The organism is Streptomyces sp. NBC_00859 (assembly GCF_045161865.1).
Lineage (GTDB): Bacteria > Actinomycetota > Actinomycetes > Streptomycetales > Streptomycetaceae > Streptomyces.
Window position 1 is genome coordinate 4,064,048 of record NZ_CP108826.1, and the last position, 114,293, is coordinate 4,178,340.

103 protein-coding genes, 4 tRNA genes and 1 pseudogene (1 of these 108 cut by a window edge) are annotated in these 114,293 nt (G+C 70.0%); 40 read left to right on the top strand and 68 right to left on the bottom strand.

What is annotated here, in order from left to right; genetic code table 11:
* Together cydD and OG584_RS17420 are read left to right on the top strand one after the other, a co-directional pair.
* A protein-coding gene (cydD, locus tag OG584_RS17415) for a thiol reductant ABC exporter subunit CydD (protein WP_405778932.1) crosses the window boundary here: on the top strand, positions 1–2,720 show its 3' portion. It extends 868 nt beyond the left edge of the window; 2,720 of the gene's 3,588 nt are visible here — the last part of the coding sequence; its start codon lies beyond the left edge, outside the window; it ends in the stop codon at positions 2,718–2,720.
* Between the two features lie 44 nt (positions 2,721–2,764).
* Positions 2,765–4,471, top strand: a complete 1,707-nt coding sequence (locus OG584_RS17420; protein ID WP_405778934.1) for a GAF domain-containing protein — start codon at positions 2,765–2,767, stop codon at positions 4,469–4,471.
* A gap of 40 nt (positions 4,472–4,511) precedes the next feature.
* Here OG584_RS17420 and OG584_RS17425 read toward each other — a convergent pair whose 3' ends face one another.
* Positions 4,512–5,387 (bottom strand): Cof-type HAD-IIB family hydrolase, encoded by an 876-nt coding sequence (locus tag OG584_RS17425; RefSeq protein WP_405778935.1) that lies wholly within the window; start codon positions 5,385–5,387, stop codon positions 4,512–4,514.
* A 259-nt stretch (positions 5,388–5,646) separates the two neighbouring features.
* Between OG584_RS17425 and OG584_RS17430 the strand changes: the two genes are divergently transcribed.
* Complete coding sequence (locus OG584_RS17430; protein ID WP_405778936.1) at positions 5,647–6,552, top strand: LLM class flavin-dependent oxidoreductase; 906 nt, start codon at positions 5,647–5,649, stop codon at positions 6,550–6,552.
* 152 nt (positions 6,553–6,704) lie between these two features.
* Here OG584_RS17430 and OG584_RS17435 read toward each other — a convergent pair whose 3' ends face one another.
* The 4 genes from OG584_RS17435 to OG584_RS17450 form a co-directional block, all read right to left on the bottom strand.
* Positions 6,705–7,616 (bottom strand): MerR family transcriptional regulator, encoded by a 912-nt coding sequence (locus OG584_RS17435; RefSeq protein ID WP_405784123.1) that lies wholly within the window; start codon positions 7,614–7,616, stop codon positions 6,705–6,707.
* A gap of 220 nt (positions 7,617–7,836) precedes the next feature.
* Positions 7,837–8,760 (bottom strand): metal-dependent hydrolase, encoded by a 924-nt coding sequence (locus OG584_RS17440; protein ID WP_405778938.1) that lies wholly within the window; start codon positions 8,758–8,760, stop codon positions 7,837–7,839.
* Positions 8,757–10,523, bottom strand: a complete 1,767-nt coding sequence (locus tag OG584_RS17445) for an SDR family oxidoreductase (protein ID WP_405778939.1) — start codon at positions 10,521–10,523, stop codon at positions 8,757–8,759. The genes OG584_RS17440 and OG584_RS17445 overlap by 4 nt, the downstream gene beginning before the upstream one ends.
* The gene (locus tag OG584_RS17450) at positions 10,520–11,419 is read right to left on the bottom strand and encodes a M24 family metallopeptidase (protein WP_405778940.1); all 900 of its coding nucleotides are present in this window, start codon (positions 11,417–11,419) and stop codon (positions 10,520–10,522) included. The genes OG584_RS17445 and OG584_RS17450 overlap by 4 nt, the downstream gene beginning before the upstream one ends.
* 384 nt (positions 11,420–11,803) lie before the next feature.
* On the opposite strand from OG584_RS17450, the gene OG584_RS17455 reads away from it, so the two are divergent.
* Genes OG584_RS17455 through OG584_RS17470 form a run of 4 tightly spaced genes read left to right on the top strand, consistent with a single transcriptional unit; the run spans position 11,804 to position 15,322 of the window.
* Positions 11,804–12,799, top strand: coding sequence for an ABC transporter ATP-binding protein (locus OG584_RS17455; RefSeq protein WP_405778941.1), 996 nt, complete (start codon positions 11,804–11,806; stop codon positions 12,797–12,799).
* Positions 12,796–13,677 (top strand): ABC transporter permease, encoded by an 882-nt coding sequence (locus OG584_RS17460; protein ID WP_405778942.1) that lies wholly within the window; start codon positions 12,796–12,798, stop codon positions 13,675–13,677. Before OG584_RS17455 ends, OG584_RS17460 begins: the two co-directional genes overlap by 4 nt.
* Entirely contained in the window at positions 13,674–14,585 is a 912-nt protein-coding gene (locus OG584_RS17465) for an ABC transporter ATP-binding protein (protein ID WP_405778943.1), read from the top strand. Before OG584_RS17460 ends, OG584_RS17465 begins: the two co-directional genes overlap by 4 nt.
* Before the next feature lie 17 nt (positions 14,586–14,602).
* Complete coding sequence (locus OG584_RS17470) at positions 14,603–15,322, top strand: ABC transporter permease (RefSeq protein ID WP_405778944.1); 720 nt, start codon at positions 14,603–14,605, stop codon at positions 15,320–15,322.
* Between the two features lie 84 nt (positions 15,323–15,406).
* Here OG584_RS17470 and OG584_RS17475 read toward each other — a convergent pair whose 3' ends face one another.
* The 12 genes from OG584_RS17475 to OG584_RS17530 form a co-directional block, all read right to left on the bottom strand.
* Positions 15,407–16,141, bottom strand: a complete 735-nt coding sequence (locus OG584_RS17475; protein WP_405778946.1) for a hypothetical protein — start codon at positions 16,139–16,141, stop codon at positions 15,407–15,409.
* 60 nt (positions 16,142–16,201) lie between these two features.
* A complete protein-coding gene (locus OG584_RS17480; RefSeq protein WP_405778948.1) occupies positions 16,202–17,506 on the bottom strand; it encodes a CynX/NimT family MFS transporter in 1,305 nt (434 codons plus the stop codon).
* Positions 17,507–17,573: 67 nt separating this feature from the next.
* On the bottom strand, positions 17,574–18,248 hold the full coding sequence (locus OG584_RS17485; protein ID WP_405778949.1) for a FadR/GntR family transcriptional regulator: 675 nt from the start codon (positions 18,246–18,248) through the stop codon (positions 17,574–17,576).
* A 191-nt stretch (positions 18,249–18,439) separates the two neighbouring features.
* Entirely contained in the window at positions 18,440–19,252 is an 813-nt protein-coding gene (locus OG584_RS17490; RefSeq protein WP_405778951.1) for a Cof-type HAD-IIB family hydrolase, read from the bottom strand.
* Positions 19,249–20,526 carry a serine--tRNA ligase gene (gene serS / locus OG584_RS17495; RefSeq protein WP_405778952.1) on the bottom strand — a complete coding sequence of 426 codons (1,278 nt, stop codon included), beginning with the start codon at positions 20,524–20,526 and terminating at the stop codon, positions 19,249–19,251. The genes OG584_RS17490 and serS overlap by 4 nt, the downstream gene beginning before the upstream one ends.
* Positions 20,527–21,289: 763 nt before the next feature.
* Positions 21,290–22,225 (bottom strand): prephenate dehydratase, encoded by a 936-nt coding sequence (pheA, locus tag OG584_RS17500; RefSeq protein WP_405778953.1) that lies wholly within the window; start codon positions 22,223–22,225, stop codon positions 21,290–21,292.
* Between the two features lie 381 nt (positions 22,226–22,606).
* Positions 22,607–23,890, bottom strand: a complete 1,284-nt coding sequence (efeB, locus tag OG584_RS17505) for an iron uptake transporter deferrochelatase/peroxidase subunit (protein WP_405778955.1) — start codon at positions 23,888–23,890, stop codon at positions 22,607–22,609.
* A gap of 5 nt (positions 23,891–23,895) precedes the next feature.
* Positions 23,896–26,061, bottom strand: coding sequence for a copper resistance protein CopC (locus tag OG584_RS17510; RefSeq protein WP_405778957.1), 2,166 nt, complete (start codon positions 26,059–26,061; stop codon positions 23,896–23,898).
* Between the two features lie 12 nt (positions 26,062–26,073).
* Positions 26,074–26,613 carry a copper chaperone PCu(A)C gene (locus tag OG584_RS17515; protein ID WP_405778958.1) on the bottom strand — a complete coding sequence of 180 codons (540 nt, stop codon included), beginning with the start codon at positions 26,611–26,613 and terminating at the stop codon, positions 26,074–26,076.
* Positions 26,610–27,302 carry an SCO family protein gene (locus tag OG584_RS17520; protein ID WP_405778960.1) on the bottom strand — a complete coding sequence of 231 codons (693 nt, stop codon included), beginning with the start codon at positions 27,300–27,302 and terminating at the stop codon, positions 26,610–26,612. Before OG584_RS17520 ends, OG584_RS17515 begins: the two co-directional genes overlap by 4 nt.
* Before the next feature lie 37 nt (positions 27,303–27,339).
* The gene (locus tag OG584_RS17525) at positions 27,340–28,134 is read right to left on the bottom strand and encodes a YcnI family protein (protein WP_405778962.1); all 795 of its coding nucleotides are present in this window, start codon (positions 28,132–28,134) and stop codon (positions 27,340–27,342) included.
* Positions 28,135–28,240: 106 nt separating this feature from the next.
* Complete coding sequence (locus tag OG584_RS17530; protein WP_405778964.1) at positions 28,241–29,077, bottom strand: hypothetical protein; 837 nt, start codon at positions 29,075–29,077, stop codon at positions 28,241–28,243.
* Between the two features lie 273 nt (positions 29,078–29,350).
* Here OG584_RS17530 and OG584_RS17535 point away from each other — a divergent pair, with 273 nt between their 5' ends.
* Positions 29,351–29,830 carry an ATP-binding protein gene (locus OG584_RS17535; RefSeq protein ID WP_405778965.1) on the top strand — a complete coding sequence of 160 codons (480 nt, stop codon included), beginning with the start codon at positions 29,351–29,353 and terminating at the stop codon, positions 29,828–29,830.
* Positions 29,831–30,050: 220 nt separating this feature from the next.
* Here the strand turns inward: OG584_RS17535 and OG584_RS17540 are convergent, their stop codons facing one another.
* Positions 30,051–31,532, bottom strand: a complete 1,482-nt coding sequence (locus tag OG584_RS17540) for an aminopeptidase P family protein (RefSeq protein ID WP_405778966.1) — start codon at positions 31,530–31,532, stop codon at positions 30,051–30,053.
* A 110-nt stretch (positions 31,533–31,642) separates the two neighbouring features.
* The gene (locus OG584_RS17545; protein ID WP_405784125.1) at positions 31,643–33,220 is read right to left on the bottom strand and encodes a PP2C family protein-serine/threonine phosphatase; all 1,578 of its coding nucleotides are present in this window, start codon (positions 33,218–33,220) and stop codon (positions 31,643–31,645) included.
* 503 nt (positions 33,221–33,723) lie between these two features.
* On the opposite strand from OG584_RS17545, the gene OG584_RS17550 reads away from it, so the two are divergent.
* Positions 33,724–34,458 carry a bifunctional DNA primase/polymerase gene (locus OG584_RS17550; protein WP_405778968.1) on the top strand — a complete coding sequence of 245 codons (735 nt, stop codon included), beginning with the start codon at positions 33,724–33,726 and terminating at the stop codon, positions 34,456–34,458.
* A 417-nt stretch (positions 34,459–34,875) separates the two neighbouring features.
* Here OG584_RS17550 and OG584_RS17555 read toward each other — a convergent pair whose 3' ends face one another.
* From OG584_RS17555 to OG584_RS17565, 3 genes are all read right to left on the bottom strand, one after another.
* On the bottom strand, positions 34,876–35,856 hold the full coding sequence (locus OG584_RS17555) for a DUF5926 family protein (RefSeq protein WP_405778970.1): 981 nt from the start codon (positions 35,854–35,856) through the stop codon (positions 34,876–34,878).
* Between the two features lie 104 nt (positions 35,857–35,960).
* The gene (locus OG584_RS17560) at positions 35,961–36,587 is read right to left on the bottom strand and encodes an ATP-binding protein (RefSeq protein ID WP_405778972.1); all 627 of its coding nucleotides are present in this window, start codon (positions 36,585–36,587) and stop codon (positions 35,961–35,963) included.
* A 100-nt stretch (positions 36,588–36,687) separates the two neighbouring features.
* Positions 36,688–37,494: a glycerophosphodiester phosphodiesterase gene (locus tag OG584_RS17565; RefSeq protein ID WP_405778973.1), complete on the bottom strand. Its 807-nt coding sequence runs from the start codon at positions 37,492–37,494 to the stop codon at positions 36,688–36,690.
* A gap of 265 nt (positions 37,495–37,759) precedes the next feature.
* Between OG584_RS17565 and OG584_RS17570 the strand changes: the two genes are divergently transcribed.
* Both OG584_RS17570 and OG584_RS17575 read left to right on the top strand, forming a co-directional pair.
* Positions 37,760–39,184 (top strand): S1C family serine protease, encoded by a 1,425-nt coding sequence (locus OG584_RS17570; protein ID WP_405778974.1) that lies wholly within the window; start codon positions 37,760–37,762, stop codon positions 39,182–39,184.
* 42 nt (positions 39,185–39,226) lie between these two features.
* Positions 39,227–39,311, top strand: a tRNA-Ser gene (locus OG584_RS17575).
* Positions 39,312–39,457: 146 nt separating this feature from the next.
* Here OG584_RS17575 and OG584_RS17580 read toward each other — a convergent pair.
* The 16 genes from OG584_RS17580 to OG584_RS17655 all read right to left on the bottom strand — a co-directional run bounded on the left by OG584_RS17580 (position 39,458) and on the right by OG584_RS17655 (position 50,664).
* Positions 39,458–40,837 (bottom strand): site-specific integrase, encoded by a 1,380-nt coding sequence (locus tag OG584_RS17580; RefSeq protein WP_331731231.1) that lies wholly within the window; start codon positions 40,835–40,837, stop codon positions 39,458–39,460.
* A gap of 66 nt (positions 40,838–40,903) precedes the next feature.
* Positions 40,904–41,092, bottom strand: a complete 189-nt coding sequence (locus tag OG584_RS17585; protein WP_331731232.1) for a helix-turn-helix domain-containing protein — start codon at positions 41,090–41,092, stop codon at positions 40,904–40,906.
* A 220-nt stretch (positions 41,093–41,312) separates the two neighbouring features.
* Positions 41,313–42,476, bottom strand: a complete 1,164-nt coding sequence (locus OG584_RS17590; protein ID WP_331731234.1) for a DUF3631 domain-containing protein — start codon at positions 42,474–42,476, stop codon at positions 41,313–41,315.
* The gene (locus OG584_RS17595) at positions 42,473–42,826 is read right to left on the bottom strand and encodes a hypothetical protein (protein WP_405778975.1); all 354 of its coding nucleotides are present in this window, start codon (positions 42,824–42,826) and stop codon (positions 42,473–42,475) included. Before OG584_RS17595 ends, OG584_RS17590 begins: the two co-directional genes overlap by 4 nt.
* Positions 42,823–43,725, bottom strand: a complete 903-nt coding sequence (locus tag OG584_RS17600) for a bifunctional DNA primase/polymerase (RefSeq protein WP_331731236.1) — start codon at positions 43,723–43,725, stop codon at positions 42,823–42,825. The genes OG584_RS17595 and OG584_RS17600 overlap by 4 nt, the downstream gene beginning before the upstream one ends.
* 83 nt (positions 43,726–43,808) lie before the next feature.
* A complete protein-coding gene (locus tag OG584_RS17605; RefSeq protein WP_331731242.1) occupies positions 43,809–44,096 on the bottom strand; it encodes a hypothetical protein in 288 nt (95 codons plus the stop codon).
* A gap of 11 nt (positions 44,097–44,107) precedes the next feature.
* Positions 44,108–44,266 (bottom strand): hypothetical protein, encoded by a 159-nt coding sequence (locus tag OG584_RS17610; RefSeq protein WP_405778977.1) that lies wholly within the window; start codon positions 44,264–44,266, stop codon positions 44,108–44,110.
* Positions 44,267–44,509: 243 nt separating this feature from the next.
* A complete protein-coding gene (locus OG584_RS17615; protein ID WP_331731240.1) occupies positions 44,510–46,693 on the bottom strand; it encodes an FtsK/SpoIIIE domain-containing protein in 2,184 nt (727 codons plus the stop codon).
* Between the two features lie 95 nt (positions 46,694–46,788).
* A complete protein-coding gene (locus tag OG584_RS17620) occupies positions 46,789–47,130 on the bottom strand; it encodes a DUF6257 family protein (protein WP_331731214.1) in 342 nt (113 codons plus the stop codon).
* A gap of 74 nt (positions 47,131–47,204) precedes the next feature.
* Complete coding sequence (locus tag OG584_RS17625) at positions 47,205–47,393, bottom strand: hypothetical protein (RefSeq protein ID WP_331731215.1); 189 nt, start codon at positions 47,391–47,393, stop codon at positions 47,205–47,207.
* 22 nt (positions 47,394–47,415) lie between these two features.
* Positions 47,416–47,748: a hypothetical protein gene (locus OG584_RS17630; RefSeq protein WP_331731217.1), complete on the bottom strand. Its 333-nt coding sequence runs from the start codon at positions 47,746–47,748 to the stop codon at positions 47,416–47,418.
* Between the two features lie 23 nt (positions 47,749–47,771).
* The gene (locus tag OG584_RS17635; RefSeq protein ID WP_331731219.1) at positions 47,772–48,110 is read right to left on the bottom strand and encodes an RRQRL motif-containing zinc-binding protein; all 339 of its coding nucleotides are present in this window, start codon (positions 48,108–48,110) and stop codon (positions 47,772–47,774) included.
* A complete protein-coding gene (locus tag OG584_RS17640; RefSeq protein ID WP_331731221.1) occupies positions 48,110–48,982 on the bottom strand; it encodes a protein spdB in 873 nt (290 codons plus the stop codon). Before OG584_RS17640 ends, OG584_RS17635 begins: the two co-directional genes overlap by 1 nt.
* Positions 48,979–49,245: a DUF6284 family protein gene (locus tag OG584_RS17645; RefSeq protein ID WP_331731223.1), complete on the bottom strand. Its 267-nt coding sequence runs from the start codon at positions 49,243–49,245 to the stop codon at positions 48,979–48,981. Before OG584_RS17645 ends, OG584_RS17640 begins: the two co-directional genes overlap by 4 nt.
* A gap of 89 nt (positions 49,246–49,334) precedes the next feature.
* On the bottom strand, positions 49,335–49,805 hold the full coding sequence (locus tag OG584_RS17650; RefSeq protein ID WP_331731224.1) for a transcriptional regulator: 471 nt from the start codon (positions 49,803–49,805) through the stop codon (positions 49,335–49,337).
* Between the two features lie 82 nt (positions 49,806–49,887).
* Positions 49,888–50,664 (bottom strand): DUF4097 family beta strand repeat-containing protein, encoded by a 777-nt coding sequence (locus OG584_RS17655; RefSeq protein ID WP_405778978.1) that lies wholly within the window; start codon positions 50,662–50,664, stop codon positions 49,888–49,890.
* 516 nt (positions 50,665–51,180) lie between these two features.
* Between OG584_RS17655 and OG584_RS17660 the strand changes: the two genes are divergently transcribed.
* The 3 genes from OG584_RS17660 (at position 51,181) to OG584_RS17670 (ending at position 53,412) form a co-directional block, all read left to right on the top strand.
* On the top strand, positions 51,181–51,975 hold the full coding sequence (locus OG584_RS17660; protein ID WP_331731227.1) for a GntR family transcriptional regulator: 795 nt from the start codon (positions 51,181–51,183) through the stop codon (positions 51,973–51,975).
* Positions 51,972–52,640, top strand: a complete 669-nt coding sequence (locus OG584_RS17665) for a YdcF family protein (protein WP_331731229.1) — start codon at positions 51,972–51,974, stop codon at positions 52,638–52,640. The genes OG584_RS17660 and OG584_RS17665 overlap by 4 nt, the downstream gene beginning before the upstream one ends.
* Before the next feature lie 484 nt (positions 52,641–53,124).
* Complete coding sequence (locus OG584_RS17670; protein ID WP_405778979.1) at positions 53,125–53,412, top strand: DUF3303 family protein; 288 nt, start codon at positions 53,125–53,127, stop codon at positions 53,410–53,412.
* A 452-nt stretch (positions 53,413–53,864) separates the two neighbouring features.
* Here OG584_RS17670 and OG584_RS17675 read toward each other — a convergent pair whose 3' ends face one another.
* The gene (locus OG584_RS17675; RefSeq protein ID WP_405778980.1) at positions 53,865–55,025 is read right to left on the bottom strand and encodes a phosphodiester glycosidase family protein; all 1,161 of its coding nucleotides are present in this window, start codon (positions 55,023–55,025) and stop codon (positions 53,865–53,867) included.
* Positions 55,026–55,245: 220 nt separating this feature from the next.
* Here OG584_RS17675 and OG584_RS17680 point away from each other — a divergent pair, with 220 nt between their 5' ends.
* Positions 55,246–55,716 carry a DUF6344 domain-containing protein gene (locus OG584_RS17680; RefSeq protein ID WP_405778982.1) on the top strand — a complete coding sequence of 157 codons (471 nt, stop codon included), beginning with the start codon at positions 55,246–55,248 and terminating at the stop codon, positions 55,714–55,716.
* 417 nt (positions 55,717–56,133) lie between these two features.
* Here the strand turns inward: OG584_RS17680 and OG584_RS17685 are convergent, their stop codons facing one another.
* Positions 56,134–57,012, bottom strand: a complete 879-nt coding sequence (locus OG584_RS17685; RefSeq protein ID WP_405778984.1) for a bifunctional DNA primase/polymerase — start codon at positions 57,010–57,012, stop codon at positions 56,134–56,136.
* Positions 57,013–57,334: 322 nt separating this feature from the next.
* Here OG584_RS17685 and OG584_RS17690 point away from each other — a divergent pair, with 322 nt between their 5' ends.
* The 9 genes and pseudogenes from OG584_RS17690 to OG584_RS17730 all read left to right on the top strand — a co-directional run bounded on the left by OG584_RS17690 (position 57,335) and on the right by OG584_RS17730 (position 67,054).
* Positions 57,335–57,640 (top strand): hypothetical protein, encoded by a 306-nt coding sequence (locus OG584_RS17690; RefSeq protein WP_405778985.1) that lies wholly within the window; start codon positions 57,335–57,337, stop codon positions 57,638–57,640.
* A 362-nt stretch (positions 57,641–58,002) separates the two neighbouring features.
* Positions 58,003–59,202, top strand: a complete 1,200-nt coding sequence (locus OG584_RS17695; protein ID WP_405778986.1) for an acyl-CoA dehydrogenase family protein — start codon at positions 58,003–58,005, stop codon at positions 59,200–59,202.
* A gap of 11 nt (positions 59,203–59,213) precedes the next feature.
* Complete coding sequence (locus tag OG584_RS17700; RefSeq protein ID WP_405778987.1) at positions 59,214–60,284, top strand: bifunctional MaoC family dehydratase N-terminal/OB-fold nucleic acid binding domain-containing protein; 1,071 nt, start codon at positions 59,214–59,216, stop codon at positions 60,282–60,284.
* A 1-nt stretch (position 60,285) separates the two neighbouring features.
* Complete coding sequence (locus OG584_RS17705) at positions 60,286–61,362, top strand: acyl-CoA dehydrogenase family protein (RefSeq protein ID WP_405778988.1); 1,077 nt, start codon at positions 60,286–60,288, stop codon at positions 61,360–61,362.
* A pseudogene (locus OG584_RS17710) lies at positions 61,359–61,736 on the top strand (MaoC family dehydratase); the annotation flags it as partial. The gene OG584_RS17705 and the pseudogene OG584_RS17710, both read left to right, overlap by 4 nt.
* 248 nt (positions 61,737–61,984) lie before the next feature.
* Complete coding sequence (locus tag OG584_RS17715) at positions 61,985–63,151, top strand: lipid-transfer protein (RefSeq protein ID WP_405778990.1); 1,167 nt, start codon at positions 61,985–61,987, stop codon at positions 63,149–63,151.
* Positions 63,152–63,469: 318 nt separating this feature from the next.
* Positions 63,470–64,513, top strand: coding sequence for a DUF1906 domain-containing protein (locus tag OG584_RS17720; protein ID WP_405778991.1), 1,044 nt, complete (start codon positions 63,470–63,472; stop codon positions 64,511–64,513).
* 174 nt (positions 64,514–64,687) lie between these two features.
* Positions 64,688–65,224 carry a SigE family RNA polymerase sigma factor gene (locus OG584_RS17725; protein ID WP_405778992.1) on the top strand — a complete coding sequence of 179 codons (537 nt, stop codon included), beginning with the start codon at positions 64,688–64,690 and terminating at the stop codon, positions 65,222–65,224.
* A 180-nt stretch (positions 65,225–65,404) separates the two neighbouring features.
* Complete coding sequence (locus tag OG584_RS17730) at positions 65,405–67,054, top strand: long-chain fatty acid--CoA ligase (protein WP_405778994.1); 1,650 nt, start codon at positions 65,405–65,407, stop codon at positions 67,052–67,054.
* 451 nt (positions 67,055–67,505) lie between these two features.
* On the opposite strand, the gene OG584_RS17735 is transcribed toward OG584_RS17730, so the two are convergent.
* Together OG584_RS17735 and OG584_RS17740 are read right to left on the bottom strand one after the other, a co-directional pair.
* Complete coding sequence (locus tag OG584_RS17735; RefSeq protein WP_405778996.1) at positions 67,506–71,516, bottom strand: PAS domain-containing protein; 4,011 nt, start codon at positions 71,514–71,516, stop codon at positions 67,506–67,508.
* A gap of 167 nt (positions 71,517–71,683) precedes the next feature.
* Positions 71,684–72,130, bottom strand: coding sequence for an SSI family serine proteinase inhibitor (locus OG584_RS17740; RefSeq protein ID WP_405778998.1), 447 nt, complete (start codon positions 72,128–72,130; stop codon positions 71,684–71,686).
* A gap of 205 nt (positions 72,131–72,335) precedes the next feature.
* On the opposite strand from OG584_RS17740, the gene OG584_RS17745 reads away from it, so the two are divergent.
* Positions 72,336–72,429: transfer RNA gene (locus OG584_RS17745), tRNA-Ser, on the top strand.
* A gap of 188 nt (positions 72,430–72,617) precedes the next feature.
* A tRNA-Arg gene (locus OG584_RS17750) sits at positions 72,618–72,690 on the top strand.
* 512 nt (positions 72,691–73,202) lie between these two features.
* Here OG584_RS17750 and OG584_RS17755 read toward each other — a convergent pair.
* Positions 73,203–73,529: a hypothetical protein gene (locus OG584_RS17755; RefSeq protein ID WP_405779000.1), complete on the bottom strand. Its 327-nt coding sequence runs from the start codon at positions 73,527–73,529 to the stop codon at positions 73,203–73,205.
* Between the two features lie 246 nt (positions 73,530–73,775).
* Here OG584_RS17755 and OG584_RS17760 point away from each other — a divergent pair, with 246 nt between their 5' ends.
* The gene (locus tag OG584_RS17760; RefSeq protein WP_405779002.1) at positions 73,776–74,735 is read left to right on the top strand and encodes a BRO family protein; all 960 of its coding nucleotides are present in this window, start codon (positions 73,776–73,778) and stop codon (positions 74,733–74,735) included.
* 153 nt (positions 74,736–74,888) lie between these two features.
* The gene (locus OG584_RS17765) at positions 74,889–75,761 is read left to right on the top strand and encodes a DUF2797 domain-containing protein (protein WP_405779004.1); all 873 of its coding nucleotides are present in this window, start codon (positions 74,889–74,891) and stop codon (positions 75,759–75,761) included.
* Between the two features lie 446 nt (positions 75,762–76,207).
* Here the strand turns inward: OG584_RS17765 and OG584_RS17770 are convergent, their stop codons facing one another.
* A complete protein-coding gene (locus OG584_RS17770; protein ID WP_405779005.1) occupies positions 76,208–76,741 on the bottom strand; it encodes an NADPH-dependent FMN reductase in 534 nt (177 codons plus the stop codon).
* Between the two features lie 645 nt (positions 76,742–77,386).
* Here OG584_RS17770 and OG584_RS17775 point away from each other — a divergent pair.
* The 4 genes from OG584_RS17775 to OG584_RS17790 are packed head-to-tail and all read left to right on the top strand — an operon-like array spanning position 77,387 to position 83,266.
* Positions 77,387–78,124, top strand: a complete 738-nt coding sequence (locus tag OG584_RS17775) for a response regulator transcription factor (protein WP_405779006.1) — start codon at positions 77,387–77,389, stop codon at positions 78,122–78,124.
* Between the two features lie 3 nt (positions 78,125–78,127).
* Complete coding sequence (locus tag OG584_RS17780; RefSeq protein WP_405779008.1) at positions 78,128–79,768, top strand: sensor histidine kinase; 1,641 nt, start codon at positions 78,128–78,130, stop codon at positions 79,766–79,768.
* Positions 79,769–79,808: 40 nt separating this feature from the next.
* On the top strand, positions 79,809–81,074 hold the full coding sequence (locus OG584_RS17785; RefSeq protein WP_405779010.1) for a glycosyltransferase: 1,266 nt from the start codon (positions 79,809–79,811) through the stop codon (positions 81,072–81,074).
* Positions 81,071–83,266 (top strand): ArnT family glycosyltransferase, encoded by a 2,196-nt coding sequence (locus tag OG584_RS17790; RefSeq protein ID WP_405779011.1) that lies wholly within the window; start codon positions 81,071–81,073, stop codon positions 83,264–83,266. The genes OG584_RS17785 and OG584_RS17790 overlap by 4 nt, the downstream gene beginning before the upstream one ends.
* A 157-nt stretch (positions 83,267–83,423) precedes the next feature.
* Here the strand turns inward: OG584_RS17790 and OG584_RS17795 are convergent, their stop codons facing one another.
* Entirely contained in the window at positions 83,424–84,305 is an 882-nt protein-coding gene (locus tag OG584_RS17795; RefSeq protein ID WP_405779013.1) for an endonuclease/exonuclease/phosphatase family protein, read from the bottom strand.
* Between the two features lie 139 nt (positions 84,306–84,444).
* On the opposite strand from OG584_RS17795, the gene OG584_RS17800 reads away from it, so the two are divergent.
* Both OG584_RS17800 and OG584_RS17805 read left to right on the top strand, forming a co-directional pair.
* A complete protein-coding gene (locus OG584_RS17800; protein WP_405779014.1) occupies positions 84,445–85,950 on the top strand; it encodes an MFS transporter in 1,506 nt (501 codons plus the stop codon).
* A 57-nt stretch (positions 85,951–86,007) separates the two neighbouring features.
* Positions 86,008–86,997 (top strand): TetR/AcrR family transcriptional regulator, encoded by a 990-nt coding sequence (locus OG584_RS17805; protein ID WP_405779016.1) that lies wholly within the window; start codon positions 86,008–86,010, stop codon positions 86,995–86,997.
* Positions 86,998–87,028: 31 nt separating this feature from the next.
* Here OG584_RS17805 and OG584_RS17810 read toward each other — a convergent pair whose 3' ends face one another.
* From OG584_RS17810 to OG584_RS17825, 4 genes are all read right to left on the bottom strand, one after another.
* Positions 87,029–87,499, bottom strand: a complete 471-nt coding sequence (locus OG584_RS17810) for a PPOX class F420-dependent oxidoreductase (RefSeq protein ID WP_405779017.1) — start codon at positions 87,497–87,499, stop codon at positions 87,029–87,031.
* A gap of 197 nt (positions 87,500–87,696) precedes the next feature.
* Complete coding sequence (locus OG584_RS17815; RefSeq protein ID WP_405779018.1) at positions 87,697–88,515, bottom strand: YceI family protein; 819 nt, start codon at positions 88,513–88,515, stop codon at positions 87,697–87,699.
* Between the two features lie 144 nt (positions 88,516–88,659).
* Entirely contained in the window at positions 88,660–91,167 is a 2,508-nt protein-coding gene (locus OG584_RS17820; protein ID WP_405779020.1) for an MFS transporter, read from the bottom strand.
* 19 nt (positions 91,168–91,186) lie between these two features.
* A complete protein-coding gene (locus tag OG584_RS17825; protein ID WP_405779022.1) occupies positions 91,187–91,678 on the bottom strand; it encodes a MarR family winged helix-turn-helix transcriptional regulator in 492 nt (163 codons plus the stop codon).
* Positions 91,679–91,901: 223 nt separating this feature from the next.
* Between OG584_RS17825 and OG584_RS17830 the strand changes: the two genes are divergently transcribed.
* A complete protein-coding gene (locus OG584_RS17830) occupies positions 91,902–92,123 on the top strand; it encodes a hypothetical protein (protein ID WP_405779023.1) in 222 nt (73 codons plus the stop codon).
* Positions 92,124–92,231: 108 nt separating this feature from the next.
* Here the strand turns inward: OG584_RS17830 and OG584_RS17835 are convergent, their stop codons facing one another.
* The 10 genes from OG584_RS17835 to OG584_RS17880 all read right to left on the bottom strand — a co-directional run bounded on the left by OG584_RS17835 (position 92,232) and on the right by OG584_RS17880 (position 98,957).
* Positions 92,232–93,041: a hypothetical protein gene (locus OG584_RS17835; RefSeq protein WP_405779025.1), complete on the bottom strand. Its 810-nt coding sequence runs from the start codon at positions 93,039–93,041 to the stop codon at positions 92,232–92,234.
* 229 nt (positions 93,042–93,270) lie between these two features.
* Positions 93,271–94,122: an RNA polymerase sigma factor SigF gene (locus tag OG584_RS17840; protein WP_405779026.1), complete on the bottom strand. Its 852-nt coding sequence runs from the start codon at positions 94,120–94,122 to the stop codon at positions 93,271–93,273.
* Positions 94,123–94,343: 221 nt separating this feature from the next.
* Positions 94,344–95,315, bottom strand: coding sequence for an RNA polymerase sigma factor SigF (locus OG584_RS17845; protein ID WP_405779027.1), 972 nt, complete (start codon positions 95,313–95,315; stop codon positions 94,344–94,346).
* A gap of 204 nt (positions 95,316–95,519) precedes the next feature.
* Complete coding sequence (locus OG584_RS17850; protein ID WP_405779028.1) at positions 95,520–95,813, bottom strand: Dabb family protein; 294 nt, start codon at positions 95,811–95,813, stop codon at positions 95,520–95,522.
* A 26-nt stretch (positions 95,814–95,839) separates the two neighbouring features.
* Positions 95,840–95,995 carry a hypothetical protein gene (locus OG584_RS17855; RefSeq protein WP_164262696.1) on the bottom strand — a complete coding sequence of 52 codons (156 nt, stop codon included), beginning with the start codon at positions 95,993–95,995 and terminating at the stop codon, positions 95,840–95,842.
* Positions 95,996–96,378: 383 nt separating this feature from the next.
* A complete protein-coding gene (locus tag OG584_RS17860) occupies positions 96,379–97,020 on the bottom strand; it encodes a DUF4232 domain-containing protein (protein ID WP_405779029.1) in 642 nt (213 codons plus the stop codon).
* 331 nt (positions 97,021–97,351) lie between these two features.
* Positions 97,352–97,436: transfer RNA gene (locus OG584_RS17865), tRNA-Ser, on the bottom strand.
* A gap of 69 nt (positions 97,437–97,505) precedes the next feature.
* On the bottom strand, positions 97,506–97,970 hold the full coding sequence (gene tadA / locus OG584_RS17870; protein ID WP_405779030.1) for a tRNA adenosine(34) deaminase TadA: 465 nt from the start codon (positions 97,968–97,970) through the stop codon (positions 97,506–97,508).
* 105 nt (positions 97,971–98,075) lie between these two features.
* Positions 98,076–98,603: a hypothetical protein gene (locus OG584_RS17875; protein WP_405779031.1), complete on the bottom strand. Its 528-nt coding sequence runs from the start codon at positions 98,601–98,603 to the stop codon at positions 98,076–98,078.
* A 153-nt stretch (positions 98,604–98,756) separates the two neighbouring features.
* Complete coding sequence (locus OG584_RS17880) at positions 98,757–98,957, bottom strand: hypothetical protein (RefSeq protein WP_405779033.1); 201 nt, start codon at positions 98,955–98,957, stop codon at positions 98,757–98,759.
* 93 nt (positions 98,958–99,050) lie between these two features.
* Between OG584_RS17880 and upp the strand changes: the two genes are divergently transcribed.
* Positions 99,051–99,686 (top strand): uracil phosphoribosyltransferase, encoded by a 636-nt coding sequence (upp, locus tag OG584_RS17885; protein WP_405779034.1) that lies wholly within the window; start codon positions 99,051–99,053, stop codon positions 99,684–99,686.
* Positions 99,687–99,755: 69 nt separating this feature from the next.
* Here upp and OG584_RS17890 read toward each other — a convergent pair whose 3' ends face one another.
* The 5 genes from OG584_RS17890 to OG584_RS17910 all read right to left on the bottom strand — a co-directional run bounded on the left by OG584_RS17890 (position 99,756) and on the right by OG584_RS17910 (position 104,973).
* Positions 99,756–100,388 (bottom strand): LytR C-terminal domain-containing protein, encoded by a 633-nt coding sequence (locus tag OG584_RS17890; protein ID WP_405779035.1) that lies wholly within the window; start codon positions 100,386–100,388, stop codon positions 99,756–99,758.
* 156 nt (positions 100,389–100,544) lie between these two features.
* Complete coding sequence (locus tag OG584_RS17895; RefSeq protein ID WP_164262735.1) at positions 100,545–100,841, bottom strand: type II toxin-antitoxin system VapB family antitoxin; 297 nt, start codon at positions 100,839–100,841, stop codon at positions 100,545–100,547.
* A 233-nt stretch (positions 100,842–101,074) separates the two neighbouring features.
* Positions 101,075–102,751: a M20/M25/M40 family metallo-hydrolase gene (locus tag OG584_RS17900; RefSeq protein ID WP_405784126.1), complete on the bottom strand. Its 1,677-nt coding sequence runs from the start codon at positions 102,749–102,751 to the stop codon at positions 101,075–101,077.
* A gap of 354 nt (positions 102,752–103,105) precedes the next feature.
* Complete coding sequence (locus OG584_RS17905; protein ID WP_405779036.1) at positions 103,106–103,750, bottom strand: TetR/AcrR family transcriptional regulator; 645 nt, start codon at positions 103,748–103,750, stop codon at positions 103,106–103,108.
* Positions 103,751–104,466: 716 nt separating this feature from the next.
* Entirely contained in the window at positions 104,467–104,973 is a 507-nt protein-coding gene (locus OG584_RS17910; protein ID WP_405779038.1) for a MarR family winged helix-turn-helix transcriptional regulator, read from the bottom strand.
* 59 nt (positions 104,974–105,032) lie between these two features.
* On the opposite strand from OG584_RS17910, the gene OG584_RS17915 reads away from it, so the two are divergent.
* Complete coding sequence (locus OG584_RS17915; protein ID WP_405779040.1) at positions 105,033–106,496, top strand: MFS transporter; 1,464 nt, start codon at positions 105,033–105,035, stop codon at positions 106,494–106,496.
* A gap of 85 nt (positions 106,497–106,581) precedes the next feature.
* Here OG584_RS17915 and OG584_RS17920 read toward each other — a convergent pair whose 3' ends face one another.
* Positions 106,582–107,721: a hypothetical protein gene (locus tag OG584_RS17920; protein ID WP_405779042.1), complete on the bottom strand. Its 1,140-nt coding sequence runs from the start codon at positions 107,719–107,721 to the stop codon at positions 106,582–106,584.
* 308 nt (positions 107,722–108,029) lie between these two features.
* Here OG584_RS17920 and OG584_RS17925 point away from each other — a divergent pair, with 308 nt between their 5' ends.
* Positions 108,030–109,235 (top strand): cytochrome P450, encoded by a 1,206-nt coding sequence (locus OG584_RS17925; protein WP_405779043.1) that lies wholly within the window; start codon positions 108,030–108,032, stop codon positions 109,233–109,235.
* A gap of 214 nt (positions 109,236–109,449) precedes the next feature.
* On the opposite strand, the gene OG584_RS17930 is transcribed toward OG584_RS17925, so the two are convergent.
* Complete coding sequence (locus tag OG584_RS17930; RefSeq protein WP_405784128.1) at positions 109,450–110,679, bottom strand: metallophosphoesterase; 1,230 nt, start codon at positions 110,677–110,679, stop codon at positions 109,450–109,452.
* Positions 110,680–111,087: 408 nt separating this feature from the next.
* On the opposite strand from OG584_RS17930, the gene OG584_RS17935 reads away from it, so the two are divergent.
* Both OG584_RS17935 and OG584_RS17940 read left to right on the top strand, forming a co-directional pair.
* Complete coding sequence (locus OG584_RS17935; RefSeq protein WP_405779045.1) at positions 111,088–111,681, top strand: snapalysin family zinc-dependent metalloprotease; 594 nt, start codon at positions 111,088–111,090, stop codon at positions 111,679–111,681.
* Between the two features lie 576 nt (positions 111,682–112,257).
* Complete coding sequence (locus OG584_RS17940) at positions 112,258–112,905, top strand: dihydrofolate reductase family protein (RefSeq protein ID WP_405779047.1); 648 nt, start codon at positions 112,258–112,260, stop codon at positions 112,903–112,905.
* A 480-nt stretch (positions 112,906–113,385) separates the two neighbouring features.
* Here the strand turns inward: OG584_RS17940 and OG584_RS17945 are convergent, their stop codons facing one another.
* Positions 113,386–113,793, bottom strand: coding sequence for a PIN domain-containing protein (locus OG584_RS17945; protein ID WP_405779048.1), 408 nt, complete (start codon positions 113,791–113,793; stop codon positions 113,386–113,388).
* Positions 113,790–114,056, bottom strand: coding sequence for a hypothetical protein (locus tag OG584_RS17950; protein WP_405779050.1), 267 nt, complete (start codon positions 114,054–114,056; stop codon positions 113,790–113,792). Before OG584_RS17950 ends, OG584_RS17945 begins: the two co-directional genes overlap by 4 nt.
* Positions 114,057–114,293 lie beyond the last annotated feature (237 nt).

Below are 114,293 nucleotides of genomic sequence, written 5' to 3' on the forward strand. Positions count from 1 at the left end.
CGCTGCGGCAGGTGGGGGCGCAGTATCACGCGGCGGCCGAAGGGCTTTCGGCCGCCGAGGAGATCTTCTCCGTGCTGGAAACGCCACTGCCCGCGGGGGGTACGCGCGAGCTCCCCGAGTCACTCCGCCTGGAGCTGGACCAGGTGACGGTGCTCCATCCGGGCCGTACCGAACCGTCGCTGAGTTCGGCTTCGCTGGTCGTCGAGGCAGGCGAGACGGTCGCGGTCACCGGACCGAGCGGGGTCGGGAAGTCGACACTGCTCAATGTGCTGCTGGGCTTCGTCACTCCGGACGAGGGACGGGTTCTCGTCGGGCCCACAGGGCCGGAACCGGGCTCTTCCACGAGTGGGGCACCAAACGCAGCGGCGGTAAGGCCGGTGGACGCGAGCCGGGAGGCTGCTCCGGATCTGGCTTCGATCTGCCCCGAGCGGTGGCGGGAGCAGATCGCCTGGGTGCCGCAGCAGCCGTATCTGTTCGCGGGCACGATCGCGGAGAATGTACGGCTGGCGCGTCCCGACGCCGATATGTCCGCAGTGCACAGCGCTCTGCGAGATGCCGGGGCGCACAGCTTCGTCACCACGCTGCCCGACGGGGCGGACACGGTCCTCGGGGAGGGCGGTGCCGGGCTCTCGGCCGGGCAGCGGCAACGGCTCGCGCTGGCCAGGGCGTTCCTCGCCGACCGGCCGCTGCTGCTGCTCGACGAGCCGACGGCGGCGCTGGACGGCGAGACGGAGGCCGGCATCGTCGACGCGGTGCGGCGGCTGGCAGCGGGTCGGACGGTGGTGCTCGTGGTGCACCGGCCTGCCCTGCTCGCTGTGGCCGACCGTGTGGTCGCGCTGACCTCCGGTACGCCGACGGCCGATCCGGCCACAGGCGACGCCCTTGTGCCGGAGACCGTGACCGTGCCGCAGGCCGCCCGGCAGCCCGAAGTGGCCGATGGCGTAACGGCGGCCCCGGAGCCCCCGCCCGGACGGAGAAGTCCGCTGGCGCGGGTACGGGAGACCGCCGGTGCGCTGCGGGGGCGGCTGCTGCTGGCCCTGCTGCTGGGAAGTCTCGCGCTGGGATCCGCTGTTGGGCTCATGGCGACGTCGGGCTGGCTCATTTCGCGGGCTGCCCAGGAGCCGCCCGTGCTCTATCTGATGGTCGCGGTCACAGCGACCCGTGCCTTCGGCACCGGGCGCGCAGTCTTCCGCTATGCCGAGCGGCTGGTGTCGCACGACGCGGTGCTGCGGATGCTCGCCGATCTGCGTGTGGCCGCCTACCGCAGGCTGGAGCGGATCGCACCCGCCGGGCTGAGCGGGATCAGGCGCGGGGATCTGCTGTCGCGGCTGGTCGCCGATGTGGACGCGTTGCAGGACTACTGGCTGCGCTGGCTGCTCCCGGCCGCTGTCGCCGTGGTGGTCGGGGCGGGAGCTGTCGGTTTCACCGCCTGGCTGCTGCCCGCCGCCGGTGCGGTGCTCGCGGTGGGGTTGCTGATCGGCGGGGTCGGGGTGCCCGTGCTGAGCGGTCTCTGCGCCAGGCGCGCGGAGCGTCAACTGGCCCCCGCACGCGGGGCGCTGGCCACCCGGGTCGTCGATCTGCTGACGGGAACCGCCGAGCTGACGGTCGCTGGGGCGCTGCGGGTGCGGCTGCGCAGCACCAGGGACGCGGACCGTGTGCTGACCCGGATCGCTTCACGTGGCTCCACAGCTGCCGCGCTCGGTGGTGGGCTGACCGCTCTCGTGTGCGGGCTGACCGTGGCCGCTGCCGCGTTCGTCGGTGTCCAGGCCGTTCATGACGGCCGGCTCGCAGGTGTGGAGCTCGCCGTGGTCGTCCTGACGCCCCTTGCGGCCTTCGAGGCGGTCACCGGACTGCCGCTCGCTGTGCAGTACCGGCAACGGGTCAGGAGGAGTGCCGAGCGGGTGTACGAGGTGCTGGACGCGCCCGTCCCCGTACAGGAGCCGGTCAGCCCTGCAGCGGCTCCGGGGTCGCCGTTCCCGTTGGAGGTGCGGGGGCTGTCGGCGCGTTATCCGGGGCAGGGGCGGAACGCGCTCGACGGGATGGACCTCACGCTCGAAGCGGGACGCCGGGTGGCCGTCGTCGGTCCCTCGGGGGCAGGCAAGACGACGCTCGCGCAGGTGCTGCTGCGCTTCCTGGACGCGGATACGGGGGCGTACACGCTCGGCGGAGTGGCCGCCGAGGCGCTTGACGGTGACACGGTGCGCGGGCTCGTCGGGTTGTGCGCCCAGGATGCGCACATTTTCGACAGTTCTCTGCGGGAGAACCTGAGGCTGGCCCGCTCCGGCGCATCGGACGACGAGTTGCGCGGGGCGCTCGCCGGTGCCCGGCTTCTGGACTGGGTGGACGGGCTGCCCGGGGGGCTCGACACTCCGGTGGGGGAGCACGGCGCCAGACTCTCGGGCGGGCAGCGCCAGCGTCTGGCCCTGGCCCGTGCCCTGCTCGCCGACTTTCCCGTACTGGTCCTGGACGAGCCGGCGGAACACCTCGATCTGGCGACCGCCGACGCGCTCACGGCAGATCTGCTGACCGCTACCGAGGGGCGTACGACGCTGCTCATCACCCACCGGCTCCGCGGGCTCGATGCCGTCGACGAGGTGGTCGTGCTGGACGGCGGGCGGGTCGTGCAGCGCGGGACCTATGCGGAGCTGGCCGCTCTGGAGGGCCCGTTGCGGCGGATGCTGGAACGTGAGCGTGCGGGTGATCTGCTCGGCAGCCGATAGAATCCGGCTTTCCACATGAAATGGGACTTACTAGGCTCTGGGGTATGTCAGCTCCGGACCCCACCGATTCGCCGGAACCCTCCCCCGCTGAGGCTTCCGGCCCGCAGGGGCTCTCCGCCGACCTCACCGCGCGCGTACCGCAGCTGCTGGAGGCGATGCGCTCCATCGGGACGGGCCTCGAACTGCCCGCGACTCTGAACAGGATCTGCGAGACCGCTGCCGGGCTCGCGGGCGCGCGCTATGCGGCGATCGGTGTCGTGGACAAGGAGCGCGGCGGCCTGAGTGATTTCGTCACCTATGGCGTACCGGACGAGGTGGCCGCACGGATCGGCCGTGTCCCGGACGGGCACACCGGGCTCCTTGGCGTGCTCATCGAGGATGCCCGCGTGGTGCGGCTCGCGGATCTGACGACCGACCCGGGCTCCGCCGGCTTTCCTCCTCACCATCCGGTGATGCGGGCTTTCCTGGGGGTCCCTGTGCAGGTGCAGGGCGATACCTTCGGCAATCTCTACGTCGCCGAGAAGACCGACGGCGGTGAGTTCACCGACGGCGATCTGCACATGGTGCAGGTCCTCTCCACCGAGGCCGGCATCGCGATCAACAACGCCCGGCTGTACGAGGCGGCCCGGCAGCGCGAGCGGTGGATCGACGGCTCGGTGGCCGTCACCACGGCGCTGCTGGCCGGCGGCGACGCGGACGAGGCGCTCTCGGTGGTCGCAGAACAGGCGCGTCACCTCGCGGACGCGGTCGCCGGCGTGGTCATGCTGCCTTCCGCTGAGGGCGGGCTCGAGGTCGTCGCGGTCTCCAGCGGTCACCCCAGCCAGGTGCTCGGCACGATCCTCCCGCCGGAGAGCGAGGTCGTGGCGACACTGCTCTCGGGGGCACCGGTGTTCGTCGACGACTCGGCGACCGATCCACGGATGATCACTGCGATCGGCAAGCAGTTCGGGCCGAGCATGATGCTGCCGCTGCACAGCGGCGGCCGTCTGCTGGGGGCGCTGGCGACGCCGCGCGAACGGGGCGGCCGGCCTTTCACCGCGGCCGAGCGTTCACTGGCCGAGCAGTTCGCCTCACAGGCGGCGCTGGCGCTGATGATGGCGGACGCCCAGCGCGACAGGGAACGCCTCGCGGTCTTCGAGGACCGTGACCGGATCGCCCGTGATCTCCACGACCTCGTCATCCAGCGGCTGTTCGCCACCGGGATGATGCTGGAGGGCGCCCATCGCCAGTCGGCGCCGCCGCGGGTGCGCGACGGAGTGGGCAAGGCAGTCGGTGAGCTGGATGTGACGATCCAGGAGATCCGCACGGCCATTTTCGCACTCCAGCAGGGGCCCGCCGAAGCCCCGTCCGGTCTGTGCCGACGGGTCCTGCGGGAGATCAACATGGCGGCTGTGCCCCTGGGATTCAAACCCACCCACCGCTTCGTGGGCCCGGTCGATCCGAGCGTCGGTGAACTGACGGGGAAGAACCTGATCGCGGCGCTGCGCGAGGCGCTCTCCAACGCGTTCCGGCATGCCGGTGCCTCGCGGATCGAGGTGATCGTCGACGCCACGGTCCAGCTGGACGACGGCCGCCCGGCGATTCGCCTCACGGTCTCCGACGACGGGGTCGGCATCCCGGAGGGCGGCCGCCGCAGCGGGCTGCGGAATCTCAGCCGGCGTGCGGAGGCGCTGGGCGGATCGAGCAGTTACGGACCGGGACTCGGCGATGCGGGCGGTGGCACGGCGGTGGTGTGGGAGGCTCCGCTGTAGGCGGCGGTGCCGTGTCGAGGGGGAGGGGCGGCGGGTCCGGTCAGCGGGCCTTCAGGATCTGTTCGATGACGACTGCGACGCCGTCGTCATTGTTCGCCACCGTGCGTCCCGAGGCGGCGGCCACCGCTTCCGGGTGTGCGTTGCCCATCGCGTACGACGTCCCCGCCCACCGCAGCATCTCGATGTCGTTCGGCATGTCTCCGAATGCGACGACCTCGGCAGGAGAGATGCCGCGCTCGGCGCAGCACAGCGCCAGCGTGCCTGCCTTGGAGACGCCCGGACCGCTGATCTCCAGCAGCGCGGTCGGGCTGGAGCGGGTGATCGAAGCACGGGCGCCGACAGCTTCCCGGGCCAGGGCGAGGAACACGTCGGGGGTCAGCTCAGGGTGGTGGGCGAGCACCTTCAGTACGGGCTGGTCGGCGAGGTCGGAGTCAGCGGCGAGCAGCTTCTCGGCGGGCGCGACGCTCGACGCGGCGTCGAACTGCAGCGGAGGGTAGGCCGGCTCGTGGTGGATGCCACCGGTCCGCTCGACCGCGAAGGAGGTGCCGGGGGCGGCGGCCCGCAGGATGGAAATCACGTCCAGGGCGTCGGCGCGCTCGAGCGGGAGGACCTTGACGAAGATGTGGCCGCCCTCGTCGCCGTGGAGATCGACCACAGCGGCGCCGTTTCCGCAGATGGCCAGGCCGTGGCCGTGCACATGATCGCTGACGACGTCCATCCAGCGGGCAGGGCGGCCGGTGACGAAGAAGACATCGATCCCGGCCTCCTCCGCGGCGGCGAGGGCGGCGATGGTGCGGGCCGAGACTGTTTTGTCGTCGCGGAGCAGGGTGCCGTCCAGGTCGGTGGCGATCAGCCGGGGCGGGAGGGGGGCGGCGGCGGAGCCGTTAGCTGAGGTCACCTGGACATTCTCCCGCACGGAGCGCCCGGAGCGCACGACAGTGCGAAGAGCCGCACATATGAGTGTGCCGACGGGGCGCGTCGCGACGTGACCGGGTTCGACATCGCTGAGACGGTCATGACCTGACCATGCTCCCGCCCCTCCCCGTGGAGGGTCACGGGCCCGGCCCCCCCCCGGCAGGGGACACGGACCCCCGGCCAGGGACACGCGGCCCCGGTCCGGTGGTGGACAGGGCGGCTCACGGGAGTGCCTCCCCCTACGACGTAGGGTCGTCCCCATGCGTCTGAGTACTGTGATCCTGCCGGTCCGCCGCTGGAGCGAAGGGGGCCGTGAGCAGTGGGTACGCGCTGAGGAGCTGGGTTTCCACACCGCGTACACCTACGACCACCTGTCCTGGCGGGTGCCGTTCCGCGACGGGCCCTGGTTCGGAGCGGTCCCGACGCTGACCGGTGCGGCCATGGTCACCGAACGGGTGCGGCTCGGCACACTGGTCACTTCGCCGAACTTCCGGCACCCTGTGACGCTCGCCAAGGACCTGCTCACGTTGGACGATCTGTCGGACGGCCGTATCACTCTGGGTATCGGTGCCGGAGGCAGCGGCTTCGATGCCACGGCGCTCGGCCAGGAGCCGTGGACGCCGCGTGAGCGAGCCGACCGTTTCGGAGAGTTCGTCCCGCTCATCGACCGGCTGCTGACCGAGGAATCGGTCTCCCACCGGGGTACCCACTACTCCGCCGACGAGGTCCGGAACATTCCGGGCTGTGTGCAGCGGCCGAGACTCCCCTTCGCTGTCGCGGCCACCGGGCCGCGTGGAATGAAGGTCGCGGCGCGGCACGGACAGGGTTGGGTGACGACGGGCGATCCCAAGATCTTTGAGACGGGCACCCCGGAACAGTCCGTCGAAGCCGTCCGCACCCAGATCAGCAAGCTGGGCACGGCATGCGAGACGGTCGGCAGGGATGTCGCCGGGGTGGAGAAGATCCTCCTCACCGGCTTCACGCCCGACGAGGGCCGCCCCATGGAGTCCCTGGGGTCCTTCGTCGACTTCGCCGGGAAGTACTTCGCGCTCGGTATCGACGAGATCGTGATCCACGCACCGATCCCGGACACCATCTTCGCGGCCGAGGAGAAGGTCTTCGAGCAGATCGCGACCGAGGCGATGGCGCAGCTCCGGCAGAGCTGACACCTCCGGTTGCGAGCACCGGCGGGTGGTGTCGCCCGTGCGCCGGCGCGCATCCGAATCGCCTTTTGCGCCCTCTGAGTTAGGCATGATCCACAGGCAAGGTGGCTTATCCACAGGCTATTTGGCAAAACTGTGGACAAGGGCAGGGTGATTCACGGCTTTTCGGCGTCATGTCCGAATCTAGGCTGTGGAAGAGCCAGGGCATCCAACGCCCGTGCCTGCACCTCGCGTTCGGTGGCCCCGACGATGAACGCGGCGACGTTCTCGGGGCCCACCAGCGCTTCCACCGCGGCGAGCGTGGCCGCCGGAACCGGTACGGAAGGGGAGCCTCCCGCGTGCGCCGGAGGGTTGTCGGGCCCGAGGTGCTGCTGGAGGCGGCGTGTGGCGAACAGCCTCATGGCCCGAGCCAGCTCGGCGTCGACGCTCTGCTGTGCCAGTGGGCGCAGCCGCCGTACCAGCGAGGCGGCCTCCGCGACGTGTGCGTCGGTGGGCAGGCCGGGGCCCAGATAGCGCGCGAAGACGTGCTCCGTCGTGAACTCCAGGAAGCGGGAGGCGATGTGTTCGACCTGGCCTCGGAGCTCCCGCAGATGGACCGAGATGGCCTTGAGCGGCACGCCGGCCGCGTGCAGTTCCACAGCCACGGTCAGTTCCTGCGGGCTCGGTACCAGGAACTCGTCGTCGTGCCCGGCGACCCTTTCCAGCACGCCCAGCGCCACCGCTTCCGCGACTGCTTCGTCGTCGGGCACCCCGCCGAACCTCGTGTCCAGCTCGGCGCGGGAGATCCGGTCCGCTTCCTCGTCCGTCCACGGGCCGCTGACCTCCGCTGCCAGCCCCAGCACCCCGCCGAGACCGCGCCCGGCGTCCCATGCCTCCAGCAGCTCCTTGATGGAGGCCAGGGTGTACCCGCGGTCGAGCAGTTCGGCGATCTGGTGCAATCGGGCCAGATGGCTGTCCCCGTACACGTTGGACCGGCCGCGCCGCTGCGGTTTGGGGAGCAGGCCGCGGTCCTGGTACGCGCGGATCGTGCGCACTGTGGCGCCGCTGTGGTGAGCCAGGTCCTCGATCCGGTACTCGGGTTCAGCACCGGACGCCGCTTGTCCGGACGCTGCCCGTCCGAATCCTGCCCGTCCGAATCCTGCTTGTCCGAAATCTTCCTGCCCGGACGCCGACCGTCCCGACGCCGACCGTTCGGACGCTGTCCGTCCGGGCGGATTCTGCCCCGACGCCGGCCGCCCTGTCGCTCTCTGTCCGGACACGCTGCCTCCCTCTGTCTCTCTTCGGGGGTTACGGCAGGGCCGCGCGCCCGATCGCGCCTGCCGCCGCACGGGCGGCGGGAGATGCAGCGAGGTACTCGACCGCCCTGTGCAGAGAGCCCTCCTGGGAGGGATGGTACGACCGCCTCAAGTAGCGCGGTATCGCAGAGCCCAGCGCACCCCAGGAAGGCAGCAGGCCCTTGGCGACCGCCCGCTTGTGCTCCCTCAGGGAGTACCGCGGCGGGCCCGTCGGTCCCGGGTCGTGGCGCATGAGATACGAGGCGCCCCATATCCAGAGCCACAGCAGCACCGGAGTGACCACGGCCATGCCCTCGACCCGCCGCACGTAGCGCGGCAGTCCTTCGCCGCCGCAGTGCTGGTACATGTCGAAGGCCACCGCCCGGTGTTCCACCTCCTCCGCGCCGTGCCAGCGCAACAGGTCGAGCATGACGGCATCGGACCCGGCCGCATCCAAGTCACCGGCGCCCAGCACCCAGTCCCCGAGGACCGCGGTGAACTGCTCGATCGCGGCCACCAGCGACAGCCGGAAGCGCAGCCACTCCCGCGCCGGCACCGGTAGGCCGAGCGGCGGGCGTTCACCCAGCAGTTTCTCGAAGAGGAAGTCGACGTGCCGGGTGTAAGCCGTGGTGTCGAGCCGCTGGGCGGCGAGATGGTCCAGGACGTGGGAGTGCTGCACGCTGTGTGTGGCCTCCTGGCCCATGAACCCCTTCACGTCCTTGAGCAGTCCGGGCTCCGCGACGAGTGGCAGAGCCTCCTTGAAGACCTTCACGAACCACCGCTCGCCCGCCGGGAGCAGCAGATGCAGCACATTGATCACATGGGTGGCGGTGGGCTCGCCGGGTATCCAGTGCAGCGGGGTGCCCGCCCAGTCGAAGGAGACCCGGCGGGGTGCGATGACGTACGGTCCCGTGCCGGGGCGCTGTCCGGTGCTCACAGCGGCGGCTCCAACCGGGCTATGGCGCGCAGGGTCCTCGGCGCGAAACGGGACATGAAGCGGGCGCCGCGTGCCTCGGGTGTCACCGGGACAACTGCCCGGTTGTGCACCACGGCGGAGAGAATCGCATCGGCCACCTTCTCCGGCGGGTAGTTGCGCAGCCCGTACAGCCGGGAGGACTTCGACTGCCGGCGCTTCTCCTCGTCCGCGGACACACCGGCGAAGCGGGCGGTGGAGGTGATGTTGGTGTTGACGATGCCGGGACAGATCGCGGTGACTCCGATGTCCTGTGCGGCCAGCTCCGCGCGCAGGCACTCGCTCAGCATGAGCACCGCGGCTTTGGACGTGGAGTACGCCGGGAGCGCCTTCGAAGGCTGGTACGCAGCGGCCGAAGCGGTGTTGACGATGTGGCCGCCCTGACCGCGCTCAGCCATTTGCCTGCCGAAGAGCCTGCAGCCGTGGATGACACCCCACAGGTTGACGTCGAGGACCTGCTTCCAGTCCTCGCTCGTGGTTTCCAGGAATGAGCCCGAAAAGCCGATGCCGGCGTTGTTGACCAGGACATCGACCGTGCCGTACTCGGCCGCTACCTTCTCGGCGAGCTTCTCCATCGCCTGCTCGTCGCTGACATCGACCGTTTCCCCCCAGGCATCGGGGGAGCCGATCAGCCGCGCCATCTCCGCCGTACGCGCCGCCCCTTCCGCGTCCCGGTCGACGGCCACGACGCGCGCACCCGACTCGGCGAACGCGAACGCGGTGGCCCGGCCGATCCCGCTCGCCGCGCCCGTCACCAGAACGAGCCGACCGCTGAAACGGTCGGCGTGCCTGCCCGTAGCGGCCGTGTGCGGGGCGGCCCCCGGGGTCTCGTGGGCCGTGACGAACTCCCCGATCCAGGAGGCCAGCTGATCCGGCCTGGTACGCGGCACCCAGTGCTTGGCGGGCAGGGTGCGGCGGGTCAGCTGCGGTGCCCAGTGCTCCAGCTCGTCGTAGAGGTGCTCGGAGAGGAAGGCGTCACCGGTGGGTGTGATCAGCTGGACGGGCACGTGGGAGTACGCGTCGGGGCGCGGCCTGCGCAGCCGGGGCCTGACGTTGTCGCGGTAGAGCCAGGCTCCGTGGGCGGCGTCCGAGGGCAGCGAAGCCGTCGGGTAGTCGCCGGACGGCACCTTCTCCACCCGCTCCAGGATCTTCGGCCAGCGCTTGCCGAGCGGGCCGCGCCAGGCGAGCTCGGGCAGCGCGGGCGTATGCAGGAGGTAGACGTACCAGGACTTGGCACCCTGGCCGAGCAGTTGGGCGGCCCTGCGGGGTGTCGGCCGGGAGATCCGCTTCTTGATCCACTGACCGAAGTGGTCGAGCGAAGGGCCGGACATCGAGGTGAACGAGGCGATCCGGCCTTCGGTGCGTGAGACGGTCACGAACTCCCAGGACTGCACGGATCCCCAGTCGTGGCCGACGAGGTGCACCGGCTCGCCGGGGCTGACCGCGTCCGCCACAGCCAGGAAGTCGTCGGTCAGCTTCTCCAGGGTGAAACCGCCGCGCAGCGGCACCGGTGCGGAGGACCTGCCGTGCCCCCGGACGTCGTACAGCACCACGTGGAACCGGTCGGCCAGCAGGGTCGCGACCTCGGACCAGACTTCCTTGCTGTCCGGGTAGCCGTGCACCAGCACTACGGTCGGCCGGTCGGGATCGCCCAGTTCGGCGACGCACAGCTCGATGCCACCGGTGCTCACCCAGCGCTCACGCGCTCCTTCGATTCCCGTACTCATGCGGCTCTCTCCTCTGCCCAGCGCCGCACATGCGGCAGATCGTCGTCCAGCCAGAACGCGCTCTGTTCGGGGTCGGCCGAGTCGGTGACGACCAGGATCTCCTCGAACTTCGCTCCCGTGCCCCGGAATCCGAGGTGCGGTTCGACCGCCCACAGCCCCGGCTGGGGCGGGTGGTCCGAGAATTTGTACGGGCTCCACAGCGGTGACCAGCCGTCCCGGTGGCCGCGCAGCGCATCGCTCGCCAGGCCCTTCAGGGACTGGGTGCCGAACCCGAACACATGGGGCGACCAGCGGCGCTCCGTGACCTGGTCGACCTTGTGCGCGATCACACCGAACGGGTAGGCGCGGTGCCGGTTCGCGTACCCCTGGGCCGCCATCAGCCGCTCGACGTCCTCGTACACCGTGCGCAGCGGGCGTCTTTCGCGGACCTCGCGCAGGATGAGGTCCCGGTGGGCCTCCAGATCGGCCAGCAGCTTGTCGTGCACGGGATTGAGACCGAGGCAGCCGGAGTAGCCGATGTCGGCGGTGAAGCCATGGTGGACGGGGGCCATGTCGAGAATGAACGGCATTCCTGCTTCCAGCCGCCGGTTCGTCGGGAAGAACTGGAGCGGCAGCTTGAATCCCGTGAAGGCGGTCCGGTCGCCGAACCAGGCGAAAGGCAGATGGAACCAGTCCCGCACACCCCGGCGGTACAGCCACTCGCGCTGCATCCGCGCCGCCTCACGCTCGGTCACACCCGGTCTGAGCTGGGCGGCGACAGCCTCCGCACAGGCGTAGGCAAGGGTCTGCACCTCTCTGAACCCGCGCAGCCGCGCGGCGTCCGCGCCGCCTCGCCCGACCGGCCGTGCCACCGGGTCGCCTCCCGGCCGCGCTGCTGATTTCACCCCTGAGGCCATGCCACCTGTCCGTCCCGTCCGTGTGCGGTACGTGCTCGTAACTTGACACTGATGAATGTGACAATGCCCGGCGGCTACGTCAAGGGCCCCGCCCGACCTGTGGACAACGCCCTGTGGACGACAGCCCCCGGAGCAGCGGCCTGTGGACAACGGGCGTCCGGCGAGGGCTTGGTGGGACAGTGGACACCAGACCGTGAGCGCCGCGGTCGGTGAACGCCGTCCCCGGCAGCCTGCCGGTGGGCATCCTCCGCGGGAACACCGCGGGAAACCCTGGCTGCTCCCCCTTTCGTACCGGGCCCCTACGGGTCCGTACCTCTGGAGGGGGACAGGGATCCAGCCGTCTGGGGTGACGTCCGGGGCGGGCAGCGCCATTAACTTCGGAATGTGACTGTGATCGCGACCGAAAGCCTGAGCAAGCGGTTCCCGAGGGTGACCGCGCTTGACCGGCTCTCCCTGGACATCGGACCCGGTGTGACCGGACTGGTGGGATCCAACGGAGCCGGCAAGTCCACGTTGATCAAGATCCTGCTGGGTCTGTCCCCCGCCACGGAGGGCCGGGCCGCCGTGCTCGGGCTCGACGTCGCCACCAGTGGCGCCGAAATCCGTGAGCGCGTCGGGTACATGCCCGAGCACGACTGCCTGCCACCCGACGTCTCGGCCACCGAGTTCGTCGTCCATATGGCACGGATGTCCGGACTGCCGCCCACCGCCGCACGGGAGCGCACGGCCGACACGCTGCGTCATGTCGGCCTCTACGAAGAGCGCTATCGCCCCATCGGCGGCTACTCGACCGGTATGAAACAGCGCGTGAAGCTCGCTCAGGCGCTGGTCCACGACCCGCAACTGGTGCTGCTCGACGAGCCGACCAACGGCCTGGACCCGGTCGGGCGTGACGAGATGCTCGGGCTGATCCGCCGGGTGCACACCGACTTCGGCATCTCGGTCCTGGTTACCTCACACCTCCTCGGCGAGCTGGAACGGACCTGTGACCACGTCGTCGTGATCGACGGCGGCTCGCTGCTGCGCTCCAGCTCGACCAGCGACTTCACCCAGAGCACCGCGACGCTGGCGGTCGAGGTCACCGACTCCGAGGCCCATCCCGACGGGACAGGGGTGCTGCGCGAGACGCTCGCCGCTGCCGGGGTGGTCCTGCACGACGGTGTCGAGGACGGGCTGCCCGGCGCGGGCCGCATCCTGCTGGTCGAGGCGGCCGGCGAGGAGACGTACGACCTGGTCCGTGACACGGTCACCGATCTGGGGCTCGGACTCGTGCGGATGGAGCAGCGGCGCCATCACATCGCGGAAGTCTTCCATTCGGACCCGCGGAACCAGCAGAGCGGGCAGGACCGGCAGCAGAAGCAGGAGGTGCAGGCGCGATGAGTACCGAGACCAGCCAGATCCACAACATCGGATACCGGAACTACGACGGTCAGCGCCTGGGGCGTGCGTACGCCCGCCGCTCGCTCTTCGCGCAGTCCCTGCGCGGCGCCTACGGTCTCGGCCGCTCCGCCAAGTCCAAGGTGCTGCCGATGATTCTCTTCGCGGTGATGTGCGTGCCCCCGGCGATCATCGTGGCGGTGGCCGTGGCAACCAAGGCCAAGGATCTGCCACTCGACTACACCCGGTACGCCATCCTCACTCAGGCCGTCATCGGGCTCTTCCTCGCCGCGCAGGCCCCGCAGGCCGTCTCCAGGGATCTGCGCTTCAAGTCGATCCCGCTGTACTTCTCCAGGCCGATCGAGCGCGTCGACTACGTCATCGCCAAGTACGCGGCGATGGCCTCGGCCCTCTTCGTGCTGACCGCGGTGCCTCTGGTGATCCTTTACGTCGGCTCGCTCCTCGCCAAACTCGACTTCGCCGACCAGACCGAGGGGTTCGGGCAGGGGCTGGTCTCCGTGGCACTCCTCTCGGTGCTCTTCTCCGGTATCGCCCTGGTGGTCGCCGCGCTCACACCGCGCCGCGGCTTCGGAGTCGCGGCGGTCATCGCCGTACTGACCATTACGTACGGAGCGGTCTCCACGGTGCAGGCCATCGCCTTCAACCAGGACGCCGCCGGCGCCGTCACCTGGCTCGGGCTCTTCTCCCCGATCACGCTGATCGACGGCGTACAGACCGCCTTCCTCGGCGCGACGTCCGCCTTCCCGGGAGGGAACGGGCCCGGGGCGGGTGCCGGAGTGGTCTATGTGCTTGTCGTTCTCGCGCTCATCGCCGGCTCGTACGCCGTCCTGATGCGCCGCTACCGGAAGGTCGGGCTGTGACCACGATCAACATCGACCACACCTCGCGCTGGTTCGGCAATGTGGTGGCGGTCAACGACATCACCATGACGGTCGGCCCCGGGGTGACCGGACTTCTCGGACCCAACGGCGCGGGCAAGTCCACCCTCATCAACATGATGGCCGGTTTCCTGGCTCCATCGACCGGCAAGGTCACCCTCGACGGGGAGCCGATCTGGCGGAACGAGAGCGTGTACCGGCAGATCGGTATCGTGCCGGAGCGGGAGGGGATGTACGACTTCCTCACCGGCCGCGAGTTCGTCGTCGCAAACGCCGAACTGCACGGCCTCGACGAGCGCGCCGCGCAACAGGCCCTCGCGACGGTCGAGATGGAGGCGGCGCAGGACCGCAAGATCGCCACGTACAGCAAGGGCATGCGCCAGCGCGTGAAGATGGCTTCGGCGCTCGTGCACAACCCCGGCGTGCTCCTCCTCGACGAGCCGTTCAACGGCATGGACCCGCGCCAGCGGATGCAGCTGATGGAGCTGCTGCGGCGGATGGGGGCGGAAGGACGTACGGTCCTCTTCTCCTCGCACATCCTGGAGGAGGTCGAGCAACTCGCCTCGCACATCGAGGTGATCGTGGCGGGACGGCATGCCGCGTCCGGAGACTTCCGCAGGATCCGCCGACTGATGACGGACCGTCCGCACCGCTATCTCGTACGGTCCAGTGACGACCGTGTCCTTGCCGCCGCGCTGATCGCCGACCCGTCGACCGCCGGCATCGAGGTGGACGTCGCGGAGGGCGCGCTGCGTATCCAGGCGGTCGACTTCGGCCGGTTCACGACGCTGCTGCCGCGCGTCGCCCGTGAACACGGCATCCGGCTCCTCACTGTCTCGCCGTCCGACGAGTCCCTGGAATCGGTCTTCTCGTACCTCGTAGCGGCCTGAAAGGAGCTGTCACGCCCATGTACAACCCCACAGTCGCCCGTCTCACCTACCGGGCCCTGCTCGGCCGCCGCCGGGCCGCGATCCTCTTCGTGCTGCCCGCTCTGCTGATCGTGATCGCCGCCGCGGTACGCACTTTCAGCGGTGCCGACGACGAGGTCGCCACCCATGTGCTCGGCGGTTTCGCCATGGCCACGATGGTGCCTCTGATCGGTGTCATCGCGGGTACGGGCGCGATCGGTCCGGAGATCGACGACGGGTCGATCGTCTACTTGCTGGCCAAGCCGGTGAAGCGCCCCACGATCATCCTCACGAAGCTCACCGTGGCGATCGCCGTCACGATGGCGTTCTCCGCGATCCCGACCTTCGTCGCGGGCATGATCCTGAACGGCAACGGCGGGCAGATCGCGGTGGCCTACACGGTCGCCGCTCTGGTCGCCTCCATCGCGTACGCCTCGGTCTTCCTGCTCCTGGGCACGGTCACCCGGCACGCTGTCGTCGCCGGTCTCGTCTACGCCCTGGTCTGGGAAGGGCTGTTCGGCAGCCTGGTGCCGGGTGCGCGCACACTGAGCATTCAGCAGTGGTCCCTCGCCCTGGCGGAGAAGATCGGTGCCCCGGGTGCGATCAACTCGGATGTCGGACTGTCCCTGGCCGTGGTGCTGCTGGCGGGCGTCACTGTGCTCGCCACCTGGTACGCGGGTCAGAAGCTGCGACGTCTGACACTGGCGGGCGAGGAGTGAGACGCGGGCCGGGACGGGGGCGGCGGTATCCGTCACCCCCACCCCGGCCCTGTTGCCGGGCCCGCCGCCGGCGCCCCAGCCTCCTCAGCGCCGACGACGTCGGCGCTGTCGCTGTTCGTGTTGTTCCTGTTCCTGTTCCTGTCGTGCTCGGTGGGCCAGGCGCGGACGTTGGCGTTTGACCTCCGTGATGTCCTCGCTGAGATCCGACAGCCGCACGCGCATCGCCCCGATGACGCGGTTCGTGGCGTCGAGCCTCTGGTCCAGCGCCTCCAGCCGGTGCGACATCCGTACCAGCACCGGACCCAGCTCCCGCAGTCCGGGGCCGATCTCACCCATGGCCGACTCCAGTTGGGTGACGCGGTACTCGATCCCCTCGTCGCGTGGGCCGGGTGGCGGGGTGCGGTGCTGTTGCTCGGTGTTGAGGAGGTAGCCCCTTACCTGACGGGCGACTTCGCTGTCGCGCAGCATCATCGCGATATTGAGCACGGTCCGGCGGGTGTGAACGGCCGGACCGGAACGGGGCTGTGGATAACTCATTCCGTTCGCGGAATAGGGGGACAGGTTGTCCCCCTTGAATTCCTCGAGGTCAGAGCCCTGCAGGATGCGCAGCCCATTGGAGACGAGCTCCTCACGGTGCCGCTGGGTCAACTTCTTGATGACTTCTGTGGATACGTCGAAGCACCGTGCCACATCCTCCGTACGGAGATGCATCCCGTCCGGCAGCAGTGAGAGTGCCTTGACCTTGTCCAGGGCGTCGACGCGTCCCAGATGGTCGGCGCGCAGTGCGCGCGATTCGAGCAGAGCGACTTCTGATGGCATGGATGAGCCTGCCATTCGTGTTCATCGGTGCATGACAGTGATGGCCGACTCTCGTACAAGTCACGCGGTCGTGGCCGGACCCGCTTGCACCTTGAGGTCGCGGGCCGCGAAGAGGCCCACCACCAGGGCCGCCGCGCACACCCCCAGGACGAGGGCGATCGGGAGGGTCCAGCTGCCCGTGGCCTGGTACACGGCGCCTGCGGTCAGAGGGCCGGCCGCGGCGAGGAGGTAGCCGACCGTCTGTGCCATCCCGGACAGCCGTGCCGCTGTCTGCGCATCCCCGGACCGCAGGACGATGAGCGTCAGCGCCAGCCCCACCGCGCCTCCCTGCCCGATGCCCAGTACCGCCGACCACAGCCAGGCACCCGAGACCGGAGCGGTCATCAGGCCCGCATAGCCGACGGCCACCATCGATGTGACCAGCACGATCAGTGGCCGCTGACTGCGCATACGGCCCGCGAGCAGCGGAACCCCGAAGGCCCCCGCGACCTGGATAAGGTTGTTGAACGCGAAGATCACGCCCGCTGTCGAGCGGCTCATCCCGTGATCGGTGAAGATCGTCGGCATCCAGGCGATCAGCACGTACGACCACAGTGACTGAAGCCCCATGAACAGCGTGACCTGCCAGGCCAGCGCCGAGCGCCAGATGCTCCTGGGCGGCCCGGAGTCCGCCGGTCCCGAACCAGCCGGTGCGACGCGTACCTCGCGGCCGGTACGGCCGCGCGCGATCAGCACCTGCGGCAGCCACGCCACTGCGGCAACCGCTGCCAGCAGCGACCAGAAGGCCAGCGACGCCTGCCAGCTGTTTCCGAACGCCTTCTCCAACGGGACCGAAGCCGCTGCGCAGAGTGTGGCGCCACCGATCATCGCGCCCGTGTAGACGGAGGTCATCGACGCGGCCCGGTCGGGGAAGTCCCGCTTGATCAGGCCCGGCATCAGCACGTTCAGGAGGGCTATCGCGGTGCCGGCCAGCACTCCGCCGCCGTACAGGGCGAAGACGGACGGCAGGACCCGGACCAGAATGCCGATGCCCAGCAGCACGAGCGCGCACAGCAGCACCACTTCGGTACCGAAGCGGCGTGCCAGCCATGGGGCGACCATGGCGCCCACTCCGAGGAACAGCACCGGGACCGAGGTCACCAGGCTCGACGCCGTCGACGAGAGTCCGAATGTGTGGCTGATCTCGCCGATCAGGGGAGACACGCTCGCCAGCGCCGCCCGCATATTGAGCGAGGCCAGCACGATGCCGATGAGCAGCACCACGGGGTGTGCGACGAGGGCGCGCCGTGCCGCGGCGCCCCGGGGCGAGGGCAGGACATCGGCTTCCGCGTCGGGAAGGAGTTGGTCCAGATCCGGGCGGGACAAGACAGTTACCTCTCAGCGTTTCTGTTTTTCCGGCGGTGGTGCGGGCGGGGACGGCCGATGCGTGTCGTCAGCGGCCCACCAGCCTGCGGACCACGTCGATCGGCACCTGGAGAAGAGCGCGTGCCGCCTGCTCCGCAGCTGCCGGGTCGCCGCTCTCGATCGCGTCGACCAGCGCCTCGTGCGCGGTGAGGTCGATCGGCGGCATCTCCCGGTCGCCGAGAGCCGCGACCAGGGATTCGTGCACCTGGGTCGAGAAGAAGCGGTAGACCTCGGCGAACGTGGTGTTGTGTGTGGCCTCGACCACCCCGAGGTGGAAGGCGAGATCCGCGTCGGCGGCCCGGTCTCCGTGCTCATGGAGGGTGCCGAGGGCTTCCCGCAGCCAGTCGAGGTCCGCTGCGTCCCTGCGGACGGCCGCCAGCCTGGCGGCCTCCGTTTCCAGGGCGACGCGCAGTTCCAGGATGTCCAGGACACCCGCGTGGCTCATCGTGCGCAGTACGGCGGAGGGGTCGGCGGTGGAGCGTACGAAGGTGCCGTTGCCCTGGCGGGACTCCAGAAGCCCGGCGTGCACCAGGACACGTACCGCCTCACGGACGGTGTTGCGCCCGACGCCGAGCTGCTCGGCGAGGTCGTGCTCGGTGGGGATCCGGTCACCGACGGACCACTCTCCTTCGGTCAGCTGGTCCCGCAGTTGTTCGACGACGGTGTCCACGAGGGACTGCCGTCCTGCCGCACGCAGTGCCATGTCATCGCCCCATGTTCATCCGACGTGGTGCCCGGGTCGCCCGGTTGCCCAGTCATCCTACAACTTGCCGCACTCGTGTCTCAGGGGCTCTCAAGGTCTCTCCGCGGGCTGTCTCCCCCTCTGAACGGGCTGGCCGATCGTCCGGGCGGGACTGTCCGACGGGCCGGGCCCCGGGAGGGGGCGACCGGACCTCAGCCCTGGAGCAGCCGCTCCAGCACCACGGCGATGCCGTCGTCCTCGTTGGACGTGGTGACCTCGTCCGCCACGGCCTTCAACGCGTCGTGGGCGTTGGCCATCGCCACGCCGTGCGCCGCCCAGCCGAACATGGGGATGTCGTTGGGCATGTCACCGAACGCGATCGTGTCGGCGGCCGTGACCTTCAGGCGCCGGGCGGCCAGCGACAGACCCCTTGCCTTGTTCAGCCCCAGCGGCAGGATCTCCACGACGCCCTCCCCCGCCATCACCACGTCGACCAGGTCCCCGACGGCCTGCCGGGCGACCTGGGCCAGCGCGTCGTCGCTCAGCGCCGGGTGCTGTATGTAGACCTTGTTGACCGGCTCGGACCACAGATCGGCCGGATCGTCGAACCGCATCACGGGGAGGGGACCCTCGGCAGTCCGGTAGTCCGGGCTCATCAGCACCTCGCCGTCCAGGCCGTCCCGGCTGGCGGCCAGTGCCAGCGGACCGGTCTCGGCCTCGATCTTGGCGACCGCGAGACCGGCCAGCCGGCGGTCCAGGGTGACGGAGGTGAGCAGCCGGTGTTCGCCCGCGTGGTAGACCTGCGCCCCTTGCGCGCACACCGCCAGTCCCTCGTAGCCGAGGTCGTCGAGGATGTGGCGTGTCCACGGGACCGCCCGTCCGGTGACGACGATGTGCGCGGCACCCGCCGCGGTCACCGCGGCGAGCGCCGCGCGAGTGCGTTCGGAGACCGAGCCGTCGTCGTGCAGCAGTGTGCCGTCGAGATCGGTCGCGACCAGCCGGTAGGGGAGAGCGGGAGCCGTCACTTGGACGCGGGCTCCAGCGTCTCTCGTCCGCCGAGGTACGGCCGGAGCACGGGCGGGACCCGCACCGAGCCGTCGGCGAGCTGGTGGTTCTCCAGGATCGCCACGATCGTCCGGGGTACGGCGCAGAGTGTGCCGTTGAGTGTCGCCAGCGGCTGGACCTTCTTGCCCTCGCGCATCCGGACAGACAGACGACGCGCCTGGAATCCGTCGCAGTTGGAAGCCGACGTCAGCTCGCGGTACTTGCCCTGAGTCGGGATCCACGCCTCGCAGTCGAACTTCCTGGACGCCGATGCCCCCAGGTCGCCGGTCGCCACGTCGATCACCTGGAAGGGAAGCTCAAGGCTGGTCAGCCACTGCTTCTCCCACTCCAGGAGTCGCTGGTGCTCGGCGGCCGCCTCGTCGGGGTGGACGTACGAGAACATCTCGACCTTGTTGAACTGGTGCACCCGGAAGATGCCCCGGGTGTCCTTCCCGTACGTTCCTGCCTCGCGGCGGAAGGAGGGCGAGAAGCCCGCGTAGCGCAGGGGCAGTTCGCCGGCGTCGATGATCTCGTCCATGTGGTACGCCGCGAGGGGGACCTCGGATGTGCCGACCAGGTAGTAGTCGTCCTTCTCCAGGTGGTAGACGTTCTCGGCGGCCTGGCCGAGGAAGCCCGTGCCCTCCATGGCGCGCGGGCGTACCAGCGCCGGCGTCAGCATCGGGATGAACCCGGCCTCGGTGGCCTGGGCGATCGCCGCGTTGACCAGCGCCAGTTCCAGCAGTGCTCCGATGCCCGTCATGTAGTAGAAGCGGGAGCCCGACACCTTCGCGCCGCGCTCCGTGTCGATGGCCCGCAGGGCCTCGCCGAGCTCCAGGTGGTCCTTGGGCTCGAAGCCCTCGGCCGCGAAATCACGGATGGTGCCGTGTGTCTCCAGGACGGTGAAGTCCTCCTCGCCCCCGACCGGCACGTCGGGGTGCACGAGGTTGCCGAGCTGGAGCAGCAGTCGCCTGGTCTCCTCGTCGGCCTCGTTCTGCTCGGCGTCGGCCGCCTTGACGGCGGCGGAGAGCTGCCCCGTCTGCTTCAGCAGGTCGGCCTTCTCGTCACCCGAGGCCTTGGGGATCAGCTTGCCGAGAGTCTTCTGCTCGGAGCGGAGTTCGTCGAACCGGAGTCCGGACGACCTGCGCCGCTCGTCGGCGGAGAGCAGGGCGTCGACGAGGGCGACGTCCTCTCCACGGGCGCGCTGGGAGGCGCGAACACGGTCGGGGTCCTCACGGAGCAGGCGAAGGTCAATCACCCCACCAGGCTACCGTTGCTCGCTTCCCCCACTCGACTCGATATTAGCCGCGCGGCATCACTGGCGCCGCTTTGTCCGAATTGATGCACTATCTATGGAATGGCGGGGCGGCGGGGATATCGGGTCGGCCGTGGGGTGTGTCCGGTTGGCCGGTGGGTCAATAAAGGCGGTCCGATTCGCCGGAACGAAGCATTCTGGGCGAAGCGGTTGACCCCATCCCCCTTGCGTCGGAGGGGACTTGGGGTCGCTTGTCCACAGGAATCCACAGGTCGGATTAGTTATCCACAGGCTGTGTGGGAAATCTGTGGATGACCGAGGGGGATGGTTCCGAAAGCCTCACAGGTGGCCAGGTGTTTGCCGGAATTTCCCCTTCAAACCATCTCCGCACACTCATTCAGGTGGGAATTGCTCGCTCTAAAGGGTTGATCGCCGCAATTGGGGTGACAGCGCCCCACCTGCAGGCCTGTGGACGGAAGTGTCGCCCCTGAGCAGATTTGTCGACCATGTCGGCTTGTACTGTCGACTTGTCCCCAGGTCGAGACGGGACCTGTGGATAACTTTTCCGAAGTGCGGAAACCTGGACGTACGACGATCGCATGCATGCGCGCGGCCGTGGTCGAGATAGGACCACGGCCCGGCCGGGGCCTGCCCGATGCATGGCGGGCCGCATCCCCGTACCGCCCCCGGGTGTCACCCCTGGTTGCCGACCGGGGTACCGCCCCCGGGTATCCCTTCCCGGGAATCCCCGGGCACTCCCGCTTACTCAGGCCCGGCCGTCCCCGCAGCGGGCGAGCCAGTCCGAGGCCGCCACGAACTCCGTGTCCGACATACCGGACCGCAGCGGCTGCACGTCCTGCGGCGTCACTCCTGCCCGCGGGTACGAACCGAGGAACCGCACCTCCGGGCAGCTCCGCTTGAGGCCCATGAGCGCCTCGCCCACCCGGCGGTCCGCGATGTGCCCCTCCGCGTCGATGGCGAAGCAGTAGTTGCCGATGCCCTCTCCTGTCGGGCGTGACTGGAGCAGCATGAGGTTCACCCCCCGCACCGCGAACTCCTGGAGGATTTCCAGCAGCCCGCCGGGCCGGTCGTCCCGCTGCCGGACGACCACGGACGTCTTGTCGGCGCCGGTGGGCGAGGCGGGCCGGGCGGGGCGTCCCAGCAGGACGAAGCGCGTCTCGGCGTTCTGGGCGTCGTGGATGTCGGTGATCAGCGGTTCAAGCCCGTACGTGGCGGCGGCGAACTCGCCGGCGAAGGCCGCGTCGTACCGCCCCTCCTGCACGAGCCGGGCGCCGTCCGCGTTGGACGCTGAGGACTCCCACAGCGCCTCGGGGAGGTTGGCCCGCAGCCAGTTCCGTACCTGGGGCTGGGCGACGGGGTGTCCTGTCACCGTCTTCACGTCGGTCAGCTTCGTGCCCGGCCGCACCAGGAGCGCGAAGGCGATCGGAAGCAGCACTTCGCGGTAGATCATCAGCGGTTCCCCGCCCGCCAGCTCGTCGAGGGTCGCGGTGACGCCGCCCTCGACGGAGTTCTCGATCGGTACGAGCGCCGCCGCGGCCTCCCCCGTACGTACCGCGTCGAGCGCGGCCGGTACGGAGACCATCGGGACGAGTTCGCGGGTGGCGGCCTCGGGGAGCGTACGCAGAGCCGCCTCGGTGAACGTGCCTTCGGGGCCCAGATAGGTGAAGCGCGTGGCTGACATACGGTCACCCTAATAGGCCGGACGCCCCGGGCCCGGGGCGTCCGGACAGGAAGCCCAGTGCATCGACCGCACCCGGCACCCGACTCGACTGCACCCGGCACGCGACGGTCGGCACCCGGCACGCACCCGCCGGACGGAGCCCGCCCCGTCGCAGCCCGGCACCTGGCCTCCGTGGTCCTGGTCCGGCCTCCCGCGGCACGGCGCCCGGCCCCTGGGCCCGGGTCCGGCCGTTCGCCCCGCGTCCAGCGGCCTCCGTGGCCCGTACCCGGTGGCCCTCGTGGCCGGACGCCCGGTGGCTCTCGCCGGCCGGGTCCAGTGGTGCTCGTCGCCTGTGCCCCGTGGCTTCCGTTGACCGCCGGCCGGTGGCTTCCGTGGCCGCGCTCAGTGGCCTTCGAGGAGGCGCTGGCCCACGTACTCTCCGGGCCCGGCCGCCCCCGGGACCGCGAAGAGCCCGCTCGCCTCATGCCGGATGAAGGTGGACAGCGCGTCGCCGCGGTCCAGCTTCCGCTGCACCGGTACGAAGCCCCGTACCGGATCGGCCTGCCAGCAGACGAACAGCAGCCCGGCATCCGGTGTGCCGTCCTGGCCGATCCCGTCGTGGTACGAGAAGGGGCGCCGCAGCAGCGCCGCGCCGCCGTTCTGTTCGGGGGCCGAGATCCGCGCATGGGCGTTGTCGGGGATGACGAACTTGCCGTCCGGACCGACCTTGTCCAGATCCATGGCTGTCGTCTCGGTGCCTCCCGTCAGCGGGGCGCCGTCCTTCTTCCGCCGCCCGATGACCTGCTCCTGCTTCCCGAGCGGGAGCTTTTCCCAGTCGTCGAGGAGCATCCTGATCCGGCGTACGACGGCGTACGAGCCGCCCGCCATCCACTCCGGCTGCGCGCCCGCACCCCTGGCACCGTCGCCGCCGCCCGCGGGGACGAAGACGCGCCGGTCGAAGTCGCTCTCCGACTGCTTCGGATTTCCCGTCCCGTCGATCTGGCCCATCAGATTGCGGGTTGTCATCGGCTCGGCGGTCGCGCCGAGCGCGCGGTTGAAGCCGCTCATCTGCCAGCGGACCCGGGCTGCCGAACCCGCGTCGTTCTGGAGTGCGCGCAGAGCGTGGAAGGCGACGAGCGGGTCGTTCGCCCCGATCTGCACCCACAGATCGCCGTTGCTGCGCTTGGCGTCCAGGTGGTCGGACGCGAAGTCAGGCAGCGGATCGAGCTGGGTGGGGCGCTGCGCGGAAAGCCCGGTACGGCCGAAGAAGGACCGTCCGAAGCCGATGGTGACGGTCAGGGACGCGGGCCCCGCGTCGAGTGCGATGCCGGTGTCGCCGTCGACCGGCCTGCCCGCCGTCATCCGCTGGGCACTCGCCGACCAGCGCCGCAGCAACGCGGCTGCCTGGGTCCGGCCGGATCCTGCTGCGAGGTCGAAGGCGATCAGGTGCCCGGTGGACTGGGCGGGAGTCGTGATGCCCGACTGGGGGGCGGGGCGCGCGGACCCGCCGGTCTTCGCCGCAGCGTGGAAAGGCACCTCGGTCGAGCCGACGGTCGTCAGCGCGGTGGCCGGGTCGGCCTCCGTTGCGGCGTGTGCGGCGGCCCCACCTGCGGCACCCACGACGAGGCCGCCCGCGCCCACAGCGCCCGCGGTACCGAGCAGCCGCCTCCTGGAGATGTCGTTCATGCCGGTCAGCCGATCCTCACGGTTTTGTTCACGGTGGTCTCGTCGATGTCGGAGGTCCGCACGGTCACGGCGACGTCCCAGTTGCCCGCCATCGGGATCTGGACGCCGTCCGCGCTCCAGTGTCCGGTGAACAGGTGGTCGGGGGTGACGGGCAGCGGCCCGATCTTCTTCGCCTTGAGGGTGAGAGCGATCTTGACCTCGGGAACGTCGTACGGCTTGCCCGCCGGGTTGTTCACGAAGAGGTGCATCTCGTTGCTGCCGCTGCGGCCCGGTGTGAGTTCGAGCGCCACTGTCCCCTTGCCCTTGGGGCCGCCCGTGTCGAACGGGAGGGTGATGTTGACCGGGCCCGAGGGCACCGCGGCGGCGGAGGACGAAGTGGTCCGTCCGGCTTCCTCCTCGGTCCTGCCCGGCTCGGTGGTCGTCAGTACGGTCGTCACCGCCAGCAGTGCCACCGCGACCACGGTCTCGGCGAGCACCGACTTCCGGAGGCCGGTGCGGTGCGGGTCCGCATCCCGTACCCGCTTCTCGCGCACCACTGCCCTGGCGGCCTGCTGCCGGGCGAGCTGCGCGGCGCGCCGAGGGTCGGCGGACGCGGTGACCGGCTGCTGCCGCGGGACGGCGGCCCCTGTGTCACCACTCTCGGAAGCAACGGTCCCAGAAGCGATGGCCTCGGTGACTGACGCCTCAGCGGCAGGGCTGTGAGCTGCAACAGCGCCATCGGCAGCCGTGCTGGTGGCGGCCGTCCTGTCGGCAGCAGCGTTGGTGGCGGCCGTCCCGTCGTCAGCCGCGCCGGTGGCGGCCGTCCCACCAGTGGCCGTCCCGCCGTCAGATGTCCCGGTAACACCCGCCCGCTCGGCACCCGCCCGCTCGGCACCCGCCCGCTCGGCACCCGCCCCCTCGGCACCCGCCTCCGAGAGCCGGGCTGTCCAGCGGCGTGAGAAGAACGCGATGCAGACGACCACCGCGACGAGCCCCACCTTGACCATGAGCAGCTGCCCGTACCCCGTACCGAACAGCGCCGACCAGGACCCGACCTGGCGCCACGACTGGTAGAGGCCGGTCGCCGCCAGGGTGCAGACGGCGACGAAGGCGATCCGGGAGAACCGCTGTACGGCGGCCCGTTCGATGGCCGGAGTGCGGAACAGGGCGACGAGCAGAGCGGCGAGTCCGCCGAGCCAGGTGGCCACGGCCAGCAGGTGCACGACGTCGACGGGCATCGCGATCCCCGGCTGCAGACCCACCGACGCGTGTTCGGTGAGCGCCCAGGTGGCGGCTATCCCGGCGGCGACGACGGCGCCCCCGACGGCGAGGCCGAAGGTGAGGTCCTTCCTCTCCTTCGCCGCTTCAGGGTCGGTGGAGGTCGCGCGCCGGGCGTACGCCCCGAAGAGAACGGAGATGAAGAGTGCGGAGGCGCCCAGCAGCAGCAGTCTGGAGACGAGTGCGGCGCCGGGTTTGGTCTGGAGGACGCCCTTGAGCGCGCTCAGGTCGAAGACGTCCGCGAGGTGTCCTGACCCGGTGTAAGGGGCCCTGAGCAGCAGAAGAACGAGGGTGGACGCGGTCAGCGTCAGCCAGCCGCGTACGACGAGCCGCTGCAGCGGCCGTTCGTTCGCCCCGCGCTGCCAGCAGGCGAGGACGAAGGCGGCGCCGCCGACGAGCACGATGAACCCGGCGTAGGCGGCGTATCGAGCGGCGCCGTAGAGGACGCCGACGAGTCCGCCGCCGACGTTCTCACCGGTGGCGGACACCGTGGTCCTGGACGGGGCGCCGATGGAGAAGGTGAAGGCGCCCGACACGGGGTGGCTGTCGGCGGAGATGGCCTGCCAGGCGACTGTGTACGTGCCCTTCGCGAGGCCGGGGCGCAGGTCGACACCGTACGTGACGGTGCCGCCCTTGGAGAGGTTACGTAGTGCGGCGGTGTCGGCGCGCTTGCCCTTCGGGTCGAGGACCCGGATGGACTTGTTGTCCATGGCGACCTGCTCGGAGAAGGTGAGCGCGACGTCGGCAGGGGTCTGCGCGACCACCGCCCCCGCTTTCGGGTTGCTTCCGAGCAGGGCCGCGTGTGCGGACGCGGGGGCGGCCGCGGCGAACAGCGCGCCGAGGAGCGCCGCCGCGACGAGCAGCAGCCGTGCGAGCGGAAGGCCGGAGCGTGGTGGGGCGGTGGTCGCCGTCATGGTGTCAGCTCCTCAACTGTGCTGCGGGTTGTAGGTGGGCTCCTTGACGGGAAGTTCGGCCTTGAGCACGCCGCCCTTCTCGAAGTGCAGCTCCACGGCGACCTTCTGGCCGCGCTCGGGCTGCTTCTTGAGGTGCATGAACATGAGGTGGTTTCCGCCGCGCTCCAGGTCCAGTTCGCCATGGGCGGGGACCGGGAGGGACTTCACCGCGAGCATCTGCTCGTTCTTGGTCGTATGGATGGTGATGTCGTCGGAGAGCCCGCTGGTGACGGAGGTGAGCCGGTCCGCGGTGGCACCGCGGTTGGTCACGGTCACGAACCCCGCGGCCATCCCGCTGCCCCCGACCGGCTCGGGCATGAAGGATTCCGTGACCTTCAGCTCGGGCTCACCAGCCGCCGCCGGGCCGGAGCCCGACGCCGTACCCGAGCCCTTACCCGACCCCGACCCCGACCCCGACGGTGAACCGGGCCCGGACGATGAGCAGCCCGCCAGCGCCAGCGCCGCAGTGGCGGCTATGGCGCAGACGGAGGACGCCCGCGCACCCCGGTTCACGGGTTCTCACCCTTGACGATCTTGGGCATGTCCTTCGTGTAGTCCTTGACCGTGGTGTCCTCGCCGTACAGGAGGTAGCCCTTGTCCGTCTTCGGCGAGAAGGCGATGACCTGCGCCCCGTGCATCGAGACGATCGTGCCGTCCTTCTGCTTGGTGGTCGGCGAGATGCCGATGCCGATCTGGCGGGCCCCCGCCTGGATCTTCTTGAAGTCGCCGGTGAGCCCGATGAACGACGGGTCCTGCGCCTTCAGCCACTTGCCCAGTTCGGACGGGGTGTCACGAGCCGGGTCGGTGGTGACGAAGACGACCTGGAGCTTGCTCTGCTCGGATTTGGGCAGAGCCTTCTTGGCCACGGCGATGTTCCCCATGGTCAGCGGGCAGATGTCGGGGCAGTGCGTGTAGCCGAAATAGATCAGCGTCGGCTTGCCCTTGGTCTCCTTGCGGAAGTCGAACTTCTTGCCGTGTGTGTCCGTGAGGACGAAGTCCGGCTTGGTGAACGGGGTGTCGAGCACCGTCGCGGCCTGTGTCCTGGTCTGACCGGAGACGTCGGCCACCGGGCTCTTGCCGGAACTGCCGCCGTCGTCGCTGCCGCAGGCCGCGAGTGAGAAGGCGGCCGCCACCGCGAGGGCGGCGGCCGTCAGCGACTTCTTGTACACGCGGTGCTTCGTGCTGTGCGTCGTGCTGTGCATGGAGGAACGTCCCAAGTGCTGAGGGTGGTGTGGGCCGTCAGGCGGTACGGCGGCGGCCGGCGAGGACACCGAAGGCGACGCCCGCGATGCCGATGATGATGCCGATGACCGCGAGGATCCTGGCGGTGTTGTCACTGCCGTCCGAAGACGAGGCGGTGGCAGTCTTGGCGGGCGTGCCGCTGTCGCCCGGTGCGGATGTCTTGCCGGACGCGCTGCCCGGTGTGGCGCCGGCGGTGTCGGCGGCCGGGGTCAGCTTGAGTACGGGCGCCGGGTTCTGGGGCTCGTCGGCACCGGGCTTCTGCTCCTCGATCCAGCGCACGACCTCCTTGTTGGAGTACGTCTGCAGAGCCTTGAAGGTGAGCTGGTCGGCGTCCGTGGGCAGCTGGCCGACGGAGAGCGGGAACTGCTCGAACTGTCCGGGCGCGATCTTCCCGCCGGTCCAGGTGACCTTCGAGACGGCCTCGTTGATCTTCTTGCCTTCGATGGTCAGCGGCTTGGCCAGCTTCGAGGTGGTGACGTGGACCTTCCAGCCGGGCACGGGCTCCGGCATCACCGAGGCCAGCGGGTGGTCGGCCGGGAAGTTGACCTCGACCTTGGTGGTCGACTCGCTGTCACGCTCGTTGGGGACCTTGAACGCGATGGTCGCGTAGCCGCCCTTGGCCGCCTCGCCCTGCGGCTGGACGGTGACGTGTGCGAAGGCGGTGCCCGAGACCAGCAGGACAGAGGTGGCGGCGACGCCACCGACCACGGCGATACGGCGGGTGAGCCCCGGGCGGCCGGTGCCCGGACGGGTGTTGCCCAGCAGGGTGGTCTTCAGCGGGTTGATGCTCATGGGGAACACACTCCACGGTGCGAGAGGACGGGTGGCAGCCCGCGCGCCGGTGCGCGCGGACAGCACGGCACCGCTCCCGTCGCTTCTCGCGTGGGGAGGTGCCGCGTCAGGCTGCGAACGCGTACATCTCGGGCGGACCACGCCTGATCACCGTGTGCTGGAGTGCTTCGCCCGCCGTCCACAGCGGAGCGGGCAGCGGCGCGTACCCGGCGCGCGGTCCCTGGGCCGGCGCACCCGGAAGCCCGGCGCGCAGGGCGCGTACCAGCGCGAGAGCCGCGCGCAGATTCCGTACGAGTGCGCCCTCGGCGACACCGTGCGACTGCCGGCTCAGCCGGAACAGGGCGATCTCACCGCGCCGCAGCAGCCAGCCCGTCGCCAGGCCGGCCAGCAGATGGCAGAGCGCCATCGGAAGGGTCGGCAGCATGAAGGCGCACGACGAGGTCGCGGCCTCCGCCATGTGGTGCGGTACGGGCCGGGCGGCGTTCGCCGCGGGGTCGATGCCCGCCGCGGCGACGATGCTGTGTGCACGGGCGGCGTTCAGCGGTGCGGCTCCGGCTCCGCAGACCAGCTTTCCAGCGAGCAGGACCAGGGCTGAGGGGTCGGCCGCGGGCTGCCCTCCCCCGCCTGCCGCTCCGGCTCCGGCGCTTGCGCCCATGGAACCCATCACCATGGAGCCGTGCTGGCCGAGCCCGAATACGGTGTGCAGCGCGAGCTGGCCCGCGGTCAGCGCCGCTGCGATGCCCGGCAGGGAGCGCTCACGCCCGGCGAAGGGCGCGGCCACCGCGAAGAGTCCGGCGAACCCGAGGGCCAGCGGCCACCACGGGACTGCGGTACCGGAGGCCAGCGCGTGCCCCACCCCGGCCAGCACGACGCAGACCGCGGTGAAGACCGCGGTCCTCAGGAGCCGTGGACCGGCTCCGGCACGTACGGCAGAGGTAAGCATGGCCGGGTCATCATCGCACTGGGCCGGCAGCTGGTGTACGGCAGGTCCGGAAGGTCACCATCCGTCCCGGTGCGGCCCCCGCCGGGGGTCCGGCCGAACGGGCGGCGCGGGGCCGGGGCGCGCGGCGAACCGCCTGTGGCAGGCCCGCGTTACACCGGCGCACGGGGTACGCGCGTCCGCCGAATGAGCGGTATCACGTCAACTGCGTGCTTACGACCCCCGCGCTGCGGCAATACGTACACCTATGTCGAGCCGCAGCCAGGAGGCTGGAGCATGAGCATCTGGTGGTCACTCCATTTGCGGCGCGAAGCCGCGAGCGTTCCGCTCGCCCGTCGTCTTCTGCTCAGTGCCATGGAGACCGCGGGGGTGGACCCCGACATCTCCTTCGATCTGTCGCTCGCACTCAGCGAGGCCTGTGCGAACGCAGTGGAGCACGGAGGAACCGGAGGGCCGGGCGCCGCTTCCCAGGTGTACCGGGTGACGGCGTTCCTCGACGGCGAGAGGTGCCGGATCGAGGTCACCGACTCCGGGCCGGGTTTCCCCGCACGGCAGAAGCGCCGCACCGCGCCGCAGAACGTTCTGACGCATCCCGCAGCGCCGACCGGGACCTGGGCCGAGAGCGGCCGGGGCCTGGGGCTGATCGAGGAGCTCTCCGACCACGCCGACTTCCGCAACAGGCCGGGACGGGGCGCGATGGTGAGCTTCGACAAGGCCCTGAAGTGGCGGGAGGACGCGCTGCTCAGGGCCTCGTGACACGCGGGGCCCGCCTGCCGCCCTGCTTGTCCCGGGTGACGGTGTCGTCCCGCGGGACCGGGCTGCTCCGAGCATGCCTCCGCGCGCAGGACTTGGTGTGCGGGCCTTCCTGCGCGGGCCTCCCTGCGCGGGCGCACCGGTGGGGCCGGTGCGCGGGCGCACCGGTGGGGCCGGCCGGAGTGCGGCCGGCCCCACCGGGGCCCTCTCGGCCCGGGGAGGGTCAGCCCTGCTTGACCGAGGCCATCCATGCCTCGACCTCGTCCGCCCGGCGCGGCAGCGCGGCGGACAGGTTCCGGTTGCCGTCCTCGGTGACGAGGATGTCGTCCTCGATCCGGACACCGATGCCGCGGTACTCCTCGGGCACCGTCAGGTCGTCCGCCTGGAAGTACAGACCGGGCTCGACCGTGAGGCACATGCCGGGCTCCAGCGTGCCGTTGACGTACGCCTCGGTGCGGGCGGCCGCGCAGTCGTGGACGTCGAGGCCGAGCATGTGGCCGGTCCCGTGCAGGGTCCAGCGGCGCTGCAGACCCAGTTCGAGCACCCGCTCCACCGGGCCGTCGACAATGCCCCACTCGACGAGCTTCTCGGCGAGCACGCGCTGGGACGCGTCGTGGAAGTCGCGGTAGGCGGCGCCGGGCTTGACGGCCGCGATGCCGGCTTCCTGGGACTCGTACACCGCGTCGTAGATCTTGCGCTGCAGCGCGTTGAAGGTGCCGTCGATGGGGAGCGTGCGGGTCACGTCGGCGGTGTAGAGGGAGTGCGTCTCCACACCGGCGTCGAGCAGCAGCAGTTCTCCGGAGCGGACATCACCGTCGTTGCGCACCCAGTGGAGGGTGGTCGCGTGCGGGCCCGCCGCGCAGATCGAGCCGTAGCCGATGTCGTTGCCCTCGACGCGGGCGCGCAGGAAGAAGGTGCCCTCGATGTAGCGCTCGGAGGTGGCCTCGGCCTTGTCGAGGATCCTCACGACGTCCTCGAAGCCGTGCACCGTCGCGTCGACGGCCTTCTGCAGCTCGCCGATCTCGAACGCGTCCTTCACCGCGCGCGCCTCGGAGAGGTACACCCGCAGTTCCTCGTCGCGCTCGGCAGTGACCTTGTCGGTCAGCGCGGATTCGATGCCCGCGTCGTAGCCCCGGACGTTGCGGACGGGCCCGGTCGCCTCGGTGAGCGCGCCGGGCAGCTCGCGGACGTCCTTCGCCGGGATCCCGAGCAGCTGCTCGGCCTCGGCGAGCGAGTGCCTGCGGCCGACCCACAGCTCGCCCTGGCCGCTCAGCCAGAACTCGCCGTTCTCACGGTCGGAGCGGGGCAGCAGATAGATCGTCGCGGTGTGTCCGCCGTCGGCCGGTTCGAGGACCAGGACGCCGTCCTGCGTCTGGTCACCGGTGAGGTAGGCGTACTCGCTGGCGGCACGGAAGGCGTATTCGGTGTCGTTGGAGCGGGTCTTGAGATGGCCTGCCGGGACCACCAGGCGCTCGCCGGGAAAGCGCGCCGAGAGCGCGGCGCGGCGGGCCGCGGTGTGTCCGGCCTGAGCGATCGGCTCCAGGCCGCGCAGCTCGGTGTCGGCCCAGCCGGACTTCATGTTCGCGGCGAGCTCGTCGGACACGGCCGGGTAGAGGCCGTTCTTCCGGGGCTTGACGGTCTCCGCCGCCGGGGTCTCCCGGGATTCCGGGGTCGCCGGGTTCTCCGGGGTGAGCTCCTCAGACACGTTTCTGTCTCCTTGATACGACACTGGGCCCCATCCATCGTACGGGTGTACGGAAGGGGGCCCAGTGCCGAAAGGCCTCTTACCGGAACTGTGTGGAGCACGGCCGGCCCTCAGTCGAAACGGGCCGCCAGAATCACCACGTCATCGGTGCATTCCTGCTGGTCGAGGCCATCGGGCAGCATCGTGCGCAGGACGTGGTCGGCAATGGCCGCGGGGTCCTCGCGCAGCGCCCGGGGGAGGTTCGCCGCCGCCGAGTGGAGCCGGGCGAACGCCCGGTCAGTGGAGTCCCCGGTCCGGTTCAGCAGCCCGTCGGTGCAGAGCAGAACCGTCTCTCCAGGTGCCGGTGAGAACTCCACGCTCGGTGCTTCCCAGCAGGCGAGCATCCCCAGCGGCGCCGACAGCGAGGTCTCGACGAACTCCGTGCGCCGGTCGCCGATGATCAGCGGCGGGGTGTGGCCCGCGCCGGCCAGCACGATCTTGCGTCGCGCCGGTTCGTAGTGGGCGAAGAGTGCGGTCGCCGAACGGGCGGGCTCGGTGAGCCGCAGCAGGAGTTCGAGGTCGGAGAGGACCGCGACGGGATCCTCGCCCTCCATGACGGCGTACGCCCGCAGAGCGGCCCGCAGCCGTCCCATCGCCGCGGTCACGGCGGGGCCCGAGCCGGTGACGGAGCCGACGGTGAGGCCGAGGGCGCCGTCGGGCAGTGCCAGTGCGTCGTACCAGTCGCCGCCGCCGAGCGGTCCGGTCCGGTGGCAGGCGGCGAGCCGGACACCGGGCACCCGCGGCAGCCGGCGGGGCAGCAGCTCATCGGTGACGGCGGCCACCTGTGCGCGGGCCCGGGTCAGTTCGACCAGCCGGGCCAGGTGCTCGCTCGCGTACCGCGCGTAGAGACCGGTGAGACGGCGGTGGCGTTCCGCGGGTTCGGCCGGTTCGTCGTAGAGCCAGACGGCCGCGCCGAGCCGGCCGGCTGTCGCGGTCGCCAGCGGGAGGGCGTAGCTGGCCGCGTAGCCGACGCGGGTGGCGACCTCGCGATGACGCGGGTCGAGGTGCTGGTCGCCGAGGATGTCAGGGGTCGCGATGCCGCCGGCGGGTCCGGAAGCGCTGTCCGTGCCGCTCCCCGCGCGGGAGTGTGCGCCGGGGGGCGCGTTCGTATCGCTGCTGTCGAGAATGCGTCCGTACGCGGTGGCGGCGCGGGGGATTGTTTCGATGTGGCCGAGTTCGGCGTGGGTGAGGCCGAGTCCGGCGGTGCGGGCGGGGCAGGGGCCGTAGGCCGTGCCGCCGACCGCGGGGGTGCTCGCGGGTTCCAGTACGACCAGGCCGCGGCGGGCACCGAGCAGGGAGGCACCCGCGCGCAGGAACTCCTGGAGGGCGTCGTCCAGGGTGCTGGTGGCGGCCAGCCGCTCGGTGAGTTCGTGCAGCGTGGTGAGGTCGAAGACCCAGCCGGCCAGCCGGTCCTGGATCAGGGCGCAGGGCGCGGCGGCCGGTGCGGGGGCGGGGATGGATGCGGCAGTGTGCGCGGTGGCCGGAACTGTGGAGTCGATTCCAGCCACTTTCGGCAGGTGAGGTGCGCTCATGGCAGCCGGCTTTCTGACTGGTGCGTTTCGCTCAATAGCATCGCAAACCCCTGTGTCATTCTGCGTAGCTACCAGTGGATCCACATGTACACGCAGAAGCGCGGAGATGTCCAGCATTGCCCCCTTGGGATTCCTGGTGTCCACGGGAGCGTTCTGTCTCCATCCAGTAGATAACCAACTTGGCTGGAAAATGCCCCCCCGTGCGGCTATTTGATGTCGACTGAAGTCGTTCGGCAGAGCGTCACATCGATTGCGGTGGGTACGTAACCGGTGATGGCCAGGGGCAGTTGATCCGGCCCCGGAACCTGGCGGCAGGCCTGCGCGTCTATACCGCTGTGGGTCACGCCCCAGCCCCGAATGGCGGGGTTCGCCCAGTGGCACAGCGATTCAGTGGTTCAGCGGTACGGCGATTCAGCGGCACAGCGCACAGCACAGACAGCACGGGACAAGTACGCGCCACGCAAGCGCCACCCGTGGCCATGCTTGAGCAATGAACTCGGACCAGGCACCGTCCTGCCGGTCATCCACACCGCAGGCGAAGAGTTCGTGTACGTACAGTGACGCGGCGTATCCATGGCGCGGTGTGGACCTCGGCGTTCAACGGAAAGGAACGAGCGCTCATGCGCGAGATCCTCGGAAGGCGACGCGGACTCCGGTTCCGGCGCAGCGGGAGGCACGCCCAGCTCGATGCGGCGCTGACCTGCGCAACCGGCTGGCAGTGGCCCGTCGTTCCCGGTGTGGGGCACTCCGCCTCCGCCGGCCGGGAGCGCAGCTGCGGCTGCCCCGACCCCGAGTGCGTCGTACCCGGCGCGCACCCCTTCGACCCGGGACTCCTCACGGCGACCACCGACGAGCGCATGGTGCGCTGGTGGTGGGCCGGCCGTCCCGACGCACCGGTGGTCCTGGCCACGGGAGGCCGTGCGCCGTGCGCGCTCAGCCTTCCCGCCGTCGCCGGCGCACGCGCCCTGGTGGCACTCGACCGGATGGGCATGCGGCTCGGACCGGTCGTGGCGACGCCCACGCGCTGGTCGCTGCTGGTCGCTCCGTACTCACTGGAGCGGCTCGGCGAACTGCTGCACGCCAAGGACTGGGTGCCCAGCTCACTGCGGTTCCACGGCGACGGCGGATATCTGGTGCTGCCGCCGTCCGAGACAGGCAAGGGCCCCGTCTGGTGGGAGCGGGCTCCTGCGGCGGACACCGCTGGTTCCGCCTCGCGGGCCCGGCCGGCCACGGGAGGCCCCGCCGGGGGCCGCGGCCCGGCGGCGCCCTGGCTGCCGGAGGTCGAAGGGGTACTGGACGCGCTGGTCGAGGCCAGTACCGGTGCTCCGGGCGGCGGCAGCAAGCTCGCGTACTGAGGGCTGTTGAGCGCCTGTACGCGTACACGGACGGTGAGGGTGCGGGACGTCCGAGCCGTGATGGTGCGTAGTGCGGTCCGGGCTGCCGGACGGGCGCCGTGTCCCGTGCGCACCGGCGTACGGGGCGCGTACGGCGCACGGAGCGGCGGGCTTTACCGGGCGGGCGGAGACCGCCGGGCCGGAGCGTCGCCGCCGCGCTGCGGAAGCAACTCCGCGCTCCTCGGCGGGCATTGACAACCCGGGCATACAAGGGCCCGGCCGTTGGCGACGGGGGATGCACCAACGACCGGGCTACTAGAACGGTAACAAGAGATCGGCGGTTCGCAAATTCGATCTCATGTATTCGGACAGCGACTTACCTGCGCGTACGGTCAGTTGTGACGGGAGTCACCTGCTGTCGCGCCCGCGTCGTCACTCTCAGCTGAGCGTCACCTGGCGGTTGGTGAGGCCTCCGCGGGCCCGCCGCTCCTCCGGGGTGAGCGGGGAGTCGGAGGCGAGAGCCGCGGCGAGCCGCTCCGCGAACTCCGCGGCGGGCTTCTCGCACTCCTCGGCGTTCATCGCGGTCGGCAGGTCCCACACCGGGACCGTCAGCCCGTGCGCCCGGAAGGACCCCACGAGCCGGGTGCCGACACCGAGGGAGGAAGTGCCCGCGGCGTGCAGCCGGGCCAGGGCGTCCAGGAGCTGCTCCTCGGGGTGGAGCATGACCCAGCGCAGATGGTTCTTCTCGGGCGTCTCGCACCAGTACGCGGAGTCCACCGACGCCAGCCTCACGGTGGGGATGGCTGCCTCGTTCGCGCGCTCCAGCGAGGCGGAGACCTCCGGGGTGGCGTTCTCCGAGTCGGGCACCCAGAACTCGAACCCGGGATGCACGGCCGGCTCGAAGGGGGCGCCCGGCTCCAACAGGTCCTGCAGCCGGGGCCCGTCGGGGGCGGTCTGCCGGCCGGCCACCGGCGTACCGGGCTCGGCGGCAAGCGCCCGCTCCAGGGTGTCGGCCAGATCCCGGCTGAGGTCGCCGGTCGGAGTGTCGTTCTGCAGGCCGAGCAGCACCGAACCGTCGTCGCGCCGCAGCGCGGGCCAGGCCATCGGCAGCACGGTCGCGAGCGTCACGGAGGGCACGCCGTCGGGCAGCCCGCCCTTCAGGGTCAGTTCCACGGTCGCCGCGGGCACCAGTTCGCGCAGTGCGACCCAGTCGCCCTCACCGGGCAGGCCCTCGAAGGGGCGCTGCACCAGCTCGGCCACGGCGTGGGCCGCGGCCCGGCCGTGGCAGGCCTTGTAGCGGCGGCCGGAGCCGCAGGGACAGGGCTCACGGGCCCCGACCACGGGGACGTGCTCGGCGCCTGCGGAGCGGGCCCCGTTGGTTCCGTGAGGGGCCTTCGTCTGAGGACGCTTCTTCGCCATGGTGCGGCTCTCTCCCGACTGCGCTGGACCTGTGTGTGGCGCGAGCCTATGGGATGTACGGCCGATCGCGTGGGGGCTCACAGGACCGGAACGCCGCCGGGGTATCAGTCGACTTCGTCGAAGACGTCCGAGACGGAGAAGTCGGAGACGACAGGAACGGGGAAGTCCGGCCCGCCGACGGTCCCGTCGGCGGCGAAGTCCTCACGACGTCCACCGGTGACGAGCACCCAGACGGTCACTTCGCCCGACGCGTCGTCCCGCACGCCCCACTCCTGGGCCAGCGCGCTGATGATGTTGAGCCCGCGCCCGCCCCGCGCGGTGACCGACGGGGTGGCTGGAACCGGTCGGGTCGGACCGCCCCCGTCCGTCACCTCCACGGTCAGCCTGCCTGCTTTGTCCACGCGCCAAGCAGCGCGGACATCACCGTCGCCGATCTCCGCCCGGCCCAGCGGCCTGCCGTGCCGGCAGGCGTTGCTGAGCAGTTCGGAAAGGATCAGTACGGCGTCGTCGACGACCGAGTCCGACACTCCGGTCCTGCGCAGCTGATCGCGCATCCGGTGCCTCGCTTCACCCACGCCCGCAGGGCCATGGGGTACGGCCATGCTCGACGACGCGGGCACTTCTTGTGCCACCACCAACGCCACCCCCGAGACCTCCTTTGCCCCACGCCACCGAGTGGATGCCCCGGTGAACTGGACCGGAAACCGGCCAAAGGGGGCCCGGTGACGCACTCGACGTGCTCGAATACGGACCGAACGCGCCGGTGCACTCCCTGTGACCTTATTAATCCTGATTAAAAGCGACTGAAGAGGCATCAGTTACTTATCAGGACTAAAGACGCCCCAGTTGGGAAAGGACCTGTTTCGGCCGGTTGGTGATGATTGCGTCCACGCCGAGCTCCGTGCAGAGGGCCACATCCTCGGGCTCGTTCACGGTCCACACGTGCACCTGGTGCCCGGCCCGGTGCAACCGTTCGACGTAGCCGGGGTGGCTGCGCAGGATCCGCATGCCGGGCCCGGCGATCCCGGCACCGGCGGGCAGCCGCCCGTCGCGCAGCCGCGGCGTCAGGAACTGCAGGAGATAGACGGTGGGGATGGCGGGTGCGGCCGCAGCGATCCGGTGCAGCGAACGCGCGGAAAAGCTCATGATCCGCACGGGCGACGCGTCGCCCTTCGACGGGGAGTCCAGGCCGAACCGGGCCAGGGACGCGAGCAGCCTCTCCTCCACCTGTCCGGCCCACCGGGTGGGGTGCTTGGTCTCGATGGCCAGCTCCACCCGGCGGCCCGAGTCGGCGACGAGCTCCAGGAGCCGGTCCAGGGTGAGCACGGACGTACTCTCCCGGTCCCAGTCCGGCGACTCCGCCGGGTCCTTCCAGTCCCGCCAGGACCCGAAGTCGAGGGCGGCGAGATCGGACAGCTCCAGCGCGGAGACCGCGCCACGGCCGTCGGACGTGCGGTTCACCCGGCGGTCGTGCACACAGACGAGATGGCCGTCGGCGGTGAGGCGGACATCGCATTCGAGGGCGTCGGCCCCGTCCTCGATGGCACGCGTGTACGCGGCGAGTGTGTGCTCCGGGGCATCCTCGGAAGCCCCCCGGTGAGCGACGACCTGGATGCTGTGCTGTCGTACGTGGGTCACCGCGTCATGGTGTCACCGTGACGGGGTAGGCGAACGCAGGGGAGCACGGGCAGGTGTGTGAAGGTGCATGCTTCTCATCCGAAATAAAGGATGCGGGAGAACCGGGCGGGGAGAAGACCCTGAGGAAGACCCCGAAGCAGAAGACCCCGAAGAGGATGCACAGCTCCCGCTTACAGTGCCCCGACGTGCTGTGGGAAAAGCTGTCCGCAGACACTTGCACAGCGGGACTCTGACCGAGACGACGTGGAACCGAGGAGAAAGAGCTGTGAGCACCGAGAACGAGGGTACCGAGGGCACAGCGGCCGAGACCGCACGACCCGCCCCGTCCGCACCTCCCGTGCCGGTCGCCGCTCCTGAGGGCACGCCCGCTTCCGCCACCGAAGCCACCGCGCAGCTCCCCGGGCCGGTGTCCGCCGGCCCGCACGAGCCCGCCAGGGCCGCGGACGCCGGATGGCCCCCGCCCCCGCCGTCGGTTCCCGCGTACGGAGGCGGCGGCAACGGCGGATACGGAGACGGCGGCGGCCCGGTCTGGGGTGCGCCCGTACCGGCTCCCCCCGCGGCACCGAAGAAGCGCGCGGGCGGCCTGATCGCGGCGGTGATCGTGGCAGCGCTGGTCGCGGGCGGTATCGGTGGCGGTATCGGGTACTTCGCCGCCGAGCACAGCGACAACGCGACGGGCTCGACGACGGTGTCCGCACCGGGCAAGGGGCAGGAGGTCAAGCGCTCGCCGAACACGGTGGCGGGCATCGCGGCCAAGGCCCTGCCGAGCGTGGTGACCATCGAGGCGAAGAGCGGCAACGGCGACGGCGGCACAGGCACCGGCTTCATCTACGACACCCAGGGCCACATCCTCACCAACAATCACGTGGTGGCTGAGGCGGCCGGCGGCGGCACCCTGACGGCGACGTTCTCCAACGGCAAGAAGTACGACGCCGAGGTCGTGGGCCGGGCCCAGGGCTACGACGTGGCCGTCGTCAAGCTCAAGAACGCTCCGTCCGGGCTCACACCGCTCGCGCTGGGCAATTCCGACCAGGTGGCCGTCGGGGACTCGACCATCGCGATCGGCGCGCCCTTCGGTCTGTCCAACACGGTGACGACCGGCATCATCAGCGCCAAGAACCGGCCGGTCGCCTCGGGTGACGGCTCGGGCAGCAAGGCCTCGTACATGAACGCCCTGCAGACCGACGCCTCGATCAACCCCGGCAACTCCGGCGGCCCGCTGCTCGACGACCGCGGGGCGGTCATCGGCATCAACTCGGCCATCCAGTCGGCGAGCAGCGGCAGCCTCGGCGGCGGAGATTCCCAGGCGGGCTCGATCGGTCTGGGCTTCGCCATCCCGATCAGCCAGGCGAAGAACGTCGCCCAGCAGCTGATCAAGACCGGTCAGCCGGTCTACCCCGTGATCGGCGCCACGGTCGCCATGGAGGAGCAGGGCGACGGCGCGAAGATCGCGGACCAGGGTGCGAGCGGCACGGACGCGGTCACGGCCAACGGCCCGGCAGCCAAGGCCGGTCTCAAGTCCGGCGACGTGATCACCAAGCTCGACGGCACGGCGATCGACAGCGGCCCGACCCTGATCGGCACGATCTGGACGCACCAGCCGGGTGACAAGGTCCAGCTGACCTACAAGCGGGGCGGCAAGGAGCACACGGTCGAGGTCACCCTGGGCCAGCGCAAGGGCGACAGCTGACGCGCTAGTCTGTTCCCGCATCACCCCGGCGGGGTGATGCGGGGTGGGTTGCCCGAGCGGCCTAAGGGAACGGTCTTGAAAACCGTCGTGGCGAGAGTCACCGTGGGTTCAAATCCCACACCCACCGCTTGCAGGTCAGCGCAATAGCAGGTCAGAAGGGGTGTCCTCCATTGGAGGGCACCCCTTCTGCGTGCGGCCTGTCTCACCCCGTCTCACTGGCATCCCAGTGTTGACCAGGGCGTACGGCCAACCTGTGGCCAAGATCCGGCAGGGTCAGGGCGCCGGCCGCTCGTCCCTCGCCTGGTCGGCAAAGCCCTGGTCGATCAACTCGTTCATCCGCTCCTCCTCCCCGTCCAGAACCTTCGCGTAGTACCGCTGAAGTACGGCGATGCTCTGCCCTGCCCGACGAGCGGTCTCAGCGAGACTCACCCCGGAGCGAAGCCAGAAAGACACACAGGCATGGCGCAGGTCGTAAGGGATGCGAGCGAGCGGTGACGTGACCTGAGCTGGTGTAAGAGCCAGGCGCCTTGCCTCCTTCCACACGACTCCGTACTCCTGCGAACGGACAGGACCGCCGCGAACGGCGCGGAACAGACGGCCGTCGTCGCCAGTGCCGAACTGGTCGATGTGCTTTCGTAGGATCTGTACGAGAACGGGTGGGATCGGGACGCGGCGTACGGTCTTTCGCGCCCGGTGCTTGAGCCCTCTCTCCTCGTACGGCATCCCGTCGTCGGTCCACCCGGAACCCACCTGCGGACGGGCCCCGGACAGATCTAGCCGCCCCCATCCGCTCTCAGGAAGGGTGCAGTGGTCGGCACTGAGAACGGAGACTTCTTCCGGCCGCATGGCGGCGTAGTACATGCACCCAAAGAACGCTGTCAGGTGCTCACCGCGTTGACCTTGGCTACGTACCGCTTGGAGCAGCCCAGCCGCCTGGGCAGGGGTGGCAACACTGCGCTCGTCCAGTTCCTCCACGGCTTTCGGAAGTTCCCAGTGGACCCGGCTTAGCGGGTTACTTGGCAGCAGCTCCTTCTCCACGGCGAGCCGCAGACAGTTGTTCAGGACGGCCCGCCGGCGCCTCACAGTGTTCGGCGCAGCGGCTTTCCCGTCCTGCCTTTTCGCCAGCTCATCAAGGACCGGGCGCATCTTCTTGGCACTGTCGAGATCTACGACCGCGGGAGCGTTCTTCTCGATCCACGCCAGCGTCCGAGCTTCGGCTTCCGGCGGTGTTGCGTCATGCCGACCAGCGTTGAAGGCCCACTGATAGAGGGTCCGCCGCAACAGCTCTGTCTCCGGTCGGCCCCTGCCCGTCGGGAGGAGCGACAGGGTCGCGATGGTCAGGCTCTCAGCAATGCTGGCGCGGTGCTTCGCGGCGGCATGGGGCCACTTCATGGCGACGTGATCCCGAGCGTGCGTGTACCAGGATGTGCGGTTGAGCTGGCGAAGTTCGGAGACCGGGAGCCCGGTCTCGGTGTCGAACGCTTCGCCACTTCTGGCGGCCGTCATCAATTTCGATCGGCGAGCTTCGGCAAGAGTCTTGGTCAGGAAGGGCTCGGGGAAGACCTTGCCGTCTACGGTCCAGCGGACCTGATAGGGGGCGCTCTTGCTCTCGCGGCGCCGGATGCTCCATACCCGCACGTCATAACTCTGCATGTCTCTCCTTCATGCCGAAGGGGCCCGCGTTATGGCGGGCCCCTTCGTGTGGTTGTGCGTGTCGGATCAGGCGGCGTATTGCCCGCAGGACTCCAGCCAGGAATCAAGGTCTTGACGACGGACCCGAAGCTGTCCATTCGGGAGCTTGATGAGGCGGGGGGCCTGCTTGCGGGCCCGCATGCGGTAGAAGGCGGCTCGGCTCATGCCGATCTCGGTGAGAACTTCGGGGAGTTTGAGCATCTGGGGGCGTGCCATGGCTTCGACTCCTTTGGAAAGGATCGGGAGCAGGTGCGGGACCCTCTCCCTCTGAGGTCCGCTACTTCCGCTACCTCCGCTACCGCCCTGGTCAGGGGCATGATCGAGGTAGCGGATAGGGGTAGTGGTAGCGGATGTATCCGCTACCGGCCCGGTGCGGTGAGTTGTCGGGCCGGTAGCGGCAAAGTGGTGCGGGTAGCGGATGGGTAGCGGCTTGCCGCTACCTGGAAAGGGCCTCTGAGCTGGCCGGTAGCGGAGGTAGCGGAAGTAGCGGACTTTCAGCGGGGGGAGGGCAGTACCGCTGCCACGCGTCGTGCAGGTCGGTGGCGTAATAGCCCTTCATGACGCTCGTTCCGGCCTTGATGTTCCGGGCCGCGATCGGGGCGTTGTCGCCGGTCATGTACTCGCGGAGCATCTTCGACAGGCCCCGGGGGTCGAGGGGCCTGCCGCCCATGTCGGCCCACGGTGCTTCATCGAGGCTGTGGAGCCGGTCCAGGATGGCGACGGTGGGCAGTCGGTCGATGCCGTTGAACACCTGGTCGCGCAGATCAGTGAGCAGCCGGATACCGACGCTTCCCTTGTCATCGACCTTGGCGGCGTTGACCAGGTCGACGCACGCTTCCCGTGCCCGCTTCGGCCAGTCCCCGCCCGCGGCGTCCGCCACAGCCAGGAGCGGTTCCCACACGTCGGCGGGCCGGTCGGTGACCTCGTCGGGCATCTGCGGGAACGCGCCGTCGACCCGTTCGCGCACGCTGTCCGCCCAGAGGGCGAGCTGGTCCCGCAGGGCGTGGCCTTCGCTCTCGTGGACGCGCTGACGGAACGGCTCCACGCGCTCGTTCCGGGCCCGCCGGCGCATGCGGATGATGACGGAGCGGGTGAGGATCGTGTCCGGCAGCGACCCGAGCCCGGCCACGGCCACGGCGCAGAAGCTGGGGAACTCCTGGACCTGCTGGTTGGAGCCGTCTCCGACGCACCGGTACATCACTCCGGAGCGTCGGTGTCCCGCGTTCAGGAAGCCGCGCAACTGCTCGTTCTCCCCGGCCTTGGGGCCGAACACGGTGTCGATCTCATCGAAGAGGATCGTGGGCCGTGCCTCCAGTCCGGACACAGCCCGGAAGAGAGCGGAGGCGGACGCGTTGACCGCGACCATGGGGTAGGGCACGAGGGTTTCCACGATCTCCAGTGCCCTGCTCTTGCCGCTGGCCGGTTCCGGGGAGAGGAACGCGAGTCGCGGGGTGGCATCGAAGCAGTCGAGAAGGTGGGCGTGCGCATCCCACAGCGTCACCGCGACGTAAGCGGCCTCCACGGGAAAGGCGTTGAAGCGGCGGTGGAAGGCTTCGACCTGGCTGAGCAGGGCCGCGCCGTCGATGTCGGTGCCGGTCATGCGGCGTCCCTCCGGTTCTGTGCGGGGGCGTTGTGCGGGCACTGGCCGACGCGTACGCGGCCGGTCAGTTCGGTGACGGCCTTGCGTCCGCGTGCACGCTCGTGGTGTCCGCAGGTGCAGAGCCAGTCAGCTACCGGGATCTCGCCCCGGTCGAGTCCACGGATCTTGAGACCGGGCCAGATACCGGTCACGGTGATGGCGTGCGGGTCAGGGAGAACAGCAGGGGGGACGCCTTCGGCGACGACCTTCGGCGCGCTCTGTCCGGTGGTGGCCCGGGGCGGTTCGGCGGGGCTGGGCCCGGCAGACGGTGCGGGAAGGCTCTTCAAGGGGGAGCGGGGCGGGGGCTTCATGCCGTCCTCCGCTGCTGATTGCGTGCGATGGACCAGTTCAGACCGCTGCGAACCGTCGAGCGGCACTGGTTCGACGGCAGATTGGCGCACTCCCCCGCCGATTGAAGAGCCTCCTCAACCACCGACCGGGGAAGGTCGCCCCAGGCGATGAACCGCCCCAGAGCGCGCGCCGCCGACAACAGAGTCGAGTCCCGCTCACCCTCCGGGGCGACCTCCACCGTCGCGGTTTCCGCCGCCAGGGCGGCTGCGGCGTAGCGAGAGGCCTTGGACGACGACGGCACAGCCATCAGTCCCCGCGAAGCCTGACGGGGCCTCAGAAGGGCGTACAGCCAGCCCGGTAGCGGTGCGGGGTCGGAGTGGTCGGTGACGGTGTAGGGGCCGGTGGGGGTGAAGCTGCCGGGGGCGACGACGTAGCCGCCCCATGCCCGGGTGTCGATGAGCTTGCCGAGCTTGCCCGCGCTGTTGCCGAGCCGGGCCCCGTCGGGGGTGGTGAAGTACAGGTGGTGTCCACCGCTCGCGGTCCGGGTCCGGTAGGTGGCGGGGACGGCCTGTCCGGCGCGCTCGCAGAGCGCATGGAAGGTCGTCACGCCGCAAGGCGTGCCCGTACTGCTGTTGGGCTTGGGCATGTCGAGATCCACGACGACCAGCCCGGATGGGCCGGTGGCCAGCCCGATGTTGAACGGCCGGTCGGCCCATGCCCGGCGAATCCGGTCCGGGTCGAGCGTGGCGCGCTGCTCCCACTTGCGATGGCCTCCGGCGCAGTCACCGAGACCGGGGCAGACGGCTTCGCCATGCAGGGCGGGCCGCTTGTCGCCGGGACGCAGCGGGAACACGGACCAGCCGCGTGCGGCGGCATCCAGCGCCGCGGAGAGCAGCGCGGTATTGCGGTCATAGGTCATGCTGGGTGTCTCCTGTTCTGTGATGAGCGGGGAGATCAGGGCGGCCCGGAACTTTGGCGAGATGCGGGCCGCCCTTGGCGTGCCTAGAAGGGCGGTTCGTCGCTGTAGCCGTCCAGCCCCCAGGGGTGGCGTTCCGGAGCCCGGCGAAGCTGGAGGGGCAGCCGTCGCGGCAGCGGGAGCAGCGTCCAGTGGTGGGTCTCGTCCCAGCAGGTGCAGGGCTCCCACTCGGTCCTGGCGTACTCCCCCTCGTGGTCGCCGTAGTCGTAGGCGAACCCGCCATCGCCGTCGCAGCGGGGGCAGTCGGGGGCGGGAGTGTCGGTCAGGATCAACGTTCGACGGTCCCAGCCAATGAGCTGGATACGCAGGCGCATCGTGCGTCCTTTCAGCATTCGCAGTTGTCGGCCGTCTGCTGGCAGTCCCAGCAGCGAGGGCAGTCGCAACCGCAGGCGTGGTCGGCGTGTTCCTCGCCGACGCCGTAGCAGAGGCAGCCGGATTCACCGCAGGGCTGGGGCGCGTAGCCCTCGTTGTGGTCGTCGTTCACGTTCAGTTCCTCCCGAGCGTGGTTACTGTGCGTATCGGGTAAGGGCGTTGGGGATGCCTGTGCGGGGGCTGTTTCCGGGGTGATTCCGGGTTCGGGAAGGTGCTGCCTCCCCAGCCTCCCTAGGCTCCCAACTGGGGTGTTGTCGCAGATCAGGGCTGGGGAGGCGGGTTGGGGAGGCGGTTGGGGAGAACTCCCCAGGATGTGCGCGCCTCCCCAACTCCTTCCCTGTCACTGTGCGTCGATCTACCCGGCGTCTTCGGTGCCCTCTGTCTCGTCGGTGCGGGTCTCGATCGCGGCGAGGACGCGGGCGCGGGAGATCGTCTGGTTGCCGTTGTACTTGCGCGGTTCGGCGCCGAACGGCTTGAGTGCCTGGACCAGGTCCGAGGCGGACCACGTCCGGTAGACCTCCGGCCACCGCTGGGCCAGGTGCTGGCGAACCTCGTCGGACTTCATCCGCTCCTCGGTGCCCAGGACGGCGGCCACGTCAGCCAGGTGGTCGGCCTCCCGCGGCGCCGACTCTGTCCCGCTGGAGGTCTTCACTCCGGCCCGCAGGGCCTTGGCCCGCTCCGCGATGACGTCGGCGTCCTCGGGCCCGATGTAGTGAGTCCGGGCGGTCACCGAGGGCTGGCCGGGGGCGAGTTTGATCCCGTCACCGGCCACCACGAGGGTGCCCTTGTCCAGGCCCTGACGCAGCTTGTGCGGGGCCGCTCCGGCGTCGACCGCGGAGTCACCCACGGCCATGCGGGCCTGTGATTCGGTGCCCAGGACCAGGGAGGCCCGGATGTGGTTGCCCTCCCGGGAGCGCTTGGGCAGGTTCTCGTTGGTCGGGTCCTGGGTGCCCTCCCAGGTGGTGACGTTCACCGCGCGTCCCTGGTCGTGGATCTTCTTCACGGCCTGGAAGTAGCGGCTGTCAGCCTTCGACCCCCCGTACGGGGCGCCATAGCGGACGGTGCCCTTGTCGGTGGTGAACGTCTCCCGGGCGCCGGAGCCGTAGGCCACCTGTGCCTCGTCGATGAGGAGAATCAGGGGGTTGAACCGCGGGTCGGCCAGGATCTTGTCCTGGCTCCAGCCCTTGGCGGTCAGCTCCCGCATCAACGCGATGCGGGTCGCCATCTCCGCAACGGCCTCTTCGAGCATCTCGGTGGCCTGGATGACGTGGTCATCGGTGGGGCCCTGGATGAGGACGGTGGCGATGCCGTCGAACATCTGCCAGTCGCCGACGCCCTTGAGGTCGGCGATGTGGAACTCGACCCTCGGGTCGAGTGCCAGCCACAGGGCCAGCGCCCGCAGGCTCGCGGTCTTGCCCTGGTTGGACAGGCCGGTGATGAGCATGTGCTTCTGCCACAGCGAGACCAGCACCGCGTCCCCGCGCAGGTCGACACCCCAAGGGGCACGGCCCCGGTGCATGTCGGCTGTGGTGTCCGGGTCGGTGACCAGAGGGGAGGGGCCGATCGGCTGGTCGAGGGCGCCGGAGTCGGCGATCCACAGGCGCACGGTGCGCGCGGCCGGCGGGATCGTCATGTGCAGCTCGTGCTCGTGGCGGTTCAAGTTCTCCGCGAGCTTGCGCCGCTTGCCCAGCACCTCCTCGGTACTCACCCCGGACGGCAGGGTGACGTCGACCTCGACGCCGCACCCGGCCAGCGTGATGGGGCCGAGCATTCCGGCCGCACCGTCGGCCATCTCCTTGACAGCCTTACGCAGCGAGGAAATGCCCAGGTCCGACAGGGCCTTGACGACGGCTGACGGCGTGACCGGGACATCGTCCGTGGCCCCTGCGGCGGGCCGGGCCCATGCGGGCGCGGTCTGCTGCTGCTGGCCGGACCGCCACAGGTGGGACAGGGCGACCATCAGCAAGAGGGCGAGCGCAGGACCCCAGGCGACGCCGATGAACCAGCACAAGGCGCGGACCGCGTCGACGGCGGCTAGCGTCGGCGCAATCACGTCGTGCACGTGGTGGTCGTGCACGGCCATGCAGGCACCGAGCAACAGCAATACGCCCTCGGTCCCTGCGGCGCCGATCGCCGCGGACTTGGCCATCTGCGGCACACCCGCGATCAACTCCATCCGCCGGCGGTGCCGGTCGGTGCGGAAGCGGTCGGCTTTCTCCTGCCACTCCGCGGCCAGCTCGTGGTTGCCCGCGGCCACGGCGGCGGCCCGCATCTGGTGATGCACCACCACGGTCCGGCCCTGCCACGTCCGCCGGGCGACCACACCCGCCCCGCCGACGACGTAGAGGGAGTGCCGGGCCAGGGCGCGGGCACCGGCCCGGGTGCGCTCGTGTGTGACGGCGCGCCCTATGGTGCGGCCGGAACGCACCCACAGGGGCACCGGTGCCGCCGGGACGGGGTCGGGCACCACGGTGAGCACGGGCGGGCCCAGCTCATCGGCGGGGGCGTTCTTGTGCAGGCTGATGACGTTGTCCGACATGATGGCGGTACTCCTGTCTGCCCCGGCGGGGCGGATGAGTGAGGGCCCGGGGGCGGCCGGTTGTCTTGGCGGATTGCGACCGCCCCCGGGGACAGTCAGAGGCCCAGGTCGCGGGCGGCACGCTCGGTGCGGCGCAACGCGTCCTCAGCCGACTTCAAAGCGGCCTTCGCGGCCGCACGGTCCGCACGGTCGGCGGTGCGCAGTTCGGTCTTGGCGACGGCGACGGCCTGGCGTGTGGTCTCCAGGTGGACCGCCATGACAGCCGACTCGCGGTCGTGTCGCTTGGCCGCACCGTCGGTGATCCGCTCGATCCTGCGTTCCAAGTCGCCCTGGTAGACGCCGTCACCGGCGATGCCGCGCTTGCACATGCGGGCCATGTATCCGGCGACCTGGGCCTTTTCGCGGGTGGTGAGGCGGGGTTCGGGCTGCTGCTTCACGGGGCTCCGTTCCGGGGCCGGGCTGTCCAGCTCCCCGCCCGCCCCAGGACTGACCCGGGGCGGACAGGCAACCGTCAGAGCTGCTGCAGTTCGTGCGTGTGGCACAGGACGGGGGCGATGAACAGGCTGATCCCGTTCACCGTCCACCGGCCCTGCGTGAGCGGGCCGGGCGGGACTTCGTCCACAACCCGGCCGGTCTTGCCGACCGCGCGCGGGTCATCGTCACAGCGGACGATCCGCACCTTGTCGCCTGCCTTGAACATGGCGTTCTCCTTCGGGACGGTGTCAGTGGCTCTTGCGGATGTCGTGCCAGACGGAGCGCAGGACGAGAACGCAGACGGTCAGGGACACCACGGCGATGGCGACTGCGACCGCGGACAGGGCGACGGTCAGCAGGAACACCGAGGCGCCGACCCCGATCCCGATCCACTTCCCCGCCCCGCCCGACGACTGCTGGACCGGCTGCGTGACGGGCTGGGGGTGCTGGGCGAGCTGCTGTGCGGCCAACACGGCTTGTATGAGGGCCAGTTGCTCGGAGTTGTGGGCGGCCTCGACGGCTTCCTTGGCGGCGGCCCCGATGTCGCTCCGGGCACCGTGATGTATGGGGAGGGGTTCCACGGGCTTCTCCTTCTGGCTCGGTGTCAGGCGGCGAGGTGGTGGCCGGTGTCGGCGCAGGGAACGCACATGCCCAGCGAGGTGGGGATGCGGTACCCGGCGTCCCGCCCGCACTCGGGGCAGATGCGCTGTGCGGTGTTGGCCTTGGCGAGGGCTGTGGTCCGGCCGGGGGTCATCGGGCGTACGGGCTTGGCGCGGTCGATGAGGTAGAGGTAGGCGACCAGCGGGCCCCGGCGACGACGGGGGCGTTCGAGCTGAGCGGCTACGTCCTGGCCGCCGGGGCGGAGCCCTTGGGCGCGGAGTTGGCGGCGGGTGGCGTAGCCGTCTGGGGCGAGGTGCCACCGGAAGACCGGCAGCGTGGCCATCAGGCGACCATGCGCTTCCACGCGGACCGCAGACGGACCTCCGAAGCAGCGTGGCCAGCGGCCCGGAAGCGTGCGGCCATCTCCCGGTAGGACAAGGCCGGGGTCTCGCTGTACCGGATCTGGTCCACCAGCACATCCAGCGCCTCATCGCTGAGCGCGGGCGCGGCCTCCAGGGAGAGCGCGAGGAGCGGCTCGACGGGGCCCCAGACCGGCAGTTCCCATCGGGGTGTGACGCCGGGTGTGACGGGGGTCGTCACGCTGGTCAGCGCGTTACCGGTGCCCTCTCCCTTGCGTGCCTTCTCCAGTTTCGACCACGCCTCGGAGAGAGTCTGGGCGGTCTCGGCCTGGACGTGTGCGACGCGGGCACCGGCCTGCGTCACGGCCGTCAGCCGGGTCTCCTCGGTGGCGGCCTCTGACCGCAGCCGGGCACGGGCCACGGCCGCTTCGTCCCGGGCTTCCTGCTGGATCCCCCGGATCGATCCCAGCGCCCCCGGGGTGAGCGCGGTCCGCTCCCACAGCCCGTGCACCAGCCACAGCGCCTTGGCCGCGACCGGAAACCAGGCCACAGCCAGCCACGCGCCGACGTTCCCGTCGGCGGTGAGTGCGTGGGCGACCAGGACGCCGGTGGCGAGCAGGCCGAAGGCCCAGCCGACACCGGTCACCACGTTGCTGTGGTCGCCCTGCGCCGCAAGACGGCGTTCGTAGGCGAGGGTCGCCAGCCATCCACCGTCGATCCCGAGACCGACGACCAGAGCGACCAGCCACGGCATCGCCGTGCCCAGCCACATCACGACGACGGCCAGGGTGAGGACCATAGACACGGCCGTCATCGCCACGGCCGGCAGGACGGTCTTTGCGGTCTTGAGGTTCATGCCGCACCGCCCGACTCTGCTGTGTCGGTGCGGTTGGTCAGGTCGCGGCGGGCGGTCATCACCCGGCGGCGGGCCCGGCGGATACGCCGCTCGTCCAGCTCGGATGCGGGGCGGTCGATGGTCATGATCTGCGCGTCCAGCAGATCGACCTCCGCCAGGATCAGCGGCATCTCCACATCGATCGCGTCCAGCTCGACGGCCGTCGGCTCCCCATCGAACGGGGTGGCCGTAACGATGGCCTGAAGTGCAGCGATGTTCTGCATGGGTCGTACTTCCTTCTCAGTGGGACGGCCCGAAAAGCGGCCCTCGGTGCTCGAACACCGGGGGCCGCACGCCGTTGGGGTGGGGTGGGTCAGACGGTGGTGATGAGGACTGCGGCGATCAGCAGCCACAGGTGGTGAAAGGACTGGTCCAGCGCGTAAGCGCCGGTGCCCAGGTGTGCGGCCGGGCCACCCTTGGCGGTGACGGGGTGCGCGGGGTGGGCGCCGGTGCCGAGGCTGTAGAACTCGCTCTTCCCGGTGACCTTGGCCAGCCAGGCGAGGGTGCTGCGGCGGTCGGCCCACCAGTGACTGACCGCATCGACGCCGAGACCGGCGACCAGACCCGGGAGCGAGAGGTGCAGGCCCAACAGGGCGGCGACCGGCAGGAGTAAGACGACCTTGGTCGTCGTCAGGGTCGCGACGTGGCGGACACCGGCCAGGCGGCCCATCCAGCCGGGGCGGCCCTTGTCAGCAGACTGGGTGGAGGTCTGTACCCAGTGGTCGCCCACGCTGTGAGCGACGTACAGGGCGATGAAGACAGCGGCGAAGGTTGCGGCATCCATCTGCGGACTCCTCGGCGACGGGACACGGGATGACCGGCCCGCGGCCAGTCGGTGGGTCAAGGGCGTGATGGCGGTGGGGTGTTCAGCGGGTGCGGACGCGTCCGCTGACGCTGCGGGCACTCACGCGAAGGGCGCCGGCGCCGGTCACCCTCACGTCGCCGGAGACGGTGTTGGCGCGCAGGGCGCCGGATGCCTGGCTGGTGGCGGCGACGTCCACGTCGCCGGAGGTGGTGTTCAGGTCAGCGTCGGTGCCGCTGTAGAGGTCCACGCTGATGTCGCCGGACACCGATCGGGCGGTGACCCGTTCGCTCAGGAGCCCGGCGATGATGTCGCCGGACGTGGTGGACGCGTTCAGGTGGCGGGCTCCGTCGATCTCCAGGTCCCCGGAGGTCGAGCGGAATTCCATGCGCTCCAGGTCCCCGTTGACCTTCGCGTCGGCGGACTGGGAGACCACAGCCAGCGAGGATCCGACCGGCAGGTAGATGATGGCTTCGAGAAGGCTGACCCTGGTCATCGTGTCCGTGCCGCCACCGGTGACGATGCGGCCGTTGATGATGGTCATGCCGGTCACCGATCCGTAGACGGTGCCCATGGTCTGTGTGACCCGGCCGCCCCGGACGCTCTGGACCATGATGTTGCCGGGCATCTCGGGAACCTCTACCGACATGGCTTGACCGTGCTGGCCGGTGCGGGCCCGGTTGACCGCGTCGGCGGCCGGCCCCGAGGAGTCAGCCGTGCGCAGCACCACACGGGCGGTCGTGACGTTGCGGAGAACCTGAACTTGGATGCTGCCCACCGGCAGCTCCAGCCCGAGAACGACCGGGCCGGTGGACTGGGAAACCAAGGTGCGCTCAGTCATTGCGGAACCCTTCATGCGATGTGGTCCGGATGTGGTCCGGCTCCCCTCAGCCCCGCCCGTACAGCCGAAAAAGCTGGACGGGCGGAGGAGGCAACCGGCCGCACCGCCGTGGGCGGTGCGGAGGTGTGTGAATCGGGGGGCGCCATGTCTCTGCCTGGCGCCTAGCAGGGCAGCTCACAGCGGGTGGCGCCCCGAGGGGCGTACTCCAGAGCCGGTGTGCGGTGCGTACCGAGCCGACGCCCGGTACTGCTGCCGACGAACATCACCCGGTCGTCACGGGAGCAAGGGCTCTCACCTCGCTTGAGTTCACTGTTCAGTTTTCAAGGAACGACCAGCTCAGGGCCCGATGGCGTACGACCGAAGCCGCCTTCCAACAAGCAATCCCGAACCGAACAACGCCCCGTCGTTCCGCTGTCCTAGGACTGCGGTGCGTTGGGTAAGAGACTGCCTCACAGTCCTAGGACTGTCAACAGTCCTAGGACTGTGTTTGACTGGAGACGTCGAGAGGGGTGCGCCATGGCGGCGAAATGGCGAGAGCTGGCAGACAAGCTCGCCAACCAGATCAAGACCGGTGAGTACACGCCGGGCCAGCGACTGCCGCACATCAGGGAGCAGGTCGATGCAGGTGAAGGCTCCAAGGCCACCGTTCATGCGGCGTACAAGGCGTTGGAGGCCGAAGGGCTGGTGACCTCGTCACGCGGTCACGGCACGGTCGTACGGCCGCAAGCTCCTCTCAAGAGGGTTGGCATCGATCGTTACGACAAGGCCAAGTGGCGCGACGGTGATGAGGTGGCGTTCATCGCGGACCGGGTGGCCTCCGGCCGCTCGTACCGCCGTGGCGAACAGACGCAGACTGTGAGTCGCGTCCAGGCGCCGGCGGCCGTCGCGGAGGCCCACGGCCTGTCTGTTGGCGCAGACGTGTACGCACGTGCGCGGCTGGTGAAGGAAGGTGAGCAGCCGACGCACACCTTGACCAGCTACTACCGACCCGAGCACGTCGAGGGAACTCGAATCGTCGACCCGACACCTGGTCCGGCCGGTCGAGGCGGCGGTTTCCGGGTCCTCTACGACGCTGGTTACGAGATCGACCACATGAACGAGGAGCTCTGGGCTCGTGCCCCCACGGGAGACGAGATCAAGCTCTTGCAGCTGCCGACTGGCGAACCCGTCGTGGAGCTGCACCGGACCACCTATACGGCGGACGGCACCGTGGTGGAATTCGCCATCGGAGTGCACGCCGCATCTCGGTTCCGATGGGCCTACGACTTCAAGGTTCCGGACTCGGCGCAGGACGGAGGGGAGGGCAAGTGATCTCGGCACAGGAGTGGTCGGATGGGCGAAGGCTCTGGGACTTCCACCAGATGCACCACGAGCTACGGCGCTGCTCGGTGGCAATCGGTCTCGGTAGTCATGACCTCGGCGTGGCCGAGACAGCAGCAGACCTGTACCGGGACGGCATGATGCCCCTCATCGTCTTTACCGGCGCCACGAGCAGGACGACGCAGGACCGCATGCCCCGCGGCGAAGCCGTCCATTACCGGGAGCGCGCCCTGGAGCTGGGAGTTCCTGGCTCGGCGGTGCTTGTTGAGCCTCACGCGCGCAACACCGGGGAGAACATCCGCTTCTCGCGTGCGGTGCTCGAACAGGCCGGCGTCGAAGTCTCATCCGTGCTCCTCATCAGCAAGCCGTATGAGGAGCGGCGGGCTTACGCCACGGCGTGCAAGCTCTGGCCGGAAGTTGAGTTCGTAAGCGCGTCTACGCCGATGACCTTTGAGGCATACGTGGACTCGATCGGTGATCCCCGGCTCGTGATGGACATGCTCGTCGGGGCTCTGCAGCGGCTGCTGGTCTATCCCGCGAAAGGATTCATGACCGATCAGGCGGTGCCTGATGACGTGGTGGCGGCGTACGAACGACTGTGCCGCGAAGGGTTCACGAGCCGACTCGTCCGGGGCAGTGCAGACGCGGCCACCTGATGCGCGATTTCCGGGGCTGCGGCCAACCTCCGGCCAACCATGGCGGACGAGATGGCCAGGAAGTGGAGAAGCAGCAGCTCAGCGGCCCTTCTGCCTCTGAGAACAGGTCGGTCTTGAAAACCGTCGTGGCGAGAGTCACCGTGGGTTCAAATCCCACACCCACCGCACCGGTGAACGGCCCCCGACCAGGTAAAACGGTCGGGGGCCGTTCTCTTGTGCGCTGTCCGTCAGGCGCCGTGATTCCCCGGCCGGCTCTCGGCCGACGGGCACGGCGGGGACACGCTCCCGCACCTTCGCCACCTGCCTCATCCCACCGCTCGCCCCGGCTTCCGTCCCGTCCGGCGACCGGCGCCACGGATGGAGGATGAGATGTTGCCGCCCTGCTCACCCGCGGAAAAGCTGAGCCGGACGTCACCGGGTCTCAGGGAGTGCGGGCCGTACCGCGCCGGTCATGGTGGACGCTAGGAGCGGTGCTGTGCGGGTCATGTTGCAAGCGCGTCTGGACACGCAGGTCACGAACGAAGCAGTCAAGAACGGCACACTGCAGAAGATCATGCAGTCGATGTCTGAGCTGCTCAAGCCGGAGGCGGCGTACTTCGGCCCGGTCAGGGGCGGGCGAGCCTGCACCTTCGTCTTCGACATGCAGGACAGCTCAATGCTGCCCGCCATCGCCGAGCCGCTCTTCGAGGGCCTGGGCGCGGAGATCGAGATCCAGCCGGTGATGAACGTGGAAGACATGCAGAAGGGCATGGCCGCACTGCGGCGGAGCTGACCTGCCGACTGCCCGGCTGTTGGCCATGTGTGGGCCAGAACCGCGGGGGACGACGGCGCGGATGGTCCGTATGCGGAATGCCGCATACGCGCATGTTCCCTACATGCGTGAGTGATCCATCGTGCGTGTTCCGTATGGCGCGGATGTTCCGTGCACGGACCAGGCGGCTGAGCGCGCTGCGAGCGGGACGCTCCTGAAACAGGTGAACGCGGAAGGGGTGCGCCTCGGACGAGGGGCACCCCTTTCGTACTGCCGTACCGCCGGCCCGCGAGCAGTGGGCGGCATATGAATCCGCGGTGACTCCCGCCATCACTGGCCCCCGCGTTCACCTCCGCGCCCCGGTGCCGACCCGCGGGTGGGGGCCGGGAGCAGGCCGTCGGACACGATCCCGGCTCCGTCCTCGGCCCTTTGCGTGGCGGGGTGCCTGTGCGGGTCCCGGCCCGGCAGCGCGCTCAGCGCGCGTACACGGCCACGAAGTCACGTGTCGCCTGGTTGTAGTAGCGCTCCGCAGGGTTTTCGAAGTCGAGGATGTTCGTCGGCTTCGGGTCGGTGGGGTCGGCCTTGCCGTCGTAGCTCATGAAGGACGGCCAGGCGCGGTTCATGTCCAGCGGCATCGCGCGGACCGCTCCGGCGCGCTGCATCAGGTCCGCGAGGGTATGGGCGGTCAGGGCCTGGCCGACCACCATGATGACGTCGCCCTTGGCGGTGACGCCCACACCAGAGCGCGCCACGTACATCGCGCTCTGGTCGGTGGCGCCCCACTTGGAGTCGTTGTCGATGTCAGGGACCACCTTCCCGCCGTCGACCATCAGCTCCAGGCACTGGCGTACGCCGACGACGTCCGGTGTCATCCGCACGTCGCGGCCCCAGACCCCGAGCTTCATCGACCCGTCCCGGTAGAAGACTTCGGAGGCCGCGCCGTCGCGGAGCGAACCCACGGTACGGCCGTTGAGGTAGAAGCCGCCGTTGGAGCCGCCGTCGGAGACCTTGAAGCCGCCGTTCCAGGTGGCGACGAGGCCGGTGCGCTTCCCCTTGGGGACGTTCGGCGGTACCGAGAAGGTGCCGCCGGGCTCCCTTACCCCGGGGTGGAGCTGGAAGCGCGCTTTCCTGGTGCTGATCCAGGCGATGGCAGCCTCGTACGACGTGTGTTCCGCGTCGGGGCGCACGTATGTCCCCTGCACGATCGGCCGGCCCTTGCTGTCGACCGCCAGTGTGCGGTAGACACCCTCGCCCTTGAGCGCCGGTGAGACGAGCGGGTGCATCGGGGCGTGCAGCGGTACGTCGGAGCTGACGCTGCGCGGGGGCGCCTGGGCGGCTGCGGTCTGGTTCATGCGGGCCTGGGCGTCGGCCGACAGCGCACCGCCGACCTTGGGCGGATCGAGGTCGTACTTGATGTTTTCGAGTTTGTCGACCACACCGCCCATCGAATGCTCCCGGGCCCAGCCCGCCAGCCGTGCAGCCGTGCTGTCGTCACCGGGGTAGGTCAGGGCGCCGCCGACGGACCAGCCGAGGGCTCCGACGCCGACCAGAGCAGCCGCGAGCACCACACGGGTGGCCTTCCTGCGGGGGCGCAGGCGGCGCTTCCTGGGCCTTGGCTCCGTTGGCTGGGACATGACGCTCCTTCACCTGACGCGTACTCACCTGACGTCTCATCGGAACCCATCAGTGGAAGTCCGCACAGCCAGGAGGGGCCAACCGGGTGGTGTTCATCTGAAGAGCGCCAATTTGCGTGCGTTGCTCCCTGTCTGTCCGGAGCTCATCCGCATCATGTGACAAGTACATAGAACGTCCCACCGTAAAAATCACCGCACACCACAGAAGTGAGGGGTCGTCATGACCAACCAGGCCAAGAAGGTGTGGGCAGCCTTCAGCACCGCGTTCTTCGCGCTCGTCGCGATGCTCGGATTCTCCACCGCGGTCGGCGCACGCGCCACCGCAGCAGCCGCCGGTGCCGGTGCCGTCACCCCGGTTCCCGCCGATCTGACGGTCCGCACCGTCCGTGCGACGGGCGTTCCCGCCGTGCGCACGGCTCCGGACGCCGCAGAAACGGCACCGGCTCCGGCTCCGGCTCCGGCACCATCCGCGGCGCCGGCGGCTGCGTCGGCCACCGTGGAACCGGCGCAGGTCGCCTGGTGGGCTCTGCCCCGGGACCGTGCGCTGCCGCCGACCATCAAGCAGCGCATCCGCGCCGAAGCCCACGGGTCGACGCCCAGCACACGGCACCTCCCGCTCGACGCCGACTCCTCGACGGACGACGCGGTCGTGGACGCGGCGATCGGCGAAGCGGTTCTTCAGCCGGCCTGATCGGTGCGAACGATGCTGTGGGACCGATCGAGCCATGCAGACCGCCGGTACCGCACGGGCCACGAGGACCGCACGGACCGTACAGGTACGGACGGACAGGTCACGAGGGCCACACGGTCCACAAGGGCCGGACGCATCGCGAACGACGCACGCATCACGCGAGCCGCGTAAGCCGCGCAGGCGGTGAAGGCCACACAGGCCCAGGCCACGAAGGCTGCACGGATCGCGAAAGCCGCACGGGCGGTGGAAGCAGTCGTACTGACTGCGACAACCGCACAGGCAACGAAGTGCGCACAGAAGATTGCACAGGCGACAGAAGCCACACAGGCGAGAGAAGCCATGCGGGCCACAGAAGCCGCACAGGCCACGGGAGCCGCACAGGCGGTGAGTGCCGGACGTATCGCGAATGCCGCATGGTCACGATGACCGTACGGATCGTGGAGCCGGCATCGTCAGGCGGGCTGCCGAGGCGATAGTGGCGCGGGCTTCATGCTCGGTGAGTCCAGTACGGACAGCCGCACCGGTGAGCCGGTCGGCGAGCTGGTCGCCGAAGCCGTTCTCGTAGGCGCGGCAGGCGGCCCAGAACAGACGGGTGTTGCGCTGTCCTTCATGGGCGGCGAGGACGAAGTGCACCAGGCCATGGCCTTGAGTCGACGGGCCGGTGAGGTGCGCTGGACGCGCGGGAGGCGTGAGCAGACGGAGCAGTGCACGAGGACAGGGCGCGGGCGTGAGATGCGCCGTGCCGGGTGCGAAGCGGTAGACCCCGTGGGCCGTGAGTGAACCGGGCCCCACGAGATACCCGCCGGCGCCCCGGACATCGATACCGGGAGCGAGCCGGCTCGCCGAGTTGGGGACGACCCTGTCGGGTGGTCCGGACAGCCACAAGTGGCTGCCGCCGCTCGGAGTGAGCACGGTGACGGTCTCCGGGATCGTGAACAGATGCTTGAGTGCGAGGCGTCGCAGAGCGGCTGAGGAGTCGCTCTCCGCCTTGGTGTCGAGGTCGATGCCGATCAGATGGTGGGGCGTTCGGCCGCATGCGATGCCGTAGCCGGTGGCCCAGGGGGCGGCGGCGAACATCGCGCGGACGGCTGCGGGGTCGGCCGTTGCGTCGTGGACGCCGTGTCCCGTACGGCCGCAGGCACCGCGACAGCCGACCGGACCGGTCTCCCCGTGGTGCGGCGAGGGGAGCGCCGGGAGTTTCGTGCGGGACAGGGGGATGACGGGGAGCCCCTGCTCGGCGGCGGAGAGCGCGTGGGCGAGGGCCAGGGTGGCGGAGTGCCTGTCGGTGGCGGCCATGTGTTCATTATCGTTCACACGTTCGAATCTGGGAAGTGGGACGTCAGAGCCCTTCGCGCCCCGGCCGGAAGTTGTGCAGGAACGCTTCACCGCTTGCGGGGCCCGGATTTTCTCCGGGGGGCTCGGTCGTTGCGCAGGTTCGTGTCGTGATGGGGGTTTATCGACTTAACGTCACGCTTGCGAGGGAATCAGTCCTTCCGGGCTGGTTCACCGGGGGTTCCGTGGGCAACTCTGATCTCGCGACAGTCGTGAACCACTTCACCGGGGCGGTCGGCCAACTGCTCCGGAAACAGCCGCACTTCTGGTTCCTGGAGGAAATGACATGGCACACATCCGTACCGTTCGCGTCCTTGCCGCCGTCGCCGCCCTGCCGCTGGCAGCCGCCCTCTACACGGGCGTGGCATCCGCAGATAACGGCGCCGTCGCGGGCAACGGATCCAACGCCAGTGTTGCCGGGGTCGTCGGCAGTGGCGTCGGGCACAACAACAACGGCAACTCGACCACCACGCAGCAGGTCGCCACGGGCAATGGCGCGTCGAACCAGAACAACACGGCGAGCGTGAACGGCTCGGCCTTCACGTCGATCGACCAGGCCAACTACACGGTGAACTTCACCCGGCTCTGGTGACACGCGGCCCGATGGGGGTCGGGATCGTGTGGGCTGTGCGGGGGACGCACACCTGCTGTAAGGGGTGAATGACTGTCCGGGCGACGGCGCTGAGGCGCCGCCGCCCGGACGGTTTTCTGCGTTCGGACGCAGTTGATGCAGGCGGCTCGGGTCTTGACAGCGGATGCGGATCTGACGGACAGTCAGAAACCGAGATCCGGTCCACCACTCCTGATCCACCACTCCTGATCCACCACAACTCATGGCTCATGGAGCCTGGTTCAGGTCTCCCGGCCACCATTTCTGACCCGGATCCCGTTCCAGGGGGCCTGCACCACAAACCCTGATCCAGCCCTGAACCGGATGCCAGGGAGGCCGCCCACGTGCACCTCGCCCCGACGGAGCGGCAGTTGCGACTGCGTGCCGAACTCCGTTCCTATTTCAGTGAAGTGATGCGCGGAGACCCGGACGGCGCCCCCTCATCGGATGCGGGACCGGACGCGGGCGCGGGCACGCGCCCCGAAGAGCAGCGAGCACTGCTGCGGCGCATCGGCGCCGACGGAATGCTGGGTCTCGGCTGGCCTGTTGATTACGGAGGCAAGGGGCGCGGCGCAGACGAGCAGTTCGTCTTCTTCGACGAGGCGTACCGGGCGGGCGCCCCCGTGTCGATGGTCACGCTGAACACCGTCGGGCCGACGCTCATGAAGTACGGGACGCGTGAGCAGAAGGACTACTTCCTGCCGCGCATTCTCACCGGCGACGTGGTCTTCGCGATCGGCTACAGCGAGCCGTCGGCCGGTACCGATCTCGCCTCTTTGCGCACACGCGCGGTGCGGGACGGCGACGCATGGGTGATCGACGGGCAGAAGGTCTTCACATCGAATGCTCAGAACGCCGACTGGATCTGGCTCGCCTGCCGTACTGATCCGGATGCGCCCAAACACCGCGGCATCTCGATCGTGCTGGTGCCGACCGACGCCCCCGGATTCTCATGGACCCCGATCGAGACGGTGGGCGGTCAGACCACGACGGCGACGTATTACGACGCGATCCGGGTGCCTGCCGGGAATCTGGTGGGCGACGAGAACGCGGGCTGGAAGCTGATCACCAACCAGCTCAACCATGAGCGGGTGGCGTTGGCCGCGATCGGCATGCAGGCGGAGGACGCCTACGCCGAAGTCCTGGCGTACGCCCGCACGCCCGATCCGGACACCGGTGTACGTCCGGCCGACCGCGCGTGGATCAGGGCGCGGCTCGCGGAGGCGCACGCCCGGCTCGCGGCCGTCAGATTGCTCAACTGGCGCCTGGTAGGGGACGTGGGGGCCGGAACTCTCGCACCGGGCGACGCAAGTGGGGTCAAGTTTCTGGGAACCGAAAGCGCCGTAGAGGTGTATCGAATGTGTCAGGAAATCGCGGGGGATACGGCATTGATCCGGGCGGGGGCGCCGGGTGCCTTCGGGAGCGGGGAGTTGGAGCGGATGAACAGAGCGGCGCAGATCAACACGTTCGGGGGCGGCGTGAGCGAGGTGCAGCGGGAGATCGTCGCGACGATGCGACTCGGGATGCGGAGCCGGAAGCGGTGAGGGGCGAGGCGATGAGCGGCAAGGAGGAGCAGGCCGGGCCGGTGGACGGCACGGAGGAGCAGGCCGGGCCGGTGGGCGGCAAGGAGGCGGCGAACGGTCGGGAGGGGGAGGCCGATCCCCTGTACGAGCGGTTGAAGGCGTTCGAGGGGTTCCCCGCGGCGACGTCCGGGGTGGGGAAGGACCCCGTCAACGAGCCCATGATCAGGCATTGGTGCGAGGCGATGGGGGACGGGAATCCGGCTTACCCGGCCGTAGCGCCGCCCACCATGCTCCAGGCATGGACGATGGGCGGGCTCTCGGGGCATGCCGGCCGGACCGGCGCCTACGAAGAGCTGTTCGCGCTGCTGGACGGGGCGGGGTGCACGGCGGTCGTGGCGACCGACTGCGAACAGGAGTACCTGCGAGATCTCCGGCCCGGCGACCGGATCACCTTCGACGCGGTGATCGAGTCCGTCTCGGAGCGCAAGACGACGGCCCTGGGCGCCGGGTACTTCATCACCACACGGATGGATGTCCGGGGCGAGGGCGAGCCGGCGGGGACGCACCGCTTCCGGATACTCAAGTACGCACCGGGGGTGAGGAAACCGGCACCGGCTGCCTCCGGCGGTACGTCCGGGGCTGCTGCCGTGCACGGCGCAGATCCGCGCAAGGGCGCTGGGGCCGCCGACAGCGGAAAGCCTGAGGTGAGGCGGCCTCGCCCCGTGGTCAACCGGGACAACGCCGGGTTCTGGGAAGGGGCGGCCCGGCACAAGCTGCTGATCCAGCGGTGCACGTCCTGTTCGGCGCTGCGGTTTCCCTGGCTGCCCGGCTGCAACGCCTGTGGGTCGTCCGAATGGAACACGGTCGAGGCGAGCGGGACGGGGACGGTCTATTCGTACGTGGTCATGCACCATCCCCCCTTCCCGGCCTTCGACCCGCCCTATGCGGTGGGTCTGATCGAGCTGGCCGAAGGGGTGCGGATGGTGAGCAATGTGATCGGGGTGGCGTACGACAAGGTGCGGATCGGTCTGCCGGTGAGCCTCCAATTCATGCGGGTGGACGAGGACCTGGAACTGCCGGTGTTCAGGGGGAGCGGGGGCTGACATGGACTTCACACCGACGGAGGAACAGGAAGCCGCACGCGGCCTGGCGGCGCGGATCTTCGCGGATCTCTCCACTCACGAGCGGCTGACGGCGGCCGGCTCGGGAACGGACACCGAGCTGTGGAAGGCACTGGCCCATGCGGGGCTGGTGGCTGCGGCCGAGGAGACGGGGCTGCTCGGTCTGGTACTGCTCCTGGAGGAGCAGGGCCTGACCACGGCCCAGGTCCCCTTTGCCGCGACCTGTGTGTACGGGCTGCTGGCGGTGTCCGCTCATGGCACGGAGGAGCAGCGGGAGAGGTTGCTGCCGGTGCTGCGGGAGGGGGCAGCGATCGCGACGGGTTCGTTGCCGGCGCGGGGAGGCATACGGGCCGACGTGGGCGTCGGTGTGGGCGACGGTGTGGACGGTCGGCTGAGCGGGACCGTGCCGTTCGTGCCGTGGCTGCGGGACGCCACCCTGGTGCTGGTCGCCGATCAGGACCACCGGCTCTGGCTGATACGCGCGGCGGACGCACGGACGGAGCCCGTGGAGAGCACGGCGCCCTGGTCCGCAGGGCGGCTGATCCTTTCCGGGACGCCGGCCGAGGCGCTGGGTGGGCCGGCGGCCTGTCGGCAGGTGATGGCCATGGCGCGTGTCGCGTTCTCGGGGCTTCAGGCCGGAGTGTGTGCGGGCTCGCTCGCCCGCGCCGTCTCGTACACCTCGGAGCGGGAGCAGTTCGGACGCCCGCTCTCCACCAATCAGGGGGTACTGATCCGGGCGGCAGACGCCTACATGGACACCGAGGCGATAAGGGTCACGGCGTACGAGGCGGCATGGCGGCATGACGAAGGGCTGCCGTTCGCCACGCATGCGCTGACCGCGGCCTGGTGGGCGTCGGAGGCAGGGAAGAGGGTCGTGCACGCAGGCCAGCATCTGCACGGCGGTCTCGGCTCCGATCTCGAACACCCCGTGCACCGGCACTTCCTCTGGGGGCGGCAGCTCGACGCCTATCTGGGCTGCGGGAGCGAAGTGCTGGAGGAGCTGGGCGCGTTGATCGTGGACGGCGATGCGGAAACCGCGGAGATGGAGGAGCCGGTATGAGGGTCGGCGATGAACTGGCGCCGTTGGAGATCCCGATCACCCGCACGCTGATCGTCGCGGGCGCCGTCGCCTCCCGCGACTACCAGGACGTGCACCACGATGCCGAGGCGGCCAGGGAGAAAGGGTCTCCGGACATCTTCATGAATATCCTCACGACCAATGGGCTGGTCGGCAGGTACATCACCGACCACTTCGGCCCCGGACACAGACTTCGCAAAGTCGCTGTCCGGCTCGGGGCTCCCAACTACCCGGGAGACACGATGGTGTTGACGGGCACGGTCACGGCGGTCGATGGGACGGCAGTTGAGGTCCGGGTCATCGGCGTCAACGGGAAGGGCCGTCATGTCACAGGCAGCGTGACAGTCACCGGCCCCGAAGCCCAGACGGACGCGGGTGCGGGTGCGGGTGCGGGCACGGACGCGGGCACGGACGCGGGCACGGGTGCGGGCACGGACGCGGGCGCGGGTGCCGGTGCGGTTGTGGGTACGGGCACAGGACCGGCGAGGGACGACGGTGTGAGCACCGGTGCGTTGGCGGATGCGACCGACCTGCCTGCCGCTGCCTCCGCCTCCCCCACAGCCTTGGGCTGCTCCGGGCCGGCGTCCGGGAAAGGGGAGGCCGCGTGAGCGGGCGCAGGCGGGATTCGCTCGGCGGGAAGGCCGCCATCGTCGGGATCGGGGCGACGGAGTTCTCCAAGGACTCCGGGCGCAGTGAGCTCAAACTCGCCGTGGAAGCCGTCCGGATGGCCCTCGACGATGCGGGTCTCACCCCCGCCGACGTGGACGGCCTGGTCACTTTCACCATGGACACCAGTCCAGAGATCACGGTCGCCCAAGCGGCGGGCATCGGCGAACTGTCCTTCTTCTCCCGCATTCACTACGGGGGTGGTGCTGCCTGTGCCACGGTGCAGCAGGCCGCGCTCGCCGTCGCTGCCGGAGTGGCCGACGTGGTGGTCTGCTACCGGGCCTTCAACGAGCGCTCGGGGCGGAGATTCGGCTCCGGGGTCCAGCACAGGGAGCCGTCGGCCGAGGGGGCTGCCCTCGGCTGGGCACTGCCGTTCGGGTTGCTCACACCGGCTTCCTGGGTGGCGATGTCCGCCCAGCGGTACCTGCACACGTACGGCCTCTCGGCCGAGGTGTTCGGCCATGTGGCGGTGACCGACCGCCGCTATGCGGCGCGCAATCCGGCCGCGTACTTCTACGAGAAGCCGATCACCCTCGCCGAGCACGCCGCCTCGCGGTGGATCGTGGAGCCGCTGCGGCTGCTCGACTGCTGTCAGGAGACGGACGGTGGGCAGGCGATCGTTGTGACCAGTGCCGAGCGGGCCCGTCATCTGCGCCGCCCGCCTGCGGTGATCGTGGCCGCTGCGCAAGGGGCGGGCCGGGCTCAGGAGCAGATGACCAGCTTCTACCGGGACGACCTCAGCGGGTTGCCCGAGATGAACGTGGTTGCCCGGCAGCTGTGGCAGACCTCCGGGCTGCGGCCGTCCGACATCGACGTGGGCATCCTCTACGACCACTTCACTCCGTTCGTGCTGATGCAGCTGGAGGAGTTCGGATTCTGTGGGCCGGGTGATGCAGCGGCATTCGTAGCAGAGGAGGCCCTTCCGCTGAATACCCATGGCGGTCAGCTGGGGGAGGCGTACCTGCACGGTATGAACGGCATAGCGGAAGCAGTGCGGCAGGTGCGCGGCACCTCGGTGAATCAGATATCCGGTGCGGCCACGACCCTCGTCACGGCGGGCACCGGCGTACCCACATCCGGGCTCATCCTCGGCGCGGACGGCTGACACTGCGGCGTGGGCGTTGGGTGGTCAGGGCCGTGGGCCCGTTCACTGCGCCCTATGCAACGACAAAAAATGTTCTTGTCTCATGTACTCGGCGCGGCTGTCCTCGTGGCACTCGGTGCTCCCGCCGCCGACGCCACGCCTGACGTGGTCACCCCGCTCCCCGGCACGCACGGCGATACACGGAGCGGCACGGTGGCTGATCCACGGCCAGGCGCCCAGCCCGGCACCTTGGGGGATCCTGAACCCGGACCCAGAGCCGAACCCGGACCCAGAGCCGAACCCCGGCCCAGAACTGAACCCCGGCCCAACGGCCGTCCGGTGCCCGGCACCGAAACGGATCCCGCGACCGGCATTGGCACTGGCAACCGGACCGGCACGGACAACCGGACCGGCACGGGCACCGGCACCGGCACCGGCGCCGGCGCCGGCGCCGGCACTGGGACTGGGACTGGCACGGAGACGGACCCCGCGACCGGCACGGGCAACCGGACCGGCACCGACAACCGGACCGGTACTGGGACCGCGACCGGCACCGATACCGATACCGGCACCGGCACCGATACCGGCACCGCTACCGGCACCGGGACCGCGACCGGCACCGGAGGGAGCAGGCCGACGGGGGCCGCGGCCGCCGCCGGTACCGAGCTGTTCGACGGCTGGGGGTTCGACACCTGCGTCACCCCCTCCCTCACCACCATGGACGCCTGGAAAACCTCCAAGTACCGGAGCATCGGCGTCTACTACGGAGGCCGTGGCCGTGGCTGCCCGAACCAGCCCGAGCTCAACAAGAACTGGGTGACGAGTGTGTACGGGATGGGCTGGAAGGTGCTGCCCGTGTTCGTCGGCTCCCAGTCACCGTGTGTGGCCGCCGAAGGCAAGCGGAAAGTCACGATCGGCTCTGATCCCGTCGGTCAGGGAACGGACGAGGCACGGGACGCGGTCGATCGGGCCGCGGCCCTCGGCATGGTGGAGGGCTCACCGCTCTACCTGGACATGGAGGCGTACGACCAGACCGACCGCGACTGCGCCGCCACCACCCTGTCCTTCATCCGCTCCTGGGACCGAGAGGTGGAACGTCGGGGATACGTCTCCGGCTTCTACAGCAGTGCGGACTCCGGAGTGACGCAGATCGGAGAGGAGCGCAAGGAAGGGACATCGGATCTGCCCACGGTCATCTGGTACGCGCGCTGGAACGACACGCCGTCGGTGACCGAAGAGCCCTCACTGCGGGACCAGGACTGGTCGCCGCACCTGCGGATCCATCAGTACGCGGGCGATGTGAAGGAGGAGCACGGCGGCCAGGAGCTCAGCATCGACCGGAACCGGGTGGACGCCCCGGTGGCCCGTATCGCCGGGTCGTGAAGTGATCCGGTGAACGCTGCGGGCCTGGTTTTCCGTCCGGAACCCCGAGGGAGGGGAGGCCCGTCCTCCACCTACAGGAGGTGGGGGTACCACCACTCCTACAACCTGAGGGGGATTCGCCTTCGGCACCTATGGGCGATCTGCCGGAGGGGGTGCGGCTCCTAGCGTGTAGCTATGACCACGCCAGTCTGTACCAGCGCAGCGAAGCCGGCGACGCCGTACCCGTCGTTCGCCACCTACATGCGTGCCCGGGGGCCCGTTCTGCTGCGTACCGCCCGTTCGCTGACCGCCAATCCGAATGACGCCGAGGACCTGCTTCAGACCGCACTGACCAAGACGTACGTCGCCTGGGAGCGGATCGAGGACCACCGGGCGCTGGACGGCTATGTGCGGCGGGCGCTGTTGAACACCCGTACGTCGCAGTGGCGCAAGCGCAAGGTCGACGAGTTCACCTGTGAGGATCTGCCCGAGCCGGAGACCGCGCCCGAGCCCGACGCGGCCGAGCAGCAGGCGCTGCGCGACGCGATGTGGCAGGCGGTGATGAAGCTGCCCGACAGACAGCGGGCCATGCTGGTGCTCCGCTACTACGAGGACCTCAGTGAGGCGCAGACCGCAGAGGTCCTCGGTGTCTCGATCGGTACGGTCAAGAGCGCGGTGTCCCGCGCCCTCGGCAAGCTCCGCGAGGACCCGGAGCTCTCGCCCGCGCGCTGAGCCCCACGTCGTAGCCGCACCGTGCCCCGCGTCGTAGCCCCGCTGAGCCCCCAGGGGTCGCCGGGACGGGAGGCGTCAGCGGATTTCCTGAGAGCGGGTAGTGACATACCACGTGGTATGTGAGCAGAATTGCGGCACATTACCCATGCGTAGGCAACGCTGCCCCACCAGGAGGACGCCGTGCTGAGCACGATGCAGGACGTACCGCTGACCGTGACCCGCATGCTGGTGCACGGAACGCTGGTGCACGGGGACTCCCGGATCACCACCTGGACCGGCGACAGTCAGCACCCACAGCGCCGCTCGTTCCGTGAGGCGGGTACCCGCGCGGTCCAGCTCGCCAACGCCCTGCGCGACGACCTCGGAGTGACCGAGGGAAGTGTCGTGGGGACTTTGATGTGGAACAACGCCGAACACGTCGAGGCGTACTTCGCGGTTCCCTCCATGGGGGCCGTTCTGCACACCCTCAACATCCGGCTCCCCGCCGAGCAGCTGACCTGGATCGTCAACCACGCCGCCGACCGCGTGATCATCGTGAACGGTTCGCTGCTCTCGTTGCTCGCGCCGCTGCTTCCGGACCTCCCGACCGTCGAGCATGTGGTGGTGACCGGCCCCGGAGACCGCTCGCTGCTGGCCGGGGCCTCGGCGGCTGTGCACGAGTACGAAGAACTCGTCGAGGGCCGCCCGACACATTTCGACTGGCCCGAGATCGACGAACGCCAGGCCGCCGCCCTCTGCTACACCTCGGGTACGACCGGTGAGCCCAAAGGCGTCGTCTACTCGCACCGTTCGATCTACCTGCACTCCATGCAGGTCAACGCGGCCCAGTCGATGGGGCTCACGGACCAGGACACGACGCTGGTGGTAGTGCCGCAGTTCCACGTCAACGCCTGGGGTCTGCCGCACGCGACCTTCATGTCGGGCATCAACATGCTGATGCCCGACCGTTTCCTCCAGCCCGCGCCGCTCGCCGAGATGATCGAGCAGGAGAAGCCGACGCACGCCGCTGCCGTGCCCACCATCTGGCAGGGGCTCCTGGCCGAGGTGACCGCCCATCCGCGCGACCTGAGCTCGATGAAGCGGGTCACCATTGGCGGCGCCGCCTGCCCGCCCGCGCTGATGGAGGCGTACGACAAGCTGGGCGTACGGCTCTGCCACGCCTGGGGCATGACCGAGACCTCGCCCCTGGGGACGACGTCCAACCCGCCCGCGGGGCTGACCCCCGAGGAGGAGTGGCCGTACCGCGTCACCCAGGGCCGTTTTCCCGTCGGGATCGAGGCACGTCTCGCCGGGCCCGGCGGCGACATCCTGCCCTGGGACGGCGAGTCGGCAGGTGAGCTGGAGGTGCGCGGGCCGTGGATCGCCGGTGCGTACTACGGGGGTGCGGGTGGTGAGGATTTCCGGCCGACCGACAAGTTCAGCGCGGACGGCTGGCTGAAGACCGGGGATGTCGGTGTCATCAGCCACGACGGTTTCCTGACGCTCACCGACCGCGCCAAGGACGTCATCAAGTCCGGTGGCGAGTGGATTTCGAGCGTCGACCTGGAGAACGCGATCATGGCGCACCCCGCGGTCGCCGAGGCCGCGGTGGTCGCGGTTCCGGACGAGAAGTGGGGTGAACGGCCGCTCGCGACAGTCGTGCTGAAGGAGGGCGAGAGCGTCGGGTACGAGGAGCTCAGGGAGTTCCTCGCCCGGTCCGTCGCCAAGTGGCAGCTGCCGGAGCGGTGGGCGATTGTGCCGTCCGTGCCGAAGACGTCGGTCGGTAAGTTCGACAAGAAGGTGCTCAGGAAGCAGTACGCGGACGGTGAGTTGGACACGACCGAGCTCTGAACCAGGCTCCGGGCCTGAGATCCCTGAACTTCGGTTCCTGAACCTCAGCTTCTGAACCTCAGTTCCTGGACGGCGGTGCCGGCCCGGATCGGAACCCGGCAGGACCCGGGACCGGACCCAGGCCGGGCCTGGGCCGGCGCCGCCCGCCCGCCCGCACGGACTTCCCGCCCTGCCCGAGCCCGCTGGAACTCCACTGCTCCACGCCCGCCGGCCGTCGTTTTCCCGGGGCGGCCGCGCCTTGCCGACCAGCTGTTCCCGGCCGGCATACCGGCCGCGCCTTGCCGACCGGCCGTTTCCCGCCGACCGGCCGTGCCTCACCGGTCGGTGGTCGCCGTCCTGACCGGAAACCGTCCGGCTCCCGCCGGACGGTTTCCGGCGCCTCGGCTTCCGCCGCTCGGCTCCCGGCCCTTCAGCGGGTACCTGCCGGCTTCCTTCGGCCGGTACCCGTCAGTTAGTTGGTGCCTATCTTCGCCAGCAGGTCCACGATCCGGCTCTGTACCTCGGTGCTGGTGGAGCGCTCCGCGAGGAACAGCACGGTTTCACCCGAAGCGAGCCTGGGCAGCTCGGACTCGTTCATACCGGCCGAGGTGTAGACGACCAGCGGGGTGCGGTTCAGCCGGCCGTTGGCGCGGAGCCAGTCCACGATTCCTGCCCGCCGGCGACGTACCTGCATCAGGTCCATCACCACCAGGTTCGGCCGCATCTGAGCCGCCAGGGTGACCGCCTCCGCGTCGGTGCCGGCCCTCGCCACCTGCATACCGCGCCGCTCCAGCGTCTCCGTCAGGGCGAGCGCGATCTCCTCGTGGTCCTCGATCAGCAGGACCCGCGACGGGTGCTGCTCGGTGTCGCGCGGTGCCAGCGCCTTGAGCAGGACAGCCGGATCGGCGCCGTACGCCGCCTCCCGTGTCGCCTGCCCGAGCCCCGCCGTCACCAGGACGGGCACCTCGGCCGCCACTGCGGCCTGCCGCAGGGACTGCAGCGCCTTACGGGTGATCGGGCCGGTCAGCGGGTCGACGAAGAGCGCTGCGGGGAATGCGGCGATCTGGGCATCGACCTCCTCGCGGGAGTGCACGATCACCGGCCGGTAGCCGCGGTCGCTCAGCGCCTGCTGCGTGGAGACGTCGGGCGCGGGCCATACGAGGAGCCGACGCGGGTTGTCGAGCGGCTCGGGGGGCAGCTCGTCGTCGACGGGCTGAGGCTGCGGCCGGTGGGCCACCTCCACGGCACCGCCGGGGCCGTCCAGCGGTTCGGGACCTTCCGCTCCCTCGTCGGGGGCCCCGATGGCGTACGAACGGCCCTCCGGCTGGGACGAGAGTCGCTGGTGCGCCTGCGTCTGCGGGCCGGACGGGGACTGCGGGGGTGTCTGGTTCTGCGGGGATTTCTGGCCCTGCTGGGAGACCGGAGTCTGCTCGGATGCCCCGGACCGCGCGGAGACGCCGGCCTGCTGGGAAACCTCAGCGGACTGGTACATCTGTGCGGGCTGGGACGGCTGAGCAGACTGCGACGGCTGGGCCTGCCGACCGGGCCCCCGCGGCTGTGGGCCTTGCGGTGACTGGTCCTGCGCCGACTGGGCGTGCCGCGTACCGGGTTCACTGGCGCTCTGCGGGTGCGGCCGGGCCGCACCCTCGGAGCGTTCGCCCGCCGGAGGGGTCGCGAGCTTGCGACGCCGGCCGGATCCCAGCGAGTTCGGCTGGTTCTGCTGCGCCGCGATCTGCTCGGCGAACGGCATGCCCTGGCCGAGCGTCCGCACGCTTATGGCACGGCTCTGGGGGCCATCGGCGGGAACCGGCTCCTCCGCGGGCAGTGGCTGTCCCGCAGGCCCGTCCGCCTCTCCGGTGACAGCGGCCCAGCCTTCGGGCGACGTGTACAGCGTGCCGTCCTTCGGCTGTTCGTCGACCGTGCCCGGGTGCTGCTGCGGCGCGAGCGGGCCGGTACCCGGATGCCCGGCCGTCCGTACGGAGTCGTGGCCCGGCGACGATCCGTCGGACGGCGCTGCTTGCGGCTGCTCCTGTGCCCGGTCGGCGTCGGCAGGGGGAAGGGCGAACGGCGTACGCGGGCGCTCGGCCTCCGCGGCCGCTGCCGAAGCGGTTGCCAGGGCACGGCGCGCCCGGCGGCCGGGGGGTGGCGTCTGCATCTGGCCCGTCCGGCCGTCCACCGCGCCCGCCGGCTGCGGTACGGCGGACGCCGCCTCCAGGGCGGGGCGCACGTTCTCGATCTCGCGCATCCCCTCCGGGCGCCGTGCACGCCGCCCGCTGGGCACCGGCGCATCCGCCGGGACACCCTGTGGCGGCACGGTCGACCCGCGCTGGGCGTGCCCCGTGCCGGGCGCGTTCGAGCGGGAGTTCTCGGCTGCGGTCACCACGGCGCCCGCCGACGGCAGGCCGCCCCCCGGACCCGCGGTGCCCCCCGGACCCGCGGGCCGGGCAGGCCCGTCGGACGGCTCCGTCCTTCCCCGCCGGCGGCCGGTCCCACCGTCGCCCATGCCGTTCTCCTGCGCGGGAATCACCGGCATGGGGCCGGCTGCCGACGGGCCGTCCGCTGCAGCGGACAAGGCGCCCCGTGACTGGCCACCCGTCACGCCCGCGCCATCCGTATGTGCCGCGCCCGGAGCCGGGGCAGCACCGCTGCCGGGGCCGTCCTCCTCGCGGCGCGCCCTGCGGCGGCCCGTGGGCGGCTCCGGCGCACCGGCGCCCGTGGCGTCACCCGGGGCCGCGCCTCCCTCTCCGGTGGGGCTGTCCAGGAAGGCGTCGGTGGACGAGCGCCTGCCACGTCGCCGCCCGCCGCCGGACGGAGAGTCCGGCCGGTCGGGCGCGAGGCCGTCGGCGTCCGAGGCCGGGGCGGCCGGATCCACTGTCCCCGCACCGCCACCGATGGGTACTTCGAGGACATATGCGCTGCCGGTCGTCCCCGGCATCTCGTGCGTCTGGAGTACGCCGCCGTGCACCCGGACGATTCCGCGCACGATCGGTTCGTGCACCGGGTCGCCGCCGCTGAACGGTCCTCGCACCTCGATCCGCACGACCTCGCCGCGCTGCGCGACAGCCACCACGATCGTGGAGTCCACATAGGCGCCACCTGGGGTGACCCGCGCCTTGCCGGTGGCATCCACCCCGGCCACGTCGGCGATGAGATGCGCGAGGGCGGTCGCCAGCCGCAGACCGTCGACCTCGGCCTCAATGGGCGGCGCGTGTACCGCGAACTGCACCCGGCCGGGGCCGATCAGCTCGACCGCGCCCTCGACACCCGCTGCCACCACGGTGTCGAGCATGACCTTCGTCCTGGTCAGCTCCTCCGTTCCCGCGTCCAGCCGCTGGAATCCGAGCACGCTGTCGACGAGCGTGGTCATCCGGGCGTAACCGGCGGCCAGGTGGTGCAGGATCTGGTTGGCCTCGGGCCACAGCTGCCCGGCCGGGTCGGCCGCGAGCGTGCCCAGCTCGGCCCGCAGTTCCTCCAACGGCCCGCGCAGGGCGTCACCGAGCACCGCGGTCAGCTGCTGCTGCCGGCCGTCGAGCGCCTCGTAGCGCTCCGACCACGCCGCCAGCTCCGCCGCGTGCTGCTCGTCCCTGGCCGCGAGTTCGGCCGTGTGCCGCCCCTCGGCGGCGGCGTTCCGCTCGTCCTTGGCGCGGAGTGCGTCGGCGTGCTGCTTCGCCTGCTTCTCGTACGGGCGCCGGTCCGCGAAGGTCAGTACCGCGCCGACGAGCTGCTCGCCGTCCCGTACCGGGGCGGTGGTCAGGTCGACCGGTACCGGACTGCCGTCCTTCGCCCACAGCACCTGGCCGCGTACCCGGTGCTTGCGCCCCGACCTGAGCGTGTCGGCGAGGGCGCTCTCGTCGTACGGGAAGGGCTCACCGTCGGCGCGCGAGTGCTGCACCAGCGGGTGCAGCTCCCTGCCGCCGAGATCGCTCGCCCGGAAACCGAGGATCTGCGCGACGGAGGGATTGACGAGCACGACGCGACCGTCGGTGTCGGTGCCCACGACGCCCTCGGACGCCGCGCGAAGGATCATCTCGGTCTGCCGCTGCGAACGCGCCAGCTCGGCCTCGGTGTCGACGGCACCCGACAGGTCCCGCACGACGAGCATCAGCAGCTCGTCACCGGTGAAGCCGGTGCCGTACGCGTCGTAGGCCTCCCGGCCGTCCTCCAGATTCGCGCTGGTCACTTCGACGGGAAACTCCGCGCCGTCGGTACGCCGCGCGAGCATTCGCGTCGGCTTGGTCCTGCCCTGCTCGTCCGCGCCTTCGGGCCGCCGCATCGAGCCCGGGATCAGCCGGGAGTCGAACTCCGGCAGCAGATCGAGCAGCCCCCGGCCGACGAGCGCCGTGCCCGGCGTTTCGAAGGCTTCGAGAGCGATGGAGTTGGCGTTGACTACCGTCCCGTTGCAATTGACGAGCAACAGCCCGTCGGGGAGGGCGTCAAGTATGGCTGCGAGGCGAGCAGCGCCTCGGGATGGCCTGCTGCTCACGACGACGCTTCCTCCCTGAACTACTGCACCTTGCTGACAACCCGGCCCATCTTGCCCCTCGGGCCACGGTGTGTCACTGCTGGAAGTCTAAAGGCAGGCGCTCCGGACATGCGGCGGATGAGGGGGAGCTCTCACCAAGGTTGTGTGGAAGGACGGCGATACCGGCCTCAGGCGACGGTGTGCGGCAGTACGGGTTCGAGTGCGTTCCAGCGGGAAATCTCGCACCCGTTCGTACGCCGGAACGTCGCGTCGACGGGCCGCCCCTGCCAACGGCCGGTGATGTGCGCGGTGGCCGGACCGCCGTACTGCATCGTGCACATCAGATCGGCGGGCACGGGAGCGAAGGGCGCCGCCCTGTCGGCGGCGAGCTGGTCCAGCCGGTCGCAGGCCTGCTGCGGCGAGGCGTGCGTACCCCCGGCAGGGGCGCACGCCAGACGGTGCGTGCCGTCGGCGGCCGGGATGCCCGAATCGGAGACTGTGATGGTGAGCCGGTCACGGACCTGCGGGTCGGGAAGCCGGTGGCCGGTGGGTGGGACGGCGGTCGCGGTCGCTGCGGGGGCCGCGGCGAGCGCGGCGAGACAGACGGCGGCGGTGAGTGCGAGGCGGCGCAACATGAACGTAACTCCTCGGCAGATACGGATCCGGGGCGGCGCCCCTGCCTCCCTAACGCTCCTGAACGCCCGGCGTTGCGCAACACGAACGACTTTGCTCTGTCACCCCACGGCCTAGTACCGTGGGGCGCGATTGGTGACGGCCCGCAAGGCTGTGTCATCATCTGCACGCACCACTTCGCGCTCGCGCGATCGTGTTCGGTGTGCTGGAGGCGTCGCCTAGTCCGGTCTATGGCGCCGCACTGCTAATGCGGTTTGGGTTTTACGGCCCATCGAGGGTTCAAATCCCTCCGCCTCCGCCAGTTGGAACACTGAAGCCCCGTCCGTGAAGGACGGGGCTTCAGTCGTTCCACGATGGAGTCCTCCGAGGCGCTGGGGAGCACGTCTGTGCAGCTCAGGGAGGGTGTGGCCAATGGATTTCACCTGACGCCGCAGGTCATGTAATGTTGTTCTCGCAACGCCGACGGGGCAGAAAAGCCCGGAACGCCAAGCACTCGTAGCTTAACGGATAGAGCATCTGACTACGGATCAGAAGGTTGCAGGTTCGAATCCTGCCGAGTGCACAGCAGGTCAGAGGCCCCCTGGACATCGTCCAGGGGGCCTCTGGCATAGCCGGGTGACATCAACGTGTCCGGAAAGGCGGCTCAGGCTTCGGTGGCCGGCCGGCCGGCCAGTCTCGCTGGCCCCTTCCGCTCTCGGAGCCGTCGACCCTCAGCGCGTCGTCCACCTGATCCGCAGTGGCCCGAAGCGTCGTGCCCATTGCGTGCGGGTAGGTGCCCGGAGCCATCGTGATGGTGCTGCGGCCGAGCGCGTCTCCGTGAACACGTGCGCGTCGCCCCTTCCTCGCCTTCAGCCGACCGCGGCGGGGCAGGAGGGAAGGGCGCATGGGGGTGATCTTGAAGCTCAAGCTGGCTGGTACCGGGACGGCACGCCCCCGCCGCACGCGCAGCAGGGCCAGTGTCGGAGACTCCGGCACCCCGGGGGCCGCCGGAGCGGCCCGGCGGACAGAAGCTGTGTCACGACCCGTTCACCGCACCATGACGGAAGTGCGCAAGTGCGGAAGTGGCTTCAGCCGTCATAGACCGGTGACGTCCCTGGCCCCCTTCGCTACGGAGTCGAGCGTGTCCACCACGGCGTTGTGCCGCTTCGCGCGCGCCGCCCGGTCCGCCGGTACCAGTCGCGCGGCGGCCTGTACGGCGTAGGCGTCCGGTTCCCCGAAGGCGGTCCGCGGGTGTTCTCCCGTCACGGCGCAATGCCCCGCGACGTCCTTGACCGCCTGGAGCACGACTGCCCGGTCCACCCCCGGCTGCATGGCCAGCCGTACCTGGAATCGCGCCATCCACTTGTCGCGGTCCTTCTCCTTCTCCTTCGCCGCGTCTGTCGTCCGGTCCTTCTTCGCCATGTGCTCTCCCGCGTGATCGCAGCCGTCCGTCGTGTAGTTGGACGTCGGGGGGCCGGAGCAGGTTGCGTGAGTGGGAATCCGACGAGCCCGCCCGTACGGCTTGCTCATGGCGGCTCTCCCTGCGAGCCCAGGCACCGCACCGGGATGCGGAGTCAGTTGTTCCTGTCGCCTATCGAGTGAACTCGGCTCTTTGCGGGCGGAGTTGAATATGCCTGAGGCTAGGTTCCGGGGCGGAGGTGATGCTCGATGCGCGAGCAGGACACGCCGGAGGACGAGCCGCCGACGCACTGCCGGGACGCGGTCGATGTCAGCGATTTCGTGTACGCCGCGACGGGCTCGCGGGTACGGCGGCTGACGCTGCCGGACGGGTCGCACTGGTTTCCCGCGGGGGATGTAACGGGGAGTTTCGGTTACGCGAACACCCGCCAGGCCCTGCTGTGGCATGTCTCCGCCGACTGCCAACAGGGACTCGGTGATCTTGCGCGAGGCGCCTACGGGGCAGATGCCTCCCGAAGAATCGCAGGTCATGGCCTGAAGAAGTCCATGACGATGGTGACGCTCACCGGGCTTGTCCAGCTCGTCAACGGCTGTACGGAGCAGCAGAGCGCGCCCTTCAGGAGATGGGTGGCGGATGTGGTGGCGTCGGTGCAGCGTGACGGTTCGTACGAACTGATTCCGGCAGCAGTGCAGCCCGCACCCGGACTGCGCACCGTCAGTGTCCTGCCGGAGCAGCTCGTCGACACGATCGTTCGGTTGGAGGAGCGGAGCATCCGGGCGGAGGAGGCGTGTGCGGCCGCGGTGCAGGAGCGCCGTTCGTCGCTGCGCGAGGCCGGGCGGGGACAGGGCCTGATGAGCCGGGTCTTCCATCGGATCGCCGACTCGCTGGACCGGATCGCCGAGCGTGCGCAGCCGGGCGCGGCGGTCGCGCCGACGCCGCCTGTCGTGCCGGCCGGTACGCCCCAGGAGCTGCTCGCGTGCTGGCAGGACAGGAGTGTGGTCATCACCGAGGACGTCCGGTCGGTCGCGGCCGACCTCGCACCGGACCTCGTCGATGGCGCTGCCCGTTGCAGCCCGGAGGAGATCGCCATGCGTACCGGCCTGTCCCCGGCCCGAGTCCGGGACTGCGTCCGGCATCTGCTCCGGCGCGGGTGCATACGGCAGTCGGGGTGTGCTCCGGACGGTGCGCCGGTCTATGTGCTCGTCTGAGCCCTCATCCGCCGGTGTGGGGCCGGCCTCTCTCCGTGCACTCCATGGGCGGAGGTCCACTGTCAGTGGTGGGTGCCATGCTGCGAGTGACGCGGATTCGCCGTCCGCGCACAGGGCGAGGTGCGGGTGGATCAGGGAAGGGGCGCAAGGGACATGTGGCGTTCCGGTGGACTGCGGTGGGGGGACGAGGGTCCCCGGCTCGCGTGGGAGGGGCGGGCCAGGGCAAGCCCGCTTGTCTACGGGGCCGATGTCGGCTTCCGGGTCGAGTCGGCGGGGGAGCGTACGTGCGTGGGGGCGCGCGGCCATGCCTGCCCGATGCGGGCCCCGGTGCCGGGGCGCGGTACGCAGGCACGTTGCGGGGAGTGCGCACGACTCGACCGGGCGCACTCGGTGGCCGCCGACACGATCGCTGACGATCCGCGCGTCTACCGCGTCTACCTCGCGTGGTTCGGGGCCGGGATGGTCAAGGTGGGGATCACGTCGGAGCAGCGCGGCCCGGCACGGTTGAGAGAGCAGGGGGCGGTGGCGTTCAGCTGGCTTGGGCGGGGACCGTTGATGGCGGCGCGGCGGACCGAGGAGCTGTTGCGCACGGCGCTGGGCGTGCCGGACCGGATCCCGTACGCGGACAAACGGGCGGTGCGGTCCCGGCTGCCCGGCCCGGAGGAGCGTGCGACCGAGGTGCGTGATGTGCACGCGAGGGCCGTAGCGCTGCCCGGGTGGCCCGATTCGCTGGAGCGGCTGGTGTGCGAAGTGGCCGATCATGGGGCGGTGTTCGGGCTGGCGGGGCTCGGCGACTCCGCCGGTGTGGTGAGCGAACTGGTGGGGGGTGGGGCCGTCGCGGGCCGGCTGGTGGCGGCGGCGGGTCCCGATCTGCATCTAGCCGGGGACAGCGGGGCGGTGATCGTCCTCGATACGCGGCTGATGGCGGGATGGGGGCTGACGGGTGCGGAGCCGGGTGCAGGGGTGACCGTGCCGGTCCGGATGACCCCGGCGGAACCGGAGATGGAGCAGCCGGGCTTGTTCTGAGGCGTGGGCGTGGGCGTGGGAGAGGGCGAGGGGTAGTGAGGGGGCGGCAGCGGATGGGAGTGGATGGCAGCGGATAGGGGTGGTGGCTATACCGATGTGGATTGGGGTAATTTGGCACGGATTTGGCTGGTGTCTGACCTGCCCGGACCTGACTCGTGCCTGTCCCGACTCGCCATGTCCCGACCGGCCCGGACCCGTCTGGGCCCGCCTCGCCCGGGACTTGGCTCGCCGAGCCTTGAGTCCCCCGGCCTTGAGTCCCCCGGCCTTGGGTCACCCGGCCTTGGGTCACCCGGCCGCGACGCGGCCTGCCTCGATTCCCCCTGTGCCGACCCGCCGGGTCTCCTCTGGACCCGTCCTGTTCCGGTCGGTCCTGGTGGGGGCGGGGCTGTCGCTCGTGCGGTTCCGGTTTCTCGACAGCTGGGTCCGGTTATGCCGACGCGCCTTGGTCAGGGTGCCGTCAGCGCTTTCAGCGCGGCGGTGAGTTGCGCTGTGAGCACCGGGTCGGTGATCTCGTCCGTGGTGCTGTCGAGCTTGCTGCGGATGGTTCCGACCATCAGACAGGCCCCCTCGACCACCGTGCCGGTCATCATCCTCAGTGTCTCGCGCAGTTGGGCATTGGCGTAGTCGCCTCCGGTGGGGCTGGGCGATGCGGTGATCACGCCGACTCGGCGGTCGATGAACTCGCCGCTGCTGACCAGCCAGTCCAGCGCGTTCTTCAGCACGCCAGGCACACCGTGCGCGTATTCGGGGCTGACGAGGAGCACAGCGTCCGCCTCGGCCACGGACTTCCGCAGGGCCGCCACGGGAGCCGGGGCCACGGCTCCCTCAGCGTCGAGGTCCGGGTTGAAGTGGGGCAGCCCGCCGATGTCCGCGCTCGTGGTCTCCGCGCCGTCGGCGGCGGCCAGGGACTGGGCCGCGCGCAGCAGGGCGCCGTTGGTGGAGCGGGTGCGCAGGCTGCCGGAGAGGGTGAGGATCCGCATGAGGCGACCGTATGGCAGCGAGCGCCCGTACGGCAGCCCGTCCGGGCGGTCGGTCGGCATCGGGCGGACCGCGGTTGGGTCTGCGTCGGGCGGGGTGACGGTGGTTGGGTCTGCGTCGGGCGAGTTCTGCGTCGGGCGGGGTGACAGTGGGTGGCCCTCGGGCGGGCCGTGCCGCGCCGGGTGGATCGGTCGGCGACGGGGTCGTTGCAGGGCGGCGGGGCGACGGCGGGTGGCCGCGCTGGGCTGGTCGGCGACGGGCGCGACGGGCAGGTGAGCGCGACGGGCGAGTCGGGGGCGGGCAGGTGGGCATCGGGTGGCCCGCGCCGTGCCGTGCCTGGCGAGAGGGCGACGGGCGGCACATGAAGCAGGTGGGACGGGCGGCACGTGAAGCAGACGGGCATCGCGAGGCCCGCGCCGTGCCACGCCATGCAGTGCACTGCTGTGCCGTGGAAGTCGGCGACGGCGACGGGCAGGTCGGCGCCGGGGGCCGGTGCCTGGACAGCCGGTGCCTGGACAGCCGGTGCCTGGACAGCCGGTGGCTGGCTGGCGGGCTTCAGGCTGCCCGGCCGGAGGGCAGAGTATTTCTCAGGAATTTCACAGGTTGGGGAAAGGGGTCTCTCAGAGGTCGTTCAGAGGGTGGGGCCCATGACTACGACCTCGCCCCAGGGGCGTACTGAAATGCGCAGGCCCGACGGCAGCCCGGTCCGTGTTCTCGTCGTGGACGACGAGGCCTCGCTCACGGAGTTGCTCTCGATGGCGCTGCGCTACGAGGGCTGGCAGGTGCGCAGTGCCGGCGACGGGTCGGGAGCCGTGCGGACGGCGCGGGAGTTCAAGCCCGATGCGGTGGTGCTCGACGTGATGCTCCCCGACACGGACGGTATCGCCGTGCTCGGCCGGATGCGCCGCGAGCTGCCGGACGTGCCGGTCCTCTTCCTGACCGCCAAGGACGCCGTGGAGGACCGGATCGCGGGTCTGACCGCGGGCGGTGACGACTATGTGACCAAGCCGTTCAGCCTGGAGGAGGTCGTGGCCAGGCTGCGCGGGCTGATCCGGCGGTCCGGTACGGGCGCTCAGCGCAGCGAGTCGCTGCTCGCTGTCGGCGACCTGACGCTCGACGAGGACAGTCACGACGTGACCAGGGGCGGGACCAATATCCATCTGACCGCGACCGAGTTCGAGCTGCTGCGCTTCCTGATGCGCAACCCGCGGCGTGTGCTCTCCAAGGCGCAGATCCTCGACCGGGTGTGGTCGTACGACTTCGGCGGTCAGGCCAACGTCGTCGAGCTCTACATCTCGTATCTGCGGCGCAAGATCGACGCAGGGCGCACGCCGATGATCCACACCCGGCGTGGGGCCGGTTATCTGATCAAGCCCGGGGAGTAACCGGTGTCCGCGCGGCGGCGCTGGTCGCTGCGGACGAGGCTCGTCGTTTCGGCTGTGGCGCTGATCGCGGTCGTGGTGGCCGTGATCGGTACGGTCACCACGATCGTCATGCACTCCAACCTGGAGGAGCAGCTCGACAAGCAGCTCGTGGCGGCGGCCCAGCGGCCCGATCACGACCCGATGGGGACCGACCGTTCCATCGTCCAGCAACCGGGGCTGCCCATAGGGACCGTCGGCGGGCGCACCGTCGTCGGCAGTGACGAACTGGTCGACGGTGTGAAGAGCGTCGCCGCGCCGGGGGCCCGCCCGGACAGCGTGTCACTCGGCGACGAACAGCTCGGCGCCCTGAGGTCGGTGCCCCGGGACGGCCATCCGCACACCGTCTCCATTCCCGGCCTGGGCGACTTCCGTGCGGCCTTCTCCCGCACCGGCACCTCCGTGATCGGCTTTCCGCTGACCGGAGTCCAGTCCACCGTGAACACCCTGATCGTGGTCGAGGTCTGTGTCACCGCGGCCGGTCTGCTCGCGGCCGCCATCGCGGGGACCGCGCTGGTCGGGATCGCGTTGCGTCCGCTCAGGCGGGTCGCTGCCACCGCGACCCGGGTCTCTGAACTCCCGCTGCACAGTGGAGAGGTGGCCCCGCTGGAGCGGGTCCCCGATGCCGAGGCCGACCCGCGGACCGAGGTCGGCCAGGTCGGTGCCGCGCTCAACCGGATGCTGGGCCATGTGGGTTCGGCGCTCGCGGCTCGGCAGGAGAGCGAAACACGCGTACGGCGGTTCGTCGCCGATGCCAGCCATGAGCTGCGGACTCCGCTCGCCTCCATCCGTGGATATGCCGAACTGACCCGGCGCGGAGGTGAGGAGACCGGCCCGGACACCCGGCACGCACTGGGCCGTATCGAATCGGAGGCCGGCCGGATGACCGGTCTGGTGGAGGACCTGCTGCTGCTGGCGAGGCTGGATGCCGGGCGTCCCCTCGTGTACGAGAGCACCGATCTCTCCCCGCTGGTCATCGACGCGGTGAGCGACGCGCGTGCGGCGGGCCCGGACCACGTCTGGCGGCTTGAGCTGCCCGACGATCCGGTCGTGGTGCCGGCCGACGGAGCCCGTCTCCACCAGGTGCTGGTCAATCTGCTGGCCAATGCCCGTACGCACACCCGGCCCGGCACCACCGTCACCGCACGGGTGAGGCGCGATGCCGGCTGGGTGGTGCTGGTCGTGCTGGATGACGGGCCGGGTATCCCGGCCGATCTGCTGCCGCATGTCTTCGAACGGTTCGCCCGTGGGGACGCCTCACGGTCGCGGCACGCCGGTTCGACCGGGCTGGGGCTCGCGATCGTCCAGGCGGTCGTGGTGGCGCACAGCGGGGCCGTGAGCGTGCGGAGTGCGCCGGGCCGCACGGAGTTCGAGGTCAGACTGCCCGCAGCACCGGCATATCCACCTCCTGGCCCGCTACCTCCTGGCCCGCCATCTCCTGGCCCGTCGGCCCTCGGCCACAATGCCCCGGCCCGCAACGCCCCCGTCTACGACAACGCCCCCTACGACAACGCCCCCGTCTACGACATCCCCGCCCGCACCGCCCGCACCGCCCGCAGCGCCGATGACACCCACAACGCCCCGACTCACAGGTCCGGCACAGGCTGACCACACAGGGGTGACAGCGCCGCTGGCCAGGGTCACCCTTATGCGAACCGACACTTCTCCGGGCGCCCTGCCGGCACGGGAGCATCTTTCCGTGACAGCGGCCGACACCCCGGTGCTCGATGTGGTGATCCCCGTGTACAACGAGGAGAAGGACCTCGAACCCTGTGTGCTCCGGCTCCGCGACCACCTCGCCGGAACGTTCCCGTACAGCTTCCGCATCACGATCGCCGACAACGCGAGCACCGACCGGACGCCCGAGGTGGCCGCGGGGCTCGATGCCATGCTCGACGAGGTACGCGCCGTCCGCCTCGATCAGAAGGGGCGCGGACGGGCGCTGCGGAGCGTGTGGTCCGCGTCCGACTCCCCCGTGCTGGCCTATATGGACGTCGATCTGTCGACCGGGCTCAACGCGCTGCTGCCGCTGGTGGCGCCGCTGATCTCCGGCCATTCCGATCTCGCCATCGGCTCCCGGCTCGCGCGGAGTTCGCGGGTGGTGCGCGGGCCCAAGCGCGAGTTCATCTCGCGCGCGTACAACCTGATTCTGCGCTCGTCGCTCTCCGCGCGCTTCAGCGACGCCCAGTGCGGATTCAAGGCCATCCGCAGGGATGTCGCACAGCGCCTGCTGCCGATGGTCGAGGACACCGGGTGGTTCTTCGACACCGAGCTGCTGGTGGTCGCCGAACGGGCCGGGCTGCGTATCCATGAGGTGCCCGTCGACTGGGTCGACGATCCGGAGTCCACCGTGCACATCGTGCGGACGGCCGTCGACGATCTCAAGGGCGTCTGGCGGGTAGGGCGTGCGCTGGGGGTCGGTGCGCTCCCGCTCGACCGGCTCGCGCGCCCCTTCGGAGACGACCCGCGCGACCGTGAACTGCCGGGCGTGCCGGGCGGGCTGGCCCGTCAGCTGGTCGGTTTCTGTGTCGTCGGGGCGGTCTCGACCCTGTTCTATCTGCTGCTGTACTCGCTGTTCCGTACGGGGGTGAGTCCGCAGATCGCCAACGCGGGCGCCCTGCTGGTCTCGGCGGTGGTCAACACCGCTGCCAACCGGAGACTCACCTTCGGGGTGAGCGGCCGTGACAGCGCGGTACGCCATCAGGCCCAGGGGCTGGTCGTCTTCGCGATCGGCCTCGCCCTCACCAGTGGTTCACTCGCCGCGCTCGGCGCGGCGTCCGACGACCCTTCGCACTCCACCGAACTCGCGGTGCTGATCGCGGCCAACCTGGCAGCGACGGTGCTGCGTTTCCTGCTCTTCCGCGCCTGGGTGTTCCCCGAGCGGCGCACCGACGACCCGAGGACTGCACGATGACCACCACTGATGCCCATCAGATCCCGGCGGCGTCAGCCGCGCCGCCGCCCCGGCAGACGTTCCTCGCCCGCCTGTGGCGTGGACGTGCCGAGGATCCGCAGTGGGCTCGGCCCGCGTTCCTCGGACTGCTGCTGCTCACACTCGTGGCGTATCTCTGGGACCTCAGCGCCTCCGGATACGCCAACTCCTTCTACTCGGCGGCGGCCCAGGCCGGTGGCGAGAGCTGGAAGGCCCTCTTCTTCGGTTCGCTCGACTCGGCGAACGCCATCACCGTGGACAAGCCCCCGGCCGCGCTCTGGCCGATGGCGCTCTCGGTGCGGGTGTTCGGGCTGAGTTCCTGGGCGATCCTCGTGCCGCAGGTGCTGATGGGCGCCGCCACGGTCGCGGTGCTGTACGCGGCGGTGCGCCGCCGCTTCAACGCGGCGGCGGGGCTCATCGCTGCCGGAGTACTGGCGACGACTCCGGTGGCCGCGCTGATGTTCCGCTTCAACAACCCCGACGCGCTGCTGGCGCTGTTGATGACGGTCACCGTCTACTGCGTGCTGCGCGCGCTGGAGGACGGCCGGACCAAGTGGCTGGTGTGGGCGGGGGCCGTGGTCGGCCTCGCCTTTCTCACCAAGACGCTCCAGGCGTTTCTGATCCTCCCGCCGCTGGCGGTCGTGTACGCGGTGTTCGCGCCGACGACGGTCCGCAGGCGGCTGGGCCAGATCGGCCTGGCCGCGGGAGCGATGGTCGTCGCGGGCGGCTGGTGGACGGCGATCGTCGAACTGTGGCCCGCGTCCTCCCGCCCGTACATCGGCGGCTCGCAGAACAACTCCTTCCTGGAGCTGACCTTCGGCTACAACGGTCTCGGCCGGATCAGCGGCGACGAGACCGGCAGCGTCGGCGGCGGCGGAGGCGGCGGCGGCCGGGGCCCGGGGGGCGGCGGTGGCTGGGGGGCGACCGGTCTCGACCGGATGTTCAACTCCGAGATCGGCAGCCAGATTTCGTGGCTGCTGCCCGCCGCGCTGATCCTGCTGGTCGCGGGGATCGTCATCACCTGGCGGGCGAAGCGTACGGAGACCGCGCGCGGGGCGTTCCTCGTGTGGGGCAGCTCGCTGCTGATGACCGCGGTGATCTTCAGCTTCATGGCCGGGATCTTCCATCAGTACTACACGGTGGCTCTGGCGCCGTACATCGCCGCTGTCGTCGGGATGGGCGTCACGGTCCTGTGGGAGGAGCGCGGCCGGACCGGGTGGTCTGCCGTGCTGGGCGCCGCGGTCGCGGCGACCGCGGTCTGGGCGTACGTCCTGCTGGGCCGGACGCCGGACTATCTGCCCTGGCTGCGCTGGGCGGTGCTGATCATGGGCCTCGTCGCGGCGCTCGCCCTGGCGGTGGCCGGGAGGCTGAACCGCCGGCTCGCGCTCAGTGCCGCGGGTGTGGGTCTTGTCGCCTCGCTGGCTGCGCCGTTCGCGTACACGATGTCCACGCTGAACAGCGCACACACCGGCTCGATCGTGACCGCGGGACCGGCGGGCGCGAGCATGATGGGCGGTCGGGGTGGCCCCGGCGGTGGTGGCCCCGGTGGCCCGGGGATGGGGCAGCAGCCCGCCGGGAAGGCGGGGACAGCAGGCGGCCGGGCCGGGGGATCCGGAGGTCAGGCTCCCGGTGGTGGCGGCCTCGGAGGGCGTATGGGACAGCCGCCGACAGGAGCACAGGGCCAGCAGGGCCGCACGGGCCGGGCCCAGGGGAAGAACGGCTGGTCCCGGACGGGCGGTATGCCGGGCGGCCGGATGGCGGAGGGCGGCCTGCGCGGCGGTGGCGGAATGGGCGGCCTTCTCGACGGCCAGCAGGTCAGCTCGGCGGTCAAGGCCAAGATCAGTGCCCACGCCGGCAAGTACACCTGGATGGCGGCGGCCATCGGCTCGCAGAACGCAGCGAGCTACCAGCTCGCGACGGAGAAGCCGGTGATGGCGATCGGCGGCTTCAACGGCAGCGACCCGTCACCCACGCTCGCGCAGTTCGAGAAGGACGTGGCGGACGGGAAGATCCACTACTTCGTCGCGGGCGGCGGCATGGGCGGTGGCATGGGCGGCGGAGCCGACAGCGGCTCCGCTTCGAAGATCAGCTCATGGGTCGAGGGGCGGTTCGTGAAGGTGACGGTGGGGTCGGCGACGCTGTACGACCTGACACGGGTGAAGGGCACCGGCTGAGTACGTCCCGGCGCGCGTGAGGGAGCGCGAGCTGAACGGGGCCGGTCCGGACGCCGTTGACCGGCTGCGAAAACCGCACGGTGGTGACCGGACGGTCATGACCGACAGGTGGGGCGGGGAGACGGACTCCCCGCCCCACCTGCTCCGTTTCCCGGCCCTACCGCCTCGCCTGCCGCGTCAGTGACACGTCCGCCACGATCGGCCGGTGGTCGGAAGCGAGCGTGTCGACCACCTCCGCGCCCCGTACCGCCACCCCTCGCGAAACCGCCACGTAGTCGATGCGCTGCACGGGACTCTGCGCGGGGAACGTCGGTGCGCCCGGCTCCACATCCGTCAGCTCGCGCCACAGCGGTGCCAGCTCCGGTGCGTCCGGGGTCGCGTTGAAGTCGCCCAGGAGGATCTTCCGGCTCTTGTCCCGCCCCATGATGCGGCGGGTCTCGGCGACCTGGCTCACTCGTACGGAGGGGTCCGCGCGGTAGTCGAGGTGCGTCACGTACACATCCAGCGGTACGCCCTTCACCCGCAGGTCGACCTCGCCGAAGCCGGGAGCCGGCGCCGGGACCGGGTCGGAGTCCTGGGTGGAGAGGCGGGTGATCCGGTGGTTCGCGGCCTTCAGGATGCGGTACCTGGAGAGCACGGCCACCCCGAACTCCCGCCCGTCGACGCTGTATATCGGTGCGAAGTAGACATGCATCCCGAGCCGTTTCGCGAGTTCGCCCGCCACATCGCGCCACTCACTGCGCGCGGCCCAGTGGACGTCGACCTCCTCCAGGCCGATGACGTCCGCGTGCAGCCCGCGCAGTGCCGCTGCCTGCCGGTCGAGATCGAAGACGTTGTCCATCCCGGCGCCCGCATGGATGTTGTACGAGGCGACCCGCAGCGGAACATCCCGCCCGTGGGCACGCGCAGGGCCGGGCACCTGTGCCTGGACCCGCGCTCGCGCCGGTGCCTGAGCTCGTGCCTGCGCCGGTGGCGCGACCATCGCGGCCAGGACGCCCGAGACCAGAAGCACTTCAGCAACACGACCAGTCAGCTTCATCGGACGTAGCTACCCGCAAGCGGCTCGGCGCAAAACGGCTTTACGCCGTAGAAGACTTCCCTTTACGGTGTATGGCACCACGACGGTACGATCTCACGACCGCCCCTGCCCCGCCCCCTTCCACGAAACAGGAGCCGGCATGACGGCCACCGCCGCCGAGCACGAAAGCATCATCACCCGGCACCCCCAGCGCTGGGTGATCCTCGGCGTGATCTGTCTTGCCCAGCTCACGGTGCTGCTCGACAACACCGTCCTCAACGTCGCGATCCCCTCACTCACCCGGGACCTGCACGCTTCCACCGCGGACATCCAGTGGATGATCAACGCCTACTCGCTGGTGCAGTCGGGCCTGCTGCTCACCGCGGGCAGTTCGGCGGACCGCTACGGCCGGAAGAAGATGCTGATCGCGGGCCTCACCCTCTTCGGCGCCGGGTCGCTCGTCGCCGGTCTCGCCCAGTCCACCGCGCAGCTGATCGCCGCCCGCGCGGGCATGGGCGTCGGCGGTGCTCTGCTGATGACCACCACCCTCGCCGTCGTGGTCCAGATCTTCGACAACACCGAGCGGGTCCGGGCCATCGGCCTCTGGTCCACGGTCAATTCGCTCGGCTTCGCCGCCGGACCGCTCATCGGCGGGGCGATGCTCGACCACTTCTGGTGGGGCGCGATCTTCCTGATCAACATCCCGGTGGCGGTCATAGCGCTCGCCGCGGTCGTCGGTCTCGTGCCGGAGTCCAAGAACCCGGCGGGCGACCGGCCCGACCTGCTCGGCGCGCTGCTCTCGACCGTCGGCATGACCGCGGTCGTGTACGCGATCATCTCGGGGCCCGCACACGGCTGGACCTCCACCCATGTCTTCGTGTCGGCCGTGACCGGCATCGTCTTCCTGTCCGGGTTCGTCGCGTGGGAGCTGCACATTCCGTTCCCCATGCTGGACATGCACTTCTTCCGCAACCAGAAGTTCGTCGGCGCAGTCGCCGGAGCGATCCTCGTCGCCTTCGGAATGGGCGGCTCGCTCTTCCTGCTCACCCAGCACCTGCAGTTCGTGCTCGGGTACGGGCCGTTGGACGCGGGTCTGCGGACGGCGCCCCTGGCGCTCACCATCGTGGCGCTGAACCTCACCGGGGTCTCCGCCAAGCTGCTGCCGCGGCTCGGTACTCCCGGCACCATCGCCACCGGAATGACCGCGCTGGCCGCCGGGCTCGCGGCCATCGCGCTGCTCGGTGGCCACAGCTACCCGGGCATGCTCCTGGGGCTTGTGGTCATGGGCGCGGGTATCGCCTTCGCCATGCCCGCGATGGCCAACGCCATCATGAGCGCGATCCCGCCGGAGAAGGCGGGGGTCGGCGCGGGTGTCAACGGCACCCTCGCCGAATTCGGCAACGGTCTCGGTGTCGCCGTCCTCGGCGCCGTCCTCAACTCCCGTTTCGCCGCGCTGCTGCCGACCGCGCTGGGCGCCGCCTCGCTGCCGGCCGCCGTCGCCGCCGCCCACGGGCCCGGCGAGCGCAGCCGGGTCGCGGATGCTTTCGCCTCTGGTCTGCAGACCAGCCAACTGGTGGGCGCGGCCGCGGTACTTGCCGGCGGGCTGCTCGCCGCCGTACTCCTCAGGCGGGCCGAGCGTGCAGACCCACCGGTAACAGCGGCCTAACATCAACAGTGACCATCGGTACCGGGGGATTCCACACGTTTCCGGAGGAGGCGCGCCATGGTGACTGCGGCCGACCGTGCGAAGGGTCCCACGCGGACCAGTGTCTGGCTGGGCGGGAAGGTGACGCGCAACCGCAGAACGGACCAGCCGGACGGGCTCGACCTCGACAAGATCACCGCGGCGACGGTCCGGCTGCTCGACGCCGAGGGCCTCGCCAAGTTCTCCATGCGCCGTCTCGCCGCGGAACTGGGTGTCACGGCCATGTCGGTCTACTGGTACGTGGACACCAAGGACGACCTCCTCGAACTGGCCCTGGACGCGGTGATGGGCGAACTCGCCCTGCCCGCAGCCGAGGAGGCACCCGCAGCCGAGGACGCATCCGCGCCCGAGAGCTCGCCCGCGCCCGGGAGCTCGCCCGCGCCCGAGAGCTCAGCCGCAGCCGGCCGTGAGAGCGCCGGGGAGCCGGGGGATGCGGCCGGGGAGAAAACCGGGCGTGCGGCCGGGCACGAAACCGGTGCCGGACCGGAGCCGGGAGCGGCCACCGCGGCCCGCGGAGCCGACGCCGACTGGCGGGTCCGGCTGCGGCGCCTCGCCGCCGGGTACCGCAGCCTCCTGGTGCGCCACCCCTGGGTGTCCCCGCTCGTCGGTGTGTTCCTCAACGTCGGCCCGCACGCGGTGAAGTTCTCGGTGGCGGCACAGGACGTGATGCGCAGCGCCGATCTGCCGCTGCGCGGCCGGACCGGTGGCCTTGCCGCCGTCTTCCAGTTCGTCTACGGATTCGGCACCGTCGAAGGCCACTTCAGGGACCGCTGCGAGCGGGCCGGGATGAGCCAGGACGAGTATTACCAGCAGGCCATGGGCACCATCAGCCAACAGCCTTCCCTGCGCGACACGTACGAGCAGGCCCAGGACGTGATAGCGGCACGTGGCGGTGACACGGTCGAGGAGATGCGGGAGCGCGATTTCGACTTCGCCCTCGACCTGCTGATCGCGGGCATCGAGGCCAAACGCGGGGGCGGCGCCGCGGACGGGCCCGGCGGCGCCTGACGCGGCTTCGGCCGAAGTACTGGCTGAAGTACTAGCTGTCCTCCGCCTGTCGTGCCGGGAAGCCGCCGGTCGCGATGGGGCTCCAGCGCTCCGGGGTGATCCGGATGATCGACTTGCCCTGCTTGACCATGGCCGCGCGGTACTCGTCCCAGTCCGGGTGCTCGCCGGAGATGTTGCGGAAGTACTCGACCAGCGGCTCCACCGAGTCCGGCGAGTCGATGACCTCGCCCGCTCCGTCGATCTGGACCCACGGCCCGTTCCACTCGTCCGACAGGACAATGACGCTCACCCGCGCGTCGCGCCGGACATTGCGGGTCTTGGCGCGCTCGGGATAGGTCGACAGGACGATCCGTCCCGCGTCGTCCACCCCGCACGTCAGCGGCGAGCCCTGGGGGCGGCCGTCGGAGCGGGTGGTGAGCAGGATCGCGCGGTGCCTGGGGCGTACGAAGTCCAGCAGTCCGGGGAGTTCCACAGGGGTGTTGGTCGCGATGTTGGGTGCCATGGCTGCACGATACGTCGCACCGTACGGACGCGGGCGGACGACGCGGGCAGCTACCGGAGCACCTCCCGCCGCGCTGCCGGAAGCCACCTGGTGTTTCCCGCCGCGCACGGGGCCCCGCAGCACAGCGCCCGGCCCCGGCAGCACATCCCATGCTGCCGGGGCCGGGCGGAGTCGAGGCTCGTCGCCGGTACGGTCCGTTAGACGGCCGGCAGGGCGTCCCCCTGGACGGCCTGGATGTCCAGCTCGACCTTGAGCGTGGTGCCGATGGCCGAGATACCCGCCTGGACCACCTGGTTGTAGTTCATCGCGAAGTCCTCGCGCCGCAGCTCGGCCGTCGCGTGGAAGGCCGCGCGCACGCCGCCCCACGGGTCGGGGCCCGTACCCAGGTAGCTCAGGTTCAGGTCGACCTCACGGGCGACGCCGTGCAGGGCCAGTTCACCGTGGACCGTCCAGCGGTCGGGGCCCGCGGGGGTGATCCCGGTGCTGCTGTAGGTGATCTGCGGGTAGGTCTCGACGTCCAGGAAGTCCGGGGACTTCAGGTGTCCGTCGCGCATGCCGTTGCCCGTGTCGATCGAGGCGGACGCGATGACCGCTTCCACCCGTGACTTCTCGATGTCCTCGCCGATCTCGACGCGTCCGACGAACTCGGTGAACCGGCCGTGCACGCTGGAGATGCCCAGGTGCTGGGCGACCGCGCCCACCGACGAGTGCGCCGGGTCCAGCGTCCAGGTGCCGGGCGGCGGGAGTTCCACGCCGCCCTGCCTGGCCAGTACGACCGTGCCGACATCCGCGCGGCCGCTCGCCGTGACGAACGCCGTGGAGGCGGCGGGCGCGTAACCGACGGCCGTCACGATCACGGTGTGCGGGCCGGGGGTCAGGGCCGCGTCGTCGCTGACCTTCCCGTCCTCCCCCACCTGTGCCCGGAGCACCTGGGCGCCGGTCATGTCGGTCACGGTCACCACGGCGTGCTGTACCGCCCAGCCGTCGCGCGTCCGTACCTGTGCGCGAAGTCCCATTCCGGTTCTCTCTCCTTCAAAGATGTGGGCCCCGGCCGGTGGTGGCGGGCCGTCCCCTGCCCGCCACCACCGCGTCCGGGGCTTGGAGGCGTCCGGCAGAACCGGACCCCTCCGTGCCCCGCATCCGCTGGGGCAGCCTGGTGACTATTCGCCCGGGTGGGCCAGTTCGATGTCGTGGCCGTCGACGCCGCTTCCCACGACGGCCAACGAGCCTGCCACCGGGGGGTAACCAGTCGCGATGACCGTGTAGTCGCCGGAGTTGAGATCGGCGAATCCGTAGGCGCCGTCGCTGCCGGTGGTCGCCGTGGCCACCACGTTTCCGGCGGCGTCCACGAGTGTCACACGGGCGTCGGGCAGCGGCCGCCGGTCGGCTCCGCCGCGTACGACACCCTGGACCAGCGAACCGGACTCCAGCGGGACCTCGATCCGGGTCACACCCTGGCCGCCGACCTCGACGGGCAGGGCCATCGGCCGGAATCCGGTCGCGTTCACCGCGACGGTCACCGAGCCGGGGATCATCTCGCTGAACGTGAACTCGCCCTGCGCACCGGACTTGCCGGTGGCCAGCACGTCGCCGCGCACATCGGTGACGACGACCATGGCGCCCTCGACGGGCCGGGTGCCGTCGGCGGACCGCACGACACCGGCGAGCCCGCTCGTGCCGGAGAGGAGGATGTCGTACGACAGCGCCTCGTCCCCGACGGACACGGTGGAGGCCTGCGGCTGGAAGCCGTCGGCGGAAGCGATCAGGACGTAAGAGCCGGAGCTCGGCGCGTCCAGCGCGTAACCGCCGTCGCCCTGCGCCACCGCACGGCCCAGCTGGCGTCCGGCCAGTGAGATCAGCGTGACGGCGGCACGGCCGACCGGTGCGCCTTCGGCGCCCCTCACGACACCGTGGATCGTGATACCTGGGGTGGGGGCGGACTGCATCGGCATCGTCTCCTCAGTAGTCGGGACAGTCTCGAATGAAGTGGTAGTGGTGGTGGCCGGTCCGGCGTTGGCCGGGACGGTCGCCGCCACGGGTGCCGGTACGGCCTCTGCGGCCGCTTCCTGCTCCGGCGGTGCACCCACGGCGCGGGTCCGCAGCGGGACCTCCTTGATGAAGAGTGTCACCAGGAAAGCCAGCAGCGCACATGCGGCCGCGTACAGGAAGACGTTGGCTACGCCGTGCCCGTATGCGCTTTCCATAATGGACCGCAGTGGTTCCGGCAGTGCACTCAGGTTGGGGACTGATCCGTCACCCATGCCCTTTCCGGCCAGGGCCGCGCCCTTCGGGCCGAGGTCGTGGAGGCCGTCGGTGACGAAGTGGGTGACGCGGTTGGCGAGCACCGCGCCCAGCGCCGAGACGCCGACCGCACCACCGAGGGAGCGGAAGAACGAGACGGTGGAGGACGCCGAGCCGAGGTCCTTCTGGGAGACCTGGTTCTGCGTGCAGAGGACCAGGTTCTGCATCATCATGCCGATGCCGAGACCCATCAGGGCCATGAAGATCGCCACGTGCCAGTACGTGGTGTCGTACCGGATGGTGGAGAGCAGGCCGAGCCCGGCGGTCACCAGCACACCACCGCTGACCAGCCAGATCTTCCACTTTCCGGTCCGGGTGATGAACTGCCCCGAGACCGTCGACGAGATGAAGAGACCACCGATCATGGGGATCGTCATCACGCCGGACATCGTCGGCGACTTGCCGCGCGCCAGCTGGAAGTACTGGCTGAAGAAGACGGTGCCGGAGAACATCGCGACACCGACGAACAGCGAGCCGATCGAGGCGAGGGTGATCGTCGGGTTGCGGAAGAGCCGCAGCGGGATGATCGGCTCGCTCGCCTTGGACTCGACGAGCATGAAGAGCAGGCCCAGGACGATCGAACCGCCGACCATGGCGCCCGTCTGCCAGGACATCCAGTCGTACTTGTCACCGGCGAAGGTGATCCAGACCATCAGCAGCGATACGGCGGCGGCGATGAAGAACGCGCCGCCCCAGTCGACCTTGACCTCGCGCTTGATGACGGGGAGCTTCAGGGTCTTCTGCAGAACGATCAGCGCGATGATCGCGAAGGGCACACCGACGTAGAAGCACCAGCGCCAGCCGAGCCAGCTGGTGTCCGTGATGACACCGCCGAGCAGCGGTCCGGCGACGGTCGCGACGGCGAAGGTGGCGCCGAGGTAGCCGCTGTACCGGCCCCGCTCGCGCGGGGAGATCATCGCGGCCATCACGATCTGTGCGAGGGCGGAGAGACCGCCGACGCCGATGCCCTGGACGACCCGGAAGATGATCAGCGTCGACGCGTTCTGCGACAGACCGGCCGCGGCCGACCCCAGGACGTAGATGACCAGCGCTATCTGGACGAGCAGCTTCTTGCTGAACAGGTCGGAGAGCTTGCCCCAGAGGGGCGTGGTCGCTGTCATCGCCAGCAGGGACGCCGTGACGACCCAGGTGTACGAGGACTGGCTGCCGTGCAGATCCGAGACGATCTTCGGCAGCGCGTTGGTGACGATCGTCGACGACAGGATCGCGACGAACATACCGAGCAGCAGGCCGGACAGGGCCTCCATGATCTGCCGGTGCGTCATCGGCGCGCTGCCGCCGGGGGCGGGATCCCCCCCGTGCTTGGCGTGGCCGCCCCGCACACCGGCCGGTGTGGTCGTAGCCATGAAATTCCTCTGTCTCTACTTACGCGGGTGTTACGCGGGTTGATGCGGATGTACGGGTCTGCTCGTGCTGTCCGGCCCAGGCCCGGCAGTCGCCGAAGCTGGCGCGCAGGCGTTCCAGGAGCACGTTGAGCTGCCCGACTTCGTCGTCGGACCAGTCGCTGAGGGTGCGAGCGAGAGATTCGATGTGTCGCTCGGCGAGGACGCCGAGCATGTCTGTGCCTGCGGGGGTGAGCCGCAGGATGCGGGAGCGCCTGTCGGCGGGGTCCGGGGACCGCTCGATCCAGCCGCGCTCCGCGACGTGGGCCACGTGCCGGCTGGTGACCGACATGTCCACGGCGAGCAATTCGGCGAGCCTGCTCATCCGCATCTCGCCGTGCTGGCCGAGGAGGGACAGCACGGCGGCCGACCCGGTCGGGCATTCCGGCGGGAGGATGCGGGAGAGGCCCCGCTTGACGGCGCCGATGGCGCTCAGCTGCCTGGCCAGTTCTTCGTACTGACTCTGCGCTGCCACGGGCACCTCCCTGTGGACTTCCTGTGGGCGCTCTATGTTGTTGCTTCAGGCAACGTTAAAGCCGTTGGTTGCTGCAGGCAAATTAAATGACCGCATGCAAGGCAAAGGAAAGGTAAAATTCAAGCAAGCGTGAGGTCAACGAGGTGACGGAAGGGTGTTCGAAAGGTGTCGCCCTCCGCCCGGGGGTTGGGCGGAACCCGAGGGTTCGCTAGGGTCCTGCTTCATGGCACATAACCCCCAAGCGCCCCAAGGCCCCGAGGGCAACTACGACCCCGCGGGCAGCACCCAGATGTTCCGCGCCTTCGTCGACGAGGGCGCGCCGCAGGCCGCCGCCCGTCCCGCGGCCGCTCCGCAGCAGCAGTCGGGCCCGAGGATCGGCGTGATCGCCGGGGTCATCGCGGTGATCGTGGTACTGGTCGCCGTCGCGTTCCTCGCGCTCAGCTGACCGGTCCGGCCGGCCGTGTTCCGCGGCCCCGGGGCATCGTTCCGGGGCCGCGGACCCGTTGCGCGCAGCCGTGCCACCGACTCCCGCCCCTGCGGGGCTCCTTCGGAGTCATTTCCAGCTGACGGAGACCTTCCGGGTCTCTATGTGCATGCCCAGGGGCACCCGCCAGTCGTCCACGCACACGGTGTACGTCTTCGTCCTGGCCGAACCGGCGGCGATGGGAGACGGCAGCGGCTGAGTCGATGTGCGGGTCGCCCAGTCCACTCCGAGCCCGCCGATGATGTGCGTCGAGAACGTGACCGTGCCCGAAGTGACCGGCGAGCCGCCGGTGTTGCTGAAGCGCACGGTCACTTTCTCGCACCACCGCTTGTCCGTCGTGGCGCGGCCGGGTGCGCCGGTCTTCAGTACGGCAGGCCCCGGCGGCGGGGCGGGCGGCGTGCTGCCCGAGCCCCCCGGAGAGCCCGAAGGGCCGCTTCCGGAACCGGACTTGGGCGGGGTGGAGGCGTCCCCGCCCGTCGGGTGGTGGCCGCCCGGAGCGTCCGCGCGCCGGGAGGATGGCCCGCCCGGCGCCTGCGAAGCATCCGATGCCGCCGCTGGGCCGGCTGGGCCCCGGGCGTTCGCCGGGCTCGCTCCGCCGGCTGCTGTCGCGTTCCGGGTGCCCGCTCCGCGCTCTGAACCGCCGTGCCCAGGTGCCGACTTCGTGCCACCGTCGGCCCCTGCGGGCGCTCCGGGGCCGTCCAGGGGTGTCAGGGTGACCTTTCCCGAGGGCGGCACGGGAGTGGTGGGCGTCCGACCACCCCCAGCGGCCCCGACGGCCACGTAACTGTGGTGGGAGTCGCCGCCCGCGCAAGCGGCCACCAGGCCGCCCAGGCAGAGGGCCGTTGCGGTGGCGGCGATGGCCGCGTGCTGGCGTCGCATCGCGCCAGTGTCCCTGACGGGTCGTCAATTAGGAACCCGGCGAGACGTGAAGAACCGGGAGGCCGGGAAGTCCGAGGGGTTCGAAGGGTTCGAAGGGGTCGAGAGGTTCGACGCGCGAAGAGACCGGAGGGGGCGCGGAAGCGGATCGGGGTGCCTGCGGGTGGGACGCCGGAGGGGCCCGGCTGCCGCCGGGCCCCTCCGTGTGCACTGAGCCGATGCGGGAGAGGGGCTAGTCCCCGATCAGGCCCTCCCGGAGCTGCGCCAGCGTCCGGGTCAGCAGCCGGGACACATGCATCTGGGAGATGCCGACCTCCTCGCCGATCTGCGACTGCGTCATGTTCGCGAAGAACCGCAGCATGATGATCTGCCGTTCCCTCGGGGGCAGTTTGGCCAGCAGCGGCTTGAGGGACTCCCGGTACTCGACCCCCTCCAGCGCCGTGTCGTCGTAGCCGAGGCGGTCCGCCAGGGACCCCTCGCCGCCGTCGTCCTCGGGGGAGGGCGAGTCGAGCGAGGACGCGGTGTAGGCGTTGCCCACCGCGAGCCCGTCGACCACGTCCTCCTCCGAAACGCCCAGCACCAGGGCGAGTTCGGGGACGGTCGGGGAGCGGTCCAGCTTCTGGGCCAGTTCGTCACTGGCCTTGGTCAGCGCGAGCCGCAGCTCCTGGAGACGGCGGGGGACCCGTACCGACCACGAGGTGTCGCGGAAGAAGCGCTTGATCTCCCCGACGATCGTCGGCATCGCGAACGTCGGGAACTCCACGCCCCGTTCGCAGTCGAACCGGTCGATCGCCTTGATCAGGCCGATCGTGCCGACCTGGACGATGTCCTCCATGGGCTCGTTGCGGCTGCGGAATCTGGCCGCCGCGTAACGCACCAGCGGCAGATTGAGCTCGATCAGCGTGTCCCGTACGTATGTGCGCTCCGGGCTGTCCGGTTCCTGGGAGGCCAGGACGGCGAGCCGCAGGAACAGGGAGCGGGACAGAGTGCGGGTGTCGATGGCGCCAGAGCTCGGCAATTCGGAGCTGAGTGTCTCCGGTGCGTCTTTCGTGAGCACCTTCGAGCTGCCCTGTTCTGCGGACATGCCACCCCCTTGAGGTCGCGGACGGTCGCGGCGGACGCTCCCGTCGGAGGAACGCAGCCTCCACCTGAATACCGGAGGGTGGACTGCGGCAAACGCGGTTCCAGCAGAATGTCACATGTCGGCAACACGCTGTAGCGCCAAGTCGACAAATCTGCGCCGGAAAGAGGGGGTGTGGGGCATTTCTGCCCCGGACCGCTCCGCGTACGGGTCACCCGTACCGGTTACGCCTCGATTCGATTTGCGGACCGGAGTCGCGCGAAGCTCCTGGCCAGCAGACGTGAGACATGCATCTGGGAGACACCCAGTTCCTGGCTGATCTGCGACTGCGTCAGATTGCTGTAGTACCGCAGCATCAGGATCCGCTGCTCCCGCTCGGGCAGCTGTACGAGCAGATGCCGGACCAGGTCGCGGTGTTCGACCCCGGCCAGTGCCGGATCCTCGTAACCGAGCCGGTCGAGCAGCCCCGGCAGCCCGTCGCCCTCCTGGGCCGCCTCCAGGGACTGTGCGTGATAGGAACGGCCCGCCTCGATGCAGGAGAGGACGTCCTCCTCGCTGATGCGCAGCCGCTCGGCGATCTCGGCAGTCGTGGGGGACCGGCCGTGCATCGTCGTGAGGTCCTCCGTGGCTCCGGTGACCTGTACCCACAGCTCGTGGAGCCGACGGGGGACGTGGACGGTCCGTACGTTGTCGCGGAAGTAGCGCTTGATCTCGCCGACGACGGTCGGCATCGCGAACGTCGGGAACTGCACCCCGCGCTCCGGATCGAACCGGTCGATGGCGTTGATGAGCCCGATCGTGCCGACCTGGACGACGTCCTCCATCGGCTCGTTGCGGCTGCGGAACCTGGCGGCGGCGTACCGCACCAGCGGCAGATTCGCCTCGATCAGTGCCGAGCGCACCCTGGTGTGCTCGGCACTGCCCGGCTCCACCCCTTTGAGCTGGGCGAACAGCACCTGGGTCAGCGCCCTGGTGTCCGCGCCGCGGGTCTTGGCGGGCGGCGCCTCCTCGATCGGCGCCTGCTCGGCTCCGGGCGGGCCGGCCTCGGGCCGGCCGGTGGTCGGCTGGCCGGTGGTGGGCTGGGCAGTGGTCGGCTGGGTGGTGGCGTGTGTGGTGGACGTCTGAACGGTGGGGTTCTGGCTGTTCTGGGGCAGGGCGGTCTGGGGCGGTACTTCAGGCGCAGTACTGGCCGGCACGGTCACGCCACCCCTTTTTTTGGTCGACTTTTTGGTCAACTCATCCGTCAAAAGCGGTCATAGCATCACAAGACATGTGCACTGTGTGCAAGCACCGCATAACGTCGTGTTGACGCAGAAAAGGCCGCTGACCGTGGCATAAACGACAAAAAGCCCCCCATCGAGATGATGGAGGGCCGTACGCCCGAAGGGCTCAGAGGTGGCTCAGAAGGGGTAGTCCGCGATCACCCAGGTGGCGAACTCGCTCCACTGTGCGACGGCAGCCTGGTGGGCCGGGTGTTCGATGTACCGCTTCAGCGCGTCGGCATCCGGTACGGCCGAGTTGATGGCGAAGTCATAGGCGATGGGCCGGTCGCTGATGTTCCAGGCACACTCCCAGAACTCCGCCTCCGGGATCAGGCCGCCGAGCTCCGCGAAAGCCCGCGCGCCGGCCGCGACCCTGGGCTCGTCACGCGTGACGCCCTCGTTGAGCTTGAAGAGGACCAGGTGGCGGATCAAGGGGCGCTCCTTACGGGTGTGCGAGCTCAGCTCACCAGTTCGGTCATGAACTGGCCGACGCTTTTCGCTGCATTGGAGATTCCTTCGAACCCTACCTGTACGAGGTCCGCCGACCTGGCCGGTGAAGTGATGATCGTGTACAGCACGAAAACGACTGCTATGTAGAGAATGATCTTCTTCACTGGCACCGATCGGCCCTGCTTCCCCTGAGGTCCCTGAGCAGTCGCGAGAGTCTAACCGGACGGGACGCCGGGGGATCAAGGGCCGGTGGGCAGGGCTCCGTTGCCCCATGCCCGCCCGGAGGGCTCCGGCTTCCTGCTGGGACCCCGCAGCCTGGGCGGTCGCGGCGGTGGGGAGGCGCGGGCGCGGATGTCCGGGAGGCCGCCCGGAGCGGCCGGCGCCGCCCATGGCGTCGCGCGTCACCATCGCGACCGCCCGCGGCAGAGGGATCCGATCCGCCCATGGCATCTGGTCCCCCGCCCGGCATACACGGTCCTGTCCGGCCGGGGTCGTATCCGGAAGGTCTGTGTCGTGGCGGAGAGCGGCCGGGTCCTGGCCGCGCCGGTTATTTTCCCGAGCCGACCGGGTCCACGGAGATGACGGGGGCGGACTGGGCGGCGGGGATGTTGATGCTCTGGGCGATGGTGTGCGAGTGCGTCTCGTTGGGCGGCGTGACGACCAGACTGGTGAACGTGACGCCGGAGCCGCCGCTGTGGTTCGCCGGGTAGTGCAGCGTGAAGCGGGTCTCCTGGCCGGGCGCGACGCTGACGTCGGGGGCGGCGAGCTTGCTGCGGGTGGCGCTGACGGTGCCGTCGCGGCCCTTGAGGTCCACGCCCGGGAAGCCGTGCAGCGTGCAGGTGCCGGTTCCGGTGTTCTTGAGATTGACGATCAGCTCGCCCTCCGCCATGGCGCCCGAGGTGGTGAACGCGAGGTTCCCGGTGCGGCAGGCGCTTCCCGGGGAGTGGCCGGAGCCCGAGTCCGAGCCGGCGCTGTCGGTGACGCTGGTTCCGGATCCGCCGACGTGCGTCGAGTCGGTCTTGGTCGAGCCGTCCTGGCTCTGGCTCCGGCTGTCCGAACCGGCCGAGCCGGAGCTCACGGAAGCGCTCGTGCTGTCAGTGCCCTTGCCGCTGCCCTGGTCGCAGGCCGTGAGCGAGAGGCCCGCGGCCACGGCGACGAGGGTGAGAACCGAGATCTTCTGAATCCGCATTGCAACTCCGTAGGTTCGCTGGTCTTTCCCTGCCGGGCAGGCCGTTCTGTGTACTGCGATCCAGGCGGGGCCGGCCGGGTTCACGCCGCGGGTTCACCAGGACACTCCTGTGACATGGGAGTGGGCCGGCCGTGACATGCGGCGTGGATATGACCGCTGATGCCCCGCGATGTGAACACCGGGGAATCATGCGGACGTCCGGGCGGCACTCCTGTACGGGCGGCGGAGCAGCGAGGCGGACAGGGAGGCGCAGAGGTGCGCAGGCGGCGCGGGGCTCGCACGCAAAACACCCCCCTGGTCTACGTTTCCGCAGATCAGGAGGGTGTGAGAGCGGTAGCGGAGGGATTTGAACCCTCGGTGAGTTTCCCCACACTCGCTTTCGAGGCGAGCTCCTTCGGCCGCTCGGACACGCTACCGAGAGAGAGCTTAGCCCAAGGTCGGCCGTGGTCCGAAATCGGCCTTGGGGAAGGGGGCGGGCGGTGCCGCTAGCGGTCCCGGAAGAAGGACGTCAGCTGCTCCGCGCACGCGTCCGCGAGCACCCCGATGACGACTTCGGGCCGGTGGTTGAGGCGACGGTCCCGTACGACGTCCCAGAGTGAGCCCGCCGCCCCGGCCTTCTCGTCGAGCGCGCCGAAGACGACCCGGTCCACCCGCGACTGGACGATCGCGCCCGCGCACATGGTGCACGGCTCAAGGGTGACGACGAGGGTGCAGCCGGTCAGCCGCCACTCACCGAGCGACGTGGCGGCCCGGCGGACCGCCAGGATCTCGGCGTGCGCCGTCGGGTCTCCCGTCGCTTCGCGTTCGTTGTGGCCCGACGCGAGCGTCGTGCCGTCCGGGGCCAGCACGACGGCGCCGACCGGCACATCGCCGGCCGTCGCCGCCCGCGCGGCCTCGGCCAGGGCCAGTCGCATCGGCGCGGCCCAGGGATCACGTAGGGGATCGTTCATCTGCTCGTCTGTCCGTGGTGTGCCCGATGACGGTGTGTCCGGCAAAGGTGTGTCCGGCAACGACACCGGCAACGGTGCGTCCGCCCGTCGGGCACCTGGGGTAGGTCAGCGGACGGTTTCCAGGACGTCGGCGGCGCCCAGGGCGTCGGCGATGTCCGCCAGTGCGTCGGTGCCGAGTGTCAGGAGCTCCTTCTCCGTCACGCCGAGGTCGGCGAGGATCGTGATGTCCCCCAGCGGTCCCGGGGGCACGGCTTCGCTCTCGTCGTCCGGGTCGTCCCCGTCCTCCTCCTGCTCACCGTCCTCCGTACCGTCGAGATCGACAAGTTCTTCCAGGGCGTCCGGGTCCTGCGGGTCCCGGCCCATCAGCTCGTCGGTGAGCAGGATCTCTCCGTACGAGGAACGGCTTGCGGCTGCGGCGTCCGAGACGTAGATCCGTGGATCGTCCTCGCCGTCGACCCGGACGACGCCGAACCAGGCGCCCTCCTGTTCGATGAATACGAGGACGGTGTCCTCGTCCCCGGAGACTTCCCGGGCGAGATCGGTCAGATCACTGAGGGTTTCCACATCGTCGAGCTCCGTGTCGCTCGCTTCCCACCCGTCTTCGGTGCGCGCGAGCAGTGCGGCGAAGTACACCGTGACTCTCCCACTGGTCTTAGGGGTGTCTGTCGAAAGGGCGCGTTGTGGGCCGCCCAGTGGGAATCGTGGCAGAAACAAGGCGTTCGTGAGAGGTCTTCGGGCTCAGGTCTGCGTGTTGCTTCCCGGAGCCGGTAAAACCTTGGTACCCCGCTACCAGCGGAACGTACGCATGCGCATGGCATGTCGCAGCCTGGCGACCTTGGCGCGCCTGGGCTGCACCCGGTCGCGCAGCTCCTTGGCCTCTTTCAGCTCACGGAGAAACTGCGCCCGGCGCCGCCGCCGGTCGGCGGCGGTCTCGCCGTCGGGCGCGCTTCCGCGGCCGGGGTCGTACGCGGGGTCGGGCTCGGGCATGGACCACACCACCTTCGTGCTGTCCCGCTTTCCCGCAGAGCGGGGTGTTGATGCCAGGGCCGGGGCGGTCCGGGGCCCGGTTACCGTTGTCGCATGCGTATCCACGTCGTCGACCACCCGCTGGTGGCGCACAAACTCACCACGCTGCGCGACAAGCGCACCGACTCCGCCACCTTCCGGCGTCTCGCCGACGAGCTGGTGACCCTGCTCGCGTACGAGGCCACGCGCGACGTGCGCACCGAACAGGTGGGCATCGACACCCCGGTGACGGCGACCACCGGTGTGAAGCTGTCGTATCCGCGCCCCCTGGTCGTGCCGATCCTGCGGGCGGGGCTCGGCATGCTCGAAGGCATGGTCCGGCTGCTGCCGACCGCCGAGGTGGGCTTTCTGGGCATGGTCCGTGACGAGGAGACGCTGAAGGCGTCCACCTACGCGTCGCGGATGCCCGACGACCTCTCCGGCCGTCAGGTGTACGTACTGGATCCGATGCTGGCCACCGGTGGCACCCTGGTCGCCGCGATCCGCGAGCTGATCAGGCGCGGTGCCGACGACGTCACGGCTGTGGTGCTCCTCGCGGCGCCGGAGGGCGTCGAGGTCATGGAGAGCGAACTGGCGGGCACGCCGGTCACGGTGGTCACAGCCGCTGTCGATGAACGGCTCAACGAGCAGGGCTACATCGTGCCGGGTCTTGGCGACGCGGGTGACCGGATGTACGGGTCGGCCGAGTAACCGGCGGGCGCCGGAGCCGGCGCCGGGGCGGGCGCGGACTCCGCGGCGGGCGCCGCCTGGAGTCCGGCGTCAGCACTTCCCGGCGGAGGCCGGCAGGGGGTGGGCCAGCGCGGTCATCGCCCTGGCGGCCTCCTGCTTCGTGTCCAGCGCCTTGAAGCCGGTACCGATGATCAGGTCGACGTCGCCGGTCTTCCGCGCGTCGGTCTTGTGCGTGACCCCCTTGACCTGCGTACCGAGCACGGAGAACGAGGCGTCCGGGGTCCCGGCCGAGCCCAGCAGCAGTGCGGTTCCGGGAACCTTCTTGTCGAAGGCCGCCGGAGCGTTCCCCACCTTGCCGATGGTGAAGCCGCGCTTCTTGAGCTCGTCGGCGGTGGACTTGGCGAGTCCGCCGCGCGGGGTCGCGTTGTAGACGTTGACCTTGATCTTCGACGGCTTCGGCAGCGCCTTCGGCGGCGCGCTGGCCGCGGGCGAGGCGGCGGCCTTGCAGTCGTGCTGCTGGCCTGCCGCCGACGTCTTGTGGGAATCGCCGGTGAAGACCTGGATGAGCTGCAGTGATCCCCAGCCGACCAGGCCGAGGGCGACGACTGCGGCCACGATCCCGAAGACGAGTCGGCCACGCCGTCGGGGGCGGTGCATCCGCGGGTACTTGTCGCCCGTGATGCGGTACTTTCCGCCCATGCCGGGGGGTGTGAGCATGCTCATGAGCGCAGCGTAGTGCGGTGTGGCGGCGATGCGAACTTAACGATCATCTGATGACCGCCGGATGAGCAAAAATGGCCCCAAAAGGACCAGCTGGCGGCTCTGGCCTGGACGGATTCCGGGCGTTCCCGGTGCCTCGTCCCCGGCGCCTGCGGGCGGTCAGCCCATGTCGAGGACGCGGGCGTGCAGGACCTGCCGCTGCTGGAGCGCCGCCCGCACCGCCCGGTGCAGTCCGTCCTCCAGGTAGAGGTCGCCCTGCCACTTCACGACGTGTGCGAACAGATCCCCGTAGAACGTGGAGTCCTCCGCGAGCAGCGTTTCGAGGTCCAGCTGGCCCTTGGTGGTCACGAGCTGGTCCAGCCGGACCGGGCGCGGCGCTACATCCGCCCACTGGCGGGTGGATTCCCTGCCGTGGTCGGGGTACGGGCGGCCGCTTCCGATGCGCTTGAAGATCACACGGAAAGCCTACCGGGGAAGCGCCTCCGGGCGAAGCCATGGTGTGGCGGGGTAAAGCCGCGATTCTGGGCCAAATCGGGAGCGAATCGAGAGCGAAGCAAGAGCGGAACCCTCCCCTCCGGGGCCCTGTGGCCAGGATCGCGGAGGGGGCGTCGTCAGCCGTCCCCGCACGGTGAACGGCAGGGGCAGCGACCGCGGGTCAGGCGGGCCGGGGGCGCGGGGAGGGCGGGTCCTCAGGGGTGGTGGCGCGGCTCTCCGTGCCTGTGGCGTGGCCCTGCGCCTGTGTGGGGGCCCGCTGTCAGCGGGCGTACGTCATGGGCGTACGTCCCCACGGCGTCGGCCATGACGCCGATGTTGATGGCGAACGCCGTCATGCCGATGTTCTTCAGGGTGTCGCACGCCAGGTGGTAACAGGCGTCGAGCGCCGCTCCCGCCTTCCCGCCGAACTTCTTGGCCTGTGCGGCGGTCTTGATCTCCTCCGCACCGGTGAAGGTGCCGCCCGACGGGACGCCGACTGCGATGAACGGGCCGTAGTCGGAGCGCCCGTCGAAGTCCGCACCCTCGTGCGGCACGTGCCTGCGGTCCAGGAACGTGGTGATGCCCTTCTCCAGCTGTGCGGAGCCCGCCGGGCCCGCGCCCGCGCCCGTGGCGTCCGAATTGTCGCCGTCGTAGACCAGCTCGGCGTAGTTCGGTGAAGCGATCATGTCGAAGTTCAGATAGAGCGCGAGCTGTTTCCGCTGCGGGGCCGTGAGGCTCTTGACGTACGCATCCGAGCCGCGCAGCCCCAGCTCCTCCGCCGACCACCAGGCGAACCTGACCTTGTTCGCGGGCTGTTGGCGGACCCGGGCGAGCTGCTGGGCGACCTCGATCAGCCCGGCCGCGCCCGAGCCGTCGTCATTGATGCCGGGTCCAGCGGAGACGGAGTCGAGGTGGGCACCGAACATGACGGTGCGGGCGGGGTCGCCGCCCTTGGTCTCGGCGATGACGTTGCGAGTGGTGCGGCGCTCCTGGAGCTGGCGGATCTCCAGCGAGACGGTGACGGCCCCGGCCCGCGGCGGTGTTCGGGGCTGGGTCTGAGGCTGGGATTGCGTCCGGGGCCGCGTTCTCGCTTGCGTCTCTGCCCGGGGCGCTGCTTGCGCCTTTGGTTTCCCTGTACCTGTACCTGTACCTGTACCTTTCGTTTTTGCCTTTGCTGCTGCCCTCGCCCTCGCCCTCGCCACGTCGCCGGCCAGTGCTGTGCCGTCGGCCTGCGAGATCCCACCGGTCGGAATCTTCACGCCCGCTGGGGATTCGAGGGTGCCGGACAGTGCGCCCGCGGTGTTGTTGGAGATGAGCGCGGCCACCGCACCCGCTCCCGCCGCTGCCTTCTGCTTCTCGGCGAAGGTGCAGCCGCCGCGACGGATCAGCGCGATCTTTCCGGTGAACGCACCTGCGGCGTAGTCGGACGGCTCGCATCCGGTGGTGGCGTCGACAGGGACGGTGGCGAGCGTGGCCGTGACTCCGCCCACGGGCGTGGACCTCGTGTACGAGAGCGCCGAGACCTCCAGATGGCGCGGGGTGGGCGTGATGACGGCCAGCTTCTCGGCCTGCGTCTCGATGTAGGTGATGGGGAAGGCCTGGTACGAGACCCGGTAGCCGGCCTTCCGCAACGTGTCGTGGACGTACTGGGCGGAAGCCTCGTGTCCGGCCGTACCGGCAGCGCGGGTGGCGTGGTGGCTGTCGGCGAATGACTGGAACTTCCGCAGGTGGCGGTACGCGCCCTGCGCGGACGAGGCATGGACGAGCTGCCGGGAAAGACGCGCGGCCTGTTTTGCCGGATCGGACGGGTGCGGGCCAGCGGGGTGCGGGGCGGCGGTGGCGGGTGCCGCTGCGACGGCCAGGCTCAGGATCACGGCGAGGGCGGTGGCCACCGGCGGGTTGCGGGTACTCCCCCTCGCGTCACCGGCGGCGCCGAATGCGGTGGACCGGGGACCGGCTGTGACGCTGCGGTGCGGTGCGCTGCTGCGGGTGGTGTTCACGCGGGATGGTTCCCGCGCGACCGCGCGCGACGAACGCCCGGTGGACCGTTCGGGTGCAGGACGCCGAGTGTCCGCCTCAGGCATCGGTCGGGCTGCCGGTACGGGGCGCGATGCGGCCTGCGTTCTCGCCTGCGGCCTCCGCGTACGGCGCCTTTCCCGTATCGCGGTGCCGGGCCCGCGCCGCGGTTTTTCGCCGGGCCGGTAACCCGCACCTCGCCGAACCGGCGCAGCGCGGCGCAACCGAGTTCAGCGCAGGGTGGGCAGTCCCGCGGCCAGAGCGGACAGGGTGCGCCGGAGGGTCTGGAGCAGCGCGGGCCTGGCGGCTGCGAGCTGGGGCTCCTGGGCGTACAGCTCGGCCAGGACGGGCGGCGGGGTGGCCATGGGGTAGAGCATTCCCGCGAGTGCGGCTGCGGTGGACACCAGGTCCGAGCACTCGCGCTGGGTCAGTCCGGGATGGGCCCGCGCGACCTGAGCGCTCAGCGCGGAGATGGCGGCGAGCACCGTGTGCTTGTAGGTGCGAGCCGCTTCGATCGAGATGTTGTGTTCCAGGATCGTCGCGGTCTGGCTGAGCAGATCGCAGAACAGCGGCCGTCCGGCGAGGGTCTCGGCGAGTGCACCGATGACGTCCCCTCCCGCGTCCAGTCGCTCGGCCACCTCGCCCTGCCACTCCTGCCAGTCCTCTGCCGTGAGCAACAGGAAGATCTCTTCGCGGGTCCCGAAGTACCGGATGACATTGGACTTGGCGAGTCCCACGGCGTCGGCGACGCTGCCCAGCGTCACCCGCCGCACCCCGTGTTCCAGGGCAAGACGGCGGGCGGCCGCGAGAATGGTCTCGCGCCGCTGCTGCTTCTGTTCCGGCCTGCGGGCCCGGAGGAAATTCTCTGATGACATGGCTCGGTCAGCATACGAGAGCCGGAAAGCCGTCGCCTTCGATTATTACCGAAACGCCGTTCCGTTATTTCGGGGTTCTGTTGATGCCCGCGAGGGGCGGGGAATTGTGTCCGCCGTATCCGGAACTCCGCAGGCCGTCCGTCAGCGCTATGCGGACTTATGGCCGCTCGGCTGGGATTCCGGGGAGGCCGGTGCCTGCTTCTTGTTCCCCGTCTTTCCCCCGCTCGGCCGGTGAAGAGGGATACGGGGAGTGAACTCCCGGCGGTGGGTGCGGTGGCTCTACCTGCATGCATGTTCCGCCTGGGGTATACCCGGTCGGTGGCGGGGCGGAGCGCGGCAGGGTCCGTGGCGGAGTATCGGAAATGCCGGCGCACCGGTGGACGTATGCGGCTTTTTCCTGGCTCGGTCCACGGCCGGCCGGGTGATCGGGAATCATGGACGGCAACCGGCGCCGCGCGGGAATGCGACCCACACGCCGATCACCCGATCACCGATCGCTGATCACCGATCCGCGTGCTGACCCCGCGTATGTCCTCGATAGTGCGAGGCAAATCATCTTGCATGGGGCGGACATTTATCCGCCATTGTTCGGCCATGTGGATGTCCGCCGTGTTGAGCGAAATGAGATGAACGCTCGATGTCTACCGCACGCGCCCCCTTCTCCTTCGCGGATCGTTCGGCGAGCGGCGCGGCGGGGCCTGCGGGTCGGGGGCCGGTCAGGCCTTGATCGCCTCGTCGTAGACATCGGCGATCCGCTGCAGGAAAGCCGCGACGGTGGCCCTCTCTTCCGGCGCCAGCGCTTCGGTGGCGGCGGTGACGCCCTGGATGAGGGGTGCGACGTGCTCGTAGGCCGTCGCTTCCCAGTCGCCGGCCGGAGTGATGATCACCTTGCGGCGGTCGGTCGGATGGGGCTGCCTGGTGGCGTGCCCCCCGGCCACGAGCCGGTCGATCACGAGCGTCGTCGCCGCGGTCGAGGCGTCCAGGCGGCGGGCGAGGTCGGTGGGGGTGGTCGGGCCGACGTGGACGAGATGATCCATCACCGCGAGGCCTGCCGGGTCCACTTGGAGCCGACGGCTCAGATACCGCTCGAACCGTTGCTGCTTGAGCGTGAGCATCCGCAGCTGCTCGCGGATGTCGCCGCGCTGTTCGCCGATGGCTGCGCCGGCGCCGCCGGGGGCGGGCCTGGCCTCGGCGGTGGCGGCACCAGGCGATTTGACGTCCATGGGCAGAAGGATACTCTCAATATTGCTAATAAAATTGGTAACCAAGAAGGTGAGGAAAAATGGCCACTGTCCCGACAGCTCAGCCGCCCTACCGGTGGCGGTGGCTGATCCTGGTGGTGATGCTCGTCGCGGAGATCATGGATCTGCTCGACGCGTCGATCGTCAACGTGGCAGGACCCGCACTGGAGAAATCGCTCGGCGCGACATCCGTAGGCCTCCAGTGGGTGATCGGCGGTTACGCCCTCACGCTGGGCGCGGGGCTGGTGCTGGGGGGCCGGCTCGGCGACCGGTACGGGCGGCGCAGGATGTTCCTGACCGGCCTGGCATCGTTCACCGCGGCCTCACTGCTCTGCGCGACCGCGCCGGACATCGGAACCCTGATCGCCTTCCGGCTCGTCCAGGGGCTGGCCGGGGCGATGCTGCTTCCGCAGGGGCTCGGCCTGCTGCGCGAGAACTTCACCGGGGCCGAACTCACCAAGGTCTTCGGGATCTTCGGCCCCGTCCTGGGGCTCGGCGGGATCGTCGGGCCGGTGCTGGGCGGTGGCCTCATCCAGAGTGACTTCTTCGGTCTCGGCTGGCGGCTGGTGTTCCTGGTGAACGTGCCGATAGGCCTCATGGCCCTGGCCGTTGCGGCGAAGTTCGTTCCCAGGAAGCCGGGGGACCGTGCCGTGGTCGTCGACAGCGTCGGTGCGGCCCTGGTGGCACTCTCCTGCGCCCTGCTCGTCCTGCCCCTGAACCAGGGCCAGGACGCCGGCTGGCCCCTGTGGACCTGGCTCTGCATGGCGGCTTCTGCGGCCGGGTTCGCGCTCTTCGCCGTGCAGCAGCGGCGTACGACGGCGCAGGGGCGTGAACCGCTCGTCACCACTGGCCTGCTGCGCAAGCCCGCGTTCACCGTCGGACTGGGCGGGATCGCGCTGTTCTTCGGCGGGCTGATCGGGGTGCAGCTGGTGCTGACTCTCTTCCTCCAGATCGGGCAGCACTTCACGGCCGGCGACGCCGGTCTGGGCAACCTGCCGCTGGCGGTGGGTACCGCGATCGGCGGCGCGGTGAGCGGAGCCGTACTCGCCGACCGGATCGGCCGGGCCGTCCTGCAGATCGGCCCGCTCGTGCAGCTGGGCGGAGCGGCCCTGCTCTGGTACGAACTCGACAGCCTGGGCGGGGCGTTCTCCATCTGGGACATCGCACCGGGTGTGGTCGTCTGCGGTGTCGGCGCGGGCCTGGTCATCGCGGCACTGTTCAGCTTCATCCTCGCCGCGGTCGACGACGACGAGATCGGCTCGGCTTCAGGTGTCCTGTCCGCGGTGCAGTCGATCGGGGGCTCGGTCGGTGTGGCGGTGTTCGGCTCGGTGTTCTTCTCCCGTGCGAAGGAAGGGGACTTCACCGCCGGCTTCCACCACGCCCTCCTGGTGCAAGGGTGCCTGCTGGTCGCTTTTCTGGCGATCACGTTCATGCTGCCGAAGAAGGGCCGGCCGGACGAGTTCGCGGAGCCTGCCGACAACCCGCCGCAGGGCGCGGTGGTCTGACCGCGCCGAGCGGTTCGCGGGGTGGCGGGCTCGGCCGGTCACGGCCGCCGGGCAGTCAGCCCACCGTGGCCTTCGTGCTGGTCCTTCAGCGGCTGCTGGTCGCCGCTGCCGCCCCAGGTGCGGTGGTGGACTGCTCGATCAGGCCGTAGACCGGACGGTCGCCATCGGCGTTCAGGGGTGTGGAGTAGTCGCCGACGGCCCAGAAGCCGCCGGTGCTGCCGACCGGAGCCAGATCGTAGAAGGAGTACGACGGCCATGTGGTGTCGCCGTCGGGGGCCGGCGCGCCGGCCTTTCTGGTCCAGGTGGTGCCGTCGAAGTGCCAGAAGACCGACTCGGCGTGGGCGGGATCGGCCTGGTCGTTACCGGTGGCCCACAGACCGCCGTGGCCGTCCGAAACGATCGCCTCGAGGTAGAGGTCGGCGAGCGCTCCGGTGACGTCCTCCCAGGCCGTACCGTTCCAGTGCTCGACGCTCGGCGCAGGCGGGTCGCCATGGGCGCCTTCGGCCCAGCCGGCGACGTAGACACTGGTGGGCGACTCCGCCACGACCTTGGCGGTTTCGGTGCCCGCGCGCACCGGTGCCTCGTCCATCAGCGTCCAAGTGGTGCCGTCCCAGTGGTAGGTCACCGAGTGGCCGCCGTCCACGGGGTACTGCATACCCGTGGCGTAGGCGTCGTTCGCCGAAAGGGCGTCTATGTCCCGGATGTCGACCAGGCTGGGCAGCGCGAAGGTTTTCCACGTGCCGTCGGAGTACGTGTACAGCGCATCGCCACCCTTGAACAGGCGCCCGGGGACAGCCTTGATCGGCACCTCGGGCCAGGAGTCGTCGGCGGGGCCGGTCGTGGGAACGCTGGTCCAGCGTTCGCCGTCATAGTGCGCGAGCCTCTGATCCATGCCCACGGACCCGTACGCCCAGACGTCGTCCTCGGACACAGCGGTGACTGATGACCACTGCCAGACGTCAGGGAGTCCCGGAGCGGTGTCCTCGTTCCACTTCTCGCCGTTCCAGCGCATGATGACGCCGCCGCTGTCTCCTCGTCCGACCGCCCACGCAAGGTCGTCGCTCACGGAGGAGACCGACATCAGGGAACCGGCGGGACTGTGACCGGAGAGCGAGACCTCCCAGTCGGACGGCGCGCCGACCGCTTGGGCGCCGCCGGCGGTCAGCAGGGTGGAGGCGAGAGCCAGAGAGGCGGCTGAAGCGCGCAGAAGGTGCCGTACCAGCATCGGTGAGCGTTCCTTAACTGTGGAGGAAGTGAACTGCCCCCGGGGTGACGCGCGTACAGGCCGGCCCGGGAGGCGGCGGGCCGTGGGGCCAGACTCTCGACGGCGGCGGATGGTTGTGGGGCCGGGTCCTGCAACTGAGCTGTTCTCAGGGGATGATCGGCGGCCACCGGGACCAGGACGGAGACCACGACACGTCGAAGTCCCCCACCGGCGAACCTGTCGGGGGCCTCGTTCCCGGCAGGAAGATCCGTCCGGGGCGCTTCGCAGGTTTCATTGACTCTTGGGGGCGCCGCCCCCACCCTCCCGCCATGACCGCATCTCATCAGGTCCCGTTCGCCCCGTGCGCCGGCGAGAGTTGGCGCTCGCCGTGGGAGATGTACGCGGGACTGCGCGACGCGCACCCCCTTCACCACGTCACCGACGGCGACTACTGGGTCCTCTCCCGCTACGCGGACGTACTCGCCGCCGCCCGTGACACCGGCCGCTACTCCTCCGCCGACGGCCTGACCATCACCTACGGCGAGCGCGAACGCCTCGGCATCACCGACGCCGCCCCGATGGTGATGCTGGACCCGCCCGAGCACACCGCCTTCCGCCGGCTGATCACCCGCGGCTACACCCCGCGCCGGGTCGCCTCCATCGAGCCGCACGTCCGTGCTTTCGTCCGGGCCCGCCTGGACCGCATCGCCGATCTCGGCGGCAGCTGCGACATCGTCGCCGAACTCTTCAAACCGCTGCCCAGCTATGTCGTCGGCCGCTATCTCGGCGTCCCCGAACGCGACCGTGCCCACTTCGACGGCTGGACCCACGCCATCGTCGAGGCCAACGCGCTGGGCGACCCGCTCACCGCCGCCGAAGCTGTCACCAGCCTCTTCGGCTACTTCACCGAGCTGATCGAACGCCGCCGCTCCGAACCCGCCGACGACACCGTCTCCGACCTGGTCGGCCTGATGCCGTCCGACGACGCCGGCACCCTGCTGCGCATCCTCGGCTTCGCCTTCACGATGGTCGCCGGAGGTAACGACACCACCACCGGCCTGCTCGGCGGCGGCGCCGAACTCCTCACCGCTCACCGCGGCCAACGCCGTGCCCTCCTGGAAACCCCCGCCCTGCTCCCCTCCGCCGTCGAGGAATTCCTCCGGCTGACCTCCCCTGTCCAGTGCCTGGCCCGCACCGTCACCGAAGACACCACCCTCCACGGCCGAACCGTCCCCGCCGGCCGCAAGGTTCTTCTGCTGTACGCCGCAGCCAACCGCGACCCACGCGCCTTCGGCCCCACCGCTGAACACCCGGACCTCACCCGCGACGGCCCCCAGCACCTCGCGTTCACCCACGGCCCGCACCACTGCCTGGGTGCCTCCGCGGCCCGTCTGGTCTCCCGAACGGCCCTGGAGGAACTCCTGGCCCGCTTCCCGGACTTCGAGGTCGACGCAGCGGCGGGCACCTTCGCCGACGGCAACTACGTCCGGCGCTACGCGACCCTGCCGTTCGCCGCGGCCGGGGCCGGGGCCTGAGCGGCTTCGCACGGATCAACGGACGGCGATGCACGGTGCTGTCCGGCCGGTCGGGCCAGGTCGCCATGACCCGGCCGCCATCTTCCCGCCGCACCGAACCGTTACAGCGCGCCGCCGCGCCGCCGTTGCACCGCACCGCTGCCCGGACTGCTGCGCTTATGTACCAGTGCAGTCGGGCACCGCTGCGGTCTGCTGCCCGGGACGACGAACGCGGTCAGGTGCCATCGATACCCGTGCCCGCCGTGGAGTCCGCGGAGTCCGTGCTGTCGGATGCTGTGTCCCCGTTGGGCTCTGAGGCGGCCGGGCCGCCGCCCGGCCGCAAGGTGAGCAGGGTGATCTCGCTCGGCGCGAAGACCCGGAAGGGCGGCCCCCAGAAGCCGGTTCCCCGGCTGGTGTAGAGCTGCGTGCGCTCGCCGTGCCGGCTCAGGCCGTGAACCACCGGCTGATCGATCCGGACGAGGAAGTTGAACGGCCAGATCTGGCCGCCGTGAGTGTGCCCGGAGATCTGCAGGTCGATGCCGGCCGCGGCGGCCTGCCCGACGTACTTCGGCTGGTGGGCGACGAGCAGGACCGGTCGGTCCGGGTCTGCTCCCGCCAGCGCACCGAGCAGGTTCGCACGGTGCCCGGCCAGGCCGGAGGACTCCGCTGTCACGTCGTCCACACCGGCCAGGACGAGGAGGTCGCCGCCGCGCTCGACCACGACATGGCGGTTGTGCAGCGGTTCCCAGCCCAGTTCCGCCATGCGGTCCAGCCAGCCTTGGGCCTCCCCGAAGTACTCGTGGTTCCCCGTGACGTAGACCTTGGCCAGCCGTGACCGGATCGTCCCGAGCGGCGCGGACTGCTCCCGGCGCTGGGCGGGCGTGCCATCGGCGATGTCGCCCGCGTGGACCACCACGTCCGCGTCGAGTGCGTTGACAGCCTCGGCGACCCGCGCTGACCAGTGCGCCCGGTCGATCGGCCCGAAGTGAGTGTCGGCCAGTACCACGACACGGGTTCCGTTCAAACCGGCGCCGAGCCGTGGGACATGGACGTCCAGCCGCTTCACCCGGGGTACGCGCATGGCCTCGTGGTGTCCCCACGCCAGCAGGCCGGCAGAGACCACGGCGACGGCCACAGCGATGCTCCTGGCGGGCTCGGCGCCGCTGACCCCGAGCCCGAGCAGCACCAGGTGCACCAGGTCACCCAGCGCCGACCAGGTGAACAGCACCCACACCGCGCCGAGGGTGCTGTCCGCGATGCGGGCCGCCCGGTCGGCCCGCCGGTGCCCGTGGCCCGCGGCCATGAGGAAGGGGAAGGAGACCAGCCAGGAGGCGAAGACGACCGTGCCGGCGAGGAAGACCGGGAACGGCCAGTGGACGCCGGAGGCGAACAGCGTCCACCAGGGCAGGAAGAACAGCATCGCGAGGACGAGGAGAACCACGATCCCGCCCAGTCGCCGGCGCAGGGACCGCGAAGCACGCGGGCTGCCTTCCCCGGACCGGGGGCCCGACCCGGACTCCGCCCCGTCCTCGGGCCGCGCCCCGGCGGCCGCGACGCTCTCCGGCCCGCCACCGGGCGATCGGATGTCCGACTCCGCCCGGACGGATTCACTGTCTGCCACTGTGCTGCCCCTCACGTCCGCTCCCGCCGTCAGTACCCATGGTCCGTCACACGGCGCCGCACGGAACCGCCCGCACCTCGTCGCGGCGTCGTGCGGCAGGGCCGCCGTGGCTTCCATGGCGCGGCAGAAATGATCACCGGTGAGGTGGGAACACCCAACTCCCGGCGTCAGTCGCGTACTTGTGGTGCTCACTGATGCCATGGTGCCCTTGTGACTCACAGGCAACAGACGTCAGGGAGGGGAACGAGTCTCATGATCAAGCGAATAGCAGCCGTGGCGGCACTGATCCCGGCCGCGCTGGGTGTTACTTCCGGTGCCGCTTCGGCGCACCCGGCGCCGAGGGCGACCGCAGCGGTGGTCACTCTGACCTACGACGCCAGCCGAGCAGGGCAGTGGGCGGACGCGATCACGCAGGGCGTGAACAACTGGAACGCAGCGGAACACAACGTGCACCTGCAGCCGGCAAGCTCGCCCGGCTCGGCCGACTTCGTCTACGTGGCGACCAGCGGCTGGCCCCAGACGACGCTCGGGCCGATTGTGCCGGGCGGCAGCAGGGGCGAGGTGCAACTGGGCCAGGAAGCGGTCGGGGAGGGCTACGACAAGACCCGGATCGCGGCGCACGAAACCGGGCACATCCTCGGGCTGCCGGACGACTACAGCGGGCCGTGCTCGGAGCTGATGTCCGGCCACGGCCCCGGTACGTCGTGCACCAATGCCAAGCCGAGCGCGGCAGAGGCGACGAAGGCCGACCGGAACTACGCGGGCGGCGCGGCGGCGGTGAGCCCGAAGCAGCACCGGACCGTGATCGACGTCTGGCACACACCGGTCCTCGCCGACGCCCACTGACGGGCAGCCGAAACCGGACAGGACGCAGGACGGCCGTGCGGGTCCATTGGGACACACACGCAGAAAGCTCCCGCCACAACAGGCGGGGGCTTCTGCGTATCGCTCGGTGAGAGCGACTGCGGAGGTACGAGATCCGAACTCGTGAGCGGTCGCCCCCAACGCGCTTTCCAACTGTTCGTCCGGGCATTCGGGGGCGGCCACGGGCGTCCCGACCTGCAGCCGGAGTACATGGCTACAGGCTCGCCGCACTGTGGTGTACGCCTGCGAATGAGACCACGGGACGCCGCACGATCGGTCTTCCCGATCTGTTGATCAGGCGCACTGGTCGCGGGCCACTGAGATCGAGAGCGCGGCCGTTCTTGCCGAGTCCCTGAGGGCGCCCGGTGGAGCCGGATTCCTGAAGGCCGCGCCCCGAGCCTCCGGCCGCAGCCAAGAAGGCGCGCCCGAAGAAGCCCCGAATCGATCACGAGAAAACTTGGTTCCGCCGTCGATTCGGCCATGCCTCGTTCGACGTCTTGATGTAGGACGTATCGCCATACGGAGTGGCGACAGAAACCGATGAGGATGAGGGAACGCATGGATCAGCTACTGCGCGTGCAGAACTTCTCTGTCTCTGGCGACGGTGTCGCCGCAGGCGAGGGCCAGAGTCTGGAGCGGCCTTTCGGCCACGCCGTCGATCCGGGGAAGCTCTTCGCCTGGGCCGGCGCCACGGCGAGCTGGCCCAACCGGACCGATCCCGGGGGCAGCCGCGGCCTGGACGACTACTTCACCCGGGACTTCAGCCACAACATCGGCGCCGAGATCATGGGCCGCAACAAGTTCGGGCCCCAACGCGGACCATGGCGCGACTCCGAGTGGCGCGGTTGGTGGGGTGACGAGCCGCCCTTCCACACGCCGGTCTTCGTCTTGACCCACCACGAGCGTCCGTCGTTCACGCTCTCCGACACCACGTTCCATTTCGTGGAGGGCGACCCGGCCACCGTCCTCGCACAGGCGCGGGAGGCCGCGCAGGGCAAGGACATCCGGCTCGGCGGCGGCGTGACCACCGTCCGGGAGTTCTTGGACGCCGACCTCGTCGACACCCTCCATGTGGCCGTCTCTCCGGTGAAGCTCGGGGCCGGGCTGAGGCTGTGGGACTCGCCCGATGAACTCCTGGACCGGTTCCACCTGGAGGTCGTGCCCAGCCCGAGCGGTGTCGTGCACCACCTCTTCTGGCGCAGGTGACACCTCAGCGTGTGCGTGCCGGTGAGGCCGGACCCGCCGTACGGTGATGCGTCGGCATGCCCCATCGAAGGACCGTGACCCCCGTACACGCCGCCGCAGTGCAGGGGCCGACTCTCCAGGCGCAGGCCGTACTTCGTCCGCCCGAGCCACCGGTTGCGTGGGTCATCGCCGCCTCCTGGAGCCGCGCCGGAACCGGAGTTGAGACAGTGGATGAGACTGCCAAAGCAGAAGGCCCGGACCGTGTGAACGGTCCGGGCCTTCTAGCTGCGGAGGATACGAGATTCGAACTCGTGAGGGGTTGCCCCCAACACGCTTTCCAAATGTTCGCCTGGGGGTGCGGGAGCGTACGGGGACGTCCTGACCTGCGGTGCAACCGGTGCCGGTGGGGCTTCCGAACGGTGCTGTACGCCGGTGAACGCAACCAGAACTGCAACCACGGATCTGGGTGGCCGATGCGACCGACGGCGGCTCCGTACGGCGTCAGACGTCCCGGATGATGACGCGGTCGCCGCAGAGCAGTGCCCAGTCGTCGCGGTCCGAGGTGAGGACCAGGGCAGGGGAGGGCGAGCGGAGAGCCATGGCGGCGACCAGGGCATCGATCGCGTACTTGTGGCCGTGCAGTCCGCCGGCGTCGCGCAGCAGGCTCACTGCAGCAAACGCGTCCTCCGGCGTCACGGGCTCCAGCCGCAGGCGGGAGAGGTACCACTGGAGGCGTGGCATGTCGGTCTTGCCGTGCACCGCCTCGACGACAGTCAGCGCCGAGACGCGGACCGGGATACCTGCTCGGCGGGTCGCTTCGATGCGTGCCGTCAGGGCGCGGTCGTGACGAAGCAGCAGGGAGAGCGCCTGGGAGTCCAACACGACCGAGCGCGCGGTCACTTCTCTCATGCGGCGTGCTGTCCTGCGTCGTCGGCGTGGCCGAAGAGTTCTCGGGCTGCGGCTTCGATCTCGGCCTCGGTCAGTGGGCCGTGCTCCGCCTCCTGAGCGGAGACGATCTCCGTCAGGCCGTCCATCTCCAGCTGGTGCCGTACCGCGTCGGTGACGTAGGAGGACAGGCCGCGCTTCCCCGTCCGCTCGCGGAGAGCCGAGAGCAGATCGGCCGGCAGGGAGACGGATACGTTCTCGGTGTGTCCCGCACGCTGGGTCGACATGCCACCAATGTAGTACAGAGATTATTACAGCGCCTCGATATTCGGTGGAAGTTTTGGGTGAGGCCGTACAACGACGAAGGCCCCGACCGGAATCCGGTCGGGGCCTTCGTCTGCCCTGATGGGCGGGTGCGGAGGATACGAGATTCGAACTCGTGAGGGGTTGCCCCCAACACGCTTTCCAAATGTTCGTCTGGGGGTTCGGCGGGGGTCGTGGGGGTTCTGACCTGGTACGGAGCT

Excerpts from the sequence above, each read along its gene's own strand:
- OG584_RS17420 (WP_405778934.1), top strand. The coding sequence starts at position 2,765 with ATGTCAGCTCCGGACCCCACCGATTCGCCGGAACCCTCCCCCGCTGAG.
- OG584_RS17430 (WP_405778936.1), top strand. The coding sequence starts at position 5,647 with ATGCGTCTGAGTACTGTGATCCTGCCGGTCCGCCGCTGGAGCGAAGGG.
- OG584_RS17445 (WP_405778939.1), bottom strand. The coding sequence starts at position 10,523 with ATGAGTACGGGAATCGAAGGAGCGCGTGAGCGCTGGGTGAGCACCGGT.
- OG584_RS17450 (WP_405778940.1), bottom strand. The coding sequence starts at position 11,419 with ATGGCCTCAGGGGTGAAATCAGCAGCGCGGCCGGGAGGCGACCCGGTG.
- OG584_RS17460 (WP_405778942.1), top strand. The coding sequence starts at position 12,796 with ATGAGTACCGAGACCAGCCAGATCCACAACATCGGATACCGGAACTAC.
- OG584_RS17470 (WP_405778944.1), top strand. The coding sequence starts at position 14,603 with ATGTACAACCCCACAGTCGCCCGTCTCACCTACCGGGCCCTGCTCGGC.
- OG584_RS17475 (WP_405778946.1), bottom strand. The coding sequence starts at position 16,141 with ATGCCATCAGAAGTCGCTCTGCTCGAATCGCGCGCACTGCGCGCCGAC.
- OG584_RS17485 (WP_405778949.1), bottom strand. The coding sequence starts at position 18,248 with ATGGCACTGCGTGCGGCAGGACGGCAGTCCCTCGTGGACACCGTCGTC.
- pheA (WP_405778953.1), bottom strand. The coding sequence starts at position 22,225 with ATGTCAGCCACGCGCTTCACCTATCTGGGCCCCGAAGGCACGTTCACC.
- efeB (WP_405778955.1), bottom strand. The coding sequence starts at position 23,890 with ATGAACGACATCTCCAGGAGGCGGCTGCTCGGTACCGCGGGCGCTGTG.
- OG584_RS17510 (WP_405778957.1), bottom strand. The coding sequence starts at position 26,061 with ATGACGGCGACCACCGCCCCACCACGCTCCGGCCTTCCGCTCGCACGG.
- OG584_RS17520 (WP_405778960.1), bottom strand. The coding sequence starts at position 27,302 with ATGCACAGCACGACGCACAGCACGAAGCACCGCGTGTACAAGAAGTCG.
- OG584_RS17525 (WP_405778962.1), bottom strand. The coding sequence starts at position 28,134 with ATGAGCATCAACCCGCTGAAGACCACCCTGCTGGGCAACACCCGTCCG.
- OG584_RS17530 (WP_405778964.1), bottom strand. The coding sequence starts at position 29,077 with ATGCTTACCTCTGCCGTACGTGCCGGAGCCGGTCCACGGCTCCTGAGG.
- OG584_RS17535 (WP_405778965.1), top strand. The coding sequence starts at position 29,351 with ATGAGCATCTGGTGGTCACTCCATTTGCGGCGCGAAGCCGCGAGCGTT.
- OG584_RS17545 (WP_405784125.1), bottom strand. The coding sequence starts at position 33,220 with ATGCTGGACATCTCCGCGCTTCTGCGTGTACATGTGGATCCACTGGTA.
- OG584_RS17550 (WP_405778968.1), top strand. The coding sequence starts at position 33,724 with ATGCGCGAGATCCTCGGAAGGCGACGCGGACTCCGGTTCCGGCGCAGC.
- OG584_RS17555 (WP_405778970.1), bottom strand. The coding sequence starts at position 35,856 with ATGGCGAAGAAGCGTCCTCAGACGAAGGCCCCTCACGGAACCAACGGG.
- OG584_RS17580 (WP_331731231.1), bottom strand. The coding sequence starts at position 40,837 with ATGCAGAGTTATGACGTGCGGGTATGGAGCATCCGGCGCCGCGAGAGC.
- OG584_RS17585 (WP_331731232.1), bottom strand. The coding sequence starts at position 41,092 with ATGGCACGCCCCCAGATGCTCAAACTCCCCGAAGTTCTCACCGAGATC.
- OG584_RS17590 (WP_331731234.1), bottom strand. The coding sequence starts at position 42,476 with ATGACCGGCACCGACATCGACGGCGCGGCCCTGCTCAGCCAGGTCGAA.
- OG584_RS17595 (WP_405778975.1), bottom strand. The coding sequence starts at position 42,826 with ATGAAGCCCCCGCCCCGCTCCCCCTTGAAGAGCCTTCCCGCACCGTCT.
- OG584_RS17600 (WP_331731236.1), bottom strand. The coding sequence starts at position 43,725 with ATGACCTATGACCGCAATACCGCGCTGCTCTCCGCGGCGCTGGATGCC.
- OG584_RS17605 (WP_331731242.1), bottom strand. The coding sequence starts at position 44,096 with ATGCGCCTGCGTATCCAGCTCATTGGCTGGGACCGTCGAACGTTGATC.
- OG584_RS17615 (WP_331731240.1), bottom strand. The coding sequence starts at position 46,693 with ATGTCGGACAACGTCATCAGCCTGCACAAGAACGCCCCCGCCGATGAG.
- OG584_RS17625 (WP_331731215.1), bottom strand. The coding sequence starts at position 47,393 with ATGTTCAAGGCAGGCGACAAGGTGCGGATCGTCCGCTGTGACGATGAC.
- OG584_RS17635 (WP_331731219.1), bottom strand. The coding sequence starts at position 48,110 with ATGGCCACGCTGCCGGTCTTCCGGTGGCACCTCGCCCCAGACGGCTAC.
- OG584_RS17640 (WP_331731221.1), bottom strand. The coding sequence starts at position 48,982 with ATGAACCTCAAGACCGCAAAGACCGTCCTGCCGGCCGTGGCGATGACG.
- OG584_RS17645 (WP_331731223.1), bottom strand. The coding sequence starts at position 49,245 with ATGCAGAACATCGCTGCACTTCAGGCCATCGTTACGGCCACCCCGTTC.
- OG584_RS17650 (WP_331731224.1), bottom strand. The coding sequence starts at position 49,805 with ATGGATGCCGCAACCTTCGCCGCTGTCTTCATCGCCCTGTACGTCGCT.
- OG584_RS17655 (WP_405778978.1), bottom strand. The coding sequence starts at position 50,664 with ATGACTGAGCGCACCTTGGTTTCCCAGTCCACCGGCCCGGTCGTTCTC.
- OG584_RS17660 (WP_331731227.1), top strand. The coding sequence starts at position 51,181 with ATGGCGGCGAAATGGCGAGAGCTGGCAGACAAGCTCGCCAACCAGATC.
- OG584_RS17670 (WP_405778979.1), top strand. The coding sequence starts at position 53,125 with ATGTTGCAAGCGCGTCTGGACACGCAGGTCACGAACGAAGCAGTCAAG.
- OG584_RS17675 (WP_405778980.1), bottom strand. The coding sequence starts at position 55,025 with ATGTCCCAGCCAACGGAGCCAAGGCCCAGGAAGCGCCGCCTGCGCCCC.
- OG584_RS17680 (WP_405778982.1), top strand. The coding sequence starts at position 55,246 with ATGACCAACCAGGCCAAGAAGGTGTGGGCAGCCTTCAGCACCGCGTTC.
- OG584_RS17685 (WP_405778984.1), bottom strand. The coding sequence starts at position 57,012 with ATGGCCGCCACCGACAGGCACTCCGCCACCCTGGCCCTCGCCCACGCG.
- OG584_RS17690 (WP_405778985.1), top strand. The coding sequence starts at position 57,335 with ATGGCACACATCCGTACCGTTCGCGTCCTTGCCGCCGTCGCCGCCCTG.
- OG584_RS17700 (WP_405778987.1), top strand. The coding sequence starts at position 59,214 with ATGAGCGGCAAGGAGGAGCAGGCCGGGCCGGTGGACGGCACGGAGGAG.
- OG584_RS17705 (WP_405778988.1), top strand. The coding sequence starts at position 60,286 with ATGGACTTCACACCGACGGAGGAACAGGAAGCCGCACGCGGCCTGGCG.
- OG584_RS17725 (WP_405778992.1), top strand. The coding sequence starts at position 64,688 with ATGACCACGCCAGTCTGTACCAGCGCAGCGAAGCCGGCGACGCCGTAC.
- OG584_RS17740 (WP_405778998.1), bottom strand. The coding sequence starts at position 72,130 with ATGTTGCGCCGCCTCGCACTCACCGCCGCCGTCTGTCTCGCCGCGCTC.
- OG584_RS17755 (WP_405779000.1), bottom strand. The coding sequence starts at position 73,529 with ATGGCGAAGAAGGACCGGACGACAGACGCGGCGAAGGAGAAGGAGAAG.
- OG584_RS17760 (WP_405779002.1), top strand. The coding sequence starts at position 73,776 with ATGCGCGAGCAGGACACGCCGGAGGACGAGCCGCCGACGCACTGCCGG.
- OG584_RS17765 (WP_405779004.1), top strand. The coding sequence starts at position 74,889 with ATGTGGCGTTCCGGTGGACTGCGGTGGGGGGACGAGGGTCCCCGGCTC.
- OG584_RS17770 (WP_405779005.1), bottom strand. The coding sequence starts at position 76,741 with ATGCGGATCCTCACCCTCTCCGGCAGCCTGCGCACCCGCTCCACCAAC.
- OG584_RS17775 (WP_405779006.1), top strand. The coding sequence starts at position 77,387 with ATGACTACGACCTCGCCCCAGGGGCGTACTGAAATGCGCAGGCCCGAC.
- OG584_RS17785 (WP_405779010.1), top strand. The coding sequence starts at position 79,809 with ATGCGAACCGACACTTCTCCGGGCGCCCTGCCGGCACGGGAGCATCTT.
- OG584_RS17790 (WP_405779011.1), top strand. The coding sequence starts at position 81,071 with ATGACCACCACTGATGCCCATCAGATCCCGGCGGCGTCAGCCGCGCCG.
- OG584_RS17795 (WP_405779013.1), bottom strand. The coding sequence starts at position 84,305 with ATGAAGCTGACTGGTCGTGTTGCTGAAGTGCTTCTGGTCTCGGGCGTC.
- OG584_RS17800 (WP_405779014.1), top strand. The coding sequence starts at position 84,445 with ATGACGGCCACCGCCGCCGAGCACGAAAGCATCATCACCCGGCACCCC.
- OG584_RS17805 (WP_405779016.1), top strand. The coding sequence starts at position 86,008 with ATGGTGACTGCGGCCGACCGTGCGAAGGGTCCCACGCGGACCAGTGTC.
- OG584_RS17810 (WP_405779017.1), bottom strand. The coding sequence starts at position 87,499 with ATGGCACCCAACATCGCGACCAACACCCCTGTGGAACTCCCCGGACTG.
- OG584_RS17815 (WP_405779018.1), bottom strand. The coding sequence starts at position 88,515 with ATGGGACTTCGCGCACAGGTACGGACGCGCGACGGCTGGGCGGTACAG.
- OG584_RS17820 (WP_405779020.1), bottom strand. The coding sequence starts at position 91,167 with ATGGCTACGACCACACCGGCCGGTGTGCGGGGCGGCCACGCCAAGCAC.
- OG584_RS17830 (WP_405779023.1), top strand. The coding sequence starts at position 91,902 with ATGGCACATAACCCCCAAGCGCCCCAAGGCCCCGAGGGCAACTACGAC.
- OG584_RS17835 (WP_405779025.1), bottom strand. The coding sequence starts at position 93,041 with ATGCGACGCCAGCACGCGGCCATCGCCGCCACCGCAACGGCCCTCTGC.
- OG584_RS17840 (WP_405779026.1), bottom strand. The coding sequence starts at position 94,122 with ATGTCCGCAGAACAGGGCAGCTCGAAGGTGCTCACGAAAGACGCACCG.
- OG584_RS17860 (WP_405779029.1), bottom strand. The coding sequence starts at position 97,020 with ATGCGGATTCAGAAGATCTCGGTTCTCACCCTCGTCGCCGTGGCCGCG.
- tadA (WP_405779030.1), bottom strand. The coding sequence starts at position 97,970 with ATGAACGATCCCCTACGTGATCCCTGGGCCGCGCCGATGCGACTGGCC.
- OG584_RS17880 (WP_405779033.1), bottom strand. The coding sequence starts at position 98,957 with ATGCCCGAGCCCGACCCCGCGTACGACCCCGGCCGCGGAAGCGCGCCC.
- upp (WP_405779034.1), top strand. The coding sequence starts at position 99,051 with ATGCGTATCCACGTCGTCGACCACCCGCTGGTGGCGCACAAACTCACC.
- OG584_RS17890 (WP_405779035.1), bottom strand. The coding sequence starts at position 100,388 with ATGAGCATGCTCACACCCCCCGGCATGGGCGGAAAGTACCGCATCACG.
- OG584_RS17905 (WP_405779036.1), bottom strand. The coding sequence starts at position 103,750 with ATGTCATCAGAGAATTTCCTCCGGGCCCGCAGGCCGGAACAGAAGCAG.
- OG584_RS17910 (WP_405779038.1), bottom strand. The coding sequence starts at position 104,973 with ATGGACGTCAAATCGCCTGGTGCCGCCACCGCCGAGGCCAGGCCCGCC.
- OG584_RS17915 (WP_405779040.1), top strand. The coding sequence starts at position 105,033 with ATGGCCACTGTCCCGACAGCTCAGCCGCCCTACCGGTGGCGGTGGCTG.
- OG584_RS17920 (WP_405779042.1), bottom strand. The coding sequence starts at position 107,721 with ATGCTGGTACGGCACCTTCTGCGCGCTTCAGCCGCCTCTCTGGCTCTC.
- OG584_RS17925 (WP_405779043.1), top strand. The coding sequence starts at position 108,030 with ATGACCGCATCTCATCAGGTCCCGTTCGCCCCGTGCGCCGGCGAGAGT.
- OG584_RS17935 (WP_405779045.1), top strand. The coding sequence starts at position 111,088 with ATGATCAAGCGAATAGCAGCCGTGGCGGCACTGATCCCGGCCGCGCTG.
- OG584_RS17940 (WP_405779047.1), top strand. The coding sequence starts at position 112,258 with ATGGATCAGCTACTGCGCGTGCAGAACTTCTCTGTCTCTGGCGACGGT.
- OG584_RS17945 (WP_405779048.1), bottom strand. The coding sequence starts at position 113,793 with ATGAGAGAAGTGACCGCGCGCTCGGTCGTGTTGGACTCCCAGGCGCTC.
- OG584_RS17950 (WP_405779050.1), bottom strand. The coding sequence starts at position 114,056 with ATGTCGACCCAGCGTGCGGGACACACCGAGAACGTATCCGTCTCCCTG.